103 protein-coding genes, 4 tRNA genes and 1 other annotated feature (2 of these 108 cut by a window edge) are annotated in these 115,343 nt (G+C 45.0%); of the genes, 16 read left to right on the top strand and 91 right to left on the bottom strand.

Annotated features, from left to right (window positions below; translation table 11 throughout):
• From QBE54_RS06020 to QBE54_RS05950, 15 genes are all read right to left on the bottom strand, one after another.
• On the bottom strand, nucleotides 1–2,098 hold the 5' portion of the coding sequence (locus QBE54_RS06020) for a valine--tRNA ligase (RefSeq protein WP_369017300.1). 572 nt of this gene lie to the left of the window's left edge; 2,098 of the gene's 2,670 nt are visible here — the first part of the coding sequence; its start codon is at nucleotides 2,096–2,098; its stop codon lies off the left edge, out of view.
• 15 nt (nucleotides 2,099–2,113) lie between these two features.
• Nucleotides 2,114–3,388, bottom strand: coding sequence for an ATP-dependent Clp protease ATP-binding subunit ClpX (clpX, locus tag QBE54_RS06015; RefSeq protein WP_369017299.1), 1,275 nt, complete (start codon nucleotides 3,386–3,388; stop codon nucleotides 2,114–2,116).
• Nucleotides 3,375–4,016: an ATP-dependent Clp endopeptidase proteolytic subunit ClpP gene (gene clpP, locus QBE54_RS06010; RefSeq protein ID WP_369017298.1), complete on the bottom strand. Its 642-nt coding sequence runs from the start codon at nucleotides 4,014–4,016 to the stop codon at nucleotides 3,375–3,377. Before clpP ends, clpX begins: the two co-directional genes overlap by 14 nt.
• The gene (tig, locus tag QBE54_RS06005) at nucleotides 4,013–5,302 is read right to left on the bottom strand and encodes a trigger factor (RefSeq protein WP_369017297.1); all 1,290 of its coding nucleotides are present in this window, start codon (nucleotides 5,300–5,302) and stop codon (nucleotides 4,013–4,015) included. Before tig ends, clpP begins: the two co-directional genes overlap by 4 nt.
• Before the next feature lie 168 nt (nucleotides 5,303–5,470).
• On the bottom strand, nucleotides 5,471–6,568 hold the full coding sequence (locus tag QBE54_RS06000; protein ID WP_369017296.1) for a radical SAM/SPASM domain-containing protein: 1,098 nt from the start codon (nucleotides 6,566–6,568) through the stop codon (nucleotides 5,471–5,473).
• Nucleotides 6,569–6,686: 118 nt separating this feature from the next.
• A tRNA-Leu gene (locus QBE54_RS05995) sits at nucleotides 6,687–6,772 on the bottom strand.
• Between the two features lie 47 nt (nucleotides 6,773–6,819).
• Nucleotides 6,820–7,839, bottom strand: a complete 1,020-nt coding sequence (locus QBE54_RS05990; RefSeq protein ID WP_369017295.1) for an aspartate-semialdehyde dehydrogenase — start codon at nucleotides 7,837–7,839, stop codon at nucleotides 6,820–6,822.
• Nucleotides 7,832–9,067: an aspartate kinase gene (locus tag QBE54_RS05985; RefSeq protein ID WP_369017294.1), complete on the bottom strand. Its 1,236-nt coding sequence runs from the start codon at nucleotides 9,065–9,067 to the stop codon at nucleotides 7,832–7,834. The genes QBE54_RS05990 and QBE54_RS05985 overlap by 8 nt, the downstream gene beginning before the upstream one ends.
• Nucleotides 9,064–9,972, bottom strand: coding sequence for a homoserine kinase (gene thrB, locus QBE54_RS05980; RefSeq protein ID WP_369017293.1), 909 nt, complete (start codon nucleotides 9,970–9,972; stop codon nucleotides 9,064–9,066). The genes QBE54_RS05985 and thrB overlap by 4 nt, the downstream gene beginning before the upstream one ends.
• On the bottom strand, nucleotides 9,972–11,039 hold the full coding sequence (thrC, locus tag QBE54_RS05975) for a threonine synthase (protein ID WP_369017292.1): 1,068 nt from the start codon (nucleotides 11,037–11,039) through the stop codon (nucleotides 9,972–9,974). The genes thrB and thrC overlap by 1 nt, the downstream gene beginning before the upstream one ends.
• A gap of 85 nt (nucleotides 11,040–11,124) precedes the next feature.
• Nucleotides 11,125–13,176 (bottom strand): adenosylcobalamin-dependent ribonucleoside-diphosphate reductase, encoded by a 2,052-nt coding sequence (locus QBE54_RS05970; protein WP_369017291.1) that lies wholly within the window; start codon nucleotides 13,174–13,176, stop codon nucleotides 11,125–11,127.
• Between the two features lie 46 nt (nucleotides 13,177–13,222).
• A complete protein-coding gene (locus tag QBE54_RS05965; protein ID WP_369017290.1) occupies nucleotides 13,223–13,870 on the bottom strand; it encodes an HAD family hydrolase in 648 nt (215 codons plus the stop codon).
• Nucleotides 13,863–14,933 (bottom strand): histidinol-phosphate transaminase, encoded by a 1,071-nt coding sequence (hisC, locus tag QBE54_RS05960; RefSeq protein WP_369017289.1) that lies wholly within the window; start codon nucleotides 14,931–14,933, stop codon nucleotides 13,863–13,865. The genes QBE54_RS05965 and hisC overlap by 8 nt, the downstream gene beginning before the upstream one ends.
• A gap of 4 nt (nucleotides 14,934–14,937) precedes the next feature.
• Nucleotides 14,938–15,507, bottom strand: coding sequence for a hypoxanthine phosphoribosyltransferase (gene hpt / locus QBE54_RS05955; protein ID WP_369017288.1), 570 nt, complete (start codon nucleotides 15,505–15,507; stop codon nucleotides 14,938–14,940).
• Nucleotides 15,500–16,420, bottom strand: a complete 921-nt coding sequence (locus tag QBE54_RS05950) for a cytidylate kinase family protein (RefSeq protein WP_369017287.1) — start codon at nucleotides 16,418–16,420, stop codon at nucleotides 15,500–15,502. Before QBE54_RS05950 ends, hpt begins: the two co-directional genes overlap by 8 nt.
• Nucleotides 16,421–16,516: 96 nt before the next feature.
• Here QBE54_RS05950 and QBE54_RS05945 point away from each other — a divergent pair, with 96 nt between their 5' ends.
• Complete coding sequence (locus QBE54_RS05945) at nucleotides 16,517–17,749, top strand: TolB family protein (protein WP_369017286.1); 1,233 nt, start codon at nucleotides 16,517–16,519, stop codon at nucleotides 17,747–17,749.
• 27 nt (nucleotides 17,750–17,776) lie between these two features.
• Nucleotides 17,777–18,322, top strand: coding sequence for a hypothetical protein (locus tag QBE54_RS05940; RefSeq protein WP_369017285.1), 546 nt, complete (start codon nucleotides 17,777–17,779; stop codon nucleotides 18,320–18,322).
• A gap of 13 nt (nucleotides 18,323–18,335) precedes the next feature.
• Here QBE54_RS05940 and QBE54_RS05935 read toward each other — a convergent pair whose 3' ends face one another.
• From QBE54_RS05935 to QBE54_RS05910, 6 genes are all read right to left on the bottom strand, one after another.
• Nucleotides 18,336–18,542, bottom strand: a complete 207-nt coding sequence (locus tag QBE54_RS05935; RefSeq protein WP_369017284.1) for a hypothetical protein — start codon at nucleotides 18,540–18,542, stop codon at nucleotides 18,336–18,338.
• 17 nt (nucleotides 18,543–18,559) lie between these two features.
• Complete coding sequence (locus QBE54_RS05930; RefSeq protein ID WP_369017283.1) at nucleotides 18,560–19,285, bottom strand: ABC transporter ATP-binding protein; 726 nt, start codon at nucleotides 19,283–19,285, stop codon at nucleotides 18,560–18,562.
• A 1-nt stretch (nucleotide 19,286) separates the two neighbouring features.
• Nucleotides 19,287–20,063: an ABC transporter ATP-binding protein gene (locus tag QBE54_RS05925; RefSeq protein ID WP_369017282.1), complete on the bottom strand. Its 777-nt coding sequence runs from the start codon at nucleotides 20,061–20,063 to the stop codon at nucleotides 19,287–19,289.
• Entirely contained in the window at nucleotides 20,060–21,115 is a 1,056-nt protein-coding gene (locus QBE54_RS05920; RefSeq protein ID WP_369017281.1) for a branched-chain amino acid ABC transporter permease, read from the bottom strand. Before QBE54_RS05920 ends, QBE54_RS05925 begins: the two co-directional genes overlap by 4 nt.
• Before the next feature lie 2 nt (nucleotides 21,116–21,117).
• Nucleotides 21,118–22,011: a branched-chain amino acid ABC transporter permease gene (locus QBE54_RS05915; RefSeq protein ID WP_369017280.1), complete on the bottom strand. Its 894-nt coding sequence runs from the start codon at nucleotides 22,009–22,011 to the stop codon at nucleotides 21,118–21,120.
• A 79-nt stretch (nucleotides 22,012–22,090) separates the two neighbouring features.
• On the bottom strand, nucleotides 22,091–23,215 hold the full coding sequence (locus tag QBE54_RS05910) for an ABC transporter substrate-binding protein (RefSeq protein ID WP_369017279.1): 1,125 nt from the start codon (nucleotides 23,213–23,215) through the stop codon (nucleotides 22,091–22,093).
• A gap of 186 nt (nucleotides 23,216–23,401) precedes the next feature.
• Between QBE54_RS05910 and QBE54_RS05905 the strand changes: the two genes are divergently transcribed.
• The 4 genes from QBE54_RS05905 to QBE54_RS05890 all read left to right on the top strand — a co-directional run bounded on the left by QBE54_RS05905 (nucleotide 23,402) and on the right by QBE54_RS05890 (nucleotide 27,265).
• On the top strand, nucleotides 23,402–24,952 hold the full coding sequence (locus QBE54_RS05905; RefSeq protein WP_369017278.1) for an MFS transporter: 1,551 nt from the start codon (nucleotides 23,402–23,404) through the stop codon (nucleotides 24,950–24,952).
• A gap of 95 nt (nucleotides 24,953–25,047) precedes the next feature.
• Nucleotides 25,048–26,238 carry a uroporphyrinogen decarboxylase family protein gene (locus QBE54_RS05900; protein WP_369017277.1) on the top strand — a complete coding sequence of 397 codons (1,191 nt, stop codon included), beginning with the start codon at nucleotides 25,048–25,050 and terminating at the stop codon, nucleotides 26,236–26,238.
• A 14-nt stretch (nucleotides 26,239–26,252) separates the two neighbouring features.
• Nucleotides 26,253–26,411, top strand: a complete 159-nt coding sequence (locus QBE54_RS05895) for a hypothetical protein (protein ID WP_369017276.1) — start codon at nucleotides 26,253–26,255, stop codon at nucleotides 26,409–26,411.
• Between the two features lie 38 nt (nucleotides 26,412–26,449).
• Nucleotides 26,450–27,265: a GGDEF domain-containing protein gene (locus QBE54_RS05890; RefSeq protein ID WP_369017275.1), complete on the top strand. Its 816-nt coding sequence runs from the start codon at nucleotides 26,450–26,452 to the stop codon at nucleotides 27,263–27,265.
• A 50-nt stretch (nucleotides 27,266–27,315) separates the two neighbouring features.
• On the opposite strand, the gene QBE54_RS05885 is transcribed toward QBE54_RS05890, so the two are convergent.
• The 4 genes from QBE54_RS05885 to QBE54_RS05870 form a co-directional block, all read right to left on the bottom strand.
• The gene (locus QBE54_RS05885) at nucleotides 27,316–28,164 is read right to left on the bottom strand and encodes a DUF6544 family protein (protein ID WP_369017274.1); all 849 of its coding nucleotides are present in this window, start codon (nucleotides 28,162–28,164) and stop codon (nucleotides 27,316–27,318) included.
• A 149-nt stretch (nucleotides 28,165–28,313) separates the two neighbouring features.
• Nucleotides 28,314–28,796, bottom strand: a complete 483-nt coding sequence (locus QBE54_RS05880; RefSeq protein ID WP_369017273.1) for an MGMT family protein — start codon at nucleotides 28,794–28,796, stop codon at nucleotides 28,314–28,316.
• A gap of 75 nt (nucleotides 28,797–28,871) precedes the next feature.
• On the bottom strand, nucleotides 28,872–29,735 hold the full coding sequence (locus QBE54_RS05875) for a TIGR00341 family protein (protein WP_369017272.1): 864 nt from the start codon (nucleotides 29,733–29,735) through the stop codon (nucleotides 28,872–28,874).
• 219 nt (nucleotides 29,736–29,954) lie between these two features.
• Nucleotides 29,955–30,137 carry a MarR family transcriptional regulator gene (locus QBE54_RS05870; protein ID WP_369017271.1) on the bottom strand — a complete coding sequence of 61 codons (183 nt, stop codon included), beginning with the start codon at nucleotides 30,135–30,137 and terminating at the stop codon, nucleotides 29,955–29,957.
• 657 nt (nucleotides 30,138–30,794) lie between these two features.
• On the opposite strand from QBE54_RS05870, the gene QBE54_RS05865 reads away from it, so the two are divergent.
• The 3 genes from QBE54_RS05865 (at nucleotide 30,795) to QBE54_RS05855 (ending at nucleotide 34,109) form a co-directional block, all read left to right on the top strand.
• Nucleotides 30,795–31,745: an endonuclease NucS domain-containing protein gene (locus tag QBE54_RS05865; protein WP_369017270.1), complete on the top strand. Its 951-nt coding sequence runs from the start codon at nucleotides 30,795–30,797 to the stop codon at nucleotides 31,743–31,745.
• Nucleotides 31,746–31,954: 209 nt separating this feature from the next.
• On the top strand, nucleotides 31,955–32,308 hold the full coding sequence (locus QBE54_RS05860) for a UPF0236 family transposase-like protein (protein ID WP_369017269.1): 354 nt from the start codon (nucleotides 31,955–31,957) through the stop codon (nucleotides 32,306–32,308).
• A gap of 319 nt (nucleotides 32,309–32,627) precedes the next feature.
• Complete coding sequence (locus tag QBE54_RS05855; RefSeq protein ID WP_369017268.1) at nucleotides 32,628–34,109, top strand: ISLre2 family transposase; 1,482 nt, start codon at nucleotides 32,628–32,630, stop codon at nucleotides 34,107–34,109.
• A 682-nt stretch (nucleotides 34,110–34,791) separates the two neighbouring features.
• Here the strand turns inward: QBE54_RS05855 and QBE54_RS05850 are convergent.
• From QBE54_RS05850 to QBE54_RS05815, 8 genes are all read right to left on the bottom strand, one after another.
• A complete protein-coding gene (locus tag QBE54_RS05850; protein ID WP_369017267.1) occupies nucleotides 34,792–35,292 on the bottom strand; it encodes a hypothetical protein in 501 nt (166 codons plus the stop codon).
• Between the two features lie 408 nt (nucleotides 35,293–35,700).
• A complete protein-coding gene (locus tag QBE54_RS05845; protein ID WP_369017266.1) occupies nucleotides 35,701–36,297 on the bottom strand; it encodes a winged helix-turn-helix domain-containing protein in 597 nt (198 codons plus the stop codon).
• 12 nt (nucleotides 36,298–36,309) lie between these two features.
• Nucleotides 36,310–36,435 carry a hypothetical protein gene (locus tag QBE54_RS05840; protein WP_369017265.1) on the bottom strand — a complete coding sequence of 42 codons (126 nt, stop codon included), beginning with the start codon at nucleotides 36,433–36,435 and terminating at the stop codon, nucleotides 36,310–36,312.
• Between the two features lie 32 nt (nucleotides 36,436–36,467).
• A complete protein-coding gene (locus QBE54_RS05835; protein WP_369017264.1) occupies nucleotides 36,468–37,343 on the bottom strand; it encodes a DUF3800 domain-containing protein in 876 nt (291 codons plus the stop codon).
• Nucleotides 37,343–38,545: a restriction endonuclease subunit S gene (locus tag QBE54_RS05830; RefSeq protein ID WP_369017263.1), complete on the bottom strand. Its 1,203-nt coding sequence runs from the start codon at nucleotides 38,543–38,545 to the stop codon at nucleotides 37,343–37,345. The genes QBE54_RS05835 and QBE54_RS05830 overlap by 1 nt, the downstream gene beginning before the upstream one ends.
• A complete protein-coding gene (locus QBE54_RS05825; RefSeq protein WP_369017262.1) occupies nucleotides 38,542–40,044 on the bottom strand; it encodes an N-6 DNA methylase in 1,503 nt (500 codons plus the stop codon). The genes QBE54_RS05830 and QBE54_RS05825 overlap by 4 nt, the downstream gene beginning before the upstream one ends.
• Complete coding sequence (gene hsdR / locus QBE54_RS05820) at nucleotides 40,041–42,701, bottom strand: EcoAI/FtnUII family type I restriction enzme subunit R (RefSeq protein WP_369017261.1); 2,661 nt, start codon at nucleotides 42,699–42,701, stop codon at nucleotides 40,041–40,043. Before hsdR ends, QBE54_RS05825 begins: the two co-directional genes overlap by 4 nt.
• Nucleotides 42,698–43,006 (bottom strand): hypothetical protein, encoded by a 309-nt coding sequence (locus tag QBE54_RS05815; protein WP_369017260.1) that lies wholly within the window; start codon nucleotides 43,004–43,006, stop codon nucleotides 42,698–42,700. Before QBE54_RS05815 ends, hsdR begins: the two co-directional genes overlap by 4 nt.
• A gap of 598 nt (nucleotides 43,007–43,604) precedes the next feature.
• On the opposite strand from QBE54_RS05815, the gene QBE54_RS05810 reads away from it, so the two are divergent.
• On the top strand, nucleotides 43,605–43,772 hold the full coding sequence (locus QBE54_RS05810; RefSeq protein ID WP_369017259.1) for a helix-turn-helix domain-containing protein: 168 nt from the start codon (nucleotides 43,605–43,607) through the stop codon (nucleotides 43,770–43,772).
• A gap of 439 nt (nucleotides 43,773–44,211) precedes the next feature.
• Here the strand turns inward: QBE54_RS05810 and QBE54_RS05805 are convergent, their stop codons facing one another.
• The 6 genes from QBE54_RS05805 to QBE54_RS05780 form a co-directional block, all read right to left on the bottom strand.
• Complete coding sequence (locus QBE54_RS05805; RefSeq protein WP_369017258.1) at nucleotides 44,212–44,469, bottom strand: transposase; 258 nt, start codon at nucleotides 44,467–44,469, stop codon at nucleotides 44,212–44,214.
• A 154-nt stretch (nucleotides 44,470–44,623) separates the two neighbouring features.
• Complete coding sequence (locus QBE54_RS05800; RefSeq protein WP_369017257.1) at nucleotides 44,624–44,785, bottom strand: transposase; 162 nt, start codon at nucleotides 44,783–44,785, stop codon at nucleotides 44,624–44,626.
• A 549-nt stretch (nucleotides 44,786–45,334) separates the two neighbouring features.
• Complete coding sequence (locus QBE54_RS05795) at nucleotides 45,335–49,051, bottom strand: SIR2 family protein (RefSeq protein ID WP_369017256.1); 3,717 nt, start codon at nucleotides 49,049–49,051, stop codon at nucleotides 45,335–45,337.
• A 136-nt stretch (nucleotides 49,052–49,187) separates the two neighbouring features.
• Entirely contained in the window at nucleotides 49,188–49,661 is a 474-nt protein-coding gene (locus tag QBE54_RS05790) for a hypothetical protein (RefSeq protein ID WP_369017255.1), read from the bottom strand.
• Entirely contained in the window at nucleotides 49,658–49,888 is a 231-nt protein-coding gene (locus tag QBE54_RS05785) for a tyrosine-type recombinase/integrase (protein ID WP_369017254.1), read from the bottom strand. Before QBE54_RS05785 ends, QBE54_RS05790 begins: the two co-directional genes overlap by 4 nt.
• 134 nt (nucleotides 49,889–50,022) lie before the next feature.
• Nucleotides 50,023–50,556 (bottom strand): dual specificity protein phosphatase family protein, encoded by a 534-nt coding sequence (locus QBE54_RS05780; protein ID WP_369017253.1) that lies wholly within the window; start codon nucleotides 50,554–50,556, stop codon nucleotides 50,023–50,025.
• 429 nt (nucleotides 50,557–50,985) lie between these two features.
• Between QBE54_RS05780 and QBE54_RS05775 the strand changes: the two genes are divergently transcribed.
• Nucleotides 50,986–51,273: a hypothetical protein gene (locus QBE54_RS05775; RefSeq protein WP_369017252.1), complete on the top strand. Its 288-nt coding sequence runs from the start codon at nucleotides 50,986–50,988 to the stop codon at nucleotides 51,271–51,273.
• Nucleotides 51,274–51,377: 104 nt separating this feature from the next.
• Here QBE54_RS05775 and QBE54_RS05770 read toward each other — a convergent pair.
• The 16 genes from QBE54_RS05770 to rpsU all read right to left on the bottom strand — a co-directional run bounded on the left by QBE54_RS05770 (nucleotide 51,378) and on the right by rpsU (nucleotide 70,464).
• A tRNA-Asn gene (locus tag QBE54_RS05770) sits at nucleotides 51,378–51,452 on the bottom strand.
• Nucleotides 51,453–51,481: 29 nt separating this feature from the next.
• On the bottom strand, nucleotides 51,482–52,576 hold the full coding sequence (rpoD, locus tag QBE54_RS05765; protein ID WP_369019403.1) for an RNA polymerase sigma factor RpoD: 1,095 nt from the start codon (nucleotides 52,574–52,576) through the stop codon (nucleotides 51,482–51,484).
• Between the two features lie 50 nt (nucleotides 52,577–52,626).
• Nucleotides 52,627–54,459: a DNA primase gene (gene dnaG / locus QBE54_RS05760; RefSeq protein ID WP_369017251.1), complete on the bottom strand. Its 1,833-nt coding sequence runs from the start codon at nucleotides 54,457–54,459 to the stop codon at nucleotides 52,627–52,629.
• A gap of 61 nt (nucleotides 54,460–54,520) precedes the next feature.
• Nucleotides 54,521–56,485, bottom strand: a complete 1,965-nt coding sequence (locus QBE54_RS05755) for a sodium-translocating pyrophosphatase (RefSeq protein WP_369017250.1) — start codon at nucleotides 56,483–56,485, stop codon at nucleotides 54,521–54,523.
• Nucleotides 56,486–56,502: 17 nt separating this feature from the next.
• A complete protein-coding gene (locus tag QBE54_RS05750; RefSeq protein WP_369019402.1) occupies nucleotides 56,503–57,591 on the bottom strand; it encodes a deoxyguanosinetriphosphate triphosphohydrolase in 1,089 nt (362 codons plus the stop codon).
• Nucleotides 57,592–57,653: 62 nt separating this feature from the next.
• Entirely contained in the window at nucleotides 57,654–60,302 is a 2,649-nt protein-coding gene (gene ppdK / locus QBE54_RS05745; RefSeq protein WP_369017249.1) for a pyruvate, phosphate dikinase, read from the bottom strand.
• Nucleotides 60,299–61,159: a kinase/pyrophosphorylase gene (locus QBE54_RS05740; protein WP_369017248.1), complete on the bottom strand. Its 861-nt coding sequence runs from the start codon at nucleotides 61,157–61,159 to the stop codon at nucleotides 60,299–60,301. The genes ppdK and QBE54_RS05740 overlap by 4 nt, the downstream gene beginning before the upstream one ends.
• Nucleotides 61,149–63,260: a glycine--tRNA ligase subunit beta gene (glyS, locus tag QBE54_RS05735; RefSeq protein ID WP_369017247.1), complete on the bottom strand. Its 2,112-nt coding sequence runs from the start codon at nucleotides 63,258–63,260 to the stop codon at nucleotides 61,149–61,151. The genes QBE54_RS05740 and glyS overlap by 11 nt, the downstream gene beginning before the upstream one ends.
• 6 nt (nucleotides 63,261–63,266) lie before the next feature.
• The gene (glyQ, locus tag QBE54_RS05730; RefSeq protein WP_369017246.1) at nucleotides 63,267–64,142 is read right to left on the bottom strand and encodes a glycine--tRNA ligase subunit alpha; all 876 of its coding nucleotides are present in this window, start codon (nucleotides 64,140–64,142) and stop codon (nucleotides 63,267–63,269) included.
• Nucleotides 64,143–64,201: 59 nt separating this feature from the next.
• Nucleotides 64,202–64,999: a DNA repair protein RecO gene (gene recO, locus QBE54_RS05725; RefSeq protein ID WP_369017245.1), complete on the bottom strand. Its 798-nt coding sequence runs from the start codon at nucleotides 64,997–64,999 to the stop codon at nucleotides 64,202–64,204.
• 12 nt (nucleotides 65,000–65,011) lie between these two features.
• Nucleotides 65,012–65,896 (bottom strand): GTPase Era, encoded by an 885-nt coding sequence (gene era / locus QBE54_RS05720; RefSeq protein WP_369017244.1) that lies wholly within the window; start codon nucleotides 65,894–65,896, stop codon nucleotides 65,012–65,014.
• Nucleotides 65,897–65,917: 21 nt separating this feature from the next.
• The gene (gene cdd, locus QBE54_RS05715; RefSeq protein ID WP_369017243.1) at nucleotides 65,918–66,748 is read right to left on the bottom strand and encodes a cytidine deaminase; all 831 of its coding nucleotides are present in this window, start codon (nucleotides 66,746–66,748) and stop codon (nucleotides 65,918–65,920) included.
• Nucleotides 66,745–68,826, bottom strand: a complete 2,082-nt coding sequence (locus tag QBE54_RS05710) for an HD family phosphohydrolase (protein WP_369017242.1) — start codon at nucleotides 68,824–68,826, stop codon at nucleotides 66,745–66,747. Before QBE54_RS05710 ends, cdd begins: the two co-directional genes overlap by 4 nt.
• 4 nt (nucleotides 68,827–68,830) lie before the next feature.
• Nucleotides 68,831–69,805, bottom strand: a complete 975-nt coding sequence (locus QBE54_RS05705; RefSeq protein ID WP_369019401.1) for a PhoH family protein — start codon at nucleotides 69,803–69,805, stop codon at nucleotides 68,831–68,833.
• Between the two features lie 24 nt (nucleotides 69,806–69,829).
• Nucleotides 69,830–70,288, bottom strand: a complete 459-nt coding sequence (locus tag QBE54_RS05700; RefSeq protein WP_369017241.1) for a GatB/YqeY domain-containing protein — start codon at nucleotides 70,286–70,288, stop codon at nucleotides 69,830–69,832.
• Nucleotides 70,285–70,464 (bottom strand): 30S ribosomal protein S21, encoded by a 180-nt coding sequence (gene rpsU, locus QBE54_RS05695; RefSeq protein WP_369017240.1) that lies wholly within the window; start codon nucleotides 70,462–70,464, stop codon nucleotides 70,285–70,287. Before rpsU ends, QBE54_RS05700 begins: the two co-directional genes overlap by 4 nt.
• Before the next feature lie 139 nt (nucleotides 70,465–70,603).
• Here rpsU and QBE54_RS05690 point away from each other — a divergent pair, with 139 nt between their 5' ends.
• The gene (locus QBE54_RS05690; protein ID WP_369017239.1) at nucleotides 70,604–71,047 is read left to right on the top strand and encodes an Asp23/Gls24 family envelope stress response protein; all 444 of its coding nucleotides are present in this window, start codon (nucleotides 70,604–70,606) and stop codon (nucleotides 71,045–71,047) included.
• Here the strand turns inward: QBE54_RS05690 and QBE54_RS05685 are convergent.
• The 19 genes from QBE54_RS05685 to QBE54_RS05595 all read right to left on the bottom strand — a co-directional run bounded on the left by QBE54_RS05685 (nucleotide 71,044) and on the right by QBE54_RS05595 (nucleotide 92,858).
• Entirely contained in the window at nucleotides 71,044–71,613 is a 570-nt protein-coding gene (locus QBE54_RS05685; RefSeq protein ID WP_369017238.1) for a helix-hairpin-helix domain-containing protein, read from the bottom strand. The two genes, QBE54_RS05690 and QBE54_RS05685, sit on opposite strands and share 4 nt — an antisense overlap.
• Nucleotides 71,614–71,620: 7 nt before the next feature.
• The gene (gene leuS / locus QBE54_RS05680) at nucleotides 71,621–74,092 is read right to left on the bottom strand and encodes a leucine--tRNA ligase (protein ID WP_369017237.1); all 2,472 of its coding nucleotides are present in this window, start codon (nucleotides 74,090–74,092) and stop codon (nucleotides 71,621–71,623) included.
• A 54-nt stretch (nucleotides 74,093–74,146) separates the two neighbouring features.
• Nucleotides 74,147–74,222, bottom strand: a tRNA-Ala gene (locus QBE54_RS05675).
• 41 nt (nucleotides 74,223–74,263) lie between these two features.
• Complete coding sequence (locus tag QBE54_RS05670; protein ID WP_369019364.1) at nucleotides 74,264–76,297, bottom strand: [FeFe] hydrogenase, group A; 2,034 nt, start codon at nucleotides 76,295–76,297, stop codon at nucleotides 74,264–74,266.
• Nucleotides 76,290–78,194, bottom strand: coding sequence for an NADH-quinone oxidoreductase subunit NuoF (nuoF, locus tag QBE54_RS05665; protein WP_369019363.1), 1,905 nt, complete (start codon nucleotides 78,192–78,194; stop codon nucleotides 76,290–76,292). The genes QBE54_RS05670 and nuoF overlap by 8 nt, the downstream gene beginning before the upstream one ends.
• Nucleotide 78,195: 1 nt before the next feature.
• Nucleotides 78,196–78,702, bottom strand: coding sequence for an NADH-quinone oxidoreductase subunit NuoE (gene nuoE, locus QBE54_RS05660; protein WP_369019362.1), 507 nt, complete (start codon nucleotides 78,700–78,702; stop codon nucleotides 78,196–78,198).
• Nucleotides 78,703–78,732: 30 nt separating this feature from the next.
• Complete coding sequence (locus QBE54_RS05655) at nucleotides 78,733–79,887, bottom strand: SpoIIE family protein phosphatase (protein WP_369019361.1); 1,155 nt, start codon at nucleotides 79,885–79,887, stop codon at nucleotides 78,733–78,735.
• Complete coding sequence (locus tag QBE54_RS05650) at nucleotides 79,887–81,608, bottom strand: [Fe-Fe] hydrogenase large subunit C-terminal domain-containing protein (RefSeq protein ID WP_369019360.1); 1,722 nt, start codon at nucleotides 81,606–81,608, stop codon at nucleotides 79,887–79,889. The genes QBE54_RS05655 and QBE54_RS05650 overlap by 1 nt, the downstream gene beginning before the upstream one ends.
• A complete protein-coding gene (locus QBE54_RS05645) occupies nucleotides 81,595–81,858 on the bottom strand; it encodes a (2Fe-2S) ferredoxin domain-containing protein (protein WP_369019359.1) in 264 nt (87 codons plus the stop codon). The genes QBE54_RS05650 and QBE54_RS05645 overlap by 14 nt, the downstream gene beginning before the upstream one ends.
• Nucleotides 81,859–81,977: 119 nt before the next feature.
• On the bottom strand, nucleotides 81,978–82,616 hold the full coding sequence (locus QBE54_RS05640; protein WP_369019358.1) for an MBL fold metallo-hydrolase: 639 nt from the start codon (nucleotides 82,614–82,616) through the stop codon (nucleotides 81,978–81,980).
• 22 nt (nucleotides 82,617–82,638) lie between these two features.
• A complete protein-coding gene (locus tag QBE54_RS05635) occupies nucleotides 82,639–83,973 on the bottom strand; it encodes a radical SAM protein (RefSeq protein WP_369019357.1) in 1,335 nt (444 codons plus the stop codon).
• Between the two features lie 39 nt (nucleotides 83,974–84,012).
• On the bottom strand, nucleotides 84,013–85,326 hold the full coding sequence (locus QBE54_RS05630; protein WP_369019356.1) for a TrpB-like pyridoxal phosphate-dependent enzyme: 1,314 nt from the start codon (nucleotides 85,324–85,326) through the stop codon (nucleotides 84,013–84,015).
• A gap of 62 nt (nucleotides 85,327–85,388) precedes the next feature.
• Nucleotides 85,389–86,186, bottom strand: a complete 798-nt coding sequence (locus QBE54_RS05625; protein ID WP_369019400.1) for an ABC transporter ATP-binding protein — start codon at nucleotides 86,184–86,186, stop codon at nucleotides 85,389–85,391.
• Between the two features lie 9 nt (nucleotides 86,187–86,195).
• The gene (locus tag QBE54_RS05620; RefSeq protein WP_369019355.1) at nucleotides 86,196–87,140 is read right to left on the bottom strand and encodes an ABC transporter permease; all 945 of its coding nucleotides are present in this window, start codon (nucleotides 87,138–87,140) and stop codon (nucleotides 86,196–86,198) included.
• 18 nt (nucleotides 87,141–87,158) lie between these two features.
• A complete protein-coding gene (locus QBE54_RS05615; RefSeq protein WP_369019354.1) occupies nucleotides 87,159–88,172 on the bottom strand; it encodes an ABC transporter substrate-binding protein in 1,014 nt (337 codons plus the stop codon).
• 40 nt (nucleotides 88,173–88,212) lie between these two features.
• Nucleotides 88,213–88,441 (bottom strand) — a binding site (T-box leader).
• Nucleotides 88,442–88,551: 110 nt separating this feature from the next.
• Nucleotides 88,552–89,622 (bottom strand): hypothetical protein, encoded by a 1,071-nt coding sequence (locus QBE54_RS05610; RefSeq protein WP_369019353.1) that lies wholly within the window; start codon nucleotides 89,620–89,622, stop codon nucleotides 88,552–88,554.
• Between the two features lie 49 nt (nucleotides 89,623–89,671).
• Entirely contained in the window at nucleotides 89,672–90,835 is a 1,164-nt protein-coding gene (locus QBE54_RS05605; RefSeq protein ID WP_369019352.1) for a glycosyltransferase family 4 protein, read from the bottom strand.
• The gene (locus QBE54_RS05600) at nucleotides 90,832–91,254 is read right to left on the bottom strand and encodes a phosphomannose isomerase type II C-terminal cupin domain (protein WP_369019351.1); all 423 of its coding nucleotides are present in this window, start codon (nucleotides 91,252–91,254) and stop codon (nucleotides 90,832–90,834) included. Before QBE54_RS05600 ends, QBE54_RS05605 begins: the two co-directional genes overlap by 4 nt.
• Nucleotides 91,255–91,538: 284 nt before the next feature.
• On the bottom strand, nucleotides 91,539–92,858 hold the full coding sequence (locus QBE54_RS05595) for a hypothetical protein (protein ID WP_369019350.1): 1,320 nt from the start codon (nucleotides 92,856–92,858) through the stop codon (nucleotides 91,539–91,541).
• Between the two features lie 924 nt (nucleotides 92,859–93,782).
• Here QBE54_RS05595 and QBE54_RS05590 point away from each other — a divergent pair.
• The 3 genes from QBE54_RS05590 to QBE54_RS05580 all read left to right on the top strand — a co-directional run bounded on the left by QBE54_RS05590 (nucleotide 93,783) and on the right by QBE54_RS05580 (nucleotide 96,869).
• Nucleotides 93,783–95,342, top strand: a complete 1,560-nt coding sequence (locus QBE54_RS05590) for a TRM11 family methyltransferase (protein ID WP_369019349.1) — start codon at nucleotides 93,783–93,785, stop codon at nucleotides 95,340–95,342.
• Nucleotides 95,339–95,899: a hypothetical protein gene (locus QBE54_RS05585; protein WP_369019348.1), complete on the top strand. Its 561-nt coding sequence runs from the start codon at nucleotides 95,339–95,341 to the stop codon at nucleotides 95,897–95,899. Before QBE54_RS05590 ends, QBE54_RS05585 begins: the two co-directional genes overlap by 4 nt.
• A gap of 88 nt (nucleotides 95,900–95,987) precedes the next feature.
• Nucleotides 95,988–96,869 carry a DpnII family type II restriction endonuclease gene (locus tag QBE54_RS05580; RefSeq protein WP_369019347.1) on the top strand — a complete coding sequence of 294 codons (882 nt, stop codon included), beginning with the start codon at nucleotides 95,988–95,990 and terminating at the stop codon, nucleotides 96,867–96,869.
• A 93-nt stretch (nucleotides 96,870–96,962) separates the two neighbouring features.
• Here the strand turns inward: QBE54_RS05580 and QBE54_RS05575 are convergent.
• Together QBE54_RS05575 and purE are read right to left on the bottom strand one after the other, a co-directional pair.
• Nucleotides 96,963–97,039 (bottom strand) — tRNA-Arg (locus tag QBE54_RS05575).
• Between the two features lie 39 nt (nucleotides 97,040–97,078).
• A complete protein-coding gene (gene purE / locus QBE54_RS05570; RefSeq protein ID WP_369019346.1) occupies nucleotides 97,079–97,621 on the bottom strand; it encodes a 5-(carboxyamino)imidazole ribonucleotide mutase in 543 nt (180 codons plus the stop codon).
• Between the two features lie 107 nt (nucleotides 97,622–97,728).
• Here purE and QBE54_RS05565 point away from each other — a divergent pair, with 107 nt between their 5' ends.
• A complete protein-coding gene (locus QBE54_RS05565; RefSeq protein ID WP_369019345.1) occupies nucleotides 97,729–99,486 on the top strand; it encodes a hypothetical protein in 1,758 nt (585 codons plus the stop codon).
• Between the two features lie 400 nt (nucleotides 99,487–99,886).
• Here the strand turns inward: QBE54_RS05565 and QBE54_RS05560 are convergent, their stop codons facing one another.
• The 15 genes from QBE54_RS05560 to QBE54_RS05490 all read right to left on the bottom strand — a co-directional run.
• The gene (locus tag QBE54_RS05560) at nucleotides 99,887–102,526 is read right to left on the bottom strand and encodes a hypothetical protein (RefSeq protein WP_369019344.1); all 2,640 of its coding nucleotides are present in this window, start codon (nucleotides 102,524–102,526) and stop codon (nucleotides 99,887–99,889) included.
• A complete protein-coding gene (locus QBE54_RS05555; RefSeq protein WP_369019343.1) occupies nucleotides 102,507–103,832 on the bottom strand; it encodes a radical SAM protein in 1,326 nt (441 codons plus the stop codon). Before QBE54_RS05555 ends, QBE54_RS05560 begins: the two co-directional genes overlap by 20 nt.
• Nucleotides 103,833–103,846: 14 nt before the next feature.
• A complete protein-coding gene (locus QBE54_RS05550) occupies nucleotides 103,847–104,089 on the bottom strand; it encodes a hydrogenase/urease maturation nickel metallochaperone HypA (RefSeq protein ID WP_369019342.1) in 243 nt (80 codons plus the stop codon).
• Between the two features lie 3 nt (nucleotides 104,090–104,092).
• The gene (locus QBE54_RS05545) at nucleotides 104,093–104,566 is read right to left on the bottom strand and encodes a hydrogenase maturation protease (RefSeq protein ID WP_369019341.1); all 474 of its coding nucleotides are present in this window, start codon (nucleotides 104,564–104,566) and stop codon (nucleotides 104,093–104,095) included.
• A gap of 5 nt (nucleotides 104,567–104,571) precedes the next feature.
• Nucleotides 104,572–105,897: a Ni/Fe hydrogenase subunit alpha gene (locus QBE54_RS05540; protein ID WP_369019340.1), complete on the bottom strand. Its 1,326-nt coding sequence runs from the start codon at nucleotides 105,895–105,897 to the stop codon at nucleotides 104,572–104,574.
• Nucleotides 105,894–106,658, bottom strand: a complete 765-nt coding sequence (locus QBE54_RS05535) for a cytochrome B (protein ID WP_369019339.1) — start codon at nucleotides 106,656–106,658, stop codon at nucleotides 105,894–105,896. Before QBE54_RS05535 ends, QBE54_RS05540 begins: the two co-directional genes overlap by 4 nt.
• Nucleotides 106,658–107,494: an FAD/NAD(P)-binding protein gene (locus QBE54_RS05530; RefSeq protein ID WP_369019338.1), complete on the bottom strand. Its 837-nt coding sequence runs from the start codon at nucleotides 107,492–107,494 to the stop codon at nucleotides 106,658–106,660. The genes QBE54_RS05535 and QBE54_RS05530 overlap by 1 nt, the downstream gene beginning before the upstream one ends.
• A complete protein-coding gene (locus QBE54_RS05525) occupies nucleotides 107,479–108,558 on the bottom strand; it encodes a 4Fe-4S dicluster domain-containing protein (protein WP_369019337.1) in 1,080 nt (359 codons plus the stop codon). Before QBE54_RS05525 ends, QBE54_RS05530 begins: the two co-directional genes overlap by 16 nt.
• 214 nt (nucleotides 108,559–108,772) lie before the next feature.
• Entirely contained in the window at nucleotides 108,773–109,939 is a 1,167-nt protein-coding gene (locus tag QBE54_RS05520) for a hypothetical protein (protein ID WP_369019336.1), read from the bottom strand.
• Nucleotides 109,936–110,985 carry an S-methyl-5-thioribose-1-phosphate isomerase gene (gene mtnA, locus QBE54_RS05515; RefSeq protein ID WP_369019399.1) on the bottom strand — a complete coding sequence of 350 codons (1,050 nt, stop codon included), beginning with the start codon at nucleotides 110,983–110,985 and terminating at the stop codon, nucleotides 109,936–109,938. The genes QBE54_RS05520 and mtnA overlap by 4 nt, the downstream gene beginning before the upstream one ends.
• A gap of 28 nt (nucleotides 110,986–111,013) precedes the next feature.
• Nucleotides 111,014–111,469, bottom strand: coding sequence for a COG2426 family protein (locus QBE54_RS05510; protein WP_369019335.1), 456 nt, complete (start codon nucleotides 111,467–111,469; stop codon nucleotides 111,014–111,016).
• Nucleotides 111,466–112,293, bottom strand: coding sequence for a purine-nucleoside phosphorylase (locus tag QBE54_RS05505; RefSeq protein WP_369019334.1), 828 nt, complete (start codon nucleotides 112,291–112,293; stop codon nucleotides 111,466–111,468). Before QBE54_RS05505 ends, QBE54_RS05510 begins: the two co-directional genes overlap by 4 nt.
• A 23-nt stretch (nucleotides 112,294–112,316) precedes the next feature.
• Nucleotides 112,317–113,219 carry a site-specific tyrosine recombinase XerD gene (gene xerD / locus QBE54_RS05500; RefSeq protein WP_369019333.1) on the bottom strand — a complete coding sequence of 301 codons (903 nt, stop codon included), beginning with the start codon at nucleotides 113,217–113,219 and terminating at the stop codon, nucleotides 112,317–112,319.
• Entirely contained in the window at nucleotides 113,188–113,955 is a 768-nt protein-coding gene (lgt, locus tag QBE54_RS05495; protein WP_369019332.1) for a prolipoprotein diacylglyceryl transferase, read from the bottom strand. Before lgt ends, xerD begins: the two co-directional genes overlap by 32 nt.
• Nucleotides 113,952–115,343, bottom strand: partial view of a DUF3048 domain-containing protein gene (locus QBE54_RS05490; protein WP_369019331.1) — the 3' portion only. Its footprint extends 63 nt past the window's final position; 1,392 of the gene's 1,455 nt are visible here — the last part of the coding sequence; its start codon lies beyond the right edge, outside the window; its stop codon occupies nucleotides 113,952–113,954. Before QBE54_RS05490 ends, lgt begins: the two co-directional genes overlap by 4 nt.

Raw genomic sequence — 115,343 nt, 5'->3', positions numbered from 1 at the left:
CAGTTATGTAGGGTGCAATGGGGTGAAGTAATTTAAGTATTTGGGAGAGAATTTGAACCAGCAATTGCTGGGCTTTTCTCCTTTCCTGGGGTTTTCCTTCATAGAGATCTTTTTTGCACCACTCTATGTACCAGTCGCAGAATTCTCCCCAGACAAATTCATATATCAGGTTTGTGTATTCTCCAAAGTTAAATCTCTCGAGCTCACTGGTTGCCTGTTCTATAGTCTGCTGGAGGCGGGAAAGAATCCAGCGGTCTTTGAGGTCAAGGAGGGAAACAGGAACTGGTTCTTCAACATCTGAGGGCCTTAACTCTTCAGTGTTCATCAAAACGAATCGGGAAGCGTTCCAGAGCTTATTCATGAAGTTCCTTGATGCCTCAATTCTTTCCATAGAAAGATTGATATCTCTTCCCTGAATGGTCAACCAGGCGAGAGCAAAGCGCAAAGAATCAACACCATATTTTTGGGTAATTTCCAGGGGATCTATAGCATTGCCTGCGGATTTACTCATTTTCCTTCCCTGGGCATCTCTCACTAAAGGCGTTATGTAAACTTTGCGGAAGGGCACTTCACCGGTGAACTTGAGACCCATCATAATCATTCGGGCTACCCAGAAGAATATGATGTCGAAACCAGTTACCAGTACCGAGGTAGGATAGAAAATCTCCAGTTCTTTAGTTTTTTGGGGCCAACCCAGAGTCGAAAAAGGCCAGAGCGCAGAGCTAAACCAGGTATCGAGCACATCTTCTTCCTGGTGTACTTTCCCTCCACATTTTGGACAGCGTTCAGGCTGATTTCGATGTGCAAACACAAAATTGCACTCTTCACAGGTGAAAATCGGAATCTGGTGTCCCCACCAGATTTGCCTGGAAATACACCAGTCCTTTATGTTATACATCCACTCGAAATAGACTTTTTCCCAGTTTTCAGGTATAAACTCTATTTGCTTTTCAGCGACCGCTTTAATGGCTGGTGTAGCCAGTTCTTTCATTTTGACAAACCACTGCTTTGAAATTAGCGGCTCCACTACTGTGGTACAGCGATAACATCTGCCTACTGCGTGGGTATGGTCTTCCACTCTTTCAAGGTATCCCAACTGGGAAAGTCTGGCCACTATTTTTTCACGACATTCTTCGCGAGATAGTCCAGCAAATTCGCCAGCTTCTCCAGTCATTCTGGCTTTCTGGTCAATCACCTTGACCAAGGGCAAGTTATGCCTTTTGCCCAGTTCGAAATCGTTGAAGTCATGCGCCGGTGTCACCTTGAGCACACCAGTGCCGAATTTGGGATCCACGTAAGCATCGGCAATTATCGGGAGCTCTCGACCCACCAGAGGAAGAATAACCACTTTCCCTATCAAAGCCTTATAGCGCTCATCCTCAGGGTTGACGGCTACGGCCACATCACCCAGCATGGTTTCCGGGCGAGTGGTGGCAATGGTGAGAAACTTTTCAGGATCGTCTTTAAAATAATACCGTATGTAATAGAGTTTCCCCTTCTGCTCCTTAAAATCGACCTCTATATCGGCAAGCGCAGTTTCGCAGCGCGGGCACCAGTTGACAATATATTCGCCCTGGTAAATAAACCCTTCCTCAAAAAGACGGACAAAAACTTCCTTAACTGCCCTGGAGAGTCCTTCATCCATAGTGAACCTTTCTCTGGTCCAATCGCAGGAAGCTCCCATACGTTTTAATTGGTTCCTGATTCTTTTATGATAAACTTCCTTCCACTGCCATACTCTTTCCAGAAATTTTTCTCTTCCCAGGTCGTGCCGGCTCAACCCTTCTTTGGCAAGTTCCCGCTCCACCACGTTCTGGGTAGCGATACCCGCATGGTCAGTGCCCGGAACCCAAAGCACATTAAATCCTCGCATTCTTTTGAAGCGCGCCAGGATGTCCTGAAGGGTAAGGTTCAATGCATGCCCCATATGAAGGAAGCCGGTCACATTAGGGGGAGGTATAACTATGGAAAAAGGCGGCTTGGAGCTTTCTAAATCGGGGGTAAAAAAGCCGCTTTTTTCCCAAAAACTGTAAAGCTTTCCTTCTATTTCCGAAGGATCGAAGGCTCGGGGAATGGCTTTGCTCTTTTCGATGCTCATGTCACTCTCCTCTTCTCAAGCAGATTCTTTTTCTTCAGCAGTCTTATCTTCCAGGAGGGAGAGAAAGAGTTCTCTTTTTCTTTCAGCGTCAAGTATAAACTGATCGTCTATTACTACCGACTTTACATCTTTGCGAGAGGGTAATTCAAACATCAAGTCGGTCATTATCCTTTCTATAATGGCTCTCAGACCTCTTGCTCCAGTGCCTTCTTTCAAAGCCTTCTTAGCGATTAGCTTTAGCGCACCTTCAGTAAAGGTTAGGGTTACGCCCTCTAATTCAAAGAGCTTCTGGAACTGCTTTATCAAACTGTTTCTGGGCTCAGTAAGTATCCTGACCAGGTCTTCTTCTTGGAGAGGATCCAGCGCACAGACTACGGGTATTCTCCCTACAAACTCTGGTATCATGCCAAACTTGATCAGGTCTTCAGGTTGAACCCGATGTAAAATATTTGTTTTCTCCACGTCAGGAGAAAGCAATTCTTTGTTGCCAAATCCTATGCGACAGTCCTTCAATCTTGCTTCAACGATTTTTTCCAGTCCCACAAAGGCACCACCACAAATAAAAAGAATGTTTTCAGTATTGATTTGAATGAACTCTTGATGGGGGTGTTTTCTTCCTCCCTGTGGCGGTACGTTAGCTATAGTGCCTTCCAGGATTTTAAGCAGCGCCTGCTGTACACCCTCACCAGAAACATCCCTGGTGATAGAAGGGCTATCGCTTTTGCGGGCGATTTTGTCGATTTCGTCGATGTATACTATGCCCTTCTCGGCACGTTTTATGTCAAAGTTGGCGTTTTGAATGAGGCGCAGTAAAATATTTTCCACATCTTCGCCTACGTACCCTGCCTCGGTCAGGGTGGTGGCATCTGCTATCGCAAATGGAACATTTAGAAATTTCGCCAAGGTTTTGGCAAGCAGGGTTTTACCACATCCTGTGGGTCCAATCAGCAAGACGTTACTTTTTTCTATTTCTACCTTCTCTTCCTCCGTACGATAAAAAATCCTTTTGTAATGATTATATACAGCTACAGAGAGCGTTATTTTCGCCCTTTCCTGCCCAACAACGTAGCGATCGAGATACTCTTTGATTTCCTTGGGTGTTGGAATGCGGTCCGGAGTCCACTCTTTTCTGGTTTTATGAGAATCTTCCTTAATTATTTCATTGCAAAGCTCGATGCATTCATTACAAATATATACTCCTGGACCTGCAATGAGCTTTTTAACTTCACTCTGGGTTTTGCCACAGAAAGAACAACGAAGTTTTCCTCTATCTTCATCAAATCTGGTCATTTTTCTCCTTTTTTCCTCCCAGTATTTTATCAGGGTAAAGCACCCGGTCTATGATGCCATATTCTTTTGCCTCTTCAGAAGACATGAAAAAGTCTCGCTCGGTATCCCTGCGGATTTTTTCAACCGGTTGTCCAGTGTGAAAAGCCAAAAGCTCGTTCAGGCGGTCTCTTATTTTTACCATTTCCCGGGCGTGGATTTCAATATCCGTCACCTGACCTTGAGCCCCTCCCAAAGGCTGGTGAATCATTATCCGGGAATTGGGTAGAGCCATTCTTTTCCCTTTGGCTCCAGCAGCTAAAATAACCGCCGCTCCACTTGCTGCCTGCCCAATGCATATGGTGGCCACATCGGGCTTGATATACTGTATGGTGTCGTAAATAGCCAGCGTGGCCGACACCAGGCCTCCGGGGCTATTAATATAAAGATTTATATCTTTCTCACGGTTCATGGCTTCCAGAAAAAGCAATTGAGCAATTACCAGGTTAGCCACTGTGTCATTTATTTCGGTGCCCAGGAAAATAATTCTGTCCTGCAAGAGCCTTGAGTAAATGTCATAGGCTCTCTCTCCGCGGGGGGTTTGTTCAACCACAATAGGCACCAGATAGTTTAAGCGAGGTTCTTTCTTCACACTACCATCTCCTCTTCAGGATCTGCCAGAGCTTTCCACTGATCAAGATTTATCGGTTCTTCGATTTCCCTTATCTTTATCCTTTGTTTAAGGTGTTCAAACATTTTTTCAAATTTTATATTATTTTCGATATTTTTTATTCTATCATTTCGTTCCAAGATGTTTCTAACCTCTTGGGGTTCTTTACCAGCAGTTCTGGCAAGATCGTTGATTTTTTCTTGGATTTCTTCTTCTTCAGCCTTGATTTCGTTTTGCTCAATATATTGCTGGATAACAAACATTTTTCGCAGTTCCCACTGAGCTACTTTCCGCATACTCTCTTCAAAAGAAGCAAAATCGCTATTGGTAAGTTCCAGATACTTTTCCAGAGTAAGATTATCCCGTTCCAGTCTTTTGCGGAAAGCTTCTATCTGTTGGCGAGTCTCAAACTGAATGAGTGGTTCAGGAAGAAAGAGCTCAGAGTTTTTAACTAACTCTACAATTATTTCTCTCTTCATTCTCTCTTCGATAAGGTCTTGAGCTAACTTTTCCAGAGATTCCCGTATTTTCGCTTTAAGGGCTTCCACACTTTCAAATTCTCCTATTTCTTTCAAGAAAGTATCGTCTATCTCCGGAATTTTTTTCTGGAGAATACCCGTAATTTCCAGATCTACTTCAATCGTATCTCCGTCTTCTTTTTCAAGAGTAACTGTTTTTTGCTCACCCTTTTTTGTTCCCAACACTTCCTGTGCCAAGCCTTCGTTTTCTCCTGCCAGCACCGAATAAGATTGTTCACCAACCTTAAAAGTTACCAGGTCGCCTGCCTGAACAGGTTCGTCTTTTTCTACCCATTTGCCTCGGGACTCCCTGAGACGTTGCAATTCCCTTTCGATATCCTGTTCCCTTATCTCTATTTTATACTTCTTCACTTCAATATTTTCGGGATCCGGAAGGGTAACTTGAGGTCTTTCGATAAGAGTAAATCGAAAAACAGCAGGCTGGTCCTCTTCTATCTCTACTATTTCTACTTCAGGCTCTCCGATGAATTCCACCGGTTCTTTCTTCAGCGCCTCTTGCAAAGCCCAGGGAACAAGCTTCTGAGCAAGGTAATCCAGTACTGCTTCTTTGCCTACCCTGCTTCTCAGAATAGAGCGGGGTGCTCTCCCCTTTCTAAAGCCAGGAACATTTATTTTCCGGTTCAGTTCAGCATATACAGCGTTCAATTCCTCACTTACCTTTTCAGTAGCCACTGTCACTTCTAACTCTATTAGGTGCTTCTCTTTTTCCTGTTTTTTGACTTCTAACATTTTGTCACCTTCCTCTATGTTTTGCCTTAAACACGGAATTGTGCTACGAGCAAAGCCGCTCAATCTCTAAGAGATTGCCTGTGGTATTATAGTTTGCCTGACCCATTTCGTCAACAAGAGCCAATCATTACGGCAGAAAACGTCTATTAAAACCAGAAATGTCTGTTTTCATTTCCTGTTGTTCAGGATTGCATCATGCAACTTACCCACTTCGTCTCGATGCTCAAAAAGGGCACAGGCATAGGTATTTCTTTGCATTAGGTGAGGCTGGTTGCGAATTGCCCTGAGGAAAGGGGACTCAAAGGCTGAGCGCAAACCTCCCTCCCTTATATTTTCACAGGAGTAGGGAGCAAATGGGCAGGGCTCTACTTCACCGTGAGCATTGATGTGCAAAAATGCTTTGCCAGAAGCCGAACACATATTGTGCTTTCCGTATTCATCATGGGGAAACTGAATAATCACCAGTGCCTTCTTCCTCCTCAACTCGAGGACTTTCATTCTTAACTTTTCCCTCTCCTGATTGTTGAGTATCCAGCTGCCAACTGGCTTCTCTCCAGAAGGTATGTATTCCGTAAAAAACCCTACTTTGCACCCTAAATTGAGCATCTCTTCGGTGAACTGATCTGAAGAAAGGGCTTCTAAATTGGCCGTATTCGCTGTAGCCGCAAAACCGTAAAGCAAGTCCTCGGCTTTTAAATACTTCATGCTTTGCAAGACCTTCCTGTATGCTCCTTTTCCTCTTCTGGCATCAGTCTCCTCTTCAAAGCCTTCAACGCTTACCAGGATGATTATGTTCCTGCTCCGAGCTATTCTTCTTGCAAAAGCGGGAGTGAGAAAAACACCATTCGTTACCACCACAAAAAGCAATTTCCGATGTTTTTCCATCGTCAGAAGCAGGTCTTCTCTCAAGAAGGGTTCTCCTCCAGTCACCACCACTGATGCCACCCCAAAGCTTTCCGCTTCCTTCAGCAGACCATTGAGCTCTGCTGAAGGAAGCTCGTCCTGGATGGGGCTTTTTAGCGCATAACAACCCTGGCAGTTGTAATTGCACCGCAGGGTTGGACTGATACCCAGAACAAGCGGTATGTTCCCGTTCAAGCGCCTGGCTTTCACGCCCCGTATCAGTAGAGCACGGAGAAATATGCCAAAAATTTTTGCCAGAAAAAGGAGTCTCCGGGGTTTTCTGACACTCCACGCAGAGATTACCAGCATTATCAGGGACCCAATGCGTGGTTCTCTCTTGGTGGAAAAAATGTGGAATTGCATCTTTACCTCTCCTTACCTGCATAGATCCGAATAGGACCCGATTATTGTGCTCACTTTTGACGGTGCCTGTATAACCCTGGAGCTTTCGATGGAGAGAAGTTCAAGGGTTGGAGAACGCTGGTGCGAGAGGCGGGAGTTGAACCCGCACGGGTTTAGCCCACTGGATCCTAAGTCCAGCGCGTCTGCCATTTCCGCCACTCTCGCCCAGAGACAAGTTATATTTTAGTCATCAAATTTCTTTTTGCAATTGTTCACAAGATGTTTTTCTGGATAAGTAGTTCGGCTATTTGTATAGCGTTGAGTGCTGCTCCTTTGCGTAGTTGATCACCAACTACCCAGAAAGTAAGTGCCGAAGGATGAGATATGTCTTCTCGAATCCTTCCCACAAAACACTCGTCTTTACCGGCTACAAACCAGGGCATGGGATATTTGTTTTGAGTAGGATCATCTTCAACTACTACTCCCGGAGCCTGATTAAACAGTTCTATTGCTTTTTCACGGGTTATCTTTTTTTCAGTTTCTACAGTTAAAGCTACTGAGTGCGCCCTAAATACCGGGACTCTAACGCAGGTTGCCGTGACCTTGATGGAGTTATCATCCATAATTTTTTGAGTTTCCCAGACCATTTTCATTTCTTCTTTAGTGTAAAAGTTGTCCATAAAAACGTCTATGTGGGGAATGAGGTTGAAAGCTATTTGATGCGGAAAAGCCCTTACCTCCAGCGGTTTTCCCTCAACATAACTCTTTACCTGCTCTTCCAGCTCCTGCATAGCCATAGCTCCCGCGCCAGAAGTAGCCTGATAACTTGCTGCAACTACTCTCTTTATCTTCCCAAAATCGTGCAGAGGCTTAAGGGGCACTATCGAAATTATGGTGGTACAATTGGGATTGGCAATGATGTTTTTATTTTTGTAATCGCTTATCTTGTGAGGGTTCACCTCAGGAACAACGAGGGGCACTTCTGGGTCCTGGCGAAATGCCGAAGAATTATCAATAACTATGCATCCTTGAGAAGCAGCAAGCGGCGCAAAAGTCCTGCTGGTCTTTGCACCTGCGCTGAAGAGAGCCAGGTCAACCCCTTTAAAATCAAATTCGGAAAGCACCTGTACGGCCAGTTTTTCACCATGAAAAGTGACCTCTTTTCCCCGGGAGCGCTCTGAGGCAAGGGGAATGAGTTCACGCACTGGAAAAGCACGCTCCTCAAGGATTTTGAGCATTTCCTGGCCAACCGCCCCAGTTACTCCAGCTATGGCTACTTTGAGTTTACTCATTAGTCTCCACCTCTATCTTTTCTTCTTCTATGAATTCCCTGTGCAGGGCCCGTACCGATTCTTCCATTTTTTCTCGAGGTATAAGACAGGATATTCTCAAATTAGAGGTACTTATCATGTCTATATTGACATTGTTCTCAGCCAGAATTTTGAACATACGATATGCAATCTGGGGGTTTGAAGCAATGCCGGCACCCACGATTGATATCCTGCTTTTTTCGTAGTCCAGAATGATGTTCTGGAAGTTTATTTTGCCACGCAATTCTTCGATGGCTTTTTTGACCTTACTCTCGTCTTCTTTCAGCACCACAAAAGCCACGTCTTTTACGGTTTCTCTACCCTCACTCTGGATAATCATGTCTATGGACACCGAAAGATTGGCAAGTGCTTCAAAGATCTGGGCAGCAATACCGGGTCTATTGGGAACACCCTGCAAAACTACTTTTATCACGTCACCACTGTGCGTTACCGCTCTCACCTGGGCATTTTCCATATTCCCCACCTCTTCAATCCAGGTTCCTTCCTGATCATCAAAGGTGCAACGCACGTGGACTTTAACCCGATAAGCATGGGCAAAATCCACTGCTCGCAACTGCATAACTTTGGCTCCAAGATTGGCCATTTCTGACATCTCGTCGTAGGAAATACGATCTATTTTTTTTGCTTGAGGCACTATCCTGGGATCGGCTGTAAAAACGCCATTGACATCGGTAAAAATTTCACAGAAATCCGCTTTCAAAGCATAAGCCAGGGCACAGGCGGTAGTGTCACTACCTCCCCTCCCCAGGGTGGTGATATCATCCTGAAGGTTTTTACCCTGAAATCCGGCGACAATGACCACCTTATTTTGCTCTAAACCCTCCAGAATCCGGTGGACATCAATATGAATGATTTTGGCCTTGGTGTGGAGATCGGTAGTAATAATCCCTGCCTGTCCACCAGTCAAGGAAAGAGAAGGAATACCCAGCGCATCAAGAGCTATGGCGAGTAGGGCTATGGAGACCTGTTCCCCCGTCGAAAGCAGCATGTCCAGTTCCCTTTCTGGTGGGGATGGATGCAGGGTAAACGCTTTGTGCAGAAGTTCATCGGTGGTTTTGCCCATTGCTGATACAACAACCACCAATTGGTGACCCTGCTCAAAGTATTTTTTTATTTTTTCAGCCACAAACTGCATCTTTTGAAGGGTGGCCACTGAGGAACCACCATACTTTTGGACAATCAAGCTCATCTATGTTTCACCTGCGCTCCATGGTCTGTCCAGCTCATGGCAACCAGCTTTATTTCTCCAACTCCATTATCCTGAAATATTTTTATTATACTCTTTCTCTCCTTTTCAGTAAGAGATCGACGTAAAAAAAGCACGAGGGTGGGTCCGGAACCGCTTATGGCAACATTGCCAAGTCCATTTTTAGTAACGTAGGCTTTGACTTCTTCAAAACCTTTGATGTATTTACCCCGATAAGGTTCGTGGATGAAATCCTGAAGTGACTTTAAAAACCCCTCCGGGTCTTTTTCATAAACACTTGCTACCAGAAAAGCAAGCCGACTTGAGTTGAAGACCACGTCCTGACGAGAGTATTTTTCTGGAAGAACTCGGCGCATTTCTCTGGTAGAAAGTTGATAGTCGGGAATGCAAGCGACAATCTCAAGGTCTAAAAAAGAGCACCTTTTAAACTGCAGTTCATCGTCAAAAGTTGATGCTATAGTAAACCCTCCCAGAAATGCGGGAAGAACATTATCAGGATGTCCTTCGATTTTCCAGGCTAAATTCAGAAGCTGGCGCTGGCCAAGCGGATTTCCTGCCAGTTCATTGGCTGCAAGAAGGGCTGCTGTTATGCAAGCAGCACTACTCCCCAGGCCACGAGAAATGGGAATTTCATTCTGGGTGACTATTTCCAGCCCCCAATTGGGATGGAACCCTATTTCTGACCACAGATACTGCATACTTTTCACAAATAGATTCTCTTCGTTTTGGGGTAGAGAATCCGCGCCTTCTCCGCAAACTGTAATCCTGATTCCCGGTACATCGCTTTTCCGGATGCTGGCCTTGAAAAAAAGGTTAAGCGCCAATCCCAACACGTCAAAGCCACAAGCCAGATTGGCAGTAGTTGCAGGAGCAACGACTTCCAGCATTATTTCTCACCTTCCAGATTAAGCAAGGCTACAATTTCTTCCAGGGAAGGTTTGACTCTCTCTATTCGGTCATTGCACTGTTTTATAGCAATGTCCGGGTCTTTGAGGCCATGGCCGGTTAAAACACAAACTACAGTCTCATGACCCCTGAAGAAGCCCTCTCTCTGCTTTTTAAGAACACCAGCCAAAGATGCAGCTGAAGCTGGCTCCACAAAAATGCCTTCTTCTTCGGCAAGCAGACGTTGAGCACTCAAGATTTCCTCATCACTCACTGCCTCAATGAGTCCTCCCGATTCATCACGAGCCGCAATTGCTCCTTTCCAACTTGCTGGATTACCAATTCTTATTGCTGTGGCCACAGTTTGAGGATTCTCAACCGGCTTACCAAGGACCAGGGGACAGGCCCCTTGAGCTTGAAACCCAAGCATTTTGGGCAATTTACGAGTTTTGCCTCGACTTATCAATTCTTTAAACCCTTTCCAGTAAGCAGTGATGTTACCAGCATTGCCAACCGGTAAAGCCAGGTAATCCGGTATATCTCCAAGCCACTCTTCTATCTCAAAAGAGGCAGTTTTCTGACCCTCTATGCGATGGGGATTAATGGAGTTTACCAGAGCTACGGGATATCTGGATGTTATCTCTCTCACTATCGATAAAGCCTGATCAAAATTGCCCTCAAGTGCCAAAACCCTTGCACCATGCATAAGGGCCTGAGAAAGCTTGCCGAGAGCTATTTTCCCTTCTGGAACCAGCACCACACATTGCATGCCCGCCCTCTTCGCATACGCTGCAGCAGAAGCTGAGGTATTCCCAGTGGAAGCACACATAACAATGTTCTGCCCTGCTTCTTTCGCTTTGGCAACAGCCACCACCATCCCACGGTCTTTAAAGGAACCTGTAGGGTTCATGCCCTCAAACTTGAAATACAGGGAACCCACTCCACACCTTTTGGCAAGATGATAGGAACGAATTAAAGGGGTGTTTCCTTCTTGAAGGGTAATTTGGGGTGTTTTGTCGGTTATTGGCAAATATTCACCAAAATACTCCAGGATTCCAGGCCAGCGCATTCTTGAACCTCCTTACCCATGGATAAAGGCAATGATACCATAAAAGTGGGGGAAAATGAACCGTGACCTGGTCAAGCGAAACCCGTCAGCAGGTTTCACATTCTTTCTCAGAAAGCAAACCCGGATAAATTGCCTGACGACTACGACTTCCCTGTCTAAAAACAGTTATGCCCTTGCAATGAGTCTCGTGAGCCAGGAAGAAGACCTTTTTAACCTCTTCAAGCGAAGCGTTCTGAGGTAGGTTTATGGTTTTAGACACCGCGTTATCAACATACTTTTGAAACGCAGCCTGGACTTTCACCTGGAATTCAGGTGGTATTTCCAGGGCAGTACGGAAAAGGTCTTTAACCTTTTGAGGGATTTGCTCGATGCCCTGAAGCGTGCCCTGAGCAAGTATTCTTTCCCAATCCTTTTGAGAAAGTTTGAGTCCTTTCAGATATTCTTCAAGGAGCGGATTCACCTCGATTAACTCGGTATTTTCAAGCACGTAACGGCGAAAACTTAAGGCAAAATAAGGCTCAATGCCACTTGAGCAGCCAGCGATTATGCTGATTGAGCCAGTTGGAGCAATGGAGGTCAGCGTTGCATTGCGCAGAGGTAAGTTCTGGGTGTACCAGGTGCTCTTCTCAAGATTGGGAAATGTTCCTCTTCGAGAGGCCAACTCCAGAGACGTTTTTCTTGCCTGGAGCATAATATACTGCATTATCTCTTCAGCAATTTTAAGGGCCTGCTGGGAATAATAGGGTACACCTATTTTCACCAGGAGGTCGGCAAATCCCATAACCCCCAGACCTATCTTGCGGTTAGCTTTAGCCATCCGCTCAGTTTCAGGCAGGGGATGATAGTTGGCATCTATCACGTTGTCGAGAAAATGTACCGCAACGCGAACGGTCTCTCCAAGCTTCGCGTAGTCTATTTTCCCCTCCGTCACCATATGAGCAAGGTTGATAGAACCCAGGTTGCAAGACTCAAAAGGAAGAAGGGGAACTTCACCACAGGGGTTAGTAGCCTCGATAGCTCCCAATGCTTTCAAAGGGTGTTTGCGATTTATCTCGTCTATAAAAATACAGCCCGGTTCTCCAGAGCTCCAGGCACTTTCACATATGACATTAAAGATTTCGGTAGCAGATACTTCGCGCCATACTCTTCCATCTCTGGGATTTATCAGGGGAATTTTCTCGTTTTTCCTGACCGCTTCCATCTCCTGGTCAGTTATTGCCACGGAGAAGTTGAAGTTTTCAAATTCGCCCCCTTTCTTTTTAGCCTGGATGAACTCCAGAATATCAGGGTGGTTAAACCTGAGAATGCCCATGTTGGCCCCTCTGCGCTTTCCACCCTGCTTCACCACGTCGGTTGCGGTATCAAAAATGCGCATGAAAGAAACAGGACCCGAGGCACGACCACCAGTGGAACTTACTCGGTCTCCCCGAGGACGTAGACGTGAAAAGCTGAATCCAGTTCCCCCTCCCGATTTGTGGATTAAGGCCATGTTTTTGAGCGCCTCAAAGATGGCGTCCAGAGAATCTTCAACCGGCAAAACAAAACATGCTGCAAGCTGTCCACCCGGACAACCAGCATTCATCAAGGTTGGTGAATTGGGGAGAAAATCCAGAGCCATCAACGTTTTGAGAAATTCCTGGTAACTCACTTCCGGGTCCTCACCGTAACTGGCGTCTATCTGCGCTATGGCATTAGCCACCCGTTCCATCATCTGGCGCGGTGTTTCCACAGGATTTCCTTCCTGGTCTTTGAGAAGGTAACGCTCCCGAAGTACTTGAATAGCGTTGAGGGAAAGCTTCAGGTCATCCTGGACTCCAAACAGTTTTAACTTTGCCTCTCGCAGGTGCCTGCGTTTTTCACGGTATAGGATATAAGCCCTGGCTACGTCAGCAAAACCTCTCTTCATTAAAACTTCCTCTACTGCGTCCTGAACATCCTCAACTCCAGGGACAGCATCCCCAAAGCGCTCTTTCAAGAGAACCAGAACTTCCTCAAGGAGTTTTTCGATGACCGTTTCTTCTGGTTCTTTATTTAGGGAACGAAATGCCTTGCTTATAGCAAGCTTTATCTTCTGAGGGGTAAACCTTTCGATCTCACCATTGCGTTTGTAAATGAATTGAAAAAATTGTTTTTCCATGAGAATGCCTTTCCAAATTCTATCTTTCTCGATTGTCCTCTCTCATTTAAGGATACATTTTTCGAGCCCACTTTTGCAAGTCCACTGGTTGCTCAAAGCAGAGGCGTGGTTTTAGCTTTAAGCTGGAAGTTTCAAAAAGCGCGTCCCAAAGCGTCATCCCGAAAAAAACTCCTGCCATACGCGCCGCTTTATAGTCAAGTGGGGAATCGCCAAAGTAAATGGTTTCCCGAGGGTTAACCCGAAGGCGAATCAGTATTTTGCTCACTCCATCAGGGTAAGGCTTGGGACGAAGCACTTCATCACCACAAACAACAACGTGGAAAAGAGAGGACATTCCCGTTTTTTCAAGGGTAATCTGAGCGCTCTTTCTACCCTTGGACGTAAACAGCGCCTGGAGCGTATGTTTCCGCTTTAAGTATCGTATAGTCTCCACCACTGGTTCGAAAACTCTGACCCTGGAATCATGGTGTGCCAGGTAGAAGTCATAAAAGTCTTTAAGTGCCTGAGCTTTTAATTCTTTGCCCACCATCCTTTCCACAATGTCACCTTCCGGGGGGCCATACATGGCTACAATTTCCCGGGGAGATAGCTTTTTACCAAGATATTTGTAGGCAACCCATGAAAAAGCTCCCCACAGTAGCTCCGAACTGGCAATAATGGTATTATCGAGATCCCATATGAAAAGTCTAAGCACCCTGATTCCACTCCTTACCCAGTATCTCCTTAAGGTTTTCCAGCAAAATCTGCATCTCCTGGTCTTTTCCTATGGTAATGCGCAGCCATTCTTTCCATTCTGGGAAAAAGCGCACCAGGATTTTACGGCTTTTGAGCTCCTGGTAGACCTTTTCCAGGCTTTCATAAGAACGGCTCCTCACAAACACGAAGTTGGCCTGAGAGGGAAGCACCTGAAAACCAAGGCTCTTCAGGGCCTGACTGAACCATTCCCGGGTTCGTTTAATCTTGCTAATATTCTCTTTAACCTGGTTCAAACCCTCCAGAGCGGCAACCCCAGCAATTTGAGAGAGAATGTTCACATTATAAGAATCCTTTAGCTTAAGAAGACCCTTTACAACTTCTGAATGCGCAAAAAGGAAGCCGATTCTCAAACCAGCCAGCGAAAAGGACTTGGACAGTGTTCGCACAATAATCAAGTGAGGATATTTGGGTAAGAGTGGCAGAGCGCTCTCTTCAGCAAAGTCAACATAGGCTTCATCCAGCACCACTGGACACCTGGAACTCTGCAAAAGCTTCTCTATTTCCTCCATAGGTATAAAAGTCCCGGTAGGTGAATTAGGATTACAAACCACTTTGAGGTCAGCTTCTTCAGCCAGAAAGCGAGAAGGCAACTGTTGAAAATCCTCTCCCTGGAAAGGTATTTCCAGATAGTCCGCTTCTTGAATGGTCGCCAACGTACGGTAAAGAGTGTAAGTTGGGTAGAGATAAGCAACCCGGGATCGGTAACCCAGAAAGGCTCTGAAAATGATATTTAAGAGTTCGTCTGACCCATTCCCGACTATGATCTGATCGGGAGGGACACCATACACTTCAGACAGCTTAAAGCGTAACTGGTCACTGAGTGGTGGAGGGTAAAGAGCCAGGCGTTCTGGGGTAACTTTCTCCTGAAGAGCTTTGAGCACTTCTCGGGGAGGTGGATAGGGGTTTTCATTGGTATTGAGTTTTATAAAACCTTTCTCCTGGGGTTGTTCTCCCGGAACATACCCTTCCATCTTCTCCACAACCTTTCGAAATGCTAACATCCTTTCACTCCTTTCCCATTTGCTTGAGAATCTGGGTGCTTCTCCCATAGGGATCTTTGAGAACTCTAATTTCGTTCAGGTTTCTGAACCGTCCCTTGAAATCCAGACCATACCCCACAACGTATATATCCGGTATTTCAAAGCATGCGTAATCCACAGCAACATCTATTATCCTTCGTGCAGGGCAATCCAGAAGGGTACAAACTCGCACTTCTTTCAAGGTTCTCTTTCGGAAAGTGTTTATCAGAAAATGGAGAGTCAAGCCGGTATCCACAATGTCCTCAACAATTAGCACTTCTCTATTTCGCAATTCCGTTTCTACATCCTTTTCAATAACCGCCTTTCCTGCTCCAGACCGGAACCTGGAAAGTGCGATAAACTCGAGGTCGAAGTCAAAGCTCAGCTTACGAGAAAGGTCTACCGCAAAAAAAACAGCTCCTTTAAGCACACAAACCAGCACCGGTCGAGAAGCTGCATACTCCTGATTAAGCCTTTGAGCCAAGTCAGTGATTTTTTTCTCTATTTCTGAACTGGAAAAAACCACTTCTCCAAGCTGGAATTCTTCTTCACTCATCTTCAAGCTCCAGTTTCTTTCTAATATGCTCTAAATTCCGAGAATAGATGATTTTGATTTTGAGATCCGGATAGAGTTCCCTAAATTTCCTGACTTTTTTATTTTTCCTCCACACCAGTTTCTGGCGCTGTGTGGTTAACTCGATAAAAGTATTAAACTCTGGAAGATAAAAATCGGGAGTAAAGGCTTCGACGACATTCCCCTCCTCATCCCATTCCAGAGGAAAAGTTTTGGGCTCGTACAGCCACTTGATACCGTAGAAATCAAGCAGTTTGGCAAACTCCTCCTCGGAGGGATGTGCAAAAATGCTTGGCTTGCGAGGCGGTGACCCAAGCTGGGACCTGGTTTCTCTTTGAAAGCTTTCAATGGCTTCCAGTATGAGCTCAGTAGCCTTTTCCACTGAGTAAAAAGAAGTATTAATTGTGAAGTGGTACAGAGCAGGGTTTTTCCACTCCACATCAAACTTTTCGAGTAAAAAACGTTCCCTCTTTTTATCCTGCTGAAGAAGAATGCGCAGAGCGATGGTTTCTTCCTGAGAATACTTTTGAACAACTCTTTGCAGTCTGGTCTGCAAACTGGCTACTACCAGTATGTGGAAGCTATCGGGGTGATTTTCAAAAATTTTTTGCCCCCCTCTACCCAAAATTATCAAAGGGCTCTCCTGAGCTATTTTTTCAAAACAAAAGCGTGCTTTACGCAGCCATATGTTGCGTTCTTTTTCTCCTGGAGGTGGTTCTGGAGGAAGATTGGGATAATATTTTTTAAGGTGTTCGTGGAAGTTTTTGGAATCCACAACACGAAAGGAAAGAACACTGGCCAGGTAATTCCCGATTTCATCACCCCAGCTCTCCACTTCCCGAGAGATGGTAATGATTTTTACCCTGCTATTTCGCTCAGGGTTACCTTTTGACAATTCACAAACTCCCTTTTGGCAAAATATTTTATATTATGCTTATTGAACTTTCGGAATGTCGAGTAAATCTCTTTACTTTCAAATAGAATAAACAGAATGAGCTGGCTTGTCGAGAGAAAAGAAAGGTTTTTGGTTTTCAAAATAAGTGGATTTTTGCTGGTTTTATTTTTTGCGCTGGCCTGTGCTGGCCCAGAAATTCTTGCGCTGGAGCGGGCTTTGTTTGTAGACTCCACTGACGAAGGTTATTTCTATCCTCTTTTTGAGTTTCTGGAAAAATTTTTCGACCAGGTGGAGTTCAAAAAAGATTTTCCTTTTTCTCCCGGAAAAACAATTTTCCCGCAAGGCTTTAACATAGTCTTTCAGGGTTATCAAAAGGAATCCTTACTATTCTTTCAGGTCCTGGTTCCCGACAACTCCCATAAACTCCTCTCCGTGGTTCGTCCGTTAAGCGAAAAAGAAGAAATGCTAAAAACCCTTAAGCAACGAATAACGGACGCTCTCAACTTTCACAAAAGTTTCAAAATACTTTTTATCAGGAGCGAAGACGGTTGCTTTTCCGTGGTAGCTCGAGATCTGAAAAGCGGTAAAGAGAGAACAATTAAAACGGGTTCTCTAAAACCTCTGGAAGACTTGAGCATTTCTCATGATGGCCGCTTTCTTTTCCTGGTACATCGGAGAGCCGGCTACCGCGAGATCTGGAGATTGGATCTCGAAAAAGGAGACTTTCTCCCTTTGAGTTGTGGAGGCTACAACGATTTCTCACCCTATCCACTTGGTGAAAGTGGACGTCTGATTTTCCTGAGTGACCGCAACGGAGAAAATGAAATTTTTATTATGGAACAGGATGGAGCATTGCAGAAAATCTTCTCTGAAGAAGTGGAGATTCCAGGAAAAGTGGGAAAAGTCACTGCTTCTTCCCGGGGTGATAAAATAGCTCTTTCCTATCTCAAGGATGGACAATGGCATATTCAAATCCGCGATGTGTTTTCAGATACCACAGAAGAACTTGACTTTCCAGGCAATGCTACAGACCCGGTCTTTTCAGCTGATAGTAAAGAGATAATTTTTGTGGGTGAACGTAATGGCGATTTCGACCTCTTTTCTTTCAACCTGATAGAGAAAAGTTTAGAAAGGCTTACTTTCGACCCTTTCTTCAAGGCACACCCTGCTGTTTCTCCAGATGGAGCATGGATTGTGTTTTCGGGAAAGAAAGTATCAAACAACTGGGACATTTTTCTTTTAGAAAGGAGTTCCAGAAAACTATATCGCTTAACTTCATCTTTTGCACTGGAAATTTCACCTCTGTTCACTCCAGTACCTATCTTTTGATAGGTAATTTATGGTATGATTAAAAAAATGAATAATAAAAGAATTGCAAATATTATTACATTAGTTCTGATTACGGTCCTGATTTCAACCAGCGTGGCTGGAGCCTCAGTTCGGAAAGCCATTCCTTTTGAGGCTTATTCTCTAAAAGGCGAAAAAATAGACGTTGATTTTGAGAAAGAGTTTACCTTGCTTCTTTTCATAAGCTCTGAGTGCTTAGAATGCCTCTATCGCCTCCTGGAATTGAAAAACAATGTACAGTCACTGCAACTTGAAAATAAAGTTCGAATACTTCCCGTGTGCATTGATTGTGATTGGAGAAAGCTTGTCCAGCTCACGAAGGCTGTAAACTCGGAGATGTTCCTGGTCCCTGCAGACCTGAAAGCAAAGTGGGGAGTCTGGGAAACCCCCACCTGTTTTTTGGTTGGCCCTGCAGCCAGAGTACTTGGTAAGTGGGAGAGAGAGGTGCCCTTTGCCGAAATAGAAAAAACGATAGCTACCTACTTTAAAGACAAAAGAAACGTGGTTGCCTCTCGCAAAAACACTTCTTCCTGTTCCAGCAGCTTTTGCTATTAGCCCGCGTATCTCACTAACTCTTCTGTGGACAGTCCCCTTCGTGAACCTGTCCACAAAGAAGACAAGTCAGGTTTTTATCCAGAAGTTTTAATTCTTCTTCTTTGAGAAATCTCTTCTTTACCCGTTTGTCTTGAATCCAGGGCCATCTGGCAATTTTCTCTGCAAAGGGGATATTCTCGATCATGCTACCTTCAAGACCAGCGTATTCTCTCTTTTCCATAACCTCTTCCTCCTTTGCTAATCTTCACCAAGATAGGCCTTTTTAATCTTCTCGTTATTGAGCAAAGTGCTACCTTCTCCCTCAAGCACTATAGATCCTGTCTCGAGCACATAGGCATAATCCGCTACCTCAAGCGCTGCTCTTGCATTTTGCTCAATGAGCAAAATGGTTGTTCCCTGATTATTTATTTCCTGAATGATTCTAAAAATTTCTTTTACCAGCAAAGGAGCAAGCCCCAGGGATGGCTCATCCATCATAAGCAAACGTGGACGAGACATTAAGGCACGGGCAACAGCGAGCATTTGCTGCTCCCCGCCGCTCAGGGTGCCGCCTTTTTGATGAATTCTTTCCTTTAGGCGAGGGAAAATTTGAAAGACCCAGTCTAAATCCTTTTTGATTTCGTTCTTGTCTTTACGTGTGAAGCTTCCCAGCAAAAGATTCTCGATGACGGTCAAGTTGGGAAATATTCTCCGGCCTTCGGGAACCATAGCAATACCACTTTCCACTATCTGGTGTGTTGCCTCACGAGTAATTTCCCGACCATTGAATATAATTTTCCCCTCCCGAGCTCGCACCAGGCCAGTTATCGCCCGCAGAGTGGTGCTTTTCCCTGCACCATTGGACCCAATCAGGGTCACTATTTTACCTTTTCCAACTTCCATGTTAATACCCTTCAAAGCATGAATTCCACCGTAAAAAACATGGAGATTTTCTATCTTGAGCACCGTTTTGTTGTTATTCATCTCAAGCTTCCGCTCCCAGGTAGGCTTCGATCACCCGTGGGTTTTTCTTGATTTCCTCAGGGCTTCCCTCCGCTATTTTAATTCCAAAGTCCAGAACAGCAATGCGCTCACAAATCCCCATAACCACCTTCATATCGTGTTCAATGAGAAGGATGGTAAGATTAAAGTCCTTGAGAATTTGCTTGATAAAGCGCATCAACCCTATCGTTTCTTGAGGATTCATGCCTGCCGCAGGCTCGTCAAGCAGGAGCAACCTGGGTCGAGTAGCCAGTGCCCGAGCAATTTCCAATCTCCTCTGCTGTCCATATGGGAGCGCACTGGCTTGCTCGTGAGCTAATCTGTGAAGATTGACTGCTTCCAGAAGTTTCATAGCTTCTGCCCTGATCTGTTTTTCCTCCCGCCAGTAACCAGGCAAAGAGAGCATCGGCGCAATAAAGGAACTTTTTATACGCACATGAAAAGAAACCAGCACATTTTCGAGAACGCTCAAGTTACCAAAAAGTCTGATATTCTGAAAAGTCCTGGCAATGCCCAGTGCTGTTATTCGATCCGGACTCATACCAGTTATATCTTTTCCCTCAAACAACACTTTTCCTCTGGTCGGTCTATACTGCCCGCATATCATATTGAAGACAGTAGTTTTCCCCGCTCCATTCGGCCCGATTAGACCGACCAGCTCTCCAGGGTATATATCGAGATAGAAACTGTCAACAGCTGTTAATCCTCCAAAAGTTATGGTCAAATCCTGCAAAGAAAGCAGTGGCATACCTTCCTTCATGCTCTTCGTCTCCCTTTTAACCAATCGATCACCATTTGCCAGGAAAGCTCCCGGCTTCCAAAAAGCCCTCTTCGATAAAAAATCATCAGCACTACCAGCAAGGCAGCAAAAACCACCATGCGCATTCCCGGTATACCCGGGAATGTCCAGGGACCAATAGTGTGGGGTGCTTCCACTTCCCTCAGTAACTCCTGCATAAAAGCAAAAATTACTGCGGTTATTGTAGAACCAGTGATACTTCCCAGTCCCCCCAACACAATTATTATAAGCAAGTTGAAAGTCATGGTGAAGGTAAACAGTGTAGGCGAAACAGTACTGATCAGCGTTACAAAGAGACCACCAGCAACACCCGCAAAAAATCCACTGATGGCAAAAGCCATCAACTTACTGCGAAAGAGGTTGACCCCCATGGCCTCAGCAGCTATTTCGTCTTCGCGTATTGCCTTCAGGGCCCTTCCATAACTGGAATTAACCAAACTTTTGATCACAAAAACCGTCCAGAAAGCCCATCCTGCCGTCCACCAGAGATTAGTATATTCAGGAATGCCTTTGATACCCAGCGCTCCATTGGTAAGAGGAATCAGGTTATTAGCAAGGACAACCACGATTTCCCCAAACCCAAAAGTTGCAATCGCCAGGTAATCCCCTCTGAGCCTCAGGGTAGGAACACCGATTAAAAGCGCAAACAAAGCTGCAAGTAAACCACCTATAAAAAGCGCCGCCACAAAAAGATAAGGGGGAAAGCTAAAAGCGCTAAAAGGCCAGATAAGAGGTTTCAAAAAATAAACCTGCTGTTTTTGGGCTACTGGTAACATCAAGAGGGCTACCGTATATCCTCCTATAGCCATAAACGCATTGGGGCCAAGCGAAAATTGACCGGTTATGCCATTTATAAGGTTATAGGCTGAAGCAGCCACTATGTAAATGCAAGCAGTGTTGAAGACTCTTATTAGATAACTGTTGAGGTTGTTTTCTGCAAGCCATATTCCCAAAAGTAACAGCCCAAAGAGACAGAACGTCAAAAAAAGATTTATTCTGGTATCTCTTTCCATCTTTAGACTTTCTCCCTTTGTGCTTCACCCATTATGCCACCAGGTTTTACGAGTAAGAAGATGATTAAAATGGTAAACACAAAAGCATCACGATATCCGCTCAAATGGGGAAAGAAAGCCACGATCATTATCTCAGATATTCCGATGATGAATCCTCCCATCATAGCACCCACCACATTACCTATGCCACCTACAACTGCCGCTGTGAAGGCTTTCCACCCTGGGAAAACACCCATCAAAGGGTTTATTTGAGGATACTTAAAGGCCCACATTATTCCTCCGGCCCCAGCCAGAGCTGAACCTAAAGCAAAGGTATACATTATGACTTTATCCACATTTACTCCCATGAGCCTTGTTGTTTCCAGGTCTTTAGCCACAGCTCGCATAGCCATGCCCATTTTAGTCTTATAAACAATGTAAAAAAGAAGTATCAAGATAGCGACGCTGATAAGGGGCACCCAGAAGGTCACTCCCTGAATCCTTGCTCCAGCAAGCATATAGATATTTTTCATCAAGGGTGGTCTTGGAAAGCCCTTGGGTCGAGCACCTACTGTAACCAGCCCCAGATTCTCAATAAAAAAGGAAACTCCCACTGCGGTTATCAAGGCTGATATGCGTGGAGCGTTGCGCAGCGGGCGATAGGCGACTCTCTCTATGCTTACCCCCACCAGTGCACATAGCGCAACCCCAATGATAATAGACAACCACCAGGGGAGCATAAATATTACCATCATGAAGAAAGCAAAATAGGTTCCCAGCATGAACACATCGCTATGGGCAAAGTTAATGAGTCCCAAGATGCCATATACCAGGGTATAGCCTATAGCCAAAAGCGCATAAAGACTTCCCAGAGACACCCCATTCATCAATTGTTGCAAAAATACTGTACCCGTCATTTTCAATCTTCCTCATCGCTTGCAGGGGGGTTGGCCAGCTTCTGCCCAACCCCCTGGTATTTGTGCGGGAATCTGAGCTTTAGTACGGAACTACCGTCTTGACAAACTTAAACTGTCCACCTTCCACCTTGCGCACTACCACTGGTTTCACAGCGTCACCGTTCTCTATGGTCACTTTTCCAGTTACCACATCGAGATTCTCGGTATCCTCTATTGCGTCCCGAATAGCAACCGGGTCTGCCTTACCCGCTCTCTTAATGGCATCAAGCAGAATCAGATAAGCATCTGCTCCCAGGGCTCCAAACATATTGGGGTCTTTTCCATATTTCTCGCGATAAAGATCGATGTACTTCTGCCCTACCTCGTTCAAACCTTTGGTGGCATCCCATATGGCGGTATGATAAATCCCTTCCACAGCGTCACCACCAATACTGAAAAGCTCTGGAGCATCCGCGCCATCAGCAGAAAGAATGATGCCCTCAAAACCCAGATCTCTGGCCTGGCGGCAGATAAGAGCTATCTCAGTGTAATAGTTAGGAACGTACAAAATGTCCGGATTCGCATTCATTATGGTGGTCAGCTGGGCAGAGAAGTCCTGGTCACCGGTTTTACAGTACTGCTCAGAAACGATGGTTCCGCCTCGCTTGGTGAATTCTTCTTTAAAGAAATTCCCCAGGGCAACACAGTAGTCCTGAGCTACATCAGAAAGAATTGCTGCAGTGGTTGCGTTGAGGTCTTCAATGGCAAACTGTGCTGCAGCCGCAGCCTGGTAGGGGTCTAAAAAGCAGGCCCTGAAGACGAATTTCTTCCCCTGAGTCACCAGAGGATTAGTCGCAGTTGCCGAAATAACCGGTACCTGCTTTTCTTCGCAAATAGGACCTACAGCAAGCATGCTACCACTTATAGCTGGTCCAATCATAGCCACTACTTTTTCCTTGTCGATTAAACGGGTTGCTGCGTTTGCGGCTTCTACTTTATCACTTTTGTTGTCCACCAAAACGAGTTCCACCTTTTTGCCCAGAACTTCATCGCCAACGATTTCCTTGACCAGGTTAATCCCTTCCCATATCATCTGGCCATAGGCTGCGACAGCACCGGTCATCTCAAGGTTAGCGCCAATACGTATGGTCTCCTGAGCGCCAACAAAAGCCACTGAAAATGCCAGGAACAGGGCCAGGAGTGTTGCGAACAAAGCTTTCTTCATACGTTAACCCTCCTTTTTAATTTTGTTAAACTACGCTAACCAAAAAGCTACTCTATAATTGCTTGCTTGTCAACAAATAGCGATGTAAAGAGGTATGAATATATCCTTCGGCGCTTTTCCATTATAAAATAAAATCCGGTGAAAGCTTGCTAACCTGGTTCCTCAAGTGAGAAAGGGGCCGTGAACTTGTTGAAGATTCAGTTTCTGTGGAGCAAATTCACTGCTTCTTTCCTTGTGGTTAAAGATTATCTTATCAGGACTTTTGCGTCTTTTAAGCCCAAAGAGAACCTCACTCAAGAAGATCTGGAACGCAGCTTTAAATATATTATTAAAGACGGCATCGCATCCCAGGCTATGGCAACTTTGACGGGAGGCATTTTCCTCACCGCTTTTGCTCTGCGTTTTGAGGCCAGTAATACTTTTATCGGTATATTGGCCGCACTGCCTGCATTGGCTAACTTGATACAAATCCCCTCCATATACCTTGTGGAATGGTTGCGCAACCGCCGACTTATTTGCGTTGTGTTTTCACTACTTAGTAGATCAATGCTTCTTTTTATTGTTTTCTCTCCTTTTCTGAGGCAAAACGTTCTTTCAGTAATCATTTTTGCCTTTGCTCTTCACAACCTGTTGGCGGGCATTTCAGCCTGTAGTTGGAACTCCTGGATGCGAGACCTCATTCCTCAAAAAGCAATGGGTGCTTTCTTTGGAAGAAGGCTTAAACTAACCTTTACTGTTGGTATCGCCTTAAGTTTTCTGGCGAGTTGGTACATAGACTTCTGGGGCAAACACTTCTCCGCTCTCACTTCACCGCTTTCAACTTTTGCAGGGTATCCGCTGCTTTTTCTAACAGGTACTATAGCAGGTTTATGGGGGACCGTTTTCCTTGCTAAAACCAGCGAACCTCTGCTTAAGTCAGAAAGGATCACTCTGTCGTTTATAGATTCCCTCAGGCAACCCTTCAAGGACGATAACTTCAGGATTCTTCTCTTTTTTGCCAGCCTGTGGAATTTTTCCGTCAATCTGGCAGCACCCTTTTTCACCGTTTATCTTCTGCAGAGGCTGGGCATGGAGCTAACTATGGTAATGGCACTCTCCATTGTCAACCAGATAGCGAGCGTGCTCTTTTTTGAATTATGGGGACGCATTGCCGACCGCTGGAACAACAAATCAGTGCTTAAAGTTTGTGGTTTCCTGTTTCTTTTCTGCATCCTGGGCTGGACCTTCACCACTCTCCCCCAGAAACATCTGTTAACGCTGCCAATTCTTTTCATCATCCACTGCTTAAGCGGGGTGGCCTCTTCGGGCATAACTCTGGCTCAAAACAATATAGGCATGAAGTTAGCCCCCCAGGAGAGGGGAACTTCTTATCTCGCTATGATGAGTCTCTTGAGCTCCTTCACTGCTGGAGTTGCTCCCGTTATTGGTGGTAGCTTTGCAGATTTTTTCACCAGTTATGAGCTTTCGGTTCGTGTGGTTTTCAAAACACCTTTTAAAGATTTTGGGGTTCAGCCTTTCAGTATAGAAGGCTGGGACTTTTTCTTCCTTTTCGCTTTCATACTGGGATTTTTTGCAATACGCAAGGTTTTACCGAAAGTTAAAGAAGAAGGAGAGGTTAGCTCCAGGATACTTCTTCAGGAACTCTTTGGTGAAGTTGGCAGAGGCCTGGGCAGCTTTTCCACTCTCTCTGGACTACGCTTTATCTGGCAGTGGTCAACCAGTATCTGGAAGCGTTAAACACTCTTTTCTCTTATCACTATTGTAATATCCGGTTCTATTTAGTAATTTATAAGAAGTGATACGACAATACATTCTGGGAGTGGGAGGGCTTTATGAACACACGGGAGCTTTATGAAACCAGGCTCAAACGCTATGTGAAAGCCATGCGCAACGAGAAGCCGGACATGGTACCAATACGTCCTTTTGTTGCCGAGTTCACAGCTAAATATGCTGGCTTCAGCATCCAAGAGGCAACGCACGATTACAGAGTGGCTTTTGAAGCTTGCCGAATATGTGCTCGGGACTTTGACTGGGATGCTATGGTGCCCAACATGATTTATGTTTGGACAGGTCTTACCCAGGCAATGGGCATCACCTACTACGGCATCCCCGGGATAGATATACCCCCGGAAACTGGCTTTCAATATCGAGAACCTCCGGAAGAAGAAGCTTTTATGAAACCCGAAGAGTACGATGCCCTGATAGAAGACCCAACAGGGTATCTCCTCAATGTGTGGTTTCCCAGAGTTTCTCGCTTTGTCAAAGCACCGGGAGAACCCATTGACGAATACCACAATCTGGCTTTTCTGCGAGGCGGCATGGCTATGATGCAATACTTCCAGGCCCTTTCTGACCTGGCCCGAGAATTTCGCGAAGAGCTGGGTGTGGTACCAGCTATAAGCGGCATCCTCAAAGCGCCGCTGGATATTCTGGCTGACAAACTTCGAGGATACTATGGGCTGGTCACCGACCTTCACGAACGCCCTCAAAAAGTTCTTAAGGCCTGTGAAGCGCTGATGCCTCATCTTTTAGAGGTGGCCCTTTCTGGAGCAGACCCGGAAAAGAACTTGCCCATAACTATCTGGATGCACCGCAGTTGCGTTCCTTTTATCAACCCTGAGCACTTTTCCAACATTTTCTGGCCCACCCTCAAGCCTATCCTTGAGGAAATATGGAAGCGAGGACATCAGGTACTTTTCTACGCTGAAGGTAACTGGGACTATCATCTGGAAACTTTTAAGGAGCTTCCACCGGGAAGCATAATTTATCATGTTGACCGAGGAGACATTTTTAAGGTGCATCAGGTTCTGGGTGACCGCTTCTGTATCAGTGGTGGAGTTCCTAATGATTTGCTTGCTTTTGGCAGTCCCGAAGAAGTTAGAGACTGCATAAAGAAAATCATCGATAATGTAGCACGAGATGGTGGCTACATAATGGACGCCTCAGCCATTATTCAGAACGATGCCAAAATAGAGAATATCAAAGCAATGACTGATTTCACCAGAGAATATGGTCAGTATTAAAGGGAGGGATGGCAGTGGAAAATCGCAAAGCAGGAAGTACTCTCCCCTGGGAAGAATTCCGCAAGATGCTTCCTGAAAAAATCCAGGGAGACGAAGAAGTGGTTCGCAGGATATGGGAGGAAGTTGATTACTTGCCCTGGCTTTTTATTTGGCATGTACTGGTCTCTTTTTAAAAGTCGATTTTTACCAAAAGGATGGTCTTAAAAGAAAAATGTCCTGGCGCACGAGAATTTTATGTTTGTATGCTATCCTTTTTGTCGTAGCCGCGCTACTGGCGGTTGTCGCCTTTCCTCTGGATTTGCCTTACATCAGAGAAAGCATCCTGAAACTGACCACCCTGGGAACCTGCCTGGTGGTGACCGTGCTAACCTTCTGGCGTTCGTTACCTATCGGAATTCCACTTCTTTCTCACGGAATGGGATTGATTGCCCTTTCTTTTTGGATAGGCATCTGGAGTGTGGTGCGTGACTTTCCGCCACTGGCTGCACACCTCACCATTTACCCGCCCGGTGCCCTGGGTATCGTCTTCATTTTCAGGGTGTTTTCAAGATTTCTCCCCCTTTTAATGAAACAAGCCCATCTGGACTCTTTAACTGGACTTTACAACCGCCACTATCTCCGGACAAAACTCCAGGAATACGCACGTATAAAACAGAACGCTTGCCTGGTCCTGCTGGACCTTGACGGCCTAAAAAGAGTAAACGACCATTATGGTCATCAGATGGGAGACGATGTTTTAAAGAGACTGGCTTCCCTCCTCCGCCAGGAAATACGCACCAAAGACCTTGCCTTCCGTTACGGAGGAGATGAATTCATCGTTATTTTTCCGGATACAACCTTGAAAGACACCCAGGCAATTATAGAGCGCTTACGCAGAAGAGTCGGTGAAGATGCTTTTCTCTACCCTTTGAAGGTTTCCTTCTCTTACGGCACAAGCAATTTAAGAGAAGTTCGCAACCCTGAAGAAGCACTAACAGCCGCCGATAAAAATATGTATGAAGAGAAAAAAGCCAAGCAAACTGTTTGAGTTTTGCAAGGTTTAGGAGCCTATACCACTTCCTGAAAGTCTTTAAAAGATTAAAAAGCGACAGGCTGGTTATACTCAAGATCCGTTATTTCGAGTTTGTAATAGGTAAAGTCTCCACTTTCCAGCTTCCAGCTTACTTCACCTTTTGTGGGAACCCTGATGCCTTCAAACTCTTTATGGGCTTCCAGCTTCGCTGAGTAGTCTTCCAAGCTATAACGCCCGTTCCTGGTCATATATCTTTTGCAAGAAAACCCGACGACATCACCGTTTTCATTAAAACTGAATACTGCTTGAGCTGTTATTCCACCGTAAGTCATGATTGCCCTGGCTGAGCGATCATCAATTGCCTGCCACTCAACATAATCATTCAAGGCTGCACTTGGAAACCATACTATTTCACCAAGGTAGCGCAACATTGTACCCTGGTCTATCTCTCTGCCCTGCGCATTAACAACGTTTATAAAAGCAAGTAACTTGATAAGCATGTTGCCTTTCCCCTTGAAATATTTGTCTCTACCCACCAGGAATAAAAAGGGATTGACTTTGACTCTCACTTTCCACAGGAATCCCGGGTTATCTACCGTGAAATACTGCTCCGCCCGAGCAGACATCCAGGGTTGCTCTTCCGTGGTCCTTATTAACCCTCTTTGCTTCAACCTCACTGCAAATATCTTTTTCCTGCCCACTATATTTGTTTGTCTCAACCACCTTTGAACAGGTTCAGGCAGCCCCTCCAGGTCTTTTTCGGTTACTATTTCTGTTTTTTCAGTTCTTTTCTGCCCGAATAATCCTTGCACTTCGCTAACTACTCCCCTTTTAAAGAAAAAACTGCCCACCAAAGAAAGAACAAATAAGGAAATGAGCGCTATACCTGTGATAGCCAGAATAATTTTTATCAAATTTATCCCACCTTTTTTCTTCGCCAGTGTGCACCAGAGTTCCAGGCAAACAAACCGGGCTCTCTGCGTCGTATAGTGTGCCAGCTCAAACCCCTTCGCTCTCTTGCAGCTTTCGGGGCCGGATTGAAAAGCAATTCGCCTACTTAGCTTTAGATTTCAAACAGGCTCTCTTTATAATCGGCTACCAGATATTTTTGACCTTTCTTTATCACCTGGTGCCCTTCGCTCTCAAGAAGCCTTTTCTGGTGTTCCACCCCTCCAGGATACTTAGGATTTATCTCACCGTTCGCTTTGAGGGTCCTCCAGTAAGGAGTGGTATTTTCTTCCCCTTCGTTTTTCGCCTCTTCAGAAGCATGAGCAGCAATCCAGGCGAAAATCCCGGTGGTTATCGGGCAGGCAATAGTCACCCCATGCTTTTTAGCAAGGAACTGCCTGATCTGGTTGATGGTTATTACTTTCCCCGGAGGGACTTTTCGCATCACCTCATCAACTTCCAGTGGTGAGGGTATTACCATGGTATCGCCAGGCCGCACGCCCCAGCGGACGGCTACTTTACTGCTAACCCGCACTATTTTGGGAAGGTCTTTCTTGTCGGTGAGCTTTTCCCGCCAAGACTTTCGCTTTTTAATCATAGACTTCCCCCTTGCACATCAAAGAAGCAGTATAACGCATTCTGCTTTAAAAAGAAATCAGCACCCGTAACTACTCTATTTACTGAATGTGGAGAGGAAAAACAATATCACTATCAGGGAAACCAGAAACCACAAAGTCCTGGCTATAAATTTCTTCGCTACTACCTTCTCGTAATACCTGCGTGGCCCTATGTTTAAAACCAGGGTTGCTACAAGGCCTCCCACCATGAGTCCAACTATGTTTTCAAACATCAGGATGAGAGGACTTAGAGTTTCCCAAAAATTCTTAACCAGCATTATTCCCACTACCACCGCAGGAGGTAACAACGCCGCAGCGATAGCAACACCAGCAGTGCTTTCTGGTATCCCCTTAGAAAAAGCAAACATCGAGGCAAAACCAAGAAGTATAGCTGTAAAAATATTGATATAACTTGAATCCATTCTGGTAAGAATCTCGGGAGTCAAAGCAAGGTTCGCGAAAGCAGAAATTACCAGGGTTATCAAACAGGAAAAAAGAATGGCTATCAACACTAAAACCAGCAGATTTGCCAGACTTCTAAATGCATACTTAATTTTTCCAACTGCAGTGTTCACCGCAAATGCATATATTGGCCCCAGCAAAGGAGAAAGGAGCATCGCTCCAATAATAACGGTAACATTGTTCATAAAAAGACCGGTGAGAGCTATTATCCCAGCAATTGAAGTGAGAATTATTTTGCTGTAATCCAGCTTGATATAGCGCTTGGTCTCGTCAATGAGTTTTTCAACGGGTGTCTCTTCTTCCGTTTTAAATTTCTTTTCTGCTTTTTTGAGAAACGAAGAAACCACAAAATCGGGAGACGATACTTCAAGCAACACCTGTTTGTAACGGAGGTCCATGGATTCCTGCAGGGTATCAACCAGTTTGTTGAGTTCCTCATCTGGTACATAAAACACCATCTGCACTGCTCCGTTGCTTTCCTCTAAAAAACAAACGGCATCCTTAAAGAGAGATTTTATTCTGGAGAGGTCTGGAAAGTCCTCTTTCCGGGCTCTAACAGTTACCTTTTCATCGATTGTTACGCACAGAAAAAGCCTCCTAAATTCAAATAACAGCCTCCCTTTTTAATCCTCAGTCATTAACACCTGAAATCAGGATAAATCAAAGGGGATTAAAGCTTATTCCTGTGGTGCATAGTAGCACCTTTTTGGCGAATAAATTTTTCCTTCCTCCTTCAATTTTTTGATTATGGCGCTCACTTCCTTGCTATCAATGCCTGTGGCTTTGGAAATATCTCCAGGTCTTACCGGTTTCCCATGGTTTTTCATGAAGTCAAGAACTGCCTTTTCTTTCTCCTGCACCGAACAGCGCCTCCTTTACAAATTTTATGAGACGACGGATATCCTTCGAGTTTTAAAATGATATGTCCGTCAAATTACTTTCTCACGATTAACAGTTTACATTATTGCACGCATTCTTTGTATCCCTCTCTAACTTGCTTCGGATCCACAACATAAGTTATCACTTCTTCTTGCTTGCCATTATCAAGCTTTAATTTTACCTCCAGCTCCGCTTCCATCATCCTTTTCTATATTTGCATAACCCTCAGCGAGGTTTTTCAAAGCAACTTTTGTTGAACTTCAACTCCATCCTTCTAAAATTGCGTGTTCTCGCCCCAAAAAATGAACTCTTCTTCCGCCCACCCAAAATCCATGTTTGACCCACAAGCAAAGTATTTCGCGGAACTCATTACATTTTTATTTCGCCTTACGCAAAACGTGTCGCCTTAGAAGCAAAAACATCGTGTTAGATGTCTCTACACGATGCAAGCTTAAACGCTAAAGTCACCCCTGCAAACGTGAAAACTAACTTAGATAGTATAATGAAGAGGAATCATGATTTCACCCAGAGGTATATAGTGCTGGCATCATTCCAAACGGGGGGTTATATCCGCAATGCGGATATGGATGGGTTGGGTGAAATTGGTCAAACAGCAATAAGATTATGGAGGGAATAATATGCCCCAAGATGTTAAAGTTTGGGAAATACAAGATGGGAATACCTTGAGAGAGATTAAAAAATCCAAATTGGAAATGGAAGAACGTATTGAAGATTGGCTTGAAAAAGATATTTCTGTAATTTCAACTGACTTGTTAGTAATTGGGCGACAAGTAGAAACAGATTTTGGCGGAGTTGTTGATCTTTTATGTTTGGATTACAACGGAGATGTTGTTATCGTTGAGTTAAAGCGCGACAAGACTCCACGAGAAGTAATCGCTCAAGTACTGGATTACGCTTCATGGGTTAAAGACTTGTCAAACGAGAAAATTAGCGAAATAGCAAATAGGTATCTTGGCGATAGAGGACCGTTAGAAAAGGCGTTTAAAGAAAGATTTGGTGAAGAATTGCCGGAAATCTTAAATGAGCATCATAAGATGATTATAGTTGCATCCGAAATAGACAGTAGCACGGAAAGGATTATTGAATACCTTTCAAACACTTATGGAGTTGGGATAAATGCTGCAACCTTCCACTACTTTCGTAATGATAAAGGCAAGGAATTTTTAGCAAGAGTGTTCTTGATTGAACCAAGCCAAATTGAGTATAGAACTCAGACTAAATCTATTTCAAAGAGAAAACCTCCTCTAACTTATGAGGAATTGGAAGAAATTGCGGAATCTAACGGCGTTGGCGAATTCTATAAACTACTTGTTAGTGGGTTAATGCCCCTTTTCGACCAAAAAGGAACTACCAGAAGCACGATAGCGTTTATCGGAATTGTTAAAGAAAGTCGACTTACTATTTTTAGTATTATTCCAGGAGATAGTGACCCACAGCAAGGATTGCGATTTCAAGTATATATTGATAGGTTGGCTGAATATCTTCACGCAAAAACAGAGGATATTATGCAAATTCTCCCGCCAAATTGTAAAGAATACGAACCCTGGGTTAGTGTAAATTTATTGTAGGTGTTCCAACCCGAAAGAACAAACCTCACCATCCAGAGTACGTGGTATAAGTCTTGTTGGAAACAACCAAAGGGATACTCTGGAGGTGAGGTTCTGTGAATATGGTACAGCAAATCTTCAAGGGGTTCCAGAGGATTCTGGAATTATCCCTCCATTTCCTGGAGAAGAGTATGGATTTCCAGGAGTTTGAGGAGAAGCTATGGTAGACCATGAACACCATCCTCACCCTTTTTGGGGATGTCACCTACAGGAGAACCTACTACAAGCACAAAGGCACCAGAGAATACCTGCACCTTCTGGATGACCAGATTGCTTTCAGGAAGAAGAGAAGGATCGATCCTCTCCTGGAAGCCCTGGTTCTTAAGAAGACCACAGAGCTCTCCTACCAGAAAGCGGGGAGGGAAATCCTTCCCCAAAATCAGGAATGTATTGTCAGTCCTGAGGTGGTGAAGAGGCTGGTCCATAATTTGAGGAAAGATGAAAAGAAGGAAGAAGAGATTCCGGAGAAGAAGCGGAAACCAGGAAAGAAGCTCCCCCCTTCACCCTTTCTCCTGAAACCATAAAGCAAGAAAAGGAGAAAGGAAGAGCAGTCTTTCGGGAAATCTCGAACAACATCCCGGTGATGCGAGAACCGGTGAGTGCTCTGCGTATGACCCTCAAAGCCCTGACCCAGGATATATCCTGGATTCCTGTGATATGAAAGACTGCAATCTGGATGAGTGCGGGAAAAGAAAGTAAATCACGAAATGGAGAGAGTTTTAAAAAATATCCCTAGTTAGTGTAAATTTATTGTAGGGTTTTTAGAAAAAAGAAAGACCTCACCATCCAGAGTATGGTATAAATCTTGTTTGTGTAAACAAACACTCATGGAGGTGAGGTCTTATGAATATAGTACAGCAAATTTTGAAAGGATTCCAGAGGGTAATGGAAATATCACTCCATTCTCTGGAAGAGGGAATGAACTTCCAGGAATTTGAGGAGAAGCTCTGGGAAGTCATGAATGGTATGGGAAAGGATATCTTAAAAGCAGTGCTTGAAGCCAGAGATCAGGAAATCTGGAAAGAAAGAGAGAGAAGGTTAACCTGGGAAGTGGTACGCAAGAACAATTCCAGAACCATCCTCACCCTGTTTGGGGATGTTAGCTATCAAAGGACCTACTACCGGAATAAATCTACTGGGGAATACCTGCACCTGCTGGATGAGCAGGCTGGGTTCAAAAAGAGAAGAAGAATTGACCCCTTGCTGGAAGCTCTGATTTTAGAGAAAGCCACTGATTGCTCCTACCAGAAAGCTGGAAGAGAAATCCTGCCTAAACATCAGGAAGTAACAGTGAGTCCGGAGGTGGTAAAGAGACTGGTTCATAACCTGAAGAAAGAAGAAGTAGGAGAAGAAGCTCTCCTTGACCAGGGGAAGGAGACCATCCAGAAAAAGTGCTGTCAGTATCTTTTCATCGAAGCTGATGAGGACCATGTCTCCTGGCAGAGAAAAAGGAAGAAGAGTACCAATCAAACAGGAGAAAGAAAGAAGAGAAAGAAGAAAAGGCTCTTGGCCAAGTTGGTCTATGTCCATGAGGGAAAGGAAAACCCCAATTCCGGGAGAGTTCAGCTCAAAAATTCCCATTACTTTGCTGGTCTCTATCAGGATACCGAAAACCTCTTCTATGAAGTCCTTGACTACTTAGAAGAACACTATGACCTGGATAAGGTGAACTGTATCTTTCTCGGTGGAGATGGAGCTTCCTGGATTAAGAAAGGACTGGAAATCCTTCCCAAATCCCTCTTTGTACTAGACCGCTTTCACCTGGTGAAACGCTTGCAAGCTGCTCTTCATCATAATACTTTCCTTGAAAAGAAAGTCTGGAAAGCTCTGGAAGAAGGTTCCTGGGAAAAGGTGCAAGCAATCCTCCTCCGTGCTCTTTCTGAAAGCAGAGACTCTCAAGAAAGAGCTAAGCTTGAAGACCTCTTCCTCTACCTTAAGAACAACTGGGAAGGAATCCTAAACTCCAAGCGCTATAAAGAACTCCACCTTGCCGTCAGTGCTGAAGGTCATGTGAGTCATGTTCTCTCTGCTCGCTTATCACATCGTCCTATGGGTTGGGGAAAGAAGGGAGCAGATCACATGAGCTATCTGAGAGCCTTGAAGTTCAACCGGTGTTCTATCAGGGATTTCTACTTGAGAACTCATAAACAGGAATTACCTGCTTTCACTCTTTCTCCTGAGAACATCCAAAAAGAGAAAGAAAAAGGAAAGCAGGTTATTCAGGAAGTTTATGGCAACATCCCAGTTATGAAAGGGCCAGTAGATACTCTGCGCCTGACTATCAAAGCTTTAACCCAGGAGATGTCTTGGATTCCTGTGATATAAAAAGACAATACTTTTTGGATGGTGAGGTTAAAGAAAGAACCATGCTCAACAAAGTTAGGAAGGAAGAGAATTTTAAAAAATACTCCTACAATAAGTTGACACTATCAACCCTGGAAAGGTGCACCGCGTACTTTGGCCGGCTATTTCAAAAGGAAAGAGGAAATTGAGAGATTTTTAAATGGATTAGCACAATTTAAAAGCAAGTGATACCAATGTTACCTAACGGTTTGAGGATATGTGAAGTTCCGACCAAAGCGAGGAATTTGGGCGGAGTACCGAATACACGAAACCAGATATGCTCTGCTGGCTCCCGTTGGAGCAGTCAAAAATAACTCTCTGTTTACGTCTTGGGGGCTGATGAAATACACAACTAAAAATAGCTATGCCTTTTAATCAATCTTATCTAATAAAACTCTTACTGCAGTTGCATCTTAGGTATAAAAACTCGCATCAAGTCTTCTTTCATCATCGTTTACCCAGTGAGTTAGAACGTTAATTATCTGGAGTGTCTTTTCCGGGTTTATCAGTGATAGAACATTTTATTTTCTCTGGCGGGATAATCTCTATTTGTCTTAAAAAGTTTGCATAGCAAACCTTCGGCGCGCAAGTCGTTCATCTGTTTGTTAAATGGCTCCAATAGGAACACATGGTGCGAAGCACCACAGCGCTATGCAAAAGAGCGTTATTGTATTGCTCCAAAATATACCACCCCAGGAACATTGTTTTTGAATCTAAACTCTTTATATTCCATATCTTTTAGCAAGTTAGATATTTTTTGTAAGTGAATTTTCCAATATTTGTGATTGTGAGTTACGGGGAAAACTACAAATAAGATAGCTTTCTTGACATAGTCGGTTCCTTTCAATTTTTCGATATCCTCAATTACTCCTTGAATATTCTTAGTAATTGGTCGTGTTTTGTTTTTAGTATTTTCATATCGGTAATTAGTATTGACGGTTTTAAGTTCTATTGCCCAATCATCAAAAGTAATGTCAATTCTATCTTTTTCTGGAGTAATAGTTAGAGCATATTTTGATAAGCCCCCACATAATTCTACCTTAAGCCAACCTTCAAATTTTGCTCTTTCTTTAGCAAATATTGCCACTCCATCATTATGTTCCAATTTAGGTATTATTTCTCCAAATATTATTTTGGCCAATTTTTCAAATGTTATTTTCGCCATTTTTGCCTTGAAACCCAATGTCACTTAACGTTCTTAGCATATACGGAGCATCGGTATAGCCAAAATCTGAGCGAACAACATGAGACGTACATGCTGTATTATCGGAAGTCCCGCTAATTAGCTATTGTACCTCCAACATATCGCCTTTAAAACCAAACTTTTCAAGAAGACGTCTAGCATTATTTATACAAGAGGCAGTACTGTAATGCACCTCAATATATAACCCATTGGATAACCGTTTTGGCGCTCTAAAACTATCTCCATATCTATGCTTAGGTTCTGTATTTATCAAGTGGTGCTTTCTCCCAATTGGTATCGGACAATCGTTTCTTTTTAGTCTCCCGTTTCTTATAAGCCACTCAGCGGTATTGGTTAATATTTCATATACTTGTTTTCTTAAAGAGTACGTCAGTCGTAGCCTATCTCTCCTTCCCAAACAGCTGTACTTTTATTCTTCAACCATTTTCGTCCGGCTTCAGAGATTTCCCAGATACCATGGGGTGAATCGCTCTTCATGAGGCCTTCACGCACAAGGGTATTTCGGCACCACTGGGCGGTATTCTTCCAGCGCACGGAGTTAGGTTCCGAAGGGAGCGGTTGCCAGTCGTATTCGTTGAGCACGTGTTTCATCTTGGCTTCAACCCTTTCCAATACCTCTCCAATGCGGGCTGAACCGCCCAATTCCACCAGTGCCTCCAGAATGGGGCGGCGGAAGGCATCTTCGGAAGTTCGCAACCCTCTCGGCAGTCTACCTTTTGCTCGCCGGGTAGCCTTCCTCTTGGCCCGCTTGATCCCTTTGGCAGAAAAAGCAGCCCATTCCCGCTGGAGGGCTTTGACCTTTTCCCGAAACTCGGCAAGTCGGGTGGCTTCCTCAATTGCTTGCCGTGCTCGTTCGTAATCCCCAGCCCGGAAAGCCTCGGCGCCGGCGTCGTTGAAGGCGTTGGCCACGGTCTCGATCTCCTCAAGCAGGATTTCAAAAGCGACATGAACCTCGTTGGTTTCCATATCTAAACCTCCTCAGAGTTCTCCACGAAAAGCTTTATCCAGAATCGCCCGTTTCAGCCACTTCAATTCCTCGTCTGTCTCGGTCTGTGCAGCCTTGAGGGCGCGGATCTTCTCCTGCACCGCCTCCAAATCCGCCATGATGTACCGCTGTTCTCGGATGATTGCTCAAATCAAAAGAGTGACATCTGACCGTTGTCGAGCTTAAGCTTTAATCGCATGTGGTTATAGGGACGACCTTCATCGTTGGGGAAACCCCAAAAGCTGAAAAGGCGGTGAAGACCATAGGTTTGTTCCCATGGTTTTAGCTTTAGATTTTCGCACCACCGGACGACGAACTCGCCAAGCCTTCGTTTCACAGGGCGAATTGAAGCCGCCACAAGTGCCATCTGGCAAGCGCCAAGAAGCAAGTCTGTAAACTGTAGGAGGTCATTTGTTGCTGAATCGCAAAGCTGTAGCCTTATCGTGATAGTGGGAAATCGTCTGCCTTGCATTTGCGCTAGATACGAATCAAGCTCCGCACGATAGGGCAAATATTCCTCAAAGTTGTCAATCACCCCTTCATCGGGTCTGGTGGCTCGGTTTTTGGCATCCGAAACGAATTCGATGCTGAGCTGATCAAGCTCCTTTGGACCGAGATGCCAGACGATGCCCGCTTTTAGCGCCATAGCGGTAAATCGATTGTAGGCATGGAAATCATGAGCAAATCGCCGGTGATCATAGGCTGGGCTATGGCGATCAACGGCAAGACAAGAGAAATGCACAATCTCAGCGAGGGACCTTTCGAAAGCCTGCATCCACGAGCGAGCCACGCGGGCTTTTGCCCCGTATTCTCCCTCAAAAGACTTTGGAAGGCGACTGAAATGGATTTCGCCAAAATAGTTTTCACTCGAACGAATTTCAGAAAGTGCATTTAGGACCTTTTCAATATCCGTGCTCTTGACAAAGGACAGACCGATGAGCAACCAGCGTTTGTTGGGAATGCTCTCATCGTGAAAGACGAAATACTCGCCACAACGTACCACCGGATTCCCCCAAAGGTCCCGCATCAGAGTTCTCCCCGGAACGCCTTGTCCAGGATGGACTGTTCCAAGCGCTTAAATTCTTCTTCCGTCTCGGCCTGTGCAGCCTTGAGGGCGTGGATCTTCTCCTGCACGGCCTCAAGGTGTGCCACAATGCGGCGTTGTTCGTGGAGAGGTGGGAGGGGGATCTTCAGCGAAATCAGTTCCCTTTTCGTAATTGCGTTGAATGTCGAGCCATACCCAGATGTGGCGAGCATATTTTCTATCGAGCGAAGATAAAAGAGAAGGAAGGTACTTTCGATCTCAGAATCAACGCGAATAGCTGCAAGACCGCGGCCGATGCAACACCTCGATTCGGCTACGTTGGTGGGACCAACCGGTGCTCTCACGCTGATGAGGATGTCACCCGCTTCTGCAATCTTCTTTGGCTCTGTGCACCAAACACGAGGGGTCGGGTGAATTTCGCCAAAATCAGCTTTCCCTTGGAAAAAAGGCAATCCAATGCCATCCTTGTTATAGCTTGAGCTTGGGGGCGATTGACCCATAACAACCTGACACACCTCCCCCAACTTCACCCACCGCCAGCCGCTTGGCAGGTCGGAGCCGGGGCGGGGTAAGGTCTGGGTGAGGATGGACTGCCAGAGGCGCTCGGCGTCCTTTCTGGCCTCTTCGCGCAGCCGCCGCACCTCCCGAATGCGGCTCATCAGTTTCTCAATCCGCGCCACAATGCGGCGTTGTTCGGAGAGAGGTGGAAGGGGGATGAGGGCTTCCCGCAAAAACTCGGCGGGGACTCGTTGCTGGCCAACGCCGCCCCGGAAAGCAGCTTTAGCCGCCTTCCGGAAATCCTCACGCCGCACGAACAACCATACCCACTCCGATATCACCGCATCTGTGGGGCGCAATACATGAAACTCCGTTGACCCAAATCCAATCCCGTCAATGAGACCAGTCGCGACCGCCGACTTGCCGTTTTCCATGCAAGGCGTGATCTTCGCAAAAAGAACATCACCCTCCTCAAAATACGTGTAGCCTTTTCGGACATCTTTGAAGGCTCTTGCCTCCGCACTCGAGATGGTCCCTGTAATATCGTCAACGGCACTCATCGGGACGAACGACGTCAGCGCTTCCAAGTCCCGCGACATGCGGGGCCGCCGAGGATTGATCTCGCACACCTCCCCCAACCTCACCCACCGCCAGCCTTCGGGAAGTTTGTAGGGTCCTCCGGTCATGATACACCCTCCGCGTTCCCGTTGCTTAGAAGCTCATCCAACTCTTCCACGATCGCCAGAATCTCCCGTTCGCGCTCCAGGAGGCCTGCTACGATTTCCATGGGTGGTGGCAAGGTCTCGGTCTCCTTGCGGTTCGGGTTGCGGGCGGTGAGGTCATACCCGCGGGCCTTGATTTCCTCTACGGTAACAATCCAAGAACGTTCGGAGAGGCAGGTCTCGCGCGGACCTTGGCCCTTGCGACAGGCGTCCCAGGCTTTCCACAGTCTGCGGGCTTCGTCGAAGTGCTCGTCCTGGATGGGGCTCCCTTTACTGAATTTCTTGAGTCCCTCGGGAAGCAGCAATTCGTAATAAAAGACCTCCTTTGTCGGACCCGGGCGCTCAAAGAAAATAAGCGCGGTCTTCACATCCGAATAGGGCGCAAAGGTGCCGGGTGGAAGGCTCACCACGGTATGCAGGTTAAACTGCTCGAGGAGATCCTGCTTAACCGTGGCAAAGGCTCCGCCGCGGAAGAGCGTTCCCTCAGGCACGACCATGCCACAGCGGGCGCCGTCCCGGGGCTTGAGCTTCTTCATGATGTGTTGAAGGAAGAGAAGCTCTGTTGCCGAGGCCTGGACCGGGAAGTTGGCCTGGATGTGGCGTCCCTCTATACCGCCAAAGGGAGGATTAGTCAAGATGACATCAAAACGCTCGGAGACCTGGCGGATGTTCTCTTCCAGGGTGTTGCGGCGGCGGATCTGCGGGGCGGTGACGCCATGCAGCACCATGTTCATCAGGCCCAAAAGCGCCGGAAGGGGCTTTTTTTCCTGGCCGAAGAAGGTACGCTCCTGAAGCATCTTGTGGTCTTCAATGGTTTTTTCATCCTTCTTCATGTGAAGATAGGCCTGGGCGAGGAAGCCGCAGGAACCGCAGGCCGGGTCGTAGACTGTCTCGCCGATTTTAGGGTCCACTACCTCAACCACGAAGCGCACCACCGGACGCGGGGTGTAGAACTCGCCAGCCATGCGGTTCTCACTCCCCAACCTTCGGAGTAGCTCCTCGTAGACCTGGGAGACGGTGAAAATGTCGTCCTGGCTGTGGAAGTCGATTCCGTTGAGGATTTGCAGGACTTCCTTCAGGTTGTAACCCGAGGCGCAGACGATGACGTTGCGCTCGGCGAAGACCCCGCGCACGGTCTCGCGCAATGGGTCACCCCCAAGACTTTGTAGATAAGGGATCAGGCGACCATGGACGAACTCAAGGAGCCGGTCAGCGGGCCAGTCCTTCGTTGCCCAAGCGCTCCAGCGAAGGTCGCCGTCCAGAATGCGGGTATAGGTGCGACCGGCGAGCTTTGCTTGAGTTTCCCATTCATCTTCCTGAGCGTCGAGGAAACGCAGGAAGAGGAGCCAAGCCAGGTGCTCCACATACTCCATGATGCCGCCACAGTTGTTGTCGCGGCGCAGGATGTCACAAGCGCGCCAGATTTCGTTGGCAAGGGTTTCGCGTGTTTGCGGTCCGTTCATACAATAGCCTCCTCAGCGTAGATTCGTTCTCTCATTTCCTGAAGCGAGCGGCCCAGGGCTTCGGGTCCGCCAAAAATCCGGCTGATTTTCACCGCGCCGCCCCACTCGCGGAACGGAGAAACGCCGAAGACCTCTGGTTCGAGCTGCTCGATGCCACCCACGCGATACTTGTCCAGAAGTTCCAGGATCACCCGGCGGGCCTCTTCGGCATGGCGGCGGATGAATGCCTGCTCACGGTTCAGAAAGGCTTCGGTCCGCTCGCTTCTGGTGCGGATCGGCGAACCGAAAGCGATATGCGCAAGAAGATCGAAGGCGTCGGCATCCGGTTGTCCTAAGACCTCCGCAAGAACCTGCGGGTGCACGCTGGAGCGGGCGAGATCCTCGAGAAAAGCCTTGCGGCGTGCGGTATCCAGCCAGATGGCCCGCAGGTCCGACCGTGCGGGTGCCGCGTCAAGAATGCGGCGGCGGGTGTAGTCGCAGTACTGCTCGAGAGTGAGTTGCTCGCCCGTGGCTTCGATGACAAAGACCGCCTCGTCGGCAATGGTCACCTCCAGGCCCTCGACCCGGATCTTCCCACCCTTCTTTCGGGCTGGCTTGAGCGCCACCTCGACCTGGGTAGTCTCTTCCGCAAGCGTTTCTACACCGATGGAGCGGGTCGCAAAGCCACTTGCGCTCACGATGAGCTGGAGACAACCGGCGGGAAGGTTGTCGAAGCGGAAACGGCCCTGCTCATCCGTGCGGATCGGTCCCCGCTGGGAGTTTGGTCCGGTACGGACGGAAACGCTTGCACCGACAATGAGCTCCTGGGTATCGGCATGAAAAACCACGCCCTCAAGGCCTGCCGTCTGTGGGCCTTTTGGCAGGTCCGGCGGTGGGACGGGTGGCCTATCCCACTCGTCAAGGAGCCGGGTCGCACCCGTGTAGTCAATGATGCGGAACCAGTACTTGTCGGTCGCTGGGTCCAGGCGGCTTCCCCGGCCGATGATCTGCTTGAAGAGGATTGGCGAAGACACCGTCTTCATAAATACAATGTTCCGGCACGAAGGCACGTCCACACCGGTGGAAAGGAGCTCCGCGGTCGTTGCCACGACAGGAGCCGGCTTGTCCGAATCCGCAAAGGCCTCCAGGGCCCTGCGACCCTCTTCCCCTTCTTCGGAGATGATGGGCACGGCATAGTTGGAAAGTCCGGTCTCTGGGCCGAACTCGTCTTGAAGCAGCCGGGCTACCAATCGCGCGTGTTCCATATCCACGCAGAAGACCATGGTCTTCTCCATCTTCCCGAAGCGGCGTAGGAGCCCTGCAAGGTGCTGCACCATCGCGCGGGTGCGGTCGGGAAGCGTGATCTCACGCTCGAACTGAGGCGTTGTGTAAACCTTTCGGGGTTCCACATCTTCGGGAATGAAGACCTCGGCACCTTGCTCGACAGCCTCTTCCAGGTGTAGCCCTGTAACATCCACTGTGGTGCGAACCCGGTGGATTTTGTAAGTGGCAAGAAAGCCGTCTTCAATGCCACGCCCCAGGCTGTATTGGAAGGCAGGCGGGCGCCAGGTGCCGCGCTCCGGGTGTTCCGGGTCGATCGCGACCTCGGGTTCTTCTGAGCAGAAGTAAGCGTAAGTGTCAATGTTCTCGTCTTGCTTGGGCGTGGCAGTCATGCCAAGATGAATGGCAGACCCAAAATGATCCAAAATCTCGCGCCAGGTACCGAATCCGGAACGATGGCACTCGTCGATGATGACAAGGTCAAAGAAATCGGCCGGAAACTTTTCAAAGAGACGACGCCCTTCATCGTCCGGGCTCCAGAGAGTTTGATAGATGCCAAAGTAGAGATCGCGGGTCAAATTGGGCGGGTGTCCCTCGATTTTGTAACGCGGCTCACTGGTCCCATCTGCGAAGGGAGCGAAGGTGTTGTACGCTTGGTCACGCAGGACCACGCGATCAGCCAGAAACAGCACGCGGGTCGGACGTTCAGGGTGTTGTCTCTGGAGCCAGCCGGATTTGATCAGCTTCCAAACCACCTGAAAAGCAACGAAAGTCTTTCCTGTGCCGGTGGCCATGGTGAGTAGCACCCGCTTTCGGCCTTGCATGAGTCGTTTTACAATCTCCCGGATAGCAACTTCTTGGAAATAGAACGGTCTCTTGCCGCACATGGCCTCGGAGCAGTAGGGATAAAGGAGTGGGTTGGATCGCCGATTCGCACCATACTCCATCGGCTTGGTGACGCTTGAGGCATCGCCCCGCCCCAAATTCTGGCACCATCGATTCCACAACTCTTCAGGCGTTGGGAAGCGTTCGAGTTGCCTGCTTGTGTTTGTGAAAAAGTCGAATTCGATGATCTCGTGACCATTTGTCGCGTAGGCAAAGGCAAGTCCGAGGTCTCTGGCATAGGATTTGGCCTGCTCGAGACCTGCTTCTGCTAGCTCCGATTCTGCCTTGGCTTCTACAACCGCAATTGGAAAAGAATCCGAAACATAAAGAAGGTAATCGACTTTTCGCGCTTCACCTCGGCGTACGTGATTGCCTACCAGGATCACCCGACCCTGAGTGTACTGATGGTCTCGCCGGTAGTAGTGTTCGCGTGTGATTTGGGTGTCTGCCCAACCGGCGGCCTTCAATTTCGGGTCAATGAGTGTTGCGCGAGTGTCGGCTTCGTTTCTCATACAGCAGCCTCCATCAGTGGCACACTGTCATCAAACGGGTGGAAATTCTTTCGACCCGAGACTTCAGTATCTGGCCACAAATCGATCACCACTTTAATATCCGGAATGGTGCAAAAGAAAGGATCCTCAAACAAATTCGTCAAGTAGTTGCTGTAAGCGATGATGCCGAACCGGTTCCTTGATACCCCCTGCAATGCAGACATCTTTCCCCTTCTCGGCGGATCCACCATCAGGATCAGGCGGTAATAAGGGGAACATAACTCGCCAATCTTTCGTAGGACCTGATCCGCCAGGAGTTCCGCCATTACTCGCTCTTTCCACCTTTCGTATCTTCGTGTATTCCTTCCAAATAGCGGTCAATGGCAACCTTGCGGAAACACTAATAGCGACCAATCTTTCAGTACGGGGCTTTGCTTTTCCAGGCAAGCTTGTAGGGCGTCGATTTCGGTATCCTCAGGTAGGCAGACAACTCTTCGATGGTCAGGACGTCGTCTGGTTTTTCATCCATCGGAAGCACTTCTTTAACCACAAGGCAAATTTTGCATTATTACACCTTATCTATCACATTTAGTTTACAGTTAGTGACAGTTGGTGTCAAGAAATTTGGTATTTACCGTCTCTGGCTCGCGCCTGCCGGACGTGTCCTCGGTGCCTCCAATTCGGCCGTCCTACCCAAGCTGATGAACCGAATTTTGACTACCCTAATTGATGTTTGTTTCAAAGTCCTTCAAGATGTACTTCCAGATTGCCCACACAAGAGAAAAGGTAGGAAAAAATAAAAAACTCTTTCTTCTTCTGTTATGGATTGAGACGAAACCCCATGCACGTTTTGAAAAAGAAAAACTTTTCGAAAAGGGACTTGACCTTTGCTGTATATGGAAGGTTTTGGATAAATAATGATTTTTGGGAAAAAACCCAAAATATTTAAAAGGAGAAAGATTTACTCTTCACAAAATGGCAAGGGAAGGCAAAATTCCTGCTGTTAAAATTGCTAATCAATGGAGATTTAGAAAGGAAGATATTGATAGATGGCTTCAAGAGATAAGAAATAAAGAAACTCTCTCCAAATAAAGAAAAATAAAGAAGAATAAATTGACTCTTTTTTTTCTTTCTTAAAAGCTGAAAGTTTGAGCACAGGAAACTTTTTGGCATTTATGAAGATGCGGGTTTCTCCACCACATCATTATTTTAGTGTAATGTATGACATTACCGAGTACCAGGCCTCAGAGGTACCGGCTGAACCTTAATGCCCGCACTTGATGAAGCCAGCGCCGTTCAGACTTGGCTTAGATCCGGCAAGTTGGGTGGAGCTCCAGTGTACTTCTATCTCTTTGTCTCCCCTGGCTTGGAATCAGTGATGCTCGCGTTAGGTAACGCAACAAACTTGCTCGCTAGAATAGTGCTCTACCTGCAGTATCCAACTTATCTATTATTTTCCACTGTTTGTCCTCTTCGAGTGGTCAAGTCCGGATTTCGGTGTAAATTCTCCTCTGGTAGATGATTGCTTTATTTAAGCTACCCGAGAATGCTTGGTATCCCCTGCAGCCTCTACCCGCTTCACACTATCCTTTCTCCATTTCCAGTACTCCGTCATGTCAAAATAGCGGTGTTCGGTAGTCCAAGCTTCATCGATTTCCATGAGGACCGCTCCCATCAAACGTAGTGCAGACTCTTCGTTGGGGAAGATTTGAATTACCCATTCACGACGCCGGATTGGATTTCTTGGTTCAGCTGCTTTACACCGTTTGTAGTCCGCAAGCGCTTCCAATACCTCTCAGGCAAGGTCATCATTGCCACCGCGTCCTCAAAATCAGCCTCCAGCCATTCCACTGCCTCAGGAGCCCGTGGACGTAATCCCGGATCACATCGTCCATAAGTCAGCGCGCTGTTGCCAGATCCGGTGTGTCAAAGATCAATCGTAGCTACCCGTGCAGTTCGCGTTGCAGAGACTTGGGGCAGGCATCCAGGAGGTTGCGGACAAAGTGGGTTTGGCAACGTTGCCATGTTACCCCTTGAAAGTGGATCTCTACGGCTTTCACCAAGCACAAGATTTCGCTGTCTATGGTAACCTGGTATTGGGTCATCCCTTATCCTTCCTAGCAATGTTGGTTTACCTTTACATCTACCAGAGGGAGGGCGGCCTTTCCTGCTTTAACCCCATTCCATTTTTACACTATTATATCGGATATTACTCTTCAAAAGAGCACCTACAATTTTAGAAAAATCTTTTTCCTTATTACTCCACCCCGCAAATCAACCAAAATTTATCCAAAATCTCGATAAACTTTTCTTTATCACTCTTAAATAATTCCATTAGAAAAACACCGAATGCTTCTTTTGTATATCCCGTATACTCTGGATCTAAAACAACCAAACTATTAGGACTTCGTACTTGCTCTTCGCACTGGTCCCATAGTTGGTCGACATTATTCTCTATGATGCACAAGTGTTTAAAACGCTCAGATATCAGATATTCTTCGATTCCTAATCTCAGTAAATTTGCATATAACGGTTTGTGGGTGCGTAAAGCCCGTAAGGATTTGGGTGAGCGATAACAAACCTAATACCTGCTGTTATCTGCCGTTGCGCTCATCTTGCTATCTTTCATTATCTCTGCTAACTTTTATGATTTATTATCTTCTATGTGTCTCAAATATGTCTTTGAGGAAATCAAGCCCTTTTGCACCGTATAAATTGCATATTCTGTTGGCAATCTCTTTCTGGTTTTTCTCATATAACACGCAAACTATCTGCTGAATATCTTCTTTTTTGTAATCAGGATATATATTTGCGGAAAGCATTTCAAGGTAAATTTTACCAACTTTTGCTGGGGTTTTTGGAGCATGTTTCAATAGATATTCAATGAAAAAGGGAGTATTGAAATCTCTATCAACATATTTTGCTGAAAGTTTTAACCACTCAAAAATTTCATCATCTATTTCATCGATTAGTGACAACCATTTTGAGAGGTCTGAGATTAATTTTTGATATTCTGGGTTTTCTATATTCTGTTTTGCTAATTCATATAGGGTTTTCCAGAGGGGTTTTACTTTTATTTTTATTTTGTCGGTAAGTTTATCTCTCAACATCCAGAAGAAGCTTACTATCGCCGAAAGTTGTTCTATATTCCTATTTTCAATTAATTGAGAGATAAGGCTTTCTTTATCAATCAGCTTTTCCCAATCCTCTAAATATCCAATACATATATGCTGAACGAGTCGTTCTGTAATATGAAAATCACTGAAGTCAGCTTTTATAGCTTTGGCATAATGTTTGTTTTTTCTAAGCAAAAAGTAAAGGTCTTTATATACCACCGAAGAATAAAAAAGATAACCTGTAAAAGCAGCCTTCCAATGAATATCATTTTCTTTAGGAAATATCCTGTTTATATTGCTAATCACCCACTTTTTATCAAGCCAGTAAAGACTTGCTAAGTATTCACCCAGTATCACGGAAAATTCCAGTGAAGGCTCAATTTTACGATTAAGTCGCATCGTAAAATCTTCTTTGATACTTTTTATCCATCTTTCTTCATTTTCTCTTTTATACAAACGAGCATACCTAAGAGAATAGCTTATCATTGCTAAGAATATTTTCCCTTTAGTTGAATTCAAAACAGAAGTAACAAGGTCATTCATATCAAGAAGATCAGACTTGGTTTTTTCAACAAGGATGAGTAAAATCTTTTCCGCCTCGGGCAAAAGTTCAGGATTAAAAGCATGGTTATCATCTTTTGTTCCATTTTCAATAAGTTCTGCTATTTGGGAAATGATCCAATTTCTATAATTATCACCTTTATATTCTTCATTCCAAAAGTCATGCTGGGTAAGTAGTTTGGATATAAAATCGAAAACTACTCGCCAGTTAAGTTGTTTCTTTGAACGCCAGGCTTCATTAAAACCCCATAATAGTGCATGCTGATATGTTCTGGGAACATCCAGAAATGGATTTATATTATTAGTAAACTTTTCAGGGTTTTCTGATACACATTTCCTGAACGTATCCGAAAGTCCTTCTATATCCATCCATCCTGTTATACCCTTAAAGTTTATAAGATACTCTGCTATTTCTTCATTTGATTTATTAATAAGTTCGTTTTCTGTTACTGGACTTTCATATCCCAACTTAGTTTCCATCCAGAAGTCAAAACCCGGATGGTCAAGTTCTGCCGGATTTATTTTGTTATATTTTTCATAAGATGCCAACGCATCTGGATCTTTTGTATCTAAAAGTGTAGAAAGCCATTCTTTTTTTCGATAAGCAAGTCTCTTTTCAACTTGATCTTTATTATCTTTGATTTCTTCTGGTATGTAATAGTTTTTGGTTTCTATCCATTGTAGGACCTTATTAATTTGTTTCTTAGAAAAATAAAGGCAGTTATTTTTAAACAATTCGTACAACTCGTGTTTGAGTTGCTTTTCTTCAAGAGGATTCTCTTCCCATCTCCAGAATAAGTCATTCAACTCTTTGTAGTGATAATTAATTATGTGAATAGCGATCCTTTTAAAAATAGGATGTTCTTCTTTCAGTAATTCTTCTATATATTCTTTTAATTCTTTAGGTTCTGTAAATTCCAACATGTCTCGTACCAAATAAACTAACTGATTTTCATATTTATCAGGAAAACTTCTCTGGGGATGATCTTCTATAGTTGGTATCCATATAAAATTAAATTGTGTTTTATCTTCATTTACTATTTTTCTCATTTTATCTATACCAATTTTTGCAGCTTCAATACCACAAATTTTAGCTATTTGCGACTTATGAGCTTTTAAGGCTTCATAAAGCCAATACACATCCATTATTGATGTATAATCAAAAGAGCCCTCCTCTCCTAAAACAGAAGCTGTTTCTATTTTCTTATAATCCAAAATAATTTTTAATACTTCTAAAATTAGACCTTTAGCTTTTTCTCCTTTGCTTAGTAACTTAGGTAATACTGTTTCTTTTATTTCAGATGAAACTAATGAATTGTCCCATCTTGAATTTAAAGCTGTCTTTATAAACTCTATATGCTTATTGTTTATCTTCTCAATTGGTAATGAAAAAATAATTTTAATTATTACCCAATCAGTTCTATAATTTTCAATCCTTTCTCCGTTTTCATCTCTATAATCTATAATTTCCTGAATAATTTCTAATAATAAATTTGTTATTTCATCTGAAGTAGTTTCTTTATTCTTTTTAGCAACATTTTCCAGATATCCAAGAATATTCCAGTGAGGTATAGTAAAATATCCTCTTTGATTAGGAACCTCTTGGGGCTTAGGATTATTTGCAGAATTAAAATATCCTTTTTCTTTTAATGGTTTTAACCAAGGAAATGGATTAGATGAGGATGTTAGACATTTGAAAAAATGATTTCTCTGCGGTTCATCGTTTTTTATAATTTGAAAAATTCTTTCTGCTTTGCTTTTAGTATAGTGATTGGCAGCATCTTCGATTTCCTTGTATGTATCATACAAATAAGTTGAAACCTGATTTATCTCCCTGTTCCATTCTTCAATTACCTCGTAAAGCTGACCATATCCTTTCTCATCTTTCTCATATGGAAGAACTTCAATACCCATTGAATTGTAATAATACCGTTCAAATTCAAGGATGTTTTCTTCCCCTCTATAAAATGGAAGAAGAATAAAGTGTTTCAACTCCTTTTTTTCTTTCTTGATATCAAATTTTGTTATTAAAAAATCAAGCAACTCAAACTCTGCCATTCCATATCCAACAAAAAGTACTGTATATTCCCTAAATATTTTCTCTAAAAACGCTCTAAATGTTTGGTTATTGTAACGTTTAATATATTGAGGTACTGTGAAAATAAGCGAATCTTTATCTTTGATAGAACCGTGAATATGATAGAGTTTGGTTCTGTCTATGTTTGAAGGATTAAAATCGTTTTCCCTATACACAATCCGTGTTGGTACAAATTTACTATCAAAGTATTCATCCGCATTTGTTGTAATGAAAAGTCCTCGTAAGCGATATAATTCATCATAAATATTTTGAGATTTGAGAAGTTCTTTATCAGCTGTAAGAGAGTTCTTCAGCTCCTCATAAAAGATATCTTCAAAGCCGTTCTTTTTTAATAAGTAATAACAAATAGTAATAGACTTTTTGTGATCCTTGCTTTGAATAAGAGTTTCTTTTTCCTTAAAATTTATAAGTGTAGAATCATCTTTCTTTTTGGTTGAAAAACATCTATCGACAAGATTTCTAGCAAGTTGATCCCAACCCATGCATCCAATTAACCGTGATACTCCAGCACCGATAAAAACAGCAAGGGTTCCGTGATTCACAGCTTCAACAATTTTATCTGGAACTTCTGGAACTGGTAGTATTTCTTGTTTCATATTATTGCCTCACTAATAGATAGTTGTGATAGCAACTTCATATAACGTGTGGTGAATAAAAGAAGCCGCCGAAGGCGATTTGGGCAAAGCATAGCGAAGTCTTTTATCCGCTGTCAGGCGATGTGCTGTCTGAAGATTAATACTCACCATGCAACCATTTTCTTAATATTGCGGCTTTCTCTATCCTGCCCAATTTCAAATATGCTTGATACTCATATTCTAAAGATAAAACTGGTATTTTCATCCCTTGTATCTCTACAAACTTCTTGTGTTTATTCAAATCCACAGGATTCTCCCAACTTCCGTCTTCAAGCCGTTTCTGAATATCTCCCATAATTTCCACCTTTACTCCATCAATAATTAATGCACCGAAGTGCGAACGGATTTTTTCTGTAGAGGAGAACCTAACCTTTTCACTCACAAACTCGGAAAAGAGGCGTTCGATCTCATAGGCTCCTGCCTTGTCAGTCTGAATGTCAATATCATGGATTTCGATGGGAACACCCTGCAGCGCAAAACCAAGACTGCCTGTAACTACCCAATTCACGTTTTCACTCTTTAGCCGATCGTATATTTTGCGAAGAACACAAAGATATTCAGGCTTAATCATTTCCTTACCTCGGACAACATTTTACCTAATCGTTCATAATTGAACTCATGATTCCACCCCATCATGCCGTCCAATGGATTTTTTATCTTTGCAGGACTTACTTTGTTTACATGAGTATAAGTTTCCGTTGTCTTACCACTTTTGTGTTCGAGTATTTCCTGTATGTACCTTAAATCAACTCCGCCTTTAAGAGGATGTGTCGCGAAACTATGCCTTAGAGAATGCACATTTTCTGTCTTTCTTCGGACGCTTTATTTCGTAAATGATAGTGCATTTGTTTACACTTTAAAGATTAGCAACTTTTTCAAAGTGTATAATTCGACTTCTTTGATATTTCTCGTGTTCGTCAATAAAGTTGCCTTCACGATTTTTTAAGAAGTGCGTGTAGGTCTTCTTTTGCATCGTTTTCGAGGAATAGGGCCTCGCAAGGATTCCGGTAGACTCCCCCTACACTTTGAACTGCTTCCAGGGCCTCTTCTTTAGACAAACCTCGCCCGTGGACTAACCATGCAGCAAGGACATGTCCAGTCCGTCCACATCCAGCAGAGCAATGCATGACAACTTTCTTGTTATTTGTGCACGCCCCCTCTAAAAAGGGTAAAATTTTTTCCTTAAACTCAGCCAAACTGCAAATACAGCAATCTCCCACTGGCGCCCAGCAGACATTAGCCTTTCCAAACTCTCTGCAATACAAATCTAAAAGGTTTATCTCGTAATAATCGAGTTCTTCTTGCGAAAGAAGACAACAAACGCCTTCAATGCCCTGTTGTTTCATGAAAGAAACCCACCCCTCGACTTCTTCCAAGCCCACATGCTCTGAACCATAACCGGGTCTCTGAGCTCCAAATACCATTTGTTCTCCTTCGCGCGCTGGACCGAAGTTAAACTCGCTCATTTTACTTTCCCCTCCAACAATTCAAATTTTGTTTATACTTCGTTCGCGCACCTCCTTTCCTACTGTTGTTTTGCTTTGTCATTATAATAACACTATTCCTACTATCTCAAACCAAAACACCAAAGCCCATGAAGCAAACCTCACGATGTTACCCTAAACAAGCCGCGCAAGGCAGGGCTGAAAAATAACTTCGCGTGTGCTTGACAAAAAGTGAGTATTACATCAGAATGAAGTTGCTCTGTTCAAACCATAGTAGCCCACGATCATTTTCTAAGTCCAACACTTCGCTAAGAATCCCAGCTTTCGCGAAAGGCATCGAATTCGTGTGCTTTGCCTAAATTACAAAAACCTATTCGTCACCTTCCGCTTCGTAAGTGCAACAAGAACACCTGTTAAAGAGCAAGTAGATCACGAGAGGAGGTGAATCCGTTGTCAAAATACCTGGTTATTCATGCTATGGCATCACCCATACCAGTCGTTCAGGCTGAAAAGGTGGCGAAAGCGGCCAAAACCCTTTCAAGTTCCGACGCCTATTGGGTTAGTAGTTGGGTGCAGTTGGACAGCAAAGGCAATGTAGCAAAAATTCTGTGCGAATGGGACGCAAAAGACCTTCCTACGCTCAAAAAGACCATGGAACAAGCGAAAAACATGCTCCCTGACTTCCCTGCCGAAGGACCTTATCCAATGATGAAAGTAGATGGAGAATCTTACCGGTAGATATTTTTCTGAAACAGTATCTGAAAAAGCTACGGAAATGATTACCAAAGAAAAAGGTCCTGATAACTTATCAGGACCTTTTTCAAAGCAACTCTTAAAAATAATGGCTCCTCGGGCAGGATTCGAACCTGCAACCCTCCGGTTAACAGCCGGATGCTCCACCGTTGAGCTACCGAGGAGCGCTCTACGCTGAAGAATTATAGCCAGTTTACTCCGATTCGTCAAGATAATCCCGCAATTTTTTGCTTCGGCTGGGATGTCTCAACTTACGAAGAGCCTTGGCTTCGATTTGCCGAATCCGTTCTCTGGTCACCCCAAAAATCTGCCCCACTTCCTCGAGAGTATGGGGCTTTCCATCTTCAAGGCCAAAACGGAGTTTAAGCACCATGCGCTCTCTTTCTGAAAGGGTGTTCAAAACACTCTCCAGTTGCTCACGTAAAAGAGTGTACGATGCCGCCTGAGGAGGCGCCATGGCACCGGTATCCTCTATAAAGTCCCCAAGATGGCTATCCTCTTCTTCGCCAATCGGAGTTTCCAGAGATAACGGTTCCTGAGCAGTTTTCATTATTTCCTGAACTTTTTCAACCGTAATCCCCATTTCATTAGCTATCTCTTCGGGAGTGGGTTCTCGACCCAGACGTTGAGTAAGCTGCCTGGACACCCGAATGAGCTTGTTTATGGTTTCCACCATGTGCACCGGGATGCGGATGGTTCTTGCCTGATCAGCAATCGCTCGGGTTATGGCCTGCCGTATCCACCAGGTCGCATAGGTGCTGAACTTGTAACCCTTGCGGTAGTCAAACTTTTCGACCGCTCTGATAAGTCCCAGGTTACCTTCCTGAATCAGATCCAGGAAGAGCAACCCTCTACCTACATAGCGCTTAGCAATGCTTACTACCAACCTCAAGTTGGCTTCGATAAGCTTTTTCTTGGCTTCCATGTCTCCTTGTTCGATCCTTTTGGCGAGTTCTACTTCCTCTTCAGGCGTGAGCAATGGAACCTGACCAATTTCCTTAAGATACATCTTGACCGGGTCATCAACCCCTATTCCCTTGATTTCTTCAAATTGCAGGTCCTCGCTCTCGGAGCTTTTTTCCGCTTCTTCGCGAAGTGCTTCTTCGTCGGATACTTCGATACCCAGGTCAGAAAGGGTGCTGTAGATATCATCCAAACGCTCAACATCCACTACCTGGTCTCCCAAAAAATCGTTAAGCTCCTTGAAGGTGATGTACCCCTTCTTCTTGCCACTCTCCAATAACGGAGATATGGTCGAAGAGGGGTAAGCATCGTACTCGCTATACATATTCTTTTTCTTGCGGTTGGACGCCAAGGCGACCTCTCCCTTTCTATTTTTTAACTTTCTATTAATTCCTTTTCTTTCTTGAGAATCTGGTCGTATTCCTTTAACTTCTCCTGAAGAAGAGCCTTGAGCCTTCGCTGCTCCTCCTCAGGCAAAGCACTCCTTGAGAGCTGTGCTGATATTCGAGAAAGCTCTCTTTCAGTGCTTTTCCGACGCCGAGAAAGTGCATTTTTTTTAACTGTTCTGACCAAATCCTGGACCACTTCTTCTCTTTCCAGTCCAAACTCGAGATCCTCCCGAGTAGCTATTTCCGAAATCAGGCGCTGCATATCAGAATCATTGATAAAAACCGCTGCCAGATCAGCAAAAGAAAAATCCTTTTTCTTCAAAATCAAAGTATTTATGGCTCGCCACAAACGGCGGTTATTGGAATAGGAAAAATCATCTTCCTCAAATTCTTTTAGAAGTTTCTCTCGTGAAGATAAATCTTCCAACAATTTCTTTATAATCATTTTTTCGGCTTTTATATTCCCGGGTTCCCTCAAATCAGTGGTCAATACTGGATTTCTTTCTGCCGTTTTGCCCTGAGTGTCTGTTGCTTTCCCTACTGCCCTATAAACGAGTGATTCTTCTACACCAAGTGTCCTGGCCAGTTGCTTTATGCGGAGTTCGCGCTCTATAACATCCACAACCCGTAAGTAAGGAACCAAAGTCTGAATAATCTTAACTTTGGATTCCACAGTTTTATAACCATGCTGCTTGAGTAATAATTCCAAGTAAAAATCAAAATACGACATTTCCTGAGATAAAATTTTGAAAAGCGCCTCTTTACCCCTTTGCCTTAAAAGTGAATCCGGATCAAAAGGAGGAGGAATGCGAACTATTTTGACTTCAAGCCCCTGGGCTCGGAGCAATTCCACTCCTCTCAGTGTAGCCGCCTCTCCGGCGCTATCGGAATCGAAGCAGAGTGTCACCTGCTGGGTATACCTCCGCAACAGCGAAGCTTGCTGAGAAGTGAAGGCCGTTCCCATGGAAGCGACACAGTTTCCTACCCCAGCTTCGTAGAGAGCCAAAAAATCCATGTATCCCTCAACAACCACTGCTTTTCCGGCCTTACGAATAGATCCCTTGGCAGCAAAAAGCCCATAAAGAGTTTTACTCTTAGAAAAAACGGGGCTGTCCGGAGCATTGACGTACTTAGGAGTCTCTCCCGAGAGGGATCTCCCTGCAAAACCGATTATCCTCCCCTGGTCATCATGGAGGGCAAAAGTTATTCGACCTCTAAAGCGGTCCAGCAACTGGCCACCTTTACTCAAAACTCCTGCTCCGCTTGATAAAAACTCTTTCCCGGAAAAACCCTGTTTCATGAGATAATTCAATGTTTCCCTGCCTTCTGGAGGAGAAAATCCGATACCAAAGCGTTCTATTGTTTCCAGCTTCAGCCCGCGCTCTTCAAGCAGATACCGCTTTGCTTTCTGTGCTTCCTGACTCTGGGGATTTGCCAGTTGAGCTTGGTAGAATCGTTGCAGGACTCTGTGAAGTTCCAGAAGACGTTTTCTTTCCAGCGCTTCTCCGGAAAGAAAATCACTCTTTCTTTCCGGCAACGATACCCCATACTTTTCAGCAATGATGGTAACCGCCTCCGGAAAACTCACTCCTTCTATTTTCATGATGAAGGAAAAAATATTACCTCCTACGCCACAACCAAAACAGTGGAAAATCCCTTTTTCCGGGGAAACGATAAAGGAAGGAGTTTTTTCTTCGTGAAAAGGGCAGAGTGCCCGGTAGTTTTTACCTGCGGGTTTTAAATCCACATACTGGGAGACCAGGTCCACAATATCAACTTTTTCCCGTATTTCTTCAAGGAATTCCTGAGGAAAAAACAAACCCAACCACCTAACCTGAAGGCCCTGAGGAGCACTCAGGGCCTTCAGTCAAAATGAGCAGTTAACGAATGAAAATTGGGGCAAAAACTAAGGCTACAATGGACATCAACTTAATGAGAATGTTCAGCGAAGGCCCAGCCGTATCTTTAAATGGGTCTCCTACTGTGTCACCTACTACTGCTGCTGCATGCTGCGGAGAACCTTTTCCGCCCAGGTTGCCTTCCTCAATGTACTTTTTGGCATTATCCCAGGCTCCACCAGAATTTGCCATCATTACTGCCAGCATCAAGCCAGAAACAATAGCTCCTGCCAGAAGCCCACCCAGAGCTTCTTTGCCTAAAGCAACTCCAACGATCAGGGGAACTATTACAGCCAGAATGCCGGGTAAAATCATTTGAGAAAGAGCTCCCCGGGTGCTGATATCCACGCATCGGGCATAGTCTGGCTTGGCTTTGCCTTCCATAAGACCAGCAATTTCACGAAATTGCCTGCGCACTTCTTCCACCATTCTAAAGGCTGCCCTGCCAACTGCTCGAAGCGCCAGTGAGCTGAAAAGGTAGGGCATCATAGCGCCAATGAAAAGTCCTACCACGGTCATGGGCTTGATGAGGTCGATAACCTTGAGGTTCACTGCTGCACCGTAGGCTGAAAAAAGAGCCAGAGCGGTCAGTGCGGCTGAGCCAATTGCCAGGCCTTTTCCGATAGCAGCGGTGGTGTTACCCAGAGCATCAAGCGAGTCAGTTATCTTGCGGACATTGGGTCCCAACCCTGCCATCTCAGCTATTCCACCCGCGTTATCAGCAACAGGGCCATAAGCGTCGATGGCCAGAGTCATGCCAGTAATAGAGAGCATGCCCAGTGCAGCAACCGCGATACCATAAATTCCTGCTGCCCAGTAAGAGACCAGTATCGCTCCACAGATGAGTATTACTGGCACAACCACGCTTTCCATACCTACTGAAAGCCCATCGATGATGACCGTGGCTGGTCCGGTTTTCGATGCTTCAGCAAGGTTGCGAACGGGCTTGAAGTGGCTCGAAGTGTAGTATTCGGAAATGAGACCGATAGCAATTCCTGCAATCAAGCCAGCTACTGTGGCGACGAAAACGCTGAGATTGCCAAAGAGGGCCAGAGACAAGATCAGGCTGAACACAGCAGCCAGAAGGCCACTTATGTAAGTGCCTCGATTCAAAGCGGCGGCAAGGCCCTTTTCGTCTTTAGCATTTACAAAGAAAGTGCCGATGATTGCAGCAATAATTCCAAAAGCTGCCATTAAAAGAGGATAGGCTACTCCTGCAAAACCAGAGAAAAGGGTTACTCCAAGGATCATTGCAGCAATGATGGAACCCACGTAAGATTCAAAGAGATCGGCACCCATTCCGGCTACGTCACCAACGTTGTCACCCACGTTGTCAGCGATAACTGCCGGGTTGCGTGGGTCATCTTCGGGTATGCCGGCTTCAACTTTTCCTACCAGGTCAGCGCCCACGTCAGCCGCTTTGGTGTAAATTCCTCCACCAACACGAGCAAAGAGCGCAATAGAGCTGGCTCCCAATGCAAAGCCATTGATTACCTCTGGATCGCGGATAATAGCATACAGGATTCCCAAGCCCAGAAGGCCAAAACCAACCACACACATTCCCATGAAAGCTCCGGCGGAAAAAGCCACTTTCAGTGCCTGGCTGACGCCTTCAGTGGCTGCCTGGGTGGTACGGGCATTACTTCTGGTTGCGATGCGCATTCCCGCAAATCCAGCAAGACCAGAACAAAAAGCACCTACCAGGAAACAAGTTGCGGTAACCCAGTTGCGGGCAAAACCAAGCACGACGAACATAACTATCACGAAGAAGATCAGGAAACTGTACTCTCGCTTCAAAAAGGCCATGGCCCCTTCCTGAACCGCTTTGGATATTTCCTGCATGCGTTCATTTCCAGGGCTACAGCGGTTGATTTTCTGTGCCAGCGAGAGCGCAAAAAGAACTGCTATTAAGCCTGCAATCGGGGCAAAAAGCACTACTCCCATCATAACTCCTCCTTTCTATGTTATTCTGCTTTTCTATTAGCTTCCCCGCTGCCCGGGCCACTGCCTTGTTGAGGCCAGGGATCAGGGAGAAAATATTTTTTGTACATGTACAGAGCGTACCTATCAGTCATACCTGAAATAAAGTCGCAAATAATTCTATCAAGAGAAACCTCTTTTGGTAAGCAGAAAGAGCATTCTTTTTGAAAAAAATCAGGATGCTCGAGAAAAAAAAGATAAAGGTCCTTAATCAGCCTCTTGGCTTTGCTCCTCACCCTTACCTGTTCATCGCTGAAGTAAACCCTTTGAAAAAGAAAGCTACGTAACTCTTCAGTGGCTTCTCTGGTCTCTTGACTCATGGTGATACGGTCAGAGTTAATACTACTCAGCACCACATCCTTAACCATGTGGTCTATTCTTTCTCGATGGGTGCTTCCAAGCACAGCAATTGAATTTCTCGGCAATTCTGCTTCCCTAATAAGGCCGGCCCTGAGTGCATCGTCAATGTCGTGGTTGACGTAGGCTATCACATCTGCAAGGCGCACCACTTGCCCTTCCAGGGTAGCGGGAAGGTCTTCTTCCGAACAAAGCAAAGTGCTGGAATGAGTCTTGGAATGCTTCAGGATGCCGTCTCTGACTTCCCAGGTCAAGTTCAGACCCTGGCCATCCCTTTCGAGTAGATCCACCACTCTGAGACTCTGTTCATTGTGCCTGAAGCCCTCGGGATAAACTTCGTTAAGCGCTTCCTCTCCAGCATGGCCAAAAGGAGTGTGCCCCAGGTCATGTCCTAAAGCTATAGCTTCGGTGAGGTCTTCATTAAGGCGAAGAGCTCGGGCTATAGTACGGGCAATTTGTGCCACTTCAAGGGTATGGGTGAGACGGGTGCGGTAATGGTCTCCCTCAGGGCTGAGAAAAACCTGGGTTTTGTGCTTCAGTCTTCGAAAGGCTTTACTGTGAATAATGCGGTCCCGGTCGCGCTGAAAGGCGTTGCGCAGGTCGCATTCTGCTTCAGGATACTTTCTCCCTCTGCTTTGGGAACTCAAAGTAGCATAAGGGGAAAGAAGCTCCCGCTCTTTCTCTTCCCAGAATCTTTTTATTTCCTCTATTTTCAAGGTTATCACCCGAAGAACCGGGGGATGTTTCCCCCGGTTCAGGAATTTGAAGCTTTGAATTGTTACTTCTCTGCTTCAATTGCAGCCTGTGCCGCTGCCAGACGAGCAATAGGTACCCGGAATGGTGAACAACTGACATAGTTAAGGCCTATTTTGTGACAGAACTTAACTGATTTGGGTTCTCCACCATGCTCACCACAGATACCACACTTCAGGTTAGAACGAGTACTTCTTCCTTTCTGGACACCCATCTGCATCAGCTGGCCGACGCCTTCCTGGTCCAGAACCTGGAAGGGATCTTCTTCGAGAATTCCTTTCTCTTCATAGTAGAAGAGGAACTTACCTTCAGCATCGTCTCTGCTGTAACCAAAGGTCATCTGAGTCAGGTCGTTAGTTCCAAAGGAGAAGAACTCGGCGTATTCAGCAATCTGGTCTGCAACCAGTGCCGCTCGAGGTACCTCGATCATGGTTCCGAAGCTATAGCTAACATCCACGCCATATTCCTTGATGACGGCCTGGGCAACTTCATCCAGCTTCTCCTTAAGAACTTTAATTTCATTTCGGTGGCCAACCAGCGGAATCATGATTTCCGGAATTACTTTAATGCCTTCTTTTGTCAGTTCGCAGGCTGCTTCCATAATTGCCCGAACCTGCATTTCAACGATTTCCGGATAGAGAATGCCCAGGCGGCATCCGCGCAAACCAAGCATTGGGTTGGCTTCGTGGAGGTTGCGGACTATTTTAAGCAGATTTTCTTTTTCTTCGAGTTCAGGACCGGTTACTCCCTTGACGCGAAGGGTGGTCACTTCCACCAGCAGATCCTCGAGCTTGGGCAAGAACTCATGCAAAGGAGGATCGATCAAGCGGATGGTTACCGGTTTCCCTTCCATAATGCGGAAAATCTCCTTGAAGTCGCCCTTCTGCATAGGTTCTATCTCACTGAGTGCTTTTCTGCGCTCTTCTTCATTCTGAGCCATGATCATTCTCTGCACGCTGGGAAGCCGGTCTGGAGCCATGAACATATGCTCTGTACGGCAGAGTCCAATACCCTCTGCTCCAAACTCCAGTGCTTTCTGAGCGTCCTGAGGTGTATCAGCGTTAGCACGCACTCCCAGTTTTCTCACTTCGTCAGCCCAGGAAAGGAGAGTCTGGAAATCTCCAGAAAGCTGAGGTGGAATGGTCTTTACCTGACCCAGGATAACTTCTCCAGTTCCACCGTCTATGGTGATGTAATCACCCTCTTTCACTACTGTGCTGTTTACGGTGAACTGCTTCTTGTCGAGATCAATTTTGATTGCTTCACAGCCGGCAACACAGGGTTTACCCATTCCGCGAGCTACCACTGCAGCATGGCTGGTCATACCTCCACGGCTGGTCAGAACACCTTGAGCAGCAACTACGCCGTGAATATCATCGGGAGTGGTTTCAGGTCTGACCAGGATGACCTTTTCACCCTCGTTACCCAGCTTTTCGGCTTCATCAGCGTCAAACACTACCTTACCGTATGCAGCACCAGGTGATGCGGGAAGCCCTTTAGCAAGTACTTGGATTGGCTGACTGCGGTCAATCTGGGGATGCAGAAGCTGGTTCAGCTGGTTGGGGTCTACTCTCAAAATAGCAGTCTTCTTGTCGATGAGTCCCTCTTTGACCATATCCACAGCGATTTTGATTGCTGCCTGAGCAGTTCGCTTACCGGTTCGAGTTTGAAGAAGGTATAATTTACCCTTCTCGATAGTGAACTCAAAGTCCTGCATATCTTTGTAGTGCTTTTCAAGAATTTCATAAACCTTTTTTAGCTCTTCAAAAGCTTTGGGAAGCTCCTTTTCCATCTCCACGATTGGTTTGGGCGTCCTGATGCCAGCAACAACGTCCTCACCCTGAGCATTGAGAAGATACTCGCCGTAGTATTCTTTCTCTCCGGTAGAAGGGTTACGGGTGAATCCAACACCGGTTCCAGAATCAAAGCCCATGTTTCCAAACACCATCATCTGAACATTTACTGCAGTTCCCCAATCGTCAGGAATGCCATGAATTTTGCGGTAAGTGATTGCACGCTTGTTGTTCCAGGACTCAAACACGGCATTGATGGCTCTTTTGAGCTGTTCATAAGGTTCTTGAGGGAAGTCTTCTCCGGTTTCTTTTTTATAGAGTTCTTTGTATTTCTGGATTACCTTTTTAAGAGCTTCAGCATCTAAATCAGTATCCAGCTTAGCTCCTACTTCTTCCTTAACTTCGTCGAGGATGGCTTCGAATTTGGAATGGTCAATGCCCATAACCACGTTGCCGAACATCTGAATGAATCGCCGATAGCAGTCGTAGGCGAAGCGCTTGTCCCCGGTCAACTTAGCCAGGCCTTCTACCACCTCGTCATTAAGCCCCAAATTGAGGATAGTGTCCATCATGCCTGGCATGGAAACGGGTGCTCCAGAACGGACCGAAACCAAAAGCGGATTGTTGGGATCGCCAAACTTCTTACCGCTTTTTTCCTCAAGTTGTTTAAGATTAGCCAGGATTTCCTCTTCAAGCCCTTCTGGCCACTGCTCGTTGTTCTTGTAATAGTGGGCGCAGGCCTCAGTGGTAATGGTAAACCCTGGTGGCACCGGCAGGCCGATGCGGGTCATTTCAGCAAGATTGGCTCCCTTACCACCCAGGAGCATCTTCATTGAAGCGTCTCCTTCGCCAAAAAAGTAAACGTATTTCTTTTTGTTCATGATGCTTCCTCCTTCTTTTTATTGTTAATAAGATTTGCTATTTTCTCGCTGATTTCTCTGGTAGTCAAATTGGTTATGTCAATAATCTCACAACCCAGCTTTTTATATATCGTCATGGCGAAATCCAGTTCTTTTTTTACTACTTCAGGTTGTGCTTTCCTGCTGAGCCTGTCCAGGCCCAGAGCGTTGATTCTCTCTGCTCTAACCCTGCTCAGGTCCATTTCATTTATCCAAATACCTACCGGGACAACGCCTTTCTTACAACTTTCTCTAATCACCTCCTCGAGATCGTAAGGAAGCGGTAAATCAGGGTTGAGAAGGATAAATCCACACTTCAATCCCTTTTCTGCAAGCATGAGAGTAATTTCATCCCGATGGGGATACCACACGCTGAAGACGATTACATCAGCCTTGTCAAGATTGGAAATACTGAAGCCGGTACTCTTTTCCATCGAATACTCCAGAGCTTCAGCGTGGCTGGGAGTTTCCTCAAGGCTCTGGAAGAGGCCTGGTTTGCCCCTCGGTTGACGAGCACTGGCTTTTTTCAAAGCTTCCACAATGGGACCCAAAAGGTCCAGTGCAAAAATACCGCGGTTTACACTTTCAGCGCGGAGCCGGCTGGCCATTTCTTCGTTGACCAGCGTATACACCACGAGGTCTTGGATTCTCACCATGTCCAGAATGTTTTCTATGGTCTCCCAGTGGCGAACCTTGGTGAAGGGTAAAATGTTCACCCGGGGTAACTCAAACTGCACCAGTGCTGCCTGCACCACCGAGAGAGCTGTTTTACCGGTGCCATCGGATATTACAAAAATGTTAAAATCGTCTCTCGAGGTCGTTTCCTTTTTAACTTCCACCGTTTTCCTCCTGAATAACCACCTGGGATAAATCCGCAAACCGATGCCATAAAAGAACTATTTTTTTCATCAGCGCAAGTCGGTTTTTGCGTATCGCTTCCTCAGGAGCCATAACCAGGACTTTTTCAAAAAACCGGTCCAGGACAGGAACCAAAGTATAGAAATCTTCAAACAATTTTTGGTAATTCCCTTCCTTCAGAGAGCTTTCAAAATTTTTTTCAAAGCGCAAAAGAGACTGATAAAACTCTCTCTCAATTTCCTCTTGTAAGAGTTGTTCGTCCACATTTGCGCTTCCGTCAAAATTTTTACTTATGTTGTAAGCGCGAGTGAAACCAGTCAAAACTGCTTCTAAAACACTCTTCTCAGCATCCCAGAGCTTTTGCAAGGCTGAAGCTCGAAGGTAAACCTCGTAAATATCGTCGATTGGAATACCCAACACTGCATTGATGATTGAGTAATTGATACCCTGTTCCAAAAGGAAGGTGCGCAAACGGGTTAGCAAAAAGGCCAGTACCTTTTCCACCACGGCTTCGTCAAAAGACACAAAACCCTGTTCTGCAATCAGAGAGAGATTTTCGCGAATGAGCTCTTTAATACCTAAAAACCAGCACTTATTTATTATGAGGCCAATAAGGCCCTGGGCCAGTCTTCTGAGACCCAAAGGATCTTCAGAACCACTGGGAATACGCTCTAAGGCAAAGCTCGAAACAATGGTGTCCACCCGGTCAACTAGACTCAAAACGCTTCCAACCAGCGTTTTGGGATAATTTCCCTCTGATGGAGAAAAGTACTGTTCTTCAATAGCCAGCGCAACTTCTTCAGCTTCCCCATCTTCCTGGGCATAAACCCGACCCATGTAACCCTGGAGTTCAGGAAATTCCTTGACCATTTCACAGGCCAGGTCTGCTTTGGCAAGAAAAGCAGCTCGCTCTAAGAACTGTGCTTTTTCCTTGCCAACATGGAGTTTCTGAGCCAAGTACCTGCTCAGCTGAATTAGGCGCTGAGTCTTTTCCCACATGGTACCCAGCGATTCCTGAAAGACAACACCTTTTAATTTGTCGACTTTATCAGAAAGAGAGCTCCTTCGATCTTCATGAAAGAAAAAGAGAGCGTCTTCGAGTCTGGCCCTTAAGACTCTTTCGTTGCCTTTGATTATGATTTCGCTTCCATCAGCAGGTCGGTTCAAAACCACCATAAAATGAGGAGAGAGGTTGCCCCTCTCATCCGTACAGGCAAAGTAGCGCTGGTGATGTTTCATAACTGTTATCAATACCTTTGAAGGTAGGGTAAGATACTTTTCCTCAAAGCGCCCTACTCCTACTCCAGGATATTCTACCAGAAAGTTTACTTCTTCTAAAAGGTTTTCATCTCTCAACCAAAATATGCCTTCTTCCTGAGCACAGGAAGTCAAGAGCTCCTCTATTTTCGCCCTTCTTTCTTGAGGATCGGCTATTACAAAAGCTTTACGAAGGGTATCCAGATAGGTTTCTGCACTGGAAATGGCCACTTTGCCAGGGCAAAGAAACCGATGTCCCCTACTAAACTTGGAGGAAGTTATGTCTGCAAATTCAAAAACGATTTCTTCATCATCAAGAAGCGCAACTAACCATCGTATAGGACGCACAAAGGCGACGTTTCCTTCGCCCCAGCGCATGGAACGCGAAAACTGGAGACACGAAAGCGCTTTCTTAAGAACCTGAGGAAGAATTTCCTTAATCGCCTTGCCCGGAATCTCTTTGCGCGCAAACACGTAAGTTCCTCGCTCGGCTTCTTTAATAAACAGAGAGCTGGGTTCCACTCCCTGAGCTTGTGCAAAAAGTAAAGCGGGTTTCAGCCACTCCCCTTCTGGCGAAAGGGCCACTTTTTTAGGAGGGCCTTTTACCTCCAGAACCTGTTTTCTTTGAAACTCTTCCACTCCATGCAAGAGGATGGTAACCCGCCTTGGGGTACCTAATACTTTATGTTCACCAAAAATAATCTGTTCTGACCTCAAAACATCCAGGAAGACTTCCTCGAATTTCTCGAAAACCTCCTCTTTAAGGCTCGAGGGAAGTTCTTCCATGCCAACTTCCACCAGGAGAGTTTTCCCAGAAGAACTCATCTTCTCCTACAACTCCTTTTTTGTCCAAGGGAATTCCGCTTCTTCCCTCATTCTCAGGTACTCCAGTGCACATCGGTTGGCCAACTTCCTAATACGGGCCATATACTGGCTACGCTCGATGACGCTTATGCCTCCTCGCGCTTCAAGAAGATTAAATACATGAGAACACTTAAGAACATAATCGTAAGCAGGCAGGACAAGCTGCTTCTCCACCAATCTTGCTGCTTCTCTTTCATAGAGCTCAAAGAGTTGAAAGAGCAGGTCTGGATCACTCTCGTCAAAGCTATACACGGAGTGCTCCTTTTCTTCCTGGAGGCGAATGTCTCCATAGGTAAAGTGGGGGTTCCACAAAACCTCGAATACGTTATCTTTTTCCTGAAGGTACATGGCTATTCTTTCCAGACCATAGGTTATTTCCACAGAAATGGGCTTGAGGTCTATTCCTCCTGCCTGCTGGAAATAGGTAAACTGGGTTATTTCCATACCATCAAGCCACACTTCCCAACCCAATCCCCAAGCTCCGAGGGTGGGAGATTCCCAGTTGTCTTCTACGAAGCGAATGTCATGCTCCAGGGGATTGATTCCAAGACTGAAAAGGCTTTCCAGATACCACTCCTGAATCTCAGCTGGAGAGGGTTTAATGATTACCTGAAACTGATAATGCTCATAAAGACGATTGGGATTTTCCCCGTAACGGCCATCGGTGGGGCGGCGAGAGGGTTCGCAGTAAGCCACTTTCCAGGGTTCAGGGCCCAGCACCCTCAAAAAGGTAGCCGGGTTCATGGTGCCGGCCCCAACTTCGATGTCATAGGGCTGTTGAATAACACAACCTTTTTGCTTCCAGAAATTGCTAAGATTAAGAATGATGTCCTGAAAATACATCTTTTCAGCTCCTTCCGAAAACCACCAGAAGTAAACTATATCAACAGAAATACTGACTGTCAACTTCTCTCTGATTCACTTGCTGTGGGTTTTTCAGGATACCTGGCAAGGAAGGCTTCGATACTCCAGGTGTCTTTATTTAAGTGATGTGAAAAATATTGAGAACTAAGCTCGTCCAGATGAAAAAACTGGTCACCAGTAAGTTTTAACTTGGAAAGCGAGGAATAAGGGAGATGGAGAAGATGCAACCAGATTGAAGGCATATCCTGTGATATAGAAACACAGCTTTTGGCCAGTTCAGGTTTTGAGGCGCAACTTCCGCACATAACACCTCCTTCAGCATGGCTCCAGCAACTGAACGTCTTGCCTTCCCGGTTGCACACTGCACAGCTGGTTAGCCGAGGCTGTAACCCCAGACATTTAAGCAAAACCAATTTGAATTTCAGGACACCCCTGCGAACCGCCTCAGGGGGACTGCCATCTGCAAACGCAAAAATCTTCAGCACTTCTCCAAAAAGCCTTTCCTGCTGGCTTCCTCCCTCAATGGCCTGGTCAATGAGATACAGGATATAGTTGCCCAGAAGCCATTTTTCAAAAGATCGAGCAAGCATTCGGAACGACCTTTTGATTTCTGCCTGCACCACCACCGGCAAAGAACGACCCGCATAAAACAGAAACTCCGAAAGTACAAATTTGTCAAGAGCACCACCCAGGCGATTGCCTACTTTTCTGGCTCCCTTAGCCATTACTTGTATTTTGCCCATCTCTTTGGTGAATACCACAACGATGCGGTCTATCTCACCTACATCAAATTGTTTAATCACGATACCAGAATCTTTAATATAACCTCGAAGCATAAAAAAACGTTTTTACTTCACTTTGTAGCCCCAGCGCCTCAATACCTCAGGGCGTTTACGCCAGGACTTTTCGGTTTTGACCCAGAGGTCCAGGTATACTTTTTTGCCCCAGTTGTATTCGATTTCCTCCCGCGCTTCCTGACCAATTTTCTTGATCATTCTGCCTCCTTCGCCGATGATAATTTTTTTGTGGGAATCCCTTTCAACATAGATGGTAGCCTGAATATAAATGACTTCTCCTCTGTCTTTAAATTCCTCAACTCTAACCTCTACACCATAGGGCACTTCCTGATGAACATTCCACCAGATTTTTTCCCGTATTATCTCGGCCACTATTTCCCGTTCATAAACATCGGAAACTATGCCAGGCTCATAATAGGGTTCTCCTTCGGGGAGGTAGTTTACTACTTTCTCAAGTAATTCTGAAACACCCTCCCCTGTCAAAGCCGAAATTGCCATTGACTCAGCAAAAGGAGTGTGACGGGAAAGGAAACCGACAATTTCCATAATTTTTTCTTCAGTGGCCAGGTCTTTTTTGTTAATCACCAGAAATTTAGGATTGGTAAAATTCTTTATTTGTTCCAGGTAACGAACATCCTCTTTCCAGCCCTCCTCCGGGGTGGTCATATAAAGAAGGAGATCTATGCCTTCCAGTGCTTCCTGTATCTCTTTGATCATGAACTCACCCAGGCTATCCACCGGGTCATGCAAGCCTGGGGTGTCAACGAAAATGATCTGACTGTCCGGACGATTGAGGATGCCCTTAATAGATTTCCTGGTGGTTTGAGGTTTGGGGGAAACGATGGCTACCTTTTGTCCCACCACTTTGTTTAGGAAAGTGGACTTGCCCACGTTGGGTCTTCCTAAAATGGTCACAAAACCGGATTTAAAACTCATAATTTTCCTCCATTCCAGTGTTTATTGTTTCAAAGAAAAAGAGTGGGGCAAGAGCTCTTCCAGGCCTAAGACCTTGAAATCTTCGCTGGAGCGAGCTACCAGGACTTTTATTCCTGGTGAGAATTCAGTTAGAACCTGAAGGCACGCACCACAGGGATAGCAAAAGTCCCTTTTTTCAGAAACGATGGCAATGGCTTCAAAGTCGCGCTTTCCCATGGATACTGCCTTGCTTACTGCTACTCTTTCGGCACAGATGCTCAGCCCAAAGGAAGCATTCTCCACATTCACACCAGTTACTATCGTCCCGTCTGTACAAAGCAAGGCGGAAGCTACCCTGTAACCCGAGTACGGCGCATACGATAAATCAAGCTGTTTTAAAGCTTTATTGATTAGTTTCTCAAAAAGCAGGTATTTTTTAAAAGCGTTGAGATAGTGTTCCTGTTTCTCGCTCATGACTTGCAAGTCCTGGGGTTCCTGATCGTCATAACCCAAACAATGCAAAAGTCCGTGTATGAATAACAGGCTTATTTCATCATCGATAGAATTGCCTGCTACTTTTGCCTGTTCAAGGGCTACAGGGATACAAATAATCACTTCTCCCCACGTCTGGTCTTCTTCCTCTCCATAAAAAAAAGACATGACATCTGAAGATTCTCTCTTGCCAAAGAAACGTTCCTTTAACTCCCGCATTTTTTCTGTGTCAACCAGAACTAAATTCAAAATTCCCGAAAGATCTCTTCTTTCTCCCTTCAAAACCAGTTGCAACAGCTTTTCAAATTTTCTTTTTAAAATAACACCCCTTTGGAGATTGAATTCACCGCATTCCACAATTCGTATTTGGCTGGCTTTCACTGTTCTATCCCTGCCTCAGCTTGTGCTTCTTCATCTGAAGAACCTGTATTCGCAACCTCAGGATAAGGCAAGCGAGTATGAAAGGTTCCAATCAAAACCAGAACAAAAGTCCTTACTATCTTACGTAGGTCTTTGAGTGTCAGATCCGCTTCGTCCAGCTGTCCATCCTTGAGATAATTCTGAAAAATATTCTCAACCGCAGTTTCAATCTTGCTCGGTGTGGGGTTACGTATTCCCCTGACCGCTGCCTCAACGCTGTCGGCAAGAAAAACCAGGACTTCTTCCGGAGTGCGAGGAAGAGGACCCGGATAACGAAATTCTTCTTCCATAACGGTATCGTTTCGCTCCCGAAGGGCTTTCTCATAGAAATAGCGCATAAGCGTCCTTCCATGATGACGCCTGATGATCTCTATGATTTCCGGCGGAAGATGATATTCTCGAGCGACCTCTACTCCGTCCTTCACGTGATTCTGTATGGCCAGTGCACTCAGATTAGGATTAAGACGGTTATGTATGTTTCTCCCTCCCATCTGGTTTTCGATGAAAAAGTAAGGTCTCTTCAACTTACCAATGTCGTGATAGTAAGCACCGGCTCTGGCCAGAAGGGGATCAGCGCCAATTTCTTCCGCTGCAGCTTCGGCAAGGTTGGCCACCATAATACTGTGGTTGTAAGTACCCGGGGCTTCTATCATAAGCCGACGAAGCAGGGGATGGGTAGGATTGACGAGTTCCAGCAGGCGGAAATCGGAAGCCACGTGAAAAGTGCTTTCCAGAAAAGCCACGGCTCCCAGAGCCAGAACCGAAGAACCAATCCCGCTTATCAATCCAAACAAGGTGTTTCCAAGCAGAGTAAGCACTTGCTTTTCTTCATAATAGGCAAAAAGGGTCACCAGGAGAACGTTGATGAACGCCATCAGAAAACCTGTTCTGATTAAATCCCGCCGGGATATTTTGGTGGGTAGCAAAAAAATGGGCAAGAGCAGGTTAAGGTATGAATAAGAACCCTGTATAAAATAAAAGTGACTACTCCAAAGAAGGAGCGGAAAAAGAACAATGACCTCTCCAAAAGCTGCTTCTCTACCCAACAGCGTACAAAGGACAAAAGAAATTATGGGAAGCAGCACAAAGTAGGGAGAAATCCGGGTAGAAAAAGTATTCAGACCTATCACGCTGGCCACAATTAGGATGCGGATCCAGAGAAGGTCTTTCTTGGCCAGCACAGAAGGGGTGAAGTTCTTCAAATAGAAAAACTCTGCTGTACAGCAAATAATTATCAGGACCGAGAGTGTTAACAGCCCACTGAAGCTTCTCTGCCAGTTGCCCAAGCCCAGAGAACGAAGCATTTCTACATCCTGCTGGGTCAATACACTTCCTTTGGGAATGAGAATCTCGCCCCGGGGAATAATTCTTTTGACCGGCTCCACCTGACTGATGATTTCCTGTCTCTCCCTCTGCATAGTCTCAACATCCAGAACAGCCGTGGGCTTCAAAAAACGAAAGGCCAGAAAACTCAGGGCTCTTTTGCCTTCCTCAGGGAGTTCGTTTTCTTCCAGTCGAGAGTTTAATTGCCACAGCACATCTTCCAGGTTTTCCGAAGCTATCGGCCTGGATAACGCCTCGTTTAAAAGTTCCAGGAAAATCGTTTTCGAAGCAGTATAAGTTGGAAGTGGTGTTTCCATGAACCATTCCAAAACACCCGGGGTGATTTTCCACCTCTCTATAAACCTACTCTGCTCCTGCTGTAATTCTGGCAATGGAGTTTGACGCAGTGTTTCCAGTTCCGCAAAAAAAGAAGCAACTTCTTCCTGTATTTCTTGCACTGTTCCTTGATCTACCAGATATCTTGGCGATATGCTGGAAGCCATTTTCTCCCGAAGTTTTCGCGTTCCCTCCACATCCACTATTTCCAGGTCAGTGGGAGCAACGATGTCTTGAATGAGCACTTTACCGGGATAGAGGTTGGTGCTGGCAAGATAACCAGGAATCCAAAGAACCGCAAAGAGCACCAGAGCATAAATCAGAGAGGAAAGGGGTATTGCTTTGGCAATAAGAGGTAGGTTGTGTTTAATAAAACTCAAGATGCTACTTTTTTGAAGAAGCTTTTTTTTCAAATTGTTCATAAGCAAGAATAATCTTTTGGACCAGGTGGTGGCGAACTACGTCACGTTCGGAAAGATATATAAACTCGATACCTTCAATATCTTTTAAGATATGCTGCACCAGAACCAGACCAGAAGTTTTGCCAGCCGGAAGGTCGATTTGTGTGATGTCTCCAGTAACCACGACTTTTGAACCAAAGCCCATCCGGGTCAGGAACATCTTCATTTGCTCGGCTGTGGTATTTTGAGCCTCATCGAGAACAATGAATGAATCATTAAGAGTTCGTCCTCGCATGTAGGCAAGAGGCGCTACTTCGATAGTTCCCCGGTCGCTGAATTTCTGAAATCTTTCTGGAGAAAGCATTTCATATAGTGCATCATACAGGGGTCTGAGATAGGGCTCAATTTTTTCTTTAAGGTCCCCGGGGAGAAAGCCCAAGCTTTCACCTGCTTCAACCGCCGGCCTGACCAGAACAATGCGGCTCACTTCTTTTCGTTGCAGTGCCGCGCAGGCCATGGCCATAGCAAGATATGTCTTTCCAGTGCCGGCTGGGCCTATACAAAAGGTTATTTCCGCCTTTCTCACTGCCTGGACATATTTTACCTGTCCTGGAGTTTTAGGTCTGATGGGTTTGTTGTAAGCGGTTACTAAAATAGTTTCCCCAGCCTCATTTTTCCACCACGCGTTGCGATCAGCCTTGAAGGCCAGGGCCATCTTCTGGAGATCCCGGTACTCCACTTCCAACCCTTCCTGAAAAAGCTGGATCAATTCTTCGAGAAATTTTAAAGCAAGTTGGGCCGAGGAACCATTTTGCTTACCCTTGATAACTATTGAATCCTCGGCCACCGAAATCTCAACATCGAAAACTTCTTCTATTAAAGAAACGTTGGCATCAAAACCACCAAAAAGCTTTTTAAGGTTTGAGAGATCGTCTATTCGCAAGCGCGCCTCGTTCACGTAACGCTGACTACGCAAGTTTTTTTAACCACGCTCCCCCAGAATATCCCGAACTATCTGAGCCACTTTTTTGCCTTCAGCTCTGTCCTGCAATTCTTTCATAACAGCCTTCATAGCCTCTCCGAAAGAAATGTTCTCTTGCTTTTGGATGATGCTTTCAGCGATTTGGCGTATTTCCTCTTCGGCGAGCTGAGGAGGTAAAAACGATTCGATTACTTCTATTTCCCGCTTCGTTTTCTCTATTAAATCTTTACGTTGTGCTTTTTCAAAATATTCCAGCGATTCTTTCCTTTTTTTAATCTCTTTTCTAAGCAATGCTATAATCTCTGATTCCTCGAGATCGTCGGTTCTCTTCTCTATCTGCTTGTTTTTGATCTCAGCAAGGAGAAGCCGTACAGTATCAAGGCGTATTCTATCGCCCTCTTTGAGGGCCACTTTCATGCTTGTGTTTAACTTCTCTTTCAGAGAGATATTTGAACTCACCGACGCTTTTTCCTCCGTGCTGCAGCCTGAGCTCTTTTTCTCTTTTTTTCACTTGGCTTTTCATAGAACTCTCTTCTTTTCATTTCAGAAATGATACCATTGCGCTGGCACTTTCGCTTAAACCTTCTCAAAGCTTCGTCAATGCTTTCTCCCTGACCAACCTTGATCTCGGTCACTACAATTCCTCCCTTGTCAAAAAGTAAAAACATTATAGAAAATTAAGAAACCTCTGTCAATTTTGGCCTGTGCTGCACCTACCAGGAGCCAAAGTGATAATATATTATATGGAAAAGCTATGCAAAGGGGGTAAGTTCTATGAATGAGGAATACCAGGAATTCCCTGTTGACCAAAGCAATCAAAATATGGAGACTCAACCCAACCAGGCTGGATCTGAGGAAGTTCTGGGGGAAATCACCATCGCTCCAGAAATCATTGCTACTTTGGCAGCCATTACCACTATGAAGGTGCCCGGGGTAACAGGCATGGCTGGTCTGCCACAAGCATCATTGAGTACTTTGATTGGCAAAAGAGAGCTTAACAAGGGTGTAAAAGTCGATGTTAAGGAAAAATCCGTCAACCTGGAGATTTCCATTGCTGTGGATATCGGTGCTACCATTATCGAAGTTGCTCGGAAAGTGCAGCAAGAAGTTAAACAGGTCATCGAATCCAAAACCGGCATGAAGGTAAACCGCATTGACATCAATGTAAGAGAAGTCACCTATCCAGAGAAGGAAGAATCTGTTGAAAGTCAGGGTTAGAAGCAAACCAGGTCTTGAAGCTTTTCAAGTTTCTTAGGTCCAATACCTTTAACCTGGGCGAGTTCGTCCAGAGAGTGAAAGGGGCCATGTTGTTCGCGGTACTCAACGATGCGTTGCGCTATTACTGGTCCTATCCCGGGCAGGGTTTCAAGCTCTGCGGCAGCGGCCAGGTTAATGTTGACCAAATTTCCCTTTACGTCCTTTAGGCTTGTTTCAGGATGGTCGAGAGCCGGAGTGAGAGGAAGGTTTTTTGCGTTTTCTTTCTCCTCTTGAAGAGCAAAAGCAACAATCACTTTCTGTCCATCGTAAAGGGGCGCTGCTAAATTCAGATTTTGCAAGTACGCTCCTTGCTGTGCTCCTCCAGCTAATTCTATCAGCTCAAATAGGCGGGTGCCCTCAGCTACTTTATACACACCGGGATTGAGCACCGCACCTTCTATCTGCACTATTATTTGATGAACCTCTGCCTGGTCGGATGGCGCATCCTGCTGATACCACCAGATGCCGAACAAAGCAATAAGTAAGATTCCCAAAATAATAACGACCAGTTTTTCGTTGAAATTCATGTGGTTTTCAGCGAACTACCAGATTAATTAGCTTGTTGGGAACATATATCACCTTTTGGATCTTTTTCTGGTCGAGCCAGTTTTGAACTTTATCGTCTCTCAGCGCTTGCTCGAGTACTGCTTCCTTTGAAGCATCACGGCTGGCTTCAATCTTGCTTCTCACCTTGCCGTTTATCTGAACCACGATGGTTACTGTTTCAGTCAACATTTTTTCAGCATCATATTCTGGCCACGGAGCCAGAGAAAGAAAGCTCTTTTCTCCAAGAAGTGACCATATTTCTTCGCTGAGATGAGGCGCAAAGGGGTTCAAAACAGAAACCAGTTGCTTCAGGGCCCACGTCATAAGGTTCTTTTCCTCTGGATGAGCACCTTTTTCGCTCAAAAAACGAAGAGATTCAGACAGCTCATTCACCAGCTCCATAATGGCGCTGATTGCGGTATTAAAATGGAATCTTTCTCTGGTGTCCCGGTCTACCCTGAATATAGTCTGATGCACCTTTCGCTCCAGGTTTTTCATCCAATTCTCGTCAATCGGGACTTGCTGGTCACTCTGCATATCCATTATTTCCCTGGCGATGTTCCAAACACGATTTAGGAAACGGAATGCTCCTTCTACCCCCTGGTCTGACCATTCCATATCAAGCTCGGGCGGACCAGCAAAAAGAATAAATAGACGCACCGTATCGGTACCATACTTCTGGATAATTTCCCGAGGACTGACTGTGTTACCCTTAGACTTGGACATTTTGGCTCCGTCTTTGGTCACCATACCTTGAGCAAACAGGTTGGTGAAGGGTTCCCGGAAAGGAACAAGACCCAGGTCGTTAAGAACCTTTACAAAGAATCGGGAATACAGGAGATGGAGAATGGCATGCTCCACTCCCCCTATATACTGGTCAACAGGCATCCAGTAACGCACATGCTCCGGATTAAAAGGCCTATCTTTTTCCCATGGAGAACAGTAGCGCAGATAATACCAGGATGAACATACAAAAGTGTCCATGGTATCTGTTTCTCGACGGGCTGGGCCTCCACACTGCGGGCAGGTGGTATTCACAAAACTCTCACAAAGGGCCAGGGGCGAAGGTCCAGTAGGTCGAAAATCCACGTTTTCCGGAAGCAACACTGGTAAATCTTTTTCAGGAACTGGCACCTCTCCGCATTGTTCGCAGTAGATAATCGGTATCGGTGCTCCCCAGTAGCGCTGTCGGGAAATAAGCCAGTCTCTCAAGCGATAACTAACTGCCGCATCACCCAGCCCCTGCTCTTTAAGGAAGGCAATTATTTTCTTCTTACCTTCTTCAGAAGGCAATCCCGAAAAAGCACCTGAATTGATCATTATTCCGTCCCCGGAGTAACATTCACCGTCCCAATCACCATTTGGAGGCTGAATGACCGGTATGATCGGTAAACCGTATTTTTTGGCAAAGGCAAAATCACGCTCATCATGGGCTGGTACTCCCATCACCGCTCCGCTACCGTACTCAAGCAGCACGTAATCGGCAACCCAGATGGGAATTCTCTGACCGGTAATGGGGTGGACGACGTCTTTTTCAAGAGCAAGGCCTTCCTTATCAGAAAGGTCGGATGTGCGTTCGATTTCACTTTTTTTACTTATTCGTTCTTTGAATTTGCGAACTTCCTCCTCCTTTGGAGTGCCCCTAACCAATCGTTCTACAAGAGGATGCTCGGGTGCCAGCACGAAAAAGGTAACGCCAAAAATGGTGTCTGGCCGGGTGGTGAAAACGGTTATTTTCTCCCCTAAATCGGGTTGAAAGAAATCGATATTTGCTCCCTCGCTCTTTCCTATCCAGTTACGCTGCATAGTAAGCACTCTTTCCGGCCAGTTTCCAAGAAGCTTCATCTCCTCAAGTAATGCTTCAGCATATTTGGTTATCCGGAAGTACCACTGGTTCAATAGCTTCTTTTCTACCGGAGTACCACAGCGCTCACAAGCACCATCCACAACCTGCTCGTTGGCAAGCACAGTAGCACAAGAAGGACACCAGTTGACCGGTCCTTCTTTTTTATAGGCAAGCCCATTTTTGTAGAACTGCAGGAAGAACCACTGGGTAAACTTGTAGTACCCAGGATCACAAGTGATAACTTCTCTTCTCCAATCGTAAGTTATACCCAGTTGCTTCAGAACTTCTCGCATGCGATCGATTTTTTCATAAGTCCATACTGCAGGATGAATGCCGTGCTGTATGGCTGCATTTTCGGCAGGCAACCCAAAAGCATCAAAACCCATGGGGTGCAACACATTATAGCCTTTCCGTATAAAATAACGGGCAATGACATCTCCAATAACGTAATTTTTCACGTGCCCCATGTGGGGGTCACCGGAAGGATAGGGAAACATTTCAAGAACGTAAAATTTCTTTCGACCGGGATCTTCTGTGGTTTCAAATATTCTCTGTTCTTCCCACGCTTTCTGCCACTTTTTTTCTATCTCTTCGAAAGGGTAAAAATTAGACACTTCCTGAACCTCCTGTAAAAAAAAGCTCGCCCCACACAGGACGAGCTCTTACTCTGGTGGAGCTGACGGGATTTGAACCCGTGACCTTCTCCACGCCAAGGAGACGCGCTCCCAACTGCGCCACAGCCCCGTATTCATCTTAACAAGCGCTGTTATTATACGAAAAAATACTTAATGCGTCAATGACTCCTGAAGTTTAGAAAGAACCTTTTCCTCAAATATTTTCCTTAAATTTTCTGCAGAAACTCCGGTAACTATTTCCTCGTTGATTCTTATGTTAGGTCCTTGAGCACATTTTTCTAAGCAGAAGGTAGCACCAATGCTTACCTTATCTTCCACCTCGTACTCCCGAGCCAGGTTAGCCAGAGCTTGAATCAGGTTGTAGGACCCTTTGAGATAGCAGCTGGTACCCACACATATTGCAACGTCAACTTTCTGAGCACTTTTGGCCTCCTGAATGCGGATTATTTCCCTGCTTATCCTGCGACGCGAAGAGAAACGAGTGTGCAAAAACCTTTCGGCAATTTCACTGTTGGGTTCTTTAAGCCAGCGCTCATAGAGAAGCTTAATTGTTGGGCTGTCCTGAGGCTTACGCACTGGAGATAGTCTGTCAGCATGATAAAGACCCTGAGCGCGCTTGCGCAACACTTCGGGATAATCAGGATAGCCCAACGGCATGCCTCCACCACCAATGCACCCTCCAGGACAGTTCATTACTTCCACAAAGTCATAGTAGCGTTTTCCTGCGCGTATTTCCTGAATCAAGCGCTGGGCATTAGCCAGGCCATGTACTATAGCTACTTTTACCTTTCTGGTGCCGAATTCAACTTCTGCTACCCTGACTGCTCCTAAGCCTCTCACCTGTTCGAACTCCACTTTCTTGAGTTCCTCGCCGGTCAGCCTTTCGTAGGCATAGCGCAGCACCGCTTCAGTGACTCCACCGGTTACTCCAAACAGAACTCCAGCTCCGGTTCCTGCTCCAAGGGGTACGTCAAAAGGTTGAGGCTCCAGTTCATTGAAATCAATGTTCGCCGAGCGTATAAGCTGGATGGTTTCCTGAGCAGTAAGCACAATATCGACATCGGCATACTTTTGATTTTTGAATTCTGGTCTTCTGGCCTCAAATTTTTTCGATGTACAGGGCATTATGGACACAGAAACCGTACGCTCTGGTGCTATTCCTTCCTGTTTGGCGACGAAATTCTTGATTACTGAGCCAAACATCTGCTGTGGAGACCTGGCGGTTGAGAGGTGTTCCAAGTAGAAAGGATAATTTCTTTCTGCAAAAAGTACCCAGGAAGGACAGCAAGAGGTAAACTGAGGCAACCTCTCGTTCTTTTGCAAACGCTTGATAAACTCTTCGGCTTCTTCTATAGTGGTGAGGTCTGCACTGAAAGAAGTATCATATACCCGGTCAAAACCTATTTTCTTCAAAGCGGTAACGATTTTTCCGGTGGTGATTTCGCCCGGTGGTAGACCAAAGGCTTCGCCGATGGCAACCCTTACTGCTGGTGCAATTTGAGCTACCACAAATTTATCAGGGTCCAGAATCGCTTCCCAGGCAGCATCAACTTCCGATTTCACTACCAAAGCGGCGGTCGGGCAACGAATGGCACATTGACCACAGTATACACACTCTACTTCAGCAAGGCTTTTTCCAAATGCAGGCTCAACCGTAGCGCGAGAACCACGATGGGAAAAATCATAGACACCGATACCCTCTATTTCCTGACAGGTTCGCACGCAATCTCCACAGAGGATGCACCGATTTGGATTGCGGACCAGCGAGAAGCTGGAAACATCCCGGGGTACTTTTTCGGTTCTCTCGCCAAAGCGAACTTCTCTGATACCCATACGAGAAGCCATTTCCTGGAGGCGGCAGTTGAGATTTTTTTCGCAGGTTGTGCAGTCTCGCTCATGGTTGGCAAGGTAAAATTCAATGTTCATTTTTCGGGCTTTCAGTATGCGAGAGCTATTGGTGTGAATTATCATTCCTGGTTCCGGGGGTGTAGAACAAGCTGGCAAAATACCTCTTCCTTCAACTTCCACTATGCACATACGGCAAGCGCCATACACACTCAGATCTGAGTGATAACAGAAGGTAGGGATATCTATATTTGCTTTCTTGGCGACTTCCAAAATATTCTTTTCACCGTTTAGAGGAACTTCCTGGCCATCAATTATGACCGCTCTCTTTTCATTCATGGTTTTTCCTCCTCCACTCAACGGTTATGGCATCGAAAGGACAGGCTTCGAAGCATGAACCACATTTTATACAACGGTCCTGATCTATCACATAGGGAATCCGGGGGCGGCCGGAAATGCATTTGACCGGACAGACTCGGGCACACTTGCCACATGATTTGCATTTTTCCGGGTCTATTCGGTATTCTTTCATAGCCTGACAGACATGGGCCGGGCATATCCGATGCACAATATGGTCAATGTACTCATCTCTGAAGTAGCGCAAAGTGGTTAAAACCGGGTTAGGAGCTGTTTTACCCAAGCCACAAAGCGAGGCATCTTTAACCACCTGAGCCGTTTCCTCGAGCAATTCCAGGTCTTCCATTGAAGCTGTGCCGTTGACGATTTTCTGGAGCAAACCCAGAAGGTGCTTGGTCCCCTCGCGACAGGGCACACACTTACCGCAGGATTCACTTTGGGTAAAAGACATGAAGAATCTTGCAACCTCAACGATACAGGTGTCTTCGTCGAGCACCACCAGACCTCCAGAGCCCATAATTGCTCCCGCGCTACACAGGGAATCATAATCAATGGGCAGGTCAAGATGGGCTTCGGTGAGACACCCTCCAGAAGGACCTCCTATTTGCACCGCTTTAAAACTTTTATTGCCAGGTATGCCACCACCTACTTCAAACACTAGCTCGCGCAAGGTAATGCCCATGGGTACCTCTACAAGCCCCGTATTCTTCACCTTACCGGTTAAGGCAAAGGTTTTGGTTCCCGGGCTGCTCGGGGTGCCGAAAGAGCGGAACCATTCAGCGCCATTCAGGATGATTTGGGGTACGTTTGCCAGTGTTTCCACATTGTTAATGATAGTGGGCTTCCCCCACAGGCCACTCTGAGCAGGATAAGGAGGCCTGGGACGGGGCATGCCTCTCTTCCCTTCTATGGAAGCAATGAGTGCTGTCTCCTCGCCACAGACAAACGCTCCAGCACCCTCTTTAATGTGAATGTCAAAGCTAAAATCACTACCCAGGATGTTCTCTCCCAGAAGACCTGCTTGATAGGCACTCTCTATGGCTTTGCGTAACCGGTTCACCGCAAGGGGGTATTCGGCGCGCACGTAGATGAATCCTTCCCGGGCTCCAATTGCGTATCCAGCAATAGCCAGTCCCTCGAGTACGGCATGGGGGTCTCCTTCCATGAGACAGCGGTTCATGAAAGCACCCGGGTCACCCTCATCACCGTTGCAGACAACGTATTTCAAGTCTGCTTTTACCATGCGGGCGAACTGCCATTTGCGTCCAGTGGGAAATCCTCCACCACCTCTACCACGCAATCCCGATTTGGTCACTTCTGCAATAACCTCATCTGGGGTCATCGAGGTAACTACTTTGGCCAGCGCCCGATACCCGTCATTGCGAAGGTACTCATCTATGCTTTCCGGGTCAATGCTACCACAATTGCGTAGGACGACCCGTACCTGTTTCCTATAAAAAGGATCGTCCTTGACCAGGGGCCAATATCGCGTTTCTCCGTTGATGGTTTCCTGTTGAACCAGGCGATATACAATGTTGCCTTTTTCAAGGGTCTCTTCAACAATCTCTTCTACATCTTCTGGGGACACGCGAAGGTATTGTATCCCTTCTGGTTCTATACGAACTCGAGGCCCGGTTTCGCAAATTCCCATGCATCCGGTGCTGCACAGCGCAAAATGTCTTGAGCTCTCTGAGGTATCCATATCCACTTCAACGTTTAACCCTTTGCGTTGCAGGGTCTCCACAAAAGACTGATAAACCTTCTGGGCTCCTTTAGCTAAGCATCCAGTTCCCATGCACACCAAGACACGACGAGGTTGAGGTCTGGATTTGAGCTGCTCAATGTAGCCTTCCAGAGCTGCTCGATCTTTGAAGTGCATCTCACTTACCTCCCTCTTGTTCGAGAATTGCTTCGATAATCTCTCGGACTTTCTTCTCATCGAGCAGGCCATAAACCTGGTCGTCTATGGTAATTACAGGAGCCAGGGCACAAGCGCCCACGCAGGCAACAGTTTCCACAGTGAACAGCAAATCATCGGTAGTATCTTTACCTTCTTCAAGGCCCAGTGTTTCGCGAATGACCTTTAATACCTGGGAGGAGCCTTTTACGTGACAGGCTGTGCCATCACATACCCGGATTATGTGCTTTCCTTTGGGGGTTAAAGAAAACTGAGCATAGAAAGTGGCCACTCCATAAACATAGGCTGGCGACACTCCAAGCGCCGTAGCGACATAGGTCAGAATTTCTTCAGGAAGGTACCTGTATTCTGCCTGGATTTCCTGCAAAATGGCGATGAGGTTGCTGGGTTGATAACCGTGTTTTTTGAGAATTTCGTTAACCTTTTCAAAACTCCTTTCCAGCGTGGTGGCCCCGGTATTATTTTCCATTCTTCACACCTCCATCCTAATTACTCAGCTTTAGTAAAATTCAGAAGAGACCATTTTTCCATGTTTGCGAAGTTCTTCTTCAAGTTCTTCAAGAATGCGCACTTTCAAAGAAAGCTCACCGGAAAGCTTGGGATTCTGGTGAGCTGGATTGATGGCTCTTCCTCCAATAATCTTTATCTCGTCGGCTTCGCACAGGAGGCGATATAGACGACTGGCTCCATCCTGGTGCGAAAGCAACTTTTCAGGATCCACGTTTTCCCTAAAAAGCTTCAGTACTCGAGAAAGAGTCAATACTCCTTCAGTGACCAGATCCACCCCCTCCAGAATTCCCACCGGGGGAATTTCCGGGCTCAGCGACTCCAGGTCTACCTTAATTTCTCGCCCTAAGAAGCGAGAAACAATGTTTCCGGTAGTTCCTCCACATACCACCTTTTTGCCTGGATAGGTAATAAACTTCTCAAACACCACTGGGTCGGAACTGGGGTTTTCTGGAGGACCCGCCCAGAGAACCACTCGATTTGGCAACCGAATTTTCGCAACCACGCAGGTGGCATCGTCGCCCGGTTTGGCATCGTAAAGCTTAAGGGTGGTGTCGATAACTCTCTGAGCAAGAGAAGAGGCACTTAAATGAGGGGTAACAGTTATCTCCAAAAATGAAGCGATCTTTTCCCACTGCCAACCCAGGTTCCACTTGCCACCAATTCCTGCATGCACTACACCATCGCTAACACCAATGATCCAGTCACCTTTCTGGAGACGGAAGTTCGCTTCCCGTATGGTCATTTTTCCCATTTTTCTTTCCACGCGCTCGATGTACATAAGCCTGCCGTTGCGAATCCAGAAAATTTCTGGGTTGTCAAATTCAACCAGATGCGTATCACCATTTTTTTTGATATGCAAAACCGAAAAAGTGCTGTAGGCAATTTTGCGGACCCGGCAGACGGGAAGGGTGTCAGCCAGGGTTTGCACCACCTCTTCAAGTGGTGTTTCTTCGCAGAGCATAGTTACAATAATTTTTGAGGTAAGGGTGGACAGAATGCTCGCTTTTACTCCACTTCCCAACCCATCTGACCAGACTATAATGGTCGATTTGGGACCTTTGTGGTAAGCAATACTGTCGCCACACAATTCTTCTCCATACTTGGGTATTTGTGCCGATCCTACTTCAACAAAAAGCTCTTCCACTACTCTGCAGACTCTCCTTTTAAAATTTTTATTAAAGCGTTGAGAAGGACCTTGGTTTCTGCCGTGGTTTCTCCAAGGAGGCTGGCAATTTCCTGAGCCACCCGCATCTGGTTGTTGATAACCTGCTGTGCTCTTTCTATGGTTTTCTCCCTGATTTCTTCCAATTTTTTCTCCTGTTCTTTTTCGCGACTCAAATCAACAATGACACTCATAAGTAGCTTTGGTTTCTCCAGATAAAAAACAGAAACTCTCGCATAAAGGTCATCGTATTGTGGGAAATGAAACTCCTTAATTACTGCTCGATGAGTGCGCAGCACTTCCGCAAAAATGGAAGGGTCCATCAAAGCATCTATTCTTTTACCAACTACCAGTTTCCCTTCCAGATGAAACATCCTTCGAAAAGCGGGGTTTACTTCCACTATTCTCAAGCTATCATCGAGGAGCACTATGCCATTAGGGGTCACGCTCATTAGGAAACTCGAGAAGGACTCTGCCCTTGCCCGCATAAAAGGAATACACATTTCAGCTTCGGCCATACCTTGATACACAGCTATAGCTTTTTCTCGACAGGTGTTATAGCCGCAGGCTCCACAGTTAAGTTCATCTTTGGGAGTAAACTTACCGGTTAGAGCAAGAATCTTTTTTATTTCCTCTTCCGGAGGTACAGGGCGCGGGATAGTTCGCTCTTTGAAAGTCCTGCGCAAGCTGGGTAAACTCTGAGGGTCCTGTTGATTGCTACTTTCGATATGCACCAGCTTCTGCTCGGCAAAATCAATTACCTTTCTGCGTCTTTCCACCAGAGAGAGACCGGATTCGAGCATTGGTCCGTCTATGCAACCTCCCTCGCAAGACATCATTTCGACCAGTTTCAATCCCGGGCTTTCCTTTTCAAACTCCTCAAGAAACCTTTTTGCCCGATCAATGCCAGTTATAACCACCTTTTCTACAGAAAGGAGATCTGTCTCAAGCGATGCTGATTTCAACAACCCCCCTTCTACCGGAAAAGCCCTTGCCCAACTAATACGAGACTGACTCAGTGGTTCTTCTGGTAAAGAGGCCAGATCTATCTTTTCTCTCCGGAGCCATTCTCTGAGCTCCTGAAAAGTGAGTACCACGTCCACCTCTCCAAGCACTTCCTCTTCTTCAGCCTCCGCTTTTTTGGCAACGCACGGCCCGATGAATACTACACCTATTTCTTGTGAGAAATGTTCTTTCCTGAGAATCCTGGCATGAGCAATCATTGGCGAAACCACCGGAGCCAGGTAATCAATGTACTGAGGGTAATAGGTGTAGATTAGGGCGTTAATTGCAGGACAGGAGCTGGAAATAAAAGGCCCCTTCTTTTCTTGCACCAGGAGTGCATGCTCCAGAGCTACCCACTCTGCACCTTCTGCCGTTTCGCGGATTTCCTGGAAACCCAGTCTTTTCAAGCCACTAACCAGTTGACCAGGGCTTATTTCTGGAAAGGCAGCTACAAAGGAAGGAGCAAGACTCACGACCACTTTTTCTTTATTTTTCAAAAGGGCAATTGCTTTCTCCACGTCCTTGCGCACCACTTTGGCTCCCTGAGGACAAATGTTCAAACAGCGTCCGTCTTTAATGCACCGCTCGTCAACTATCTCGGCATGGCCCATACTCACCCTGATGGCTTTGACCGGGCAATGACGCACACACTTATAACAATCCCGACAGCTGGTTACCTCGGTTTTAATGACGCTCATTTTGGATTTCCTTCAACACTTTTTCTTGGAAAACTTCTTCAAAATTGGAAGGCAAGACACCGCTCAGTGTTTCTCCATTGATGATTACTGTTACTCCCTGTTCACTGCACTTGCCGCAACAGAAAGTTCCTTTAAGCTCCACTTTTCCCTCAAGCTGGTGTTTTTCGAGGAGCTCCTGGCATATCTTGATTATTTCGTAAGCTCCCTTAAGGTGGCAGGAACTTCCCACACAAACACTAATCGTGAACATTTTCACGCTCCTTGACAAAAATAAATTTAGACACTTTTCACTCTAAAGCTTTTAACCAGAATGCACAGCCCTATATTCTACCAACCTGATGCACACTTAGCAAGTTTTTGTGGTTTTTTTTAAGGAACTTTGGGTAGCCACACTTCTTCCTGCTGAGGCAAACTTTCCTTAGTAACTTCCAGGGTGGAAGTTTCAAAACGGCGCACCCTGGGAAATAATTTCAAGAAAGGGTCAACTGCGTTAAGGGCAAAACTAAGGTATGGTGTTTTATAATGCATGGGCACTATAACACGGGGGTTGATTTGAGTAACTAACCGGTGCGCTTGGTTATGATCGATGGTATACACTCCCCCTACTGGCACAAAGACGATATCCACCGGTTTCCAAGCTTCTATCTCGCCAGCAGGTGGAATATCTCCCAGGTCACCAAGATGTAAGAGCACAATACCATCTGCCTCGACTCTGTACACCAAGTTTTCGCCTCTTTTTCTTCCTCTTTCTTCATCATGAAAGGTTTTGAAGGCCGAAATGGTGATTCCGTTATATTTTATACTTCCACTTTGATTCACTATGCGAGGATTCCCTTTAATCAGAGCAACGTTATTGTGGTCATAGTGGTCGTGACTCACACAAACAAGGTCAGCTGTAACTTCCGGAAGAGGATAACCAACGCTGCTATCAAAGGGGTCAAAGGCTATGCGAATACCTTCTGCAGTCTCCGCCAGGAAAAAAGCATGACCAAACCAGGTAATTTTCATCTTTTTCACCTCCTCTTTAATATTATAACGGTTGAGAACACAATTTTTGCAATGTGGCGTAGAGTTCATTTTGGCCAGTGTAATAGAGATAGGCGATTTTGTTGTGAAGTAGTGGCTCATCTCTTATTTCCGGGTAAATACGGGCAAGTTTTTCGAAATCCACACTCCCCGGTACCGGGGAATAGAGAGAAATGCGGGGACGCAAACCCAGTCTTCTTACATATTCCACCGAAGACAAATAGTCTTCAGATGAAGGACCAGGAAAACCAAAGAGCAGATACACCTCGATTTCCTGGGGTGAGAAGCCGACCCTCCGCAGTGAAGCAACAGCGCTTTCGAAAGTCCGATTATCAACCTTATTACCCGTTATCTTTTGAATCTCCGGTGAAGTTGTTTCCAGGGCTATTCTCAGGGTTTTAAAGTTAGCCCTGTACATCATCCTGGCAACTTGGGGCTCCAGAAAACAAGCATGTACACCGTTTGGCAGATGAAAGCGCAGGGGAAGATCCAGCTTGATTATTTCCTCAAGAAGCTGCAAAAATCCTTCCTGGGCTTGGAAAAGGAGCGCGTCGTCATAGAATGCAAAATCCCTGACTCCAAAAGTGTGATAAAGTGTTTCGATTTCCTGCACAACCAGAGTGGAGTCTCTCCTTAGAAAGGAGGGCCAGAGAGTACGCGAAGCACAATAGCTGCAGTGGAAAGGACATCCCACCGAAGTTATAATCACACCGTAAAAGAGTCGTTTATAAAGCGAGTACCAGGGTGATGTTGAGAAAAATTCTTCAGCCGTGCGAACCTGAAGATTACTTTCTAAGATAATGCCCACTTCCTGAAGTACCTGGACAGGGTCACAGGAAGCAATAACTGCATCGAATCCCCACTTTTTTGCGTGCTCTGGACACAAGGCAGGGTAAATACCTCCCAGTACTACCTGACAGGATGGCCAGATTTCCTTGATTACTTCTTTCAAAAGCACTGCTCCTGGATACCAGTAGGTCATTCCACAGGTTATAAACGCAACGTCAAAGGGTTTTCGCTGGCTCAGGTCTTTTTTTACCTCCGAAAGAGGAATGCCAAACCTTCCAAAGTGACGGGGAATGTTTCTCAAGCAATCCGGACGGGGAAGGATTTCTTTGTAATACCCACCGCAACCAAACTCGCGTAGGCGTTTCGGACCCCTGTTGCTTGCATCAGGCATTCCAGGATGACTGCGGTCCAGGCAATCCAGGAGTTCAACCTCAAAACCTGCGTTTTTAAGGTGTGAAGCAATAAAAAGGAGCCCCAGAGGTTTCAACCAGAGGTCATACGCTGTAAAGTCATAAATCCAGGGGTTAGCAACCAGAATTCTCTTTTTCATTGCAAAAAGTCCGGGCCGTTGGGGACCCGGACATTCATTTTATTCCGATACGTCAGGGAGTCCCTCGTTCAGGAATTTATCATAAGCTCCCAAATCCAGGAAGCCGTGACCGCTGAGGTTAAAGAGGATTACCTTTTCTTCTCCTTTTTCTGCGCATTTTTTCGCTTCCTCAATACAGGCCTTAACCGCATGAGCACTTTCTGGTGCCACGACGATGCCCTCAGTCCTGGCAAAAAGCAGTGCTGCTTCAAACACTTCACTCTGGTGATAGGCCTGAGCCTCGATGTATCCTGTGTCGTAAAGAAGGCTTATAATGGGTGCCATGCCGTGATAGCGCAAGCCTCCAGCGTGAATGGCAGGAGGTATGAAATCATGCCCTAAGGTGTGCATTTTCAAAAGCGGCGTGTTTTTGGCTACATCTCCATAATCGTAATCGTATTTACCCTTAAGTAGCGATGAGCAAGCAACGGGCTCAACTGCGATGGCCCTAAAATCTCTGGTCCCTTTCAGTTTATCGCGCATAAATGGGAACAGAATCCCACCAAAGTTACTTCCTCCACCTACGCAACCAATGACAATGTCCGGAAAAGACTCTCCTGCCTTCTCAAGCTGCAAGCGAGCTTCCTCACCAATTATGGTTTGATGCAATAAAACGTGGTTCAAAACGCTTCCCAGGCTGTATTTGGAATTGGGGGTGTTAACTGCATCCTCAATGGCCTCGCTAATGGCGATACCCAGACTACCGAGGGAATTGGGGTCTTTAGCTAAAATATCCCTTCCTGCTTTAGTACGCTCGCTGGGACTGGGAAATACACTTGCGCCCCAGGTCTGCATAAGGACTTTGCGGTAAGGTTTTTGTTCGTAGCTCACCTTGACCATATACACCGTACACTCTATGCCAAAAAACTGGCAGGCCATGGCCAGTGCCGAACCCCACTGCCCAGCTCCAGTCTCGGTAGTCAATCTTTTGGTGCCATCCTTTTTGTTGTAATAAGCCTGCGCTACCGCAGTATTGGGTTTGTGGCTTCCCGCAGGGCTTACCCCTTCATACTTGTAATAAATGCGAGCAGGAGTCCTTAGTGCTTTCTCAAGTCTCAATGCTCGAATTAAGGGAGTGGGTCTCCATAAACGGTAGATATCCAGAACTTCCCCTGGGATATCAATGAAGTTTTCGCTGCTTACTTCCTGAGCAATAAGGCTTGGTGGAAAAATGGGTTCGAGATCTTGCGGTGCCACCGGCTGCTTGGTTAAAGGATGCAAAGGGGGATCCAGGGGGCGGGGAAGATCTGGCAAAATGTTGTACCAAACAGTGGGCATTTCGGATTTCTTAAGCGTAATATGGTTTTCTATCATGGTTCATCCTCCTTTAGATGATGATTTTGACTTTTTCCTTGAATGAAGCTACCCTTTACAAATCACGACGAAAGCAAGGCACGGTCTTCTACAAAATCTTTATGCCGTGCTGCGCTGAAACGCTCCAAAAGCTCATTAACGGTAATCTTTTTTCTCTCCTCTCCAGCAATATCAAGCACCACTTCACCTTCATCCATCAGAAGAGTTCTCGTTCCATAGCGCAGGGCGTCGTTCAGGTTGTGGGTAACCATGAGCGCTGTCAAGCCGTTTTCGGCAATGAGTGAAGTGGTCAAATTCATGATTTTTTCTCCCGTTTTGGGGTCCAGATTAGCGGTATGTTCATCAAGAAGCAGTATTTTGGGGTTACCCATAGTTGCCATCAAAAGTGCAAGTGCCTGACGCTGACCACCGGAGAGCAATCCTACCCGGTCACCAAGGCGCTTTTCAAGCCCAAGACCAATTTCGGCTAACTTTTCCCGGAAATAGCGACGCATTTTATCTTTGATAGCTATGCGTAGTCCCTTTTTCTTTCCTTTAAGGTAAGCAATGGCCAGGTTTTCTTCTATGGTTAAAGAGGCTGCAGTCCCACGGAAAGTATCCTGAAAAACTCTTCCCAGAAAGTGAGCTCTTTTGTAAGCAGGAAGGTTGGTAACGTCTTTTCCGTCAATCAGTATCTTTCCGGTGTCCGGCAAATAGGTACCGCTTATGAGGTTGAGAAGGGTTGTCTTTCCAGCTCCATTACTGCCCACAATGGTGATAAATTCCCCAGGTGAGACACAAAGGTTTAGATTGCGTATGGCCCAGCGTTCATCAACAGTTCCTTTAAAAAAATATTTATTTAACTTTTGGAGTTCCAGCATACGTTCCATTTACCGTTCTCCAACCAATTTTTTCTTAAGCGCAGGAAAAGAAAGAATCACTATAACCAGAATACCAGTAAAGAGTTTCAGGTCGTAGGGCTTGAAGCCAATGGTATACCCCCAATTGAGAGCCACTGCTGTGGCCATTCGATAAACGATTGACCCCACGATAACCTGAAAAGTCAACCAGAAAATCCTTTTTCCCCTTATCAGCACTTCTCCCACTATAACCGAAGCCAGACCTGAGACCACCATACCTATGCCCATGTTAATGTCGACGAAACCCTGATACTGTGCAAACATGGCTCCGGAAAGAGCCACCAGCGAGTTGGAAAGAGCGATACCGGTTAGCTTCATTCTGTCTGGATTGATTCCCTGAGCTTCAACGAGCGTCTCGTTATCCCCGGTTGCTCGCAGAGAGAGGCCAACTTCGGTTTGCAGAAAAAGGTCCAGCAGTATTTTTAACACCACCACCAAGGCAAGCAAAAAGAGGAAACGCAGATACGCTTCAGGTATTCCTGGGAACAGGTCACGAAGGATAGTAAAAGCTGTTCTATGTCCCAAGTTCTCCGAAAGAGAAATATTAGGTCTTCCCATGACTCTTAAATTGATGGAGTAAAGGCATATCATAGTGAGGATGCCCGAAAGAAGTGCGGGAATACGTGAGAAAGTATGCAGTGTCCCGGTCAGGAGGCCAGCCAGTGCCCCGGCCAAAAGAGCAGCCAGCATTCCCGAGAACGGGTCAAAACCCCGAGTAACCATGAAGGCAAAAACGGCTGCACCCAGAGGATAACTTCCATCAACAGTCAAATCTGGAAAATTCAAACATCTGAAAGTAATGAAAACCCCGAGAGCCAGAATTCCAAACAGGATGCCTTCCTGCAAACTGTACAGAAAGAAGATACCTATCTGCTTTTCCTCCCTCACATTGGGGATGGTGTGAGAAACTTGCACACCATCCCCCAGATTCATTTACTCGCTCAAAAATTGCAGGTTAACTTCTACGCCTTTTTCTTCCATGTCACGGACATACTGTTCAAGCTGAGCCCGAAGCTCGTCGATGTTCATGCCAAGTACCTTTGCTGTTTCGGGATTGACCAAAAGCACCAACTTCTGGGCAAACTGCACCGGGATATCACCAGGATTTTCTCCCTTAAGCACTCGAGCCACTATCGCTGCTGTCTGCCGACCATGGAGATAGTAGTCAAAACCCAGAGCGAGCAACGCTCCTTTTTCTACCGTCGTGGGGTCAGCCAGAATAAGTGGAACCTTAGCTTCGTTACAGGCCTTGGCTACTGCGTCCAGTGCGCTGACTACCGTATTGTCAGTAGACACATATACAGCATCCACTTTGCGTACCAAAGTTTGAGCTGCCATCGCAACGTCGGCAGTACTGGCTACCGTAGCTTCCAGGAGTTCCAACCCATTCGCAGCACAGGCCTCTTTAGCCATTTCATTGGTAACTACCGAGTTCACTTCTCCAGCATTGTACAGCGTACCCACCCTCTTTGCATCCTTAAACAGGTATTTAATGAGCTCTATCTGCTTATCCACGGGAGTCATATCCGATACGCCGGTAATGTTGCCACCCGGGTGCTCGAGAGACTCAACAAGACCTGCGCTAACCGGATCGGTCACTGCAGAAAAGACGATGGGAATTTCTTTGGTGGCATTAGCTGCTGCCTGAGAAGTCGGTGTGGCAATGGAAACGATCAAATCCACTTTCTCGGCCACAAACTTCCGAGCAATGGTATTAGCCGTAGCCACATCCCCCTGAGCAGATTGAATATCATACTCAATGTTTTCACCTTCTACATACCCGAACTCCTCTTTCAGTGCATCAATGAGCCCGTCTCTGACGGCATTGAGAGCTGGATGGTCCACAATCTGCATGATACCAATTTTGACCTTATCTTGAGACATTGCTGGAGAAACGATCATTGCCATGAAAAGAAACACCAGTGCAAATAATGCAAACTTTTTCATTTTCCCACCTCCCTCATTTTATTATAAAAAAACCCCCCGCCGCAGGGACGAGGGGTAACTCGCGGTGCCACCCTTTTTGGGTTTGAAAAACCCCACTCTTTCCTTTAACGCAGGCTATGCGACTCGGCCTACTCGTTGTTTCATCAATAATTTACTTTCGGCCTGCTCCTCCAGGGCCCATTCGTTCCCAACCAGGCGCCGGTTCTCAGCACTACCGGCTCTCTGTGAGCGCCAGTTCTGGAACTACTTGTCCCCTTCTTCGGATTTTGCGCGTATAGTTTGTATGTGTAATATTATACGTCAATAGTGAAATAAGTAAATAAGTACTTAAGTATTCAGAACTTCTTACTAGTTCCTTCAGACAATTTCAATACGATATTCAGTGCTTCACGCCTGCAGACTTCGGTGACCGGAATTCAAGCAGATTTTTTTCCTGAGCAATTAACATGCTTAAAAGGCAAGAGATAGTGCTTTCGGCACCACGATTGGCGTTGAATCCTTGAGGGGTAAGGCCATCAGCACAAGAACCATCCAAGGGATTGTAAAGACTCAAACGGTGTATATTTTTGCCAAAATACCATTCCACTGCATTCCGTGCTCGCTCCAGATTTTCCTCCGGGCTGTAAAACTCTGCAGCTTCAAGAGAAGCAATCAGCATCCACATAGCTTCGATTGGTTGCTGGTCAAAAACCGGCTTGGTGCCATTTTTATGATACCAACCCCGGTTGCCAACCGGCATGAACATTTCCCTTTCAAAAACTTTTTCGCACAAAAATTCAAAGCTCTCCCGGGCTACGGTTAAAAACTCCTTCCGACCGGTTAATTTATAAGCGCTAAAGAGCCCTGAAGGTAAAAGGGCATTCCCCCAGGTCATGATATCTTCAAACCAGCGCCAGCTTGCATCAGCTTGTTCTTTATAAAGGGCAAGCAGCCTTTCTCCAAAAATTGAAGCAGCCTTTACGTGGTCGAGTGGTACGGGGGAAGTTTTGTTCTTGGAAAGCTCTTCCAAACCCTTCAGAATAAATGCCCAGGGACGAGGATGTTGAAGCGAAAACAGGTTAGGCAAAAACCGCTCCAACATTTGTTTTGCAGCTCCCTTAAGGTCTTCACCAACCCCCGTGTTCATGAACCAAGCCAAAGCCCAGAAAGTCCTCGCCTGTGCGTCCTCAGAACCTACTTCATCAAGGAACTGGCGGTCGATGGACACCTCATTTCTGAAGTATCCATCTTCCCTCTGCACCCACTGCAAAAAGGCCAGATATCTTCTGGCCAATTTTATAGCCCTCTCCTCGTTGTACAAATCAAAGTATTTGGAAACGACAATCAAAGCTCGGCAATTGTCATCAGTGGTGTACCCAAAGTCCAGATTGGGTACACCGAAAGTGGCATGCTGATAAAGACCAATATGGTCTGTCAGACTTTCCAGATAATCCAGTTTTATGCTTGGCATTTTGCGAAGAGCACTTTTGCAAATCATAGTCATCTTCCCCTTCTTTCCTTCAGGAAGCGAGCAGGAACGAGCTCACACTGTCGAAAAGACGGGCGTATTCCTTGCCTACATTGCTCCAAGAAAGTTGCTCGCCAAAGATTCTGGCTTTACGTTCTATCTGATACCTGCGCCAGGGATTACTCAAAAGGTACCACAGTGCTTCTTCAATGCTCTTTGAATCTCGGAAATCAACAATGATACCTCTTCCATCACGAAGCAGTTCCTTCGCGTAGAGATAAGGAGTGGAAATAATTACTTTACCAAAGTGCATGGCATAGGCCAGGGTTCCACTCACTACTTGCTGAGGATTGAGGTAGGGCGTTATGTAAATATCAGTAGCCATCAGGTATCTGATCAGGTCTCGTTTTGTGAGATACTGGTTGACAAAGCGTACATGTTTTTCAAGGCCCAGTTCAGCAACCATATTTTCGAGGTATTTGCGATATCTCTCTCCTTCCCTCTTCTTGACCTCAGGATGCGTGGCACCCAGGATCAGATAAATAACATTAGGAAATTTTTTAACCACTCGTGGCAAAGCTTCAATGGCATACTCTATTCCCTTTCCGCGATTGATCAAACCGAAAGTAGAGAGTACAATTTTTCCTTGCAGCCCAAGTTGGTTCTTAGTGTCTTCCTTGCTTTCCATAAGCTTGGAAGGGGCTCCATGATGAATCATTTCGATTTTCTCCCGGGGTATACCGTATATCTCTTCCAGTAAGGGAATAGCCAGGCTATTCATGCAAACTACCCTGTCTGCATACTGCCCTATTCTGGAAAGAATCTTTCGCTGATTATAAGTTGGCTCATAAAGAATGGTGTGCAAAGTCACTACCACTGGTTTTTCGAGATGCTCCAGAAAGTGCAGGATCATTTCTCCGTCTTTGCCTCCAAAAATTCCATATTCGTGCTGCACGCTTATCACGTCTGCATTCTGATTGGCGAAATGAGCGGCTTCTATGTAATCTTCCAGTTGATTTTTCCTGGTCGTTAACTCAACTTCCTGAGGGTGAGAAAAATCATTCTCCCCTTGCAGAATAGAGATAATTGCTGGTGCTGTAGACGTATGTTCAGCCACAGCCCAAGCAAGGTCTTGAGTAAAAGTAGCAATACCGCATTCAGTTGGGGGATAAGTAGACAGGTAAACAACTTTTCCCGAGTAGAGATTATTTTTCATTTCTCTACCCTCCTTTCCTGAGCGTTTTGGGTGCTCCTCCCATATTTATCCTCGTAGCGGACCACATCCTCTTCGTCAAAAGTGCCGAAAGATATTTCCAGCACTCGCACTTTCTGATCCTTGGCACTTAAACGATGTTTGGTATAGCGGGGAATAAAAACTGGTTCCAGCTCCCCAGGATTCATAACATGACCGTCAATTTCTACTACTGCACCTGAGGTAAGAGGTACCCACAGTTCGTCTCGGTGATTGTGAGACTGCAAACTTAAAATTTCCCCTGGATTTACTTCCAGTATCTTTACCGTGGTGGGTTGATTCAGGGTATATTGAATGAACCTGCCCCAGGGCTTTTTCACTTCCTTGGGATTAGGTACCAAGCTTTCTTGAACAAAAGCTTCAGAAACTGCTCTGTTTCTCAACGCCACCACCTCCTTTAAGATATAATCACACTTTTCGTGAGAATTTTGAGCTAAAAGACGTGTTCGCGACTGAAAGCCTTGAAGAAATCCTTAGCAAGAAAAGAGATAAAGAGAAATACTTCGTATACTAAAGCTATTTTTATTATAATTAAAAATCAGGAAATGTCAAATTTAACCAGGATGGCTCAGAAAAACTGTGCTGTGTTTGTTTACTCTCTTTAAGGCCCTGTTGACCTGAGTCGCGACAACATCAAAGAGAATTCTAATCCAGCTCGGCTAATAGGCTACTTTGACTCTTCTACTTCCAGTCCCAGCAAATAAGCAACATTTTTGAGAACGTGGGAATGGTGTCCGGTCAGGATACAGGCATGGTGGGAATACAGGCTTTCCATCAGTTTATGTCCATCAGACACTTTAATTATGCCCCCTCGCAGACAGTCAGAGTCGGGATATTCCACGTAACCTTTAAGCTCACCCTGGATAATCTGCATCCTGGAAATTGATGGGTCTATCTTAACCAGAGTTACTGGACCTAACGGGAAACAGGCATCAACAGCAGTGGCATTCGGATCAACGATTTGCAGGACTCTTGGTTTCAGTGTCCAGGTGTTAGCAAAAGAAGGAGGCATGAGACCAAAATAACCGCAATGGGCGATTAAAAGATGGTTTTCTGGCTCATCAACTTTGGGAAAATTACTTATTCGTTCGTGCTGCAGGGCTGCTCTACCCACCAGGAAAGGATAAACGTTGCTCATCATGATTGGAGAACGAAGAGTGCTGTAAACGATGAATTTGGTGAGCATAGAAAGAAGGTCTGCCTCACAGCCCCAGATTATCCCTTTTTCCTCAAAAAGAATACTCCAGGCCAGGCAGGGGGTAGTATCCAGGTAGAAAGATTCATTCAAACAGTTCATACCAGCTACCTTGACTTTGGGATTTTCCTCTATTTCCTGCCTCAAAGCCAGGTAAAGCTTCAAAGCAGAAAGCAACGCCTGTTCTGAAATCTTGCCAATTGGGAAGTTCCATCTGTACCAGGTTTTACGTGCTATATCGTCCTCTACCTTTTTGACCTTTTCAGCAAGCTGTTTAAGGCTCTTTTTCTTTATAGATACACCAAACCTGGTATTAATTGCTCTCACGCATTCCTCTTCCCACCAGTAAAAGCGTTTGAAAATGCTTGCTTGCATTCCCTCTCCCGGGTTGTCCTGAAATACCAGAAAGTCGGTTTCAGGCATTTCTCGCTTTAAAGCAAGACCTCGAAGCAGTGCTTTGCTCATTTCCACATCATAGGGAGCGAATATTTTGATTCCTTTAGAACGTAGATAGCTAACGATTTCCCAATCCCACATGTTCACAGTGCCAAAGTCTGAAGTGATCACCATCATGGGTATCTTGATTTGAGCTATTGCCTCAACTCTTCGGTAGGCATCTCCCAGAATTTGGGGAAAAACAACCGCATCTGCTTCAGGTAAAGGATTCCCCAGCGGTAAGGGGTCGAGTATGTCAGCTTCTTTAGAAAAGAATTTCTTGAGGTTCTCAACCCCTTTCACAAACTCCTCATCCTGAGCAGATTGAAAATATATGGGCACCAGTTTTGCTTTCACATCTATCTCCTCCTTAAAAGCGTGTATACCAACCAGTATAATGGGAAACGGGGCTTTTGAGAAGGATTTGCGCTCACTCATCCACAGCACAACTGGAAAATTGCTGCAAAAGCAATTGCGATAGACATTGTGAGCAAAAGAGTTATCGGAATAGCCACCTTTATTAAAAGGAAGCATTGCCTGGTGATACACAGAAGTACGTTTCCAGAAGCAAGAACAAAATAGAAAGGCATGCGAGAATCATTGAGCTTCGCGGTAGAAGACAGGAATTAGAGGAGAGTTGAGAAATTTTTCTGTTACTCGAAAGAAAAAAGTTTGAGTGGAGTTGACTTAGTAGTGTCTGATAACTACCATGAATTAATCAAATCTTAAAAGAATCTCAGTAATAAGCTTTGAAAGGCGTGAAACTTGCTTTATATTTTTATATGGAACATATTGAAAACTACATCGAAAATATTGCAGGAAAAGATTAAAACTAAAGCACAGACCACGCTCTTGGGTACCAAATAAAGATACAGTAAAAATGCTCCCGAAAGGACTTTTTATAAGAGTAGGAGAAGTTTCCTGTTTTAAAAAGGTTTTGGCGATACTCGAGCTGTACCGAAATTGTATGATAGGTATCGCAGACGACAGAAAACTAATGAACTGGCAATAAGCAATACCCCACATATAACCTATACCACCAAAGCCTTCTACTTTGCAAACTAAGCCCAGCCCGAAGATCTGTCTGTTATCTTTAAACAAGATTAATGTGGCCATCATCAAGGCTTATGCAAGTTTACATAAAATGTGGGTTGGCCGCTACTTAAAATTGTAGCCACAAATGTTTCTCGTTTTCTTGAAGGCAAATACGCTTTAGGATATCATTTACCATGGGAGTTCTAAAAGCCCTGGAGCGAAGAGCATTTAGAAGGGGAATTAAAAATGACTGACCAAAAGGTGTATTTTGAGACCGAAGAAGAGCTTCAGAAAGCGATCTTAAAGGAAAAGATAAAGGGAACGCCTGATTTCGAGATTGGTAAGAAATATGGAGTTACTTTTAGATATATTGAACGGCTTATAACTCGTTGCGAAGGACTTAATATCAGTACCCTCAAACCCTCTAAAAAAGTTAAAAACTTGTATCCAAAGGACTTTAGAGAAGAATATACTACAGTTTGGAGTTTTAAGCAAAGGGGCAGTTGGGCGACACACAGTGGGGAATATCGAGGCAACTGGTCTCCCTATATTCCAAGAAACGTGATACTAAAATACTCAAAGCCTGGAGAGTTAGTTTTAGACTACTTCTGTGGAGCAGGCACAACTGCCGTAGAGTGTAAACTTTTAGGGAGAAAATGTATTGCTTTGGATATAAATGAAAAAGCCGTTGAACTTGCCAGAAGGAATGTAAATTTTGAAATAGCCTTCCCAGAACTTCCCCTCTTTAGCAGCGAAAATCCCTTAAAAATTTACGAACCAGAACTTCGAACTGGGGATGCCCGTGATCTATCTTTCCTGGAAGACAATTCAGTAGACTTAATTTGCGCTCATCCCCCTTATGCCAATATTATTCACTACACAGACTGTAAAGAAGGCGACCTCTCATTTTTAGATATAAGTACTTTTTTAAAAGAAATGTCCAAAGTAGCCCGAGAGAGTTTTAGAGTTCTTAAACCAGGAAGACAGTGTGCTATCCTGATAGGGGACACTCGCAGAAAAAAACACGTGATTCCATTGGGATTTCAACTTATAAATGTTTATCTGGGTGCGGGATTCAAATTGAGAGAACTCGTCATTAAACGACAGCATAATTGCAAAACAACAGGGTTTTGGTATAAAAACAGTATAAAATACAATTTTCTTCTCTTAGCACATGAGTATTTGCCAATTTTTGAAAAACCAAAAAACTCCCTGATCGAACACGATTTTTCGGAAGAAAAAACAGTAGATCATAACCCGATTACTGCGCTTGTTTACGATTCACCATCAACCAAGTTAAACGAACTTGAAACCACAACTGTATGGCTCTTTTCAGAGGAAGATTTCGAAAAGCGCTTAAACGAAAACGTGATAGATAGATACTCAAAAAATAACGACTACATCATAATAGCCCTTTCGCATCGCCACCAGGAGAAAACGAACTGTACCCAGCAAAACAGACTAAAAAACAAGGATCTGTTGTTCATAAAATCTCCATTTTTGGATGTTTGTTCTTCTCTGTCAAACATCGATCATTATTTACAAAGGCTAAAAGAAACTGTGAATCAAGAATTACCCAATATAACTAAAGGTGGATATATAGTCATTCAAGCTAAAGACGTGAGAATCAATGGGTTTGTAGAGCCTATAGGTAAAAAAATTGTTGATATACTGAATCAGAATAGCTTATGGCTCAAAGAAATAGTGGTTGTTACTCAAGAAAAACCAAATCATACTTTCCCAATACAGAAGGGACACTTAGAGATAGTTCACCAGTATTTGCTCGTATATGAGGTTAAGAAATGAAAAAGGGGATAAAAAGAAATATTTACATTCACGAAATCGATTTGGTCCCTCTTACAATAAAGAACAAACCAAGGGAAGAATTTAGAAAACACCTGGAAAGTGTTAAATACAGGGGCTACGAAGTTGAACAGTTAGCAGACGGAAGAAAGATCGTCATCACTAAACCAGGCGGCAAATTTACTTATGGCCAAATCAAGAGAGAAGATTTCATGGTTTGGGTTTACAACCCAAATAATTCAGGACTTTGGTTAATTTCTCATAAAGATATATGCAACGACCTCGAAGTAAAAGCTCAAAACAATCCTCAAGAAACCGTCAGGTTAATAGACGCACTTGAAAAAGTTTTTAAAGGCGAAGAGCCAGAAGACGTATTAAAGGCCTTAAAATTAAATGCATTGATTGGGGAACCTCCTGAGCTTATACTCAAGGCCTATAAATGGATATGGGGGCAAGAAGACTGTAATTATCCTCACGGAGAAGGGCGAGAAATGTCAATGAAGGTAATACGCCACCTAAGAAAACGAATAGCAACAGAAACCCCAAAACAGAATTTTTAGGCTTAAACGTTATATGTGGTGTTGGAAAGTTCATAGAACCAAATGTAAGCATCTTGCTTTCTTAAGGTTTTTTAGGGAATGGTGGAAAGTGGTAAGATTCAAAGAATTGGGATTTTCGAGTTTCGAAGAATACAAACAGTATTTCTTTCAAAAACTGATACTTTCAAATAAAACTTACGACTATTTTGTAGACTGGGGAAAAGTAAGAGCTCTGGTTGGTCAATACCTTAGCGAGCTTTCTTTGTTAAACTCTTTAACAAAAGTGGATGCTTCAGAAAGAAGTAAGCACTTGGAGAATCTTATAGTTAAATATCCACAGGTAGTAGAAGTATTACCCTTTCTTATAGCGGAAAGGGTTAAAAATGGGGAGCTCAACATTTTTGACCCAGAGTTAGAACAAATCGTAGTTTTCGAATTTAAGAGAGAAAAAATAAACAGGAAAACAGCAGCGAAAATTGTGGAATTCTGTAATAAAACGGGCATTATGAACCTATTTCAACAAACGAAAGATATTTGTGATTATCTCCTTGGCGTAGAAGTAGGTATAGATACTAACGCTCGAAAAAATAGAAGTGGAGAGATCTTTGAAAAGATGTGCCAGAATAAAGTAGCAACCTCGCTGAGAACGGAATATATGCCAATATTTAACGATCCCAATTTTTCGCTATACTCTTCAACCTCTGGAAAGAATAAAGGTAAAACTCATGACATTGTCATTTACAGAAATCATCAACCTGTGCTCATAGTTGAATGTAATTTTTACAACACAACTGGCAGTAAGCCTATATCGATTGCAGAAAGCTATGTCGAAATGAACAGAGTGGCCAAAGAAAAAGGCATTGATTTTCTATGGGTTACCGATGGACCTGGATGGCACAAAATGAAAGAACCGTTAATAAGAAGCATGGAAAACATGGATTGGATACTAAACTTCAGCATGTTAGAGCTGATAGTCAAAATACTTTCTTAATAGTGAAATATTCTCTCCTTCAAAATTCTTTGGACAGCTGCTTCAGTACTTTGCAGATAAGCGATAGATAAGAAAGGAGTTTTTAAGCCTTCCTGGCGCGCCTGGAGGGAGTCGAACCCCCAACCTACGGATCCGAAGTCCGCCGCTCTGTCCTGTTGAGCTACAGGCGCACCACCCATTCTGAAATATAATCTTTTCGGAGTACTTTGTCAATCAAGTTTTTGTTTGTGGGAAGAAAGGACACTGTCCAGGTAGCCTTCATATCCTAATTGCTCAAGCAGTGCTGCTTTTTCTTCAACTTTTTCACGCATGGATTCCTGATATTCTTTTAATTTTTCCTGTAACTTGGGATATTTTATGGAGAGAATCCTTACTGCAAGCAAACCGGCATTGCGAGCATTATTGATAGCTACTGTAGCCACAGGTACACCTCGGGGCATCTGAACAATGGAGAAAAGAGAATCAATGCCAGAAAGAGAGGAAGTTTTCACTGGAACTCCGATTACTGGAAGGTGAGTGATGGAAGCGACCATACCCGGAAGATGTGCTGCTCCACCGGCTCCAGCGATGATGACTTCAATACCGCGTTCAGCGGCTTCACGGGCATAATTGAACATTCTTTCTGGAGTTCTATGGGCTGAAACAATAGTTATTTCGAAGGTTATACCGAACTCTTCAAGAACCAGAGCTGCTTCTTTCATGACTGGCAGGTCTGAGTCGCTCCCCATAATAATTCCCACTTGAGGGTTCATTTTTTCTCCTCCTCTTTTAAGAGTTGTAGACTTAAATTAGATACCAGAAAGAGACCCTCTGGGCAAGTTGAATATAAAGTGTTTTCTTTTCGAGTTGAGGGAATATGGTGTATAATCAAGGCCAAAAAGTGGTGGTTGTGATGTGGCTATACCCTTTTTCCGAAATCTATTGGGGCAATTTTGAGCGACAGGTTAAAAGCAGATTTCAGAGAATGCAGCAAGAACAAGTGGTTTCACGGTTGTTTGCAAAGGACTATACCCTTTGGAAACCTTCACCAGAGGAGATTACTAACCGCCTGGGCTGGCTTGATTCGCCAGAACAGATGAAAAAGGAAATCAAAACACTGAAAGCATTTGCAGAGGAACTGCAAAAAGAAGGTTTTAGAGTTGCCTGTCTTTTAGGTATGGGCGGATCCAGCCTTGCTCCCGAAATGTTTAGCAAGGTTTTTGGCAAGACCGAGGGTTTTTTGGATTTACTGGTTCTTGATAGTACTGATCCGGACTGGATAACGTACCTGGAAAATAAGCTGCCCTGCGAGAATACCATGTTCATTGTGTCCACCAAATCGGGTACTACGGCAGAGACTCTTGCCTTTTTCAGGTACTTTTTTCATAAACTTTCGCAGTTAAAAGGCAAAGAAGCAGGAAGGCATTTTGTGGCTATAACCGACCCGGGCAGTCCTCTGGAAGAAATTGCTTCCAGGCGTCTTTTTAGGAAAACCTTTCTGAATAATCCAGATATAGGAGGTCGTTATTCGGCACTCTCTTTTTTCGGATTAGTACCAGCCAGCCTTTTAGGTATAGATCTTGGAAAGCTGCTTGATAAAGCTATTTTAATGCGAGAGTTTTGCAGTAGCGATAATTCAGAGTGCAATCCAGCTGTTGTACTTGCCACGTATCTGGGCGAACTCGCTCTTTTGGGTAGGGACAAAGCAACATTCTTTTTTGACCCTCCTTCTCTATCGAGTTTTGGGGATTGGATTGAACAGCTTATTGCAGAAAGCACAGGAAAAGAAGGCAAAGGAATCCTTCCTGTAGTTACCGAAAAACCTCTTAAACCAGAAGACTATGGCAGCGACCGAACCTTTATCTTTATTGAGGATATGGAAAGCTCTTTGTTCCGGGACTTTAAAGAGGATCTCAGGCGCAATGGCCATCCTGTATTGAGTTTGAAGATTGAAGATTTTTACGATGTAGGAGGTCTCTTTTTCGTGTGGGAAATGGCTGTTGCTTTGGCTGGTCATATTCTTCAGATAAACCCCTTTGACCAACCTAACGTGGAGTCAACCAAGGCTTTTACCCGGGCGTTGATTAGCGATTATGTAAAGGAAGGAAAATTATCTCAGGAGAAACCTCTTTTTGAGGAAGATGGAGTGAGTGTTTTTGGAAACTGGCCTGGCAGCAATTGTAAGGAAGTTATGCGCAACTTTGTGAAGGAAGTGAATACTGGTGGCTATATTGCTGTTCAAGCTTTCATGGCACCATTTGAAAACACAAAACGTGAATTAGAGGAAATTGCTCTTCTGCTCCAGAAAATAAGTAAAGTTGCTGTAACTATCGGTTTTGGGCCTCGCTTTCTTCATTCCACTGGTCAGCTGCACAAAGGAGATGCCGGAAAGGGTATTTTCTTGCAATTTTTAACCGAAAACCAGAATGATATGGTCATACCTGAACTGGATACTGAAAACTGCTCTTCTGCAGTGAACAGACTCACCTTTTCGGTGCTCAAAAAAGCTCAGGCCCTGGGGGATCGAGAAGCACTTCGGGAAGCAGGAAGAAAAGTATTGGGCATACAACTTGAGAGAGCTGAGGACCTTTTAACTGTGAAGGAAGTGCTTCATGCGCTTTTAGCTGAAGGTCGATAAACTGGTCCAAAAGTTTTTGACTACTGGTTTTTGAGGGGTTCCGGGCTTGCACTGAGGTCAACAAAAAACCACGGGTTCCAACGAACCTTCCAACCTTTTCTCGTCGAGGGATCCAGCTTTCACCAAACACCCTCGACGCTTCAGATTCAGGCTTTTGCTTTCCCTTCGGAAAGCTTCGAACTTTTCCCTTACGGGCTTAAGCTCTTTTTCCTGAACCTCAGGTTTTCTGATTCCTCAGAACCCGTGGCATAAATAATAATACCACCCCCTGCTTTCTCTGTCAAGGGGTGGTAGAAAAAATTCTGTAGAGGTATCGGAGTTTCATTCACAGTGTTTTGTAAGGCTAAAAGAGGATTATATGGTTGAAAAAATTTTTGTAAAAAGTTGCCATTTTTTGATTTTAAAAACTGGTATCCAGGGACAGGTAGAATTCGGGTTTACCTTCCCTGCTTATAGGATAGCTCAGGCCAGCGGTTAAAAGCAACGGAATGGAGTCGTTGCCGAGAAAGGCACGGGCACTAAGTTCACCTCCTATGGCGAAGAACTCTTCTCCAAAGTTTTCGTTTGCAATGCTGGCTCCCTGAAGATACACTTTGCCTCTAAGGTCTTTTATAAAAAAGGTGTTTCCCAGAGGTAGGTAAAGAACCTTGAGTGGAAAAGACAGAGAGATTTCTCCATAGAGAAAATTCTTGCCTCGAATTTGAGGATAGCCTTTTAAGGGAATGTTTTGATCTCCAATGGCAAAAGCATCCTCGAAGGAGCTTTGGCCTTCTGCCAGGGAAAAAGAGAGAATACTATTTTTGGTGGGAACGACATAATCTTTCGTATATTGTAGTACCAATTCAGAACCTGGTTCCTGGTTACAATATCCCACAAACCATGAACCTTCAAAGCTTTCTCTGTAAATCCACGCATCGTTTCCCCCATATTGTTTTGTTGCGAATTCACTCAGCAATCCTCTTTTGTGGTGTGATGGTGAACTGCTTTCCACAGGTTTTTGTATCAGCGATAGCTTCAGTACTCCTTGACGGTTTTGAGTGATAACTGGCAAACTTGCACCGAAAGACCATTCATCTTGCTTTCCAGATTGGACCGAAAGATGAAAGTCCACAGGTTGAGCACGGTTTATATACTGGATTTTCACATCGCTGAAGTTATAGTTGAGGGAAAAGTAGATTTTCTCCAGAGGGTCTTGGGATTCCAGTTTTACTCCTTCTACCTGGGGTAAGATTCTAAATCGTAAATGTTTTAATGGTTGATACACTTTTTCTGTTGAGAAAGGTTTGTCTGGAGACATAGTGTTCACTTCTGGTAGCGGTTCTTTAGTAAGTGTTATTTTTTGCCAGAGCAATTTGTTTATTTTTCCTACCTCATATCCTCCGGCGTGGTAAGCAACCGTATATGTTGCGTCCTTACAGAGTATGGACTCGAAAACTCCACTGGCGACGTCAGTCAGTCGGAAAAAGGCACCATTTTCGAGAGAGTAAGCATAAAGGTCGTACTTGCCGTTTCGGTCGGATGAGAAACATAGGTATTTTCCGTTCTCAGAGAAGCTGGGGTACAAATCTGCTGCCTGATCCTGGGTAAGGAAACGAAGGTATCCCTCTTCTAACTCTAAAAGGGCTATATCTGCGTAACCGTAGTGCCATCCTGAGATAGCGAGAAGTTTTTTATCTGGAGAAATGACCATTTCTATGGGGTGAAAGGAAGATGGAAAGGAATATACGGGAACAATTTCCTGATTGTCCAGATCCAGTACGAAAATGCCTTCTTGCGCTGGTTCCCTACTTAGAAATAAAATTTTGTGATTGTTTAGAAACAAGGGAGATAAAGCCCTTAAGTACTGTGTCATGCGTTTTTCTTGCTTTTTTTGGAAATCATACATGAAGATATCAACGTAATCCCTGTATTTGCCCTCTACCCTCTTACTATATATCACTTTCTGCCCATCATCTGAAAAAGAAGCTCTTCCTTTGATTTCGCCGGTTATTAGTAACTTTTCTTGGTTTGAGGAGAGAGCAAGCATTCGTAGTCCGGGGAGAAAGCGGGGGCGAGAGAGGGAGTAGACAAGATGCATCCCATCGGGAGCGATAGTTAAGCCCCGGGTGTAAAACCCTTTATTGGTCAAAAGTTTGATTTGTGTTGCGGGACTTTGGGTGGTAGTTTTTTCCAACATGTATTTTCCCCAGTCTCTGAAGAGTTGGTTTAGAGTGATTCCAGTTGCTTTTTTGACTGCTCTGGCAAGGTCAAACGGGTTGGCTGTTCTGTTTTGATAAATCACTATTTTTTGCAGAGTTTCGGCTCCAAATCTCTCGACAATGTAAGCACAAAGGCTTGCACCGTAAACGTAGCAGCCAAGGCTTCCTGGCCACTCATCAGTGTAGCCGTAGCCACCAAAGAGCGAAGGATTTTTAAGTCCATTCGTAGTTTCTTCTCTCCAGTACATTTCAAACAGGGGGTCCTGGAGGCGCCCCTGATCATTGAGCGTTGATTCCGTATATATTGCATAACCTTCTTTGAACCAGGCAGGCTGCAGAGCTCCTGGGGGGATGACTTTTCCCAACATTTTTCCCCAAAGTTCCTCCTGAGGTATTATTCCACCTTGAAAGAGATGGGCCAGTTCGTGAGTGAGCACAAGTTTGAACCAGTTTCCAAAATGAGTTCCTGACAAGTGGTCAGCCGGGTAAGCGCTTAAAACGATTATTTTTTGCCAGAGTGTATAAGCAAAAGCATTTGAAGCCACCGAAGAATCAAGAATGACTATTTGAGGTTTAGGAGTAAGGGTGCTATGAAATGTATTTTCCAATTTCTCTATGGTAGTTTCTCCTATCTCCACGATTTCAGGAACGTAGTTCCTTAAGGAAGCAGGAAAGATTATCTCCAGTTTGGGAGTGCTTATAGAAAAAAAATCCTGATGAGGCGAAATCCTTAATGCTGCATCACAGCTTGGGAAGCTAAGCCACAATATAGAGGATAGTGATAGCAGAATGATGAAAATCCAGGCGTTTTTGAGGAAATACTTAAGCTTTATTTTCACCATTGGTGATTTCTGTACCCAAGTCGGTTGGAGCTCTCCCCAGTTTGTAAAGGAGCTGGAGAGTTTGTTTTATCTGATCTTCCAGGCTCTCTTTTTCGTGTGCTCTGTGGGGGTAAATTACGTATTGTTTTCTGAAGTGTGCAGGGGTAACGTTTAGCATTAAAGAGTTTGCACCAGCCATAAGGCCGTTTTCTCGAGCTAAGGGGTCTAAGGTTTCAAAAGCAGTCGTCACCAGTATTTTAGAATGCTTGGGTGCCAGGATGCGTATTAATGCTAAGGCGTTAAGCACACGGGTTTTGTTTGGAGGCCGAGAGTGTCCCAGAGGGGTTTCTGGATGAGGCAGGAAGGGACCAAAGCTACACATTTCGGCGCGCAACTCGCTGGTAAGAAAGATATCATTTAAGAGGTCTTCATCACTCTGGCCTGGAAGGCCAATTAGAGCACCAGTGATGATCAAGTAGCCTATTTGATACGCAATCTTCAGGTGTTGAATCCGCTCTTCCAGTGAATAGCCGGGATGCAACTTTTCATAGAGTACCGGATTGCTGGTTTCAAAGCGCATCAGAATCCCGCGCGCTCCTGCTTGATACAGAATTTCCAAGCCTCTCTCACCTACTTCGCCACAACTTACAAAGATTAACACAGGGCGTTGCCGTTTAAGTTCTTTTATCAATTCTGCAAGTCGTTTTGCAGGGAAACAAGGGTCTTCTCCACTTTGGAGAACCAAGGCCTGGAACCCGTACTGATCAATAGCCTGAATTGCTGTTTGTATTATTTCCTCATCGGACATTCGGTAGCGTTTTAATTTTCTGTTGTGTATGGATATCCCACAGTAGCTACAGTTCCGAGAGCAGAAATTGGAGAACTCGATTATTCCGTGCACACAGCATGAGTTCCCCAGATATTTTCTACGCAAAAAATTAGCAGTTTTATAAAGCAATTCCCTTTCTTTTTCATCTTCCAGGTTGAGAAGGAAAAGCGCCTCTTTTTGTGAGAGAGTTTTTTCTTCCAGAACTTTATCGAGTATTCTGAGTAAATCGTTGCTGATAGCTTTCCTTTCAAGCTGAAGTCGACTCAGCCTGAGGTCTACTTCCTGAAGCTCAAAAAAGGTTTCTTTCCAGGTCGAGAGAATGGATTGTGCTTCTTCAGGGGGAATTTTTTTGATCACAAATCCCCCTTGAGCGTAAACAAAATCTCCAGGAGAAAGGTGTTCGAGTTCGTTGTAGGCTTTCCTTTTTTCTCCAAAGTAGTCTATGATGGCCAGGTTGTTTTCAATTTCCTCTACAAGGCCAGGTATGGCATAACACACAGCAATCCCCCGTCCTATTCGTAATCGAAAGAAAGCAATCGTAATTCTCGAGTGGAGCTTGATTCGATTTCAAGCTCAGCTTCTTCCAGAATAGTGCCTTTGCTTTTCTCTTTGAAGAAAAAGCGCAATACTTCTGGATTTATCTCTGTAAAATCGCCCATCCTGAGGTATATCCTGGTTATTTTTTTAGCGCCCAGATTGGTTCCCATTGCTAACAGGTCGTCAAACAGCTGTTGTATAAGGTGGAGTTCGTGCATTATTCATGCCTCCAGTATATAGTTCGCTATTTCGCGAGCGGCTTTTTCTACCTGAGGGTTTAGCCCTTCTCCAAAAGAAACATCCGCAGGTTGTATGCCCACGAAGAAAACAGTACAACCACTTTCTTCAGCAAGGGCTTGATAGAGGATAGGAATGGGTAAGTTGTGTGTACTCAAAGTCATTGCAAAAATTTCTTCTTCAGATATAATTCTTATCTCGCCAGGTTCACCACCAAAGTCGGCAGCATCTATGATTATGATTTTTCCGCTATCTTTTTTCACAAAATCAAGGCTTTTTTCTGGTCGGTCGTAAACGTTGAGTAGCGAAACCCCCGGTGGCAACCTTTTGGCCAGCAATTCAGCAAGATAAGGTCCGACTCCATCATCTTTGCGAAGGGGGTTGCCAATAGTAATGATTAGAGTCGTTCTTTCTGGATCAGGTTTTAGTACTTCCTGGAGAGTTGGTTTTGTTTTCATGGCCATTATTTTACAAAACTTACCTTGAGAAAATGAGTTGAACAAGATATACAGGGGTCATAAGACCTGACCAGCATTTCCAGCCTGTGGACTATTTCCTCTTCGTCTTTTTCAAGGATTTCTGGAATTAATTTCCTCATATCATATTCAATATTCTGGAGATTTTGGGCGGTGGGTATTATGCAATTCGCGTCTGTAATATGCCCATTGTCATCTACCTGGTAGTGATGGAAAAGAATTCCTCGTGGCGCTTCCACTGCACCTACTCCACTGCCTGCTTTTACGGGAATGCTTTTTTTCTCGTTGAGGCCTACCACGATTTCCTCATCGTAGTTAATGCCATCTCGCATGAGCTCTTTGATGATATCCATACCGTGGTACAAACAGTGGAAACATTCTACAACCTGGGCAAGGGTATTGAGGTAAGGATTTGTAATTTTGCGGTTCATGCCCAGTGCATCACCTACTTCTTTGGCTTTGGGGTGCAATTTGGAGTAGTTCAGATTAAGGCGTGCCAGGGCGCCAACCATGTATGACTCACGGTTCCACTTGGTACGCTTTGCCGTTGAGTAAGGTACCACAAACTCATTGGTTACTTTCTGGTAGTCTTTTTTGTCGACTGTTATGCCTTCCGAGGACCCAATAGCGCTTCCCTGAAGTAGAGGATATTCTGCATCTTCTGAAACTAAGGCCACATACTCGGTATCGCGTTCAAACTGGGGGAAAGACAACTGGTTCATTAGTTCTGCGGTTTCTTCGAGGTCTTTGGTCATTCCTTCAAGTAACTCAAGCATTGTTTCAAGGTCTTTTTCCCGAGGGAGTTTTGTAAATCCACCTACAGTGCAGGATATAGGATGTACATGCCTTCCAACCAGGATATCACATACTTGGTTGCAGGTTTTTTTCATTCTTAGAGCACGTTTCACGGTCTGGTTATGCGTGTCTATAAGTGGGACGAAGCTTTTGACTCCCAGAAAGTCAGGCAGGGCCAGGAGGTAAATGTGTAGAATATGGCTGTCTAATATCTCGAGATCCATAAGTAGTTTTCTTAATTTTACGGTTTGCTCGCTGGGCGTAAATCCTATAGCATCTTCGGCTGCTTGGATTGACGCCAGGGAGTGACTGCAAGCACATATTCCACATATGCGGGACGTAATATGTTGCACTTCGAATACTGAACGTCCGCGCAACATACCTTCAAAGAAGCGTGGTGACTCCACAATCTCTAAGCGACATTCTTCTAGAGAGCCGTCTCGTACATTGATTACTATGTTTCCATGCCCTTCAACACGAGTTAAATATTCTAAGTTGACATTAAAACTCTTGCTCATTTTTGAATCCCACCCTGCAAATTTTGTTTTAGGCGACAGGTGTTGTACATGTCCATTCTTTTAACGATGAAATTCAGGTCGATGTTGTATTGCTTGAGAACCTCCTGGAAGCCTTTTTCATTGGGATTAGACACCATGCCCCGACATCCGTAACAAATATTTCCGTTATTGATACACCATGAGTTGCAACCAGCTCGAGTGATGGGCCCCAGGCAGGTGATACCCTTTTCGTAGAAGCAGACATTTTCGTTGAATTTACATTCTACACAGACTGCTACGTCCGGGACATGGTAAGGAAGTCCAGAGAGGGCGCATTTGAGAACTTCTACAAACTCTGGAGGATATACCGGACAGCCGTGGACAAAGTAGTCTACTTCCACCACTTCATGTAAAGGCCTGGTAGGCAGAGTTTCGAAAAGCTGAGCACTATCTCCGTAAACGTATTTCTTTATTTCTTCGAGAGAAAAGTTATTTTTTATGCCGTTAATTCCCCCAATAGTCGCGCAGGAACCATAAGCGATGAGCGTTTTCGACCTTTGACGAATTTTGGTTATTCTCTCTACATCGTGTGGGGTGGTAATGCTACCTTCAACTATGGCTATATCATAAACACCGTCCCACTTTTCGCTCATTACTTCTCGAAATTCTACTAAATCTATGATTTCCAGAATAGAAAGCAATGATTCACCAAAGTTAGCGACCTGAAGCTGACAGCCTTCGCAACAAGTGAAGTCAAAAAAGGCTACCTTGGGAGGTTTCATTATATCGCCCCTTTCAGGTTTTTAATGCGGCTATAAAAAAATACCGGGCCGTCCTGACAGCAATAAATATCGTGAATTTGGCAATGCCCGCATTTGCCAAGACCGCATTTCATGTGGCGTTCTAAGGAAAGCACGATGTGCTCTTCAGGAACCCCCTTTTTAAGCAGTTCTGCAATTACGAAACGGTACATTACAGGAGGACCAACTATCACTGCAAACGTATTCTCTGGGTCAATGTCCACGTTGGGAATTAGCGTGGTTATTACGCCGACGTTCCCCATCCATTCCGGGTCTGCTTCGTCAACTGTACAGCTAAAGTTGACATCCAGTCTTTGTTGCCAGGTTGTGATTTCATCCTTGAAAAGCATGTTTTGGGGATTTTTGCAGCCAAAAAGTACCTGAACCTTACCAAAATCTCGACGATTGTCCATAACGTAATTGATGAGAGACCTTAAAGGCGCGATGCCTATACCACCGGCAACCATCAAGAGATCATGACCTATTAACTTGGTAATTGGAAAGCCCACTCCAAAGGGTCCTCTAATACCTATGTTGTCACCGGCTTCAAGTCGATGTAGGGCCCTGGTGAGTCTTCCCACAGCTCTGACGCACAGCTCAAAACTGTTTCTGTGGGTAGGCGAGGAACATATGGAGATAGGTGCTTCTCCAACACCTCTCAGGGATACTTCTACAAACTGTCCGGGCTCAAAGTCCAGTATTTCTCCTTCCGGTAGAGCGATTTCGAATAACTTATCTTGGCTGGTCAGCCTTGAAGTACGTACTATGGTGGCTTCTTTTACTTCATAGCCAGTATGACTTATCAAGAGCTTGTCCATACTTTTCCCTCCTTTGTGTGGAGGTAACCAGTTTCTTGAGCCAGTTGGGTTATGGTTTCTTTAAGGTCTATCTTTGCCATGCAAGTTCTGCTGCACCGTCCACACCCTGTACAGAAGAACTTATTATACCTTTTGACTGGGTAAGAGAATTTTCGATTGAAGCGATGACGTTTGCGGTCTGAACGTAGAGCGCGAAAGCTCTCTCCACTGGCAATTTTCGCAAAGGGTTCGTTTTGACAAGAGTCCCACACGCGGATGCGCTTGCCGGTCTTGAGGTCCAGATTGGGCACATCCATTACATCGAAACAATAACAGGTAGGACATACATTGGTGCAGTTTGCGCAGGAAAGACAGCGGTTGCCAATTTCTTCCCAAACCTTGGCTTCAAAGCCTTCTGCAAACATTTTGGGTATCAGATTGCGGTCTATAGGGACTTCAGGCTCGAAGGTGTCTTGTTTTTTTTCTCGAAGATGTTGTAGGTCTTTAAAGTGTTTTGGTGCCGGATCTGTGAAAAATTGAAAATTTTTAATCAGTTCTTCCCCCTTCTGGGTGGCGATGTGTACCATAAAGTAGTCGTTAAGGTCAGTGAAGAAGAGGTCGTATCCGCCTTGAGGGAGAAAAGTACCCATTAGGCCACACGATGCAAAGCTATCGCAATAGTTATTGCACTCCAGGCCTATAAGGGTTATGTACCCTTTGCGAATGAGGTAATTGATATCTTTAGGGCGGTCGTTGAAAACTACGTTAAGACATTGAATTCCTGCAAGATCACAGGTGTGTACTCCAAAGAGAATAAGTTTTTCAACTTCCACAACTGGTTGCATATTTTGTCCTCGACTGGCATCGTATTCGGCCAGCGTTTCGTATTGAGGCATGAAGTACTTTTTTGGAGGAAGTATGGTGGGAATATAATTAAGAGCTATTTCTTCTGCTTGACTTACTTCTTCAAAAGAAAACTGGTTTGTTTTTTGGTCTTTCCTGACTGGAGCTACTACTTTGGATATTAAATTGAGGTGCTCGATAAACGCTCCAAAGTGCTCTTTTTGAAGGACGAGATATCTCAAATCTATCAAACCCCCCATGGGTGGTTTTATAGAAAAAAACAGGTTATGCACTGAAAATATTCCGGGACTAACTTATGCGAGGAATAAGGCTCTCGTTTTTTATTTTTGTCAGGTTTGGTAATAGTCTAAAGGTAGAAATTTTAGTGCGAAAGGAAAAGGGCAACCATAGCTGGGTTGTTCCAATCCAGGAAACGGCGGTTGCCCTTTTCCTTTTTTAGACTTTGAAGCGTAAAAAGGCTCCGATTCTCTGAATTTTTTCAAGTAGAGGATTATCGGTTTTTATGTATTTTACTTCTCCACCTTGGAGAAGAACTTCTGCGATGATTTCATCAATGATGTCTTCAACTTCAACGGGTGGAAGGTTACATAGTGGACAATCACTTTTCTCCAGAGTTATGTAGTGACACTGGGGGCAAACAAAGCCTTCCTGAGTAAGGTCTTCATCTACTACCACCATCTGGCAAGCTCCAAAGTGTAAAGCTCTTAAAACATTTGGTAAACTACTGGTTGCCAGATCATCGTTGCCAATTTTTTCTATGAGTTCTTGTAGTATCTGGTTGTCTTCTTCTGTTTCAATGTTTTGTTCAGCTTTAAGTGCTTCTTCGATGATCACGTTGATGGGGTCTTTGGGGTTAAGATTTAGTCGTCCCTTTACTCGGGTACGGAGGTAAGAGTGCAATAGGTTAAGAAAAGCTGGATAATCTTCTTTCTTTATTCCTACCAGTAAATAGTCAAAGTGGCCCTTGCGGAAGTGTTCCATGCAGGCAAAAGCAACTTCTTTATAGTGTTGTAGGATCTGATTTTCTATTTTTCTTTCTATCCTTCTCTCTTCTAACCCATACCATCCTCCTTCTTTGATTTTCCCTCGGATATTCGTTTTATGCTCTTCGTGCTCCATAATCTCGCCCATATAAACTTCAAACAGGCGGGCATCACGGTGGTCTACAATTGCCACCAGAAGACGATGGTACTCATCGAGAATGGCAGTTAGTGGTCTTAAATAAGGGTCAGGGTCAAAGATGATTTGGTTTTTCGCTGCTTGGGGTAAAAGAAACACCCTAAATAAGTTTTCTTCTGAGTTAACGAAAGCTGCTATCCCCCTGGTTCTCCCTTTTATTTCAAGTTTTTCTTCCAGAAACTGGTTTATCTGGCTGAAGTCTCTCTCAAACTGGCGTACTCTTTCTTCTGCGACGTCTCCAGATTTTAATTCTGCCAGTTTTTCTCGATATACGTTTTGAGCGACTTTTTTAAATTTTTCAGCAACGATAAATCGGGGGTCGATGTTCAGATAAAAGGAGGTAACCCATCCTTTTTGAGGACGGTATTTTAAGATTTCCTCTATTTTTTCCGCAGTAATTAATCGTTCTTCTCGGTTATTCATCTTTCAATCTTCCTCCTTATCGAAAGTATTTTTTCTTGAAAGGGCGGATATAGAATGCCTTGCTCGGTTATGATGGCTGTTATTAAGGTGTTTGGCGTGATATCAAAGGCTGGATTTTCTACCTCTGCTTTTTCAGGCACTATCTGGTGCTCTTTCCAGTATTTTATTTCGGCCGCGTTTCTTTCTTCAATGGGTATTTGCGATCCTTCGACAATCTCGAAATCAATTGTTGAAGTTGGCGCTGCTACATAAAATGGTATGTTGTGATATCTGGCGAGCACAGCGAGTGAGTAGGTTCCTATCTTGTTTGCTGTGTCTCCATTGGTTGCAATTCGGTCTGCTCCCACAATGATTTTGTTGATTTTCCCCTGTTGCATCATGAAGGCTGCCATGTTGTCGCAGATTACTCTGGTGGGAATACCATTTCGGGTAAGCTCATAGGCGGTAAGCCGAGCCCCTTGGAGTAGTGGCCTGGTTTCATCGGCATAAACCTGAATTTTTTTGCCCTCTTTTAGCTGTGCCCAGTAAATCGCACCCAACGCGGTTCCCCAGGCACCACAGGCAAGTGCACCGGCATTACAATGGGTGAGAATTACGTCTCCATCCTGTATGAGGCTTGCACCGAGTTCCGCAATTTTCCGGTTCATTGCTTCATCTTCTCGTTCTATTGTTGTAGCTTCTTCAATTAACCTGGAACACGTCTCTTCTGGGAGTGTGGCGTTTTTTTGAGCTTCTTGCCAGATTTTTTTCATTCTGTCCAGTGCCCAGAAAAGGTTTACTGCGGTGGGTCTGGTGGATCGAAGAATCGAATCTACCCTTTCTAAAAAGGGATAAAAATCGTTTTGCCTGGTGGTACCTTCAAGCGCTCCCAGACATAGGCCATAAGCAGCGCTTATTCCAATCAGGGGAGCACCCCTTATGCGGAGAGATTTTATGGCTTCAGCTACCTCTCTGAAGTCTGTGGTTTCTCGAAAGACTTCTTGAGTGGGGAGAAGGGTCTGATCGAGGTAGCGTAAAGCGTTTCCTATCCATTCTACAGGTTTTATCACTATTGCACCTTCCTTTCTTAAGGTGTTAAAGTATTTGTCCTCCCAGTTTTGTTGCTGTGGCAACGATTACTGTTGCCATAAGGATGCCTCCTGAAACGTAAGCCAGAGATTCTTTAATCGAGAAGCCCATTAACCAGCAGGCCAGCGAACCTGTCCATACTCCTGTAAAAGGCAGAGGTATACCCACAAAAAACAATATCCCCCATTTGCCAAATTTTTGGTAAGGCGCGATTTTTTTGCGAGTGCTCTCAAGTATTTTGAGCCAGCTCTTTTTGAAATATGCGTTTCGGGCAATCCAGGCTTCAAAACTTGGAGCAAGATTCATAACTATGAAAAAAGGAATTAGGTTTGCTGTTCCTGACACTGTTATGACTAAAACCCAGGGTAATTTTTGCACCAGAATGCCATAAGGAATGGCTCCACGCAGTTCGCTGATGGGTAAGCTGGCTATCAGCGCTGTCTTAAGGACTCCTTCTATCATAGTTGAATGCGTGCTACAAGTTCTTTTATTATGGTTGTCAGTTTTGGTTCTGCTTGGTTTGCTGCTTCTACAATTTCTTCAAAGTTAACTGGTTCTACTACTCCATCGATGGCCAAATCAGTTATGCAAGAGATTCCAAACACTCTTATTCCTGCATGTCTGGCTACAATAACCTCAGGAACGGTTGACATACCAACAGCATCTGCGCCAATGGTGATCAGGAATCGGTATTCTGCTGGAGTTTCCAGATTGGGTCCAGGGAGAGCAACATAAACTCCCTGGTGTACATAAAATCCTTTTTCTATGGCTATGTTCAGGGCCAATTCTCGGAGTTCTTTATCGTAAGCTTGCGACATATCCGGGAAACGCGGTCCAAGTTCAGGATCGTTGGGCCCCCGAAGGGGATTATCTCCCAGTAGATTTATGTGATCGGTAATAATCATCAAGTCTCCTTTTTTCATGTTTCGATTCATACCGCCTGCTGCGTTGCTTATGATGAGCACTTCTATGCCCAGAGCCTTCATAACTCTTACTGGGAAAGTTATTTGTTGCATGGTGTATCCTTCGTAGTAGTGGAATCTTCCCTGCATGGCGACCACTGCTTTTCCAGAAAGGTTTCCCAGTACCAGGTTTCCCTGGTGGCTTTCTACTGTGGATACTGGGAAATTGGGTATTTCCTGGTAGGGAATGACTCTTTCTATTTCAATGTCATCAACCAGGGCACCGAGGCCTGTTCCCAAGATGATTCCTATTCTGGGATTTAGTCTGGTTCTTTCTTTAATAAAAGCGCTGGTTTCTTGAATTTTGGCTTTCAGGTTTTCCATTATTCATATCACTCCTTGTTATTTTATTTTCTTGGGAAGTGTTTATCGTAAGCTTCTTGCAAGACCTTCCTGGTTATGTGGGTATAAATTTGAGTTGTGGAGATGTCGCTGTGTCCAAGACATTCCTGAATTATACGCAAGTCGGCTCCGTTTTCAAGGATATGGGTTGCAAAAGTGTGCCGCAAAGTATGAGGTGTCACGTTCTTTGTTATACCGGCTTTACGGGTATAACGCTTTATCATATTCCACACACTCTGACGAGTTATCGGTTTCCCGGAAGGCCCCAGGAAAACAAAATTACTGGGTTTCCCTTTTAGAAAGTGAGGCCTTCCCCCTGCCAGATAGGCTTCAATTGCTGCTTTTGCCTCCTCTCCAAAAGGTACGATTCTTTCCTTAAATCCCTTGCCCCAAAGGCGTAGCATGCGGTTTTGAAGGTCGAGGTGTGAGAATTCAAGATTCACCAGTTCACTTACCCTCAGGCCGCTACTGTAGAGGAGCTCCAGTATGGCTTTGTCTCTCAATCCTGAGGGTTTGGTGGTATCAGGGAGAGTTAGAATTGCTTCTATTTCAGCAAGAGTGAGTACCTGGGGTATTTTTCTCCCTATTTTTGGGGTATCGAGTGAACGCGCAAGATTTTCTTTGACCAGATTTTTTTTGAGTAGAAAAGCAAAAAAAGATCTCAGCGCAGAAATACGCCTGGCTAAGGTAGTAGAAGTATGTCCTGCTCTATACTGCCAGGTTATAAATTCTTCCAGATCTTTTAAGGTAAGTTCTTCTAAAGAGGTAATCTGTCTCTTAATTAAGAAACCGTGCAAGGCTTTCAAGTCGTTCTCATAAGAACACAGTGTGTTTTCAGAAACTCGTTTTTCCCAGTAAAGAAAATCGAGAAAGGCCTCAATTGCTTCTTGAAGGTTTCCTGGAGACATAGCTTTTTATTACCCTTTTTAAAAAGAGTCCAGCGATAATCAAGAAAATGCTGGCCAGTTGCGCCTCGGTAAATAAACCTGCAATAGCGAAGGGTTCATCTCGCCAATATTCTATCAGAAAACGAGCGACACCATAAAGCCATAAGTAGTCAAAAAAGAGCGCTCCCTCAAACGGTTTCTTTCGTTCAAGGCGGAGTAGCACAAAAAGGATTATTAAAGAATAAAGAGAAGAATATATTTGAGTGGGGTAGCGAAAGCCGGAGAGGTTAGGAAAATGCACCCCTAGAGGAAAAGAGTTAAAAGTGCAGACTCTTCCATAACAACATCCGTTTAGGAAACAACCTATTCTGGCAATGGCATATCCCAGGGCAAGTGGTGGTGAGAAAATGTCGAATAACTTTAAGAGGGATTGTTTTTTAAGGTAGAGGTAGGGCAGAACCAAAAGCAACCCTCCAATTAGCCCCCCTAAAAAGGTTAGTCCTCCTTCTCTGATGTTGAAGATGTGCCAGAAATTATTTTTATATAGTTCCCAATTAAGGATAACGTAGGTTATTCGAGATCCCAAAATGGCCCCTAAGATGGCAAGGATACTTACTTCAACAACTGTTTCCTGAGAAACCTGGTATTTCTGAGCCCTTTTCATGGCATAAATGACCCCGACCAGGAAAGCGACCCCCAGCATTACACCGTATGAATACACTGGTAAAGAGCCCAGGTAAAAAAGTATACGTCTCATTGGAACACCACCTCTGTTTTTTCATTTACTACTTCTATCCATATTTTCCCAGGGGGTATGACCAATTTTTCTCCATTCTCCAGGTAGTAGCTCGTTTTGTCTTCCAGAGTTTGTTTGGACCAGGTGACCGGAATCAGTTTGCCCTGGAAACAGGCCCAGCCTTTGCCCTTGCCTACAAAGTTTATCGCCAACCTGCCTTCTTCATCCTGCACTCTTTGTTTGGTGACTTGGACGATCACTACTCGGGCGGTTATTGGGTTACCGTTTAAGGCATCAATGTGAGTTTCTCCATTCACTCTTCTGAGGTAAATATTTTTTGATGGATCATATTCAAAGGCTACCTGGTAACTACCAGTATAGTGAATTTCTATTTTTCGTGCTGAGGGAAAAGTTTCATTAGTAATATTTATATTGCCGGATACCGGAAAGTAAGTAGCCAGAGCTGGCTTACTGTAACCCAGTCTGTTGCTTTCTTCCTTGAGAGAGGTTAAGGAAGTATATAAGTTGTGGGGTGGATTGCGGTCTTTACTGCGCCAGAAAGCCCTGAAGTTTTTCATTTCATCAATATGGTCCAGGGCAAGCTGTTGGAGATAAGTATAAGCTTCCACACTTCCCCCACAATGTACCAACACAGCATTATGCTCTGCTGCTTTCATTACAAAGTAAGGTCTTGCGCTACGCAGTGGCCCTATTTTTTCAGCATCTTCTGATTGAAATATGGCCAGAAATCTGGTAATTCCACCCTCTGCCATGATTTCGTAGACGATATCGGCTTGGCTCAGTCCTGACTGGGGACGGGCTGCTGGAGCATTTTCCACGATTATTGCGAAAGGCCTTTGCGTGAAAGGGGACTTTTTTTCGACGTCGGAAGTAGGTGGAGCAACATCCCCCATAAGAAGGTTTCTGCCGGCAGTGCTTTCCACTTCCTGAGTTGTACGCTCGGCGATTCTGGCAAGCAGTGGCGAAGTACCAGCTTCTTCTATTTTGCTTTTGATAACTTCGGTTGAAAGTATGCTCTGTTTCTGAAGTTTTTCTTCAATTTTGATTTCCTCGCCTTTGGTCAGCAGTTCTGCTCCCGAAGGTGAAGACCTTGCCAGAGTCAGTTCTGCCGGTGGTAGTTCAATTTCTGGTTTAGGGAGCTGGGTCTGGGGTTTGTTTGATTCCACGCTGGTGGAAATTTCTTCTTCAATAGTTTGGGGTGGTCGCTCTATGCTTTCCTCTGGAGGTGTTGTTTGAGGTTTCAATTCAGCAACTTTCTGAGTTTCCTCAGATTCCAAGCTTGCTGGCGCTTCTTCAGCTGGTAATTCCAGAAGTTCTACCACAACCACTTCTTCTGGCTTGGGAAGATAGCGATAGGAAAGCCAGTAAACTGAAGCCACTGCTATAAC

Source organism: Thermatribacter velox (genome assembly GCF_038396615.1).
GTDB classification, from domain to species: Bacteria; Atribacterota; Atribacteria; order Atribacterales; family Thermatribacteraceae; genus Thermatribacter; species Thermatribacter velox.
This window is presented reverse-complemented; position numbering and strand designations above follow the sequence as displayed.

Bases quoted from the DNA above. Each gene is read 5' to 3' on its own strand.
- thrC (WP_369017292.1), bottom strand. From the start codon at position 11,039: ATGCGCTGGCCTGGAATCCTGGAGTATTTTGGTGAATATTTGCCAATA.
- QBE54_RS05880 (WP_369017273.1), bottom strand. From the start codon at position 28,796: ATGATTAAAAAGCGAAAGTCTTGGCGGGAAAAGCTCACCGACAAGAAA.
- QBE54_RS05560 (WP_369019344.1), bottom strand. From the start codon at position 102,526: ATGGTGAAAATAAAGCTTAAGTATTTCCTCAAAAACGCCTGGATTTTC.
- thrB (WP_369017293.1), bottom strand. From the start codon at position 9,972: ATGCTGGAAGTCGTTGCTCCTGCAACTACTGCCAATCTGGCTTGTGGC.
- QBE54_RS05925 (WP_369017282.1), bottom strand. From the start codon at position 20,063: ATGAAGGAAGGTATGCCACTGCTTTCTTTGCAGGATTTGACCATAACT.
- QBE54_RS05850 (WP_369017267.1), bottom strand. From the start codon at position 35,292: ATGGCGAAAATAACATTTGAAAAATTGGCCAAAATAATATTTGGAGAA.
- purE (WP_369019346.1), bottom strand. From the start codon at position 97,621: ATGAACCCTCAAGTGGGAATTATTATGGGGAGCGACTCAGACCTGCCA.
- xerD (WP_369019333.1), bottom strand. From the start codon at position 113,219: ATGTCTCCAGGAAACCTTCAAGAAGCAATTGAGGCCTTTCTCGATTTT.
- QBE54_RS05990 (WP_369017295.1), bottom strand. From the start codon at position 7,839: ATGAGTAAACTCAAAGTAGCCATAGCTGGAGTAACTGGGGCGGTTGGC.
- era (WP_369017244.1), bottom strand. From the start codon at position 65,896: ATGAGTTTTAAATCCGGTTTTGTGACCATTTTAGGAAGACCCAACGTG.
- QBE54_RS05985 (WP_369017294.1), bottom strand. From the start codon at position 9,067: ATGAGCTTGATTGTCCAAAAGTATGGTGGTTCCTCAGTGGCCACCCTT.
- QBE54_RS05875 (WP_369017272.1), bottom strand. From the start codon at position 29,735: ATGGTGTTTTATGTACCAGATGAGGAACTCAACAAACTGGTTGATACC.
- tig (WP_369017297.1), bottom strand. From the start codon at position 5,302: ATGTTAGAAGTCAAAAAACAGGAAAAAGAGAAGCACCTAATAGAGTTA.
- QBE54_RS05940 (WP_369017285.1), top strand. From the start codon at position 17,777: ATGAATAATAAAAGAATTGCAAATATTATTACATTAGTTCTGATTACG.
- QBE54_RS05670 (WP_369019364.1), bottom strand. From the start codon at position 76,297: ATGAATGAAAAGAGAGCGGTCATAATTGATGGCCAGGAAGTTCCTCTA.
- QBE54_RS05630 (WP_369019356.1), bottom strand. From the start codon at position 85,326: ATGATAGAAAACCATATTACGCTTAAGAAATCCGAAATGCCCACTGTT.
- QBE54_RS05830 (WP_369017263.1), bottom strand. From the start codon at position 38,545: ATGACCGGAGGACCCTACAAACTTCCCGAAGGCTGGCGGTGGGTGAGG.
- hsdR (WP_369017261.1), bottom strand. From the start codon at position 42,701: ATGAGAAACGAAGCCGACACTCGCGCAACACTCATTGACCCGAAATTG.
- lgt (WP_369019332.1), bottom strand. From the start codon at position 113,955: ATGAGACGTATACTTTTTTACCTGGGCTCTTTACCAGTGTATTCATAC.
- QBE54_RS05635 (WP_369019357.1), bottom strand. From the start codon at position 83,973: ATGAAAAAGAGAATTCTGGTTGCTAACCCCTGGATTTATGACTTTACA.
- QBE54_RS05835 (WP_369017264.1), bottom strand. From the start codon at position 37,343: ATGCGGGACCTTTGGGGGAATCCGGTGGTACGTTGTGGCGAGTATTTC.
- clpX (WP_369017299.1), bottom strand. From the start codon at position 3,388: ATGACCAGATTTGATGAAGATAGAGGAAAACTTCGTTGTTCTTTCTGT.
- QBE54_RS05780 (WP_369017253.1), bottom strand. From the start codon at position 50,556: ATGAGCGAGTTTAACTTCGGTCCAGCGCGCGAAGGAGAACAAATGGTA.
- QBE54_RS05935 (WP_369017284.1), bottom strand. From the start codon at position 18,542: ATGGAAAAGAGAGAATACGCTGGTCTTGAAGGTAGCATGATCGAGAAT.
- QBE54_RS05930 (WP_369017283.1), bottom strand. From the start codon at position 19,285: ATGAATAACAACAAAACGGTGCTCAAGATAGAAAATCTCCATGTTTTT.
- QBE54_RS05640 (WP_369019358.1), bottom strand. From the start codon at position 82,616: ATGAAAATTACCTGGTTTGGTCATGCTTTTTTCCTGGCGGAGACTGCA.
- QBE54_RS05755 (WP_369017250.1), bottom strand. From the start codon at position 56,485: ATGATGGGAGTAGTGCTTTTTGCCCCGATTGCAGGCTTAATAGCAGTT.
- QBE54_RS05590 (WP_369019349.1), top strand. From the start codon at position 93,783: ATGACTGACCAAAAGGTGTATTTTGAGACCGAAGAAGAGCTTCAGAAA.
- QBE54_RS05860 (WP_369017269.1), top strand. From the start codon at position 31,955: ATGAACACCATCCTCACCCTTTTTGGGGATGTCACCTACAGGAGAACC.
- QBE54_RS05650 (WP_369019360.1), bottom strand. From the start codon at position 81,608: ATGAGCGTCATTAAAACCGAGGTAACCAGCTGTCGGGATTGTTATAAG.
- QBE54_RS05610 (WP_369019353.1), bottom strand. From the start codon at position 89,622: ATGCCAAGCATAAAACTGGATTATCTGGAAAGTCTGACAGACCATATT.
- QBE54_RS05910 (WP_369017279.1), bottom strand. From the start codon at position 23,215: ATGAAGAAAGCTTTGTTCGCAACACTCCTGGCCCTGTTCCTGGCATTT.
- QBE54_RS05825 (WP_369017262.1), bottom strand. From the start codon at position 40,044: ATGAACGGACCGCAAACACGCGAAACCCTTGCCAACGAAATCTGGCGC.
- QBE54_RS05900 (WP_369017277.1), top strand. From the start codon at position 25,048: ATGAACACACGGGAGCTTTATGAAACCAGGCTCAAACGCTATGTGAAA.
- QBE54_RS05685 (WP_369017238.1), bottom strand. From the start codon at position 71,613: ATGAATTTCAACGAAAAACTGGTCGTTATTATTTTGGGAATCTTACTT.
- QBE54_RS05815 (WP_369017260.1), bottom strand. From the start codon at position 43,006: ATGGCGGAACTCCTGGCGGATCAGGTCCTACGAAAGATTGGCGAGTTA.
- QBE54_RS05690 (WP_369017239.1), top strand. From the start codon at position 70,604: ATGAATGAGGAATACCAGGAATTCCCTGTTGACCAAAGCAATCAAAAT.
- QBE54_RS05530 (WP_369019338.1), bottom strand. From the start codon at position 107,494: ATGGACAAGCTCTTGATAAGTCATACTGGCTATGAAGTAAAAGAAGCC.
- QBE54_RS05970 (WP_369017291.1), bottom strand. From the start codon at position 13,176: ATGGAAAAACAATTTTTTCAATTCATTTACAAACGCAATGGTGAGATC.
- recO (WP_369017245.1), bottom strand. From the start codon at position 64,999: ATGCTTCGAGGTTATATTAAAGATTCTGGTATCGTGATTAAACAATTT.
- QBE54_RS05520 (WP_369019336.1), bottom strand. From the start codon at position 109,939: ATGAATAACCGAGAAGAACGATTAATTACTGCGGAAAAAATAGAGGAA.
- QBE54_RS05535 (WP_369019339.1), bottom strand. From the start codon at position 106,658: ATGAAACCTCCCAAGGTAGCCTTTTTTGACTTCACTTGTTGCGAAGGC.
- hpt (WP_369017288.1), bottom strand. From the start codon at position 15,507: ATGAGTGAAGAAGAATTCCAGCTTGGAGAAGTGGTTTTTTCCAGTTCA.
- hisC (WP_369017289.1), bottom strand. From the start codon at position 14,933: ATGTTAGCATTTCGAAAGGTTGTGGAGAAGATGGAAGGGTATGTTCCG.
- QBE54_RS05865 (WP_369017270.1), top strand. From the start codon at position 30,795: ATGCCCCAAGATGTTAAAGTTTGGGAAATACAAGATGGGAATACCTTG.
- QBE54_RS06000 (WP_369017296.1), bottom strand. From the start codon at position 6,568: ATGCAATTCCACATTTTTTCCACCAAGAGAGAACCACGCATTGGGTCC.
- glyS (WP_369017247.1), bottom strand. From the start codon at position 63,260: ATGAGTTCTTCTGGGAAAACTCTCCTGGTGGAAGTTGGCATGGAAGAA.
- QBE54_RS05545 (WP_369019341.1), bottom strand. From the start codon at position 104,566: ATGAAAACAAAACCAACTCTCCAGGAAGTACTAAAACCTGATCCAGAA.
- QBE54_RS05945 (WP_369017286.1), top strand. From the start codon at position 16,517: ATGAGCTGGCTTGTCGAGAGAAAAGAAAGGTTTTTGGTTTTCAAAATA.
- QBE54_RS05920 (WP_369017281.1), bottom strand. From the start codon at position 21,115: ATGGAAAGAGATACCAGAATAAATCTTTTTTTGACGTTCTGTCTCTTT.
- QBE54_RS05890 (WP_369017275.1), top strand. From the start codon at position 26,450: ATGTCCTGGCGCACGAGAATTTTATGTTTGTATGCTATCCTTTTTGTC.
- QBE54_RS05800 (WP_369017257.1), bottom strand. From the start codon at position 44,785: ATGACCCAATACCAGGTTACCATAGACAGCGAAATCTTGTGCTTGGTG.
- QBE54_RS05795 (WP_369017256.1), bottom strand. From the start codon at position 49,051: ATGAAACAAGAAATACTACCAGTTCCAGAAGTTCCAGATAAAATTGTT.
- QBE54_RS05510 (WP_369019335.1), bottom strand. From the start codon at position 111,469: ATGATAGAAGGAGTCCTTAAGACAGCGCTGATAGCCAGCTTACCCATC.
- QBE54_RS05645 (WP_369019359.1), bottom strand. From the start codon at position 81,858: ATGTTCACGATTAGTGTTTGTGTGGGAAGTTCCTGCCACCTTAAGGGA.
- QBE54_RS05505 (WP_369019334.1), bottom strand. From the start codon at position 112,293: ATGGAAAACCTGAAAGCCAAAATTCAAGAAACCAGCGCTTTTATTAAA.
- nuoE (WP_369019362.1), bottom strand. From the start codon at position 78,702: ATGGAAAATAATACCGGGGCCACCACGCTGGAAAGGAGTTTTGAAAAG.
- ppdK (WP_369017249.1), bottom strand. From the start codon at position 60,302: ATGAACAAAAAGAAATACGTTTACTTTTTTGGCGAAGGAGACGCTTCA.
- QBE54_RS05585 (WP_369019348.1), top strand. From the start codon at position 95,339: ATGAAAAAGGGGATAAAAAGAAATATTTACATTCACGAAATCGATTTG.
- QBE54_RS05615 (WP_369019354.1), bottom strand. From the start codon at position 88,172: ATGAAAAAGTTTGCATTATTTGCACTGGTGTTTCTTTTCATGGCAATG.
- QBE54_RS05625 (WP_369019400.1), bottom strand. From the start codon at position 86,186: ATGCTGGAACTCCAAAAGTTAAATAAATATTTTTTTAAAGGAACTGTT.
- QBE54_RS05790 (WP_369017255.1), bottom strand. From the start codon at position 49,661: ATGATTAAGCCTGAATATCTTTGTGTTCTTCGCAAAATATACGATCGG.
- QBE54_RS05605 (WP_369019352.1), bottom strand. From the start codon at position 90,835: ATGAAAAATAATCTCTACTCGGGAAAAGTTGTTTACCTGTCTACTTAT.
- glyQ (WP_369017246.1), bottom strand. From the start codon at position 64,142: ATGTATTTTCAGGACATCATTCTTAATCTTAGCAATTTCTGGAAGCAA.
- QBE54_RS05550 (WP_369019342.1), bottom strand. From the start codon at position 104,089: ATGCACGAACTCCACCTTATACAACAGCTGTTTGACGACCTGTTAGCA.
- nuoF (WP_369019363.1), bottom strand. From the start codon at position 78,194: ATGCACTTCAAAGATCGAGCAGCTCTGGAAGGCTACATTGAGCAGCTC.
- QBE54_RS05840 (WP_369017265.1), bottom strand. From the start codon at position 36,435: ATGGCGGATTTGGAGGCGGTGCAGGAGAAGATCCGCGCCCTCAAGGCT.
- rpoD (WP_369019403.1), bottom strand. From the start codon at position 52,576: ATGTATAGCGAGTACGATGCTTACCCCTCTTCGACCATATCTCCGTTA.
- QBE54_RS05855 (WP_369017268.1), top strand. From the start codon at position 32,628: ATGAATATAGTACAGCAAATTTTGAAAGGATTCCAGAGGGTAATGGAA.
- QBE54_RS05845 (WP_369017266.1), bottom strand. From the start codon at position 36,297: ATGGAAACCAACGAGGTTCATGTCGCTTTTGAAATCCTGCTTGAGGAG.
- QBE54_RS05540 (WP_369019340.1), bottom strand. From the start codon at position 105,897: ATGAGCAAGAGTTTTAATGTCAACTTAGAATATTTAACTCGTGTTGAA.
- QBE54_RS05915 (WP_369017280.1), bottom strand. From the start codon at position 22,011: ATGACGGGTACAGTATTTTTGCAACAATTGATGAATGGGGTGTCTCTG.